This window comes from Nocardioidaceae bacterium (assembly GCA_018672315.1).
Taxonomy (GTDB): domain Bacteria; phylum Actinomycetota; class Actinomycetes; order Propionibacteriales; family Nocardioidaceae; genus TYQ2.
Genome location: CP076053.1, coordinates 2,114,747 through 2,230,089, shown reverse-complemented (window position 1 = coordinate 2,230,089; position 115,343 = coordinate 2,114,747). Strand labels below are relative to the sequence as shown.

Annotated in this window: 104 protein-coding genes, 1 tRNA gene and 1 riboswitch (2 of these 106 running past the window's edge); of the genes, 40 read left to right on the top strand and 65 right to left on the bottom strand. The window is 72.3% G+C overall.

Annotation, left to right across the window (positions count from 1 at the left end; all coding sequences use genetic code 11):
- From KLP28_10730 to KLP28_10715, 4 genes are all read right to left on the bottom strand, one after another.
- Positions 1–1,036: the 5' portion of a threonine synthase gene (locus KLP28_10730; protein QWC84081.1), read on the bottom strand. The gene continues 236 nt to the left of window position 1, outside the view; 1,036 of the gene's 1,272 nt are visible here — the first part of the coding sequence; its start codon is at positions 1,034–1,036; its stop codon lies beyond the left edge, outside the window.
- 10 nt (positions 1,037–1,046) lie between these two features.
- Positions 1,047–1,191: riboswitch (SAM riboswitch) on the bottom strand.
- 72 nt (positions 1,192–1,263) lie between these two features.
- Entirely contained in the window at positions 1,264–2,094 is an 831-nt protein-coding gene (otsB, locus tag KLP28_10725) for a trehalose-phosphatase (protein QWC84080.1), read from the bottom strand.
- 51 nt (positions 2,095–2,145) lie between these two features.
- Complete coding sequence (locus KLP28_10720; GenBank protein ID QWC84079.1) at positions 2,146–2,649, bottom strand: LytR C-terminal domain-containing protein; 504 nt, start codon at positions 2,647–2,649, stop codon at positions 2,146–2,148.
- A 76-nt stretch (positions 2,650–2,725) separates the two neighbouring features.
- On the bottom strand, positions 2,726–3,037 hold the full coding sequence (locus tag KLP28_10715) for a DUF3263 domain-containing protein (protein QWC84078.1): 312 nt from the start codon (positions 3,035–3,037) through the stop codon (positions 2,726–2,728).
- 96 nt (positions 3,038–3,133) lie between these two features.
- On the opposite strand from KLP28_10715, the gene KLP28_10710 reads away from it, so the two are divergent.
- From KLP28_10710 to KLP28_10695, 4 genes are read left to right on the top strand one after another with little or no spacing between them, the layout of a single operon-like run.
- Positions 3,134–4,648: a trehalose-6-phosphate synthase gene (locus KLP28_10710; GenBank protein QWC84077.1), complete on the top strand. Its 1,515-nt coding sequence runs from the start codon at positions 3,134–3,136 to the stop codon at positions 4,646–4,648.
- Between the two features lie 42 nt (positions 4,649–4,690).
- Entirely contained in the window at positions 4,691–5,923 is a 1,233-nt protein-coding gene (locus KLP28_10705; protein QWC84076.1) for an alpha/beta fold hydrolase, read from the top strand.
- 20 nt (positions 5,924–5,943) lie between these two features.
- Positions 5,944–6,855, top strand: coding sequence for an SGNH/GDSL hydrolase family protein (locus KLP28_10700; protein ID QWC84075.1), 912 nt, complete (start codon positions 5,944–5,946; stop codon positions 6,853–6,855).
- Positions 6,852–7,544, top strand: a complete 693-nt coding sequence (locus tag KLP28_10695) for a uracil-DNA glycosylase (protein ID QWC84074.1) — start codon at positions 6,852–6,854, stop codon at positions 7,542–7,544. Before KLP28_10700 ends, KLP28_10695 begins: the two co-directional genes overlap by 4 nt.
- A 9-nt stretch (positions 7,545–7,553) precedes the next feature.
- On the opposite strand, the gene ligD is transcribed toward KLP28_10695, so the two are convergent.
- Positions 7,554–8,498 carry a non-homologous end-joining DNA ligase gene (gene ligD / locus KLP28_10690; GenBank protein ID QWC84073.1) on the bottom strand — a complete coding sequence of 315 codons (945 nt, stop codon included), beginning with the start codon at positions 8,496–8,498 and terminating at the stop codon, positions 7,554–7,556.
- Position 8,499: 1 nt separating this feature from the next.
- Positions 8,500–9,453, bottom strand: coding sequence for a DNA ligase (locus tag KLP28_10685; GenBank protein ID QWC86932.1), 954 nt, complete (start codon positions 9,451–9,453; stop codon positions 8,500–8,502).
- 92 nt (positions 9,454–9,545) lie between these two features.
- Between KLP28_10685 and KLP28_10680 the strand changes: the two genes are divergently transcribed.
- Complete coding sequence (locus KLP28_10680) at positions 9,546–10,337, top strand: Ku protein (protein ID QWC84072.1); 792 nt, start codon at positions 9,546–9,548, stop codon at positions 10,335–10,337.
- A 15-nt stretch (positions 10,338–10,352) separates the two neighbouring features.
- Here the strand turns inward: KLP28_10680 and KLP28_10675 are convergent, their stop codons facing one another.
- From KLP28_10675 to KLP28_10665, 3 genes are read right to left on the bottom strand one after another with little or no spacing between them, the layout of a single operon-like run.
- Complete coding sequence (locus KLP28_10675) at positions 10,353–11,240, bottom strand: SDR family NAD(P)-dependent oxidoreductase (protein QWC84071.1); 888 nt, start codon at positions 11,238–11,240, stop codon at positions 10,353–10,355.
- Complete coding sequence (locus KLP28_10670) at positions 11,219–12,493, bottom strand: ArgE/DapE family deacylase (protein QWC86931.1); 1,275 nt, start codon at positions 12,491–12,493, stop codon at positions 11,219–11,221. Before KLP28_10670 ends, KLP28_10675 begins: the two co-directional genes overlap by 22 nt.
- 60 nt (positions 12,494–12,553) lie before the next feature.
- Positions 12,554–17,239 (bottom strand): NAD-glutamate dehydrogenase, encoded by a 4,686-nt coding sequence (locus tag KLP28_10665; protein QWC86930.1) that lies wholly within the window; start codon positions 17,237–17,239, stop codon positions 12,554–12,556.
- A gap of 433 nt (positions 17,240–17,672) precedes the next feature.
- On the opposite strand from KLP28_10665, the gene KLP28_10660 reads away from it, so the two are divergent.
- Complete coding sequence (locus KLP28_10660; protein QWC84070.1) at positions 17,673–18,149, top strand: DUF2505 domain-containing protein; 477 nt, start codon at positions 17,673–17,675, stop codon at positions 18,147–18,149.
- A gap of 75 nt (positions 18,150–18,224) precedes the next feature.
- On the opposite strand, the gene pruA is transcribed toward KLP28_10660, so the two are convergent.
- Genes pruA through KLP28_10645 form a run of 3 tightly spaced genes read right to left on the bottom strand, consistent with a single transcriptional unit; the run spans position 18,225 to position 21,860 of the window.
- Positions 18,225–19,862 (bottom strand): L-glutamate gamma-semialdehyde dehydrogenase, encoded by a 1,638-nt coding sequence (gene pruA / locus KLP28_10655; protein QWC84069.1) that lies wholly within the window; start codon positions 19,860–19,862, stop codon positions 18,225–18,227.
- Between the two features lie 41 nt (positions 19,863–19,903).
- The gene (locus tag KLP28_10650) at positions 19,904–20,380 is read right to left on the bottom strand and encodes a hypothetical protein (protein ID QWC84068.1); all 477 of its coding nucleotides are present in this window, start codon (positions 20,378–20,380) and stop codon (positions 19,904–19,906) included.
- A 16-nt stretch (positions 20,381–20,396) separates the two neighbouring features.
- On the bottom strand, positions 20,397–21,860 hold the full coding sequence (locus KLP28_10645) for a wax ester/triacylglycerol synthase family O-acyltransferase (GenBank protein QWC84067.1): 1,464 nt from the start codon (positions 21,858–21,860) through the stop codon (positions 20,397–20,399).
- 140 nt (positions 21,861–22,000) lie between these two features.
- Between KLP28_10645 and KLP28_10640 the strand changes: the two genes are divergently transcribed.
- Positions 22,001–22,474: a hypothetical protein gene (locus KLP28_10640; GenBank protein ID QWC84066.1), complete on the top strand. Its 474-nt coding sequence runs from the start codon at positions 22,001–22,003 to the stop codon at positions 22,472–22,474.
- A gap of 67 nt (positions 22,475–22,541) precedes the next feature.
- On the top strand, positions 22,542–23,867 hold the full coding sequence (locus tag KLP28_10635) for a hypothetical protein (protein QWC86929.1): 1,326 nt from the start codon (positions 22,542–22,544) through the stop codon (positions 23,865–23,867).
- On the opposite strand, the gene KLP28_10630 is transcribed toward KLP28_10635, so the two are convergent.
- Positions 23,830–25,302, bottom strand: a complete 1,473-nt coding sequence (locus tag KLP28_10630; protein ID QWC84065.1) for a hypothetical protein — start codon at positions 25,300–25,302, stop codon at positions 23,830–23,832. The genes KLP28_10635 and KLP28_10630 overlap by 38 nt on opposite strands.
- Entirely contained in the window at positions 25,302–25,889 is a 588-nt protein-coding gene (locus tag KLP28_10625) for a hypothetical protein (protein ID QWC84064.1), read from the bottom strand. Before KLP28_10625 ends, KLP28_10630 begins: the two co-directional genes overlap by 1 nt.
- Positions 25,890–26,099: 210 nt before the next feature.
- Between KLP28_10625 and KLP28_10620 the strand changes: the two genes are divergently transcribed.
- The gene (locus KLP28_10620; GenBank protein ID QWC84063.1) at positions 26,100–26,354 is read left to right on the top strand and encodes a helix-turn-helix domain-containing protein; all 255 of its coding nucleotides are present in this window, start codon (positions 26,100–26,102) and stop codon (positions 26,352–26,354) included.
- A gap of 25 nt (positions 26,355–26,379) precedes the next feature.
- Here KLP28_10620 and KLP28_10615 read toward each other — a convergent pair whose 3' ends face one another.
- Positions 26,380–26,952 carry a hypothetical protein gene (locus KLP28_10615; protein ID QWC84062.1) on the bottom strand — a complete coding sequence of 191 codons (573 nt, stop codon included), beginning with the start codon at positions 26,950–26,952 and terminating at the stop codon, positions 26,380–26,382.
- A gap of 116 nt (positions 26,953–27,068) precedes the next feature.
- Here KLP28_10615 and KLP28_10610 point away from each other — a divergent pair, with 116 nt between their 5' ends.
- Positions 27,069–27,689 carry a LysM peptidoglycan-binding domain-containing protein gene (locus tag KLP28_10610; GenBank protein ID QWC84061.1) on the top strand — a complete coding sequence of 207 codons (621 nt, stop codon included), beginning with the start codon at positions 27,069–27,071 and terminating at the stop codon, positions 27,687–27,689.
- Positions 27,690–27,771: 82 nt separating this feature from the next.
- Entirely contained in the window at positions 27,772–28,362 is a 591-nt protein-coding gene (locus KLP28_10605) for a hypothetical protein (GenBank protein ID QWC84060.1), read from the top strand.
- A gap of 240 nt (positions 28,363–28,602) precedes the next feature.
- Here KLP28_10605 and secA read toward each other — a convergent pair whose 3' ends face one another.
- From secA to KLP28_10515, 18 genes are all read right to left on the bottom strand, one after another.
- On the bottom strand, positions 28,603–31,422 hold the full coding sequence (secA, locus tag KLP28_10600; GenBank protein QWC84059.1) for a preprotein translocase subunit SecA: 2,820 nt from the start codon (positions 31,420–31,422) through the stop codon (positions 28,603–28,605).
- Positions 31,423–31,506: 84 nt separating this feature from the next.
- Positions 31,507–32,127: a M23 family metallopeptidase gene (locus KLP28_10595; GenBank protein ID QWC84058.1), complete on the bottom strand. Its 621-nt coding sequence runs from the start codon at positions 32,125–32,127 to the stop codon at positions 31,507–31,509.
- Positions 32,128–32,158: 31 nt separating this feature from the next.
- On the bottom strand, positions 32,159–33,439 hold the full coding sequence (locus tag KLP28_10590; GenBank protein ID QWC84057.1) for a GNAT family N-acetyltransferase: 1,281 nt from the start codon (positions 33,437–33,439) through the stop codon (positions 32,159–32,161).
- A 109-nt stretch (positions 33,440–33,548) separates the two neighbouring features.
- Positions 33,549–34,190 carry a class I SAM-dependent methyltransferase gene (locus tag KLP28_10585; GenBank protein QWC84056.1) on the bottom strand — a complete coding sequence of 214 codons (642 nt, stop codon included), beginning with the start codon at positions 34,188–34,190 and terminating at the stop codon, positions 33,549–33,551.
- Entirely contained in the window at positions 34,187–35,458 is a 1,272-nt protein-coding gene (locus tag KLP28_10580) for a winged helix DNA-binding domain-containing protein (protein QWC84055.1), read from the bottom strand. The genes KLP28_10585 and KLP28_10580 overlap by 4 nt, the downstream gene beginning before the upstream one ends.
- Before the next feature lie 10 nt (positions 35,459–35,468).
- The gene (locus tag KLP28_10575; GenBank protein QWC84054.1) at positions 35,469–36,143 is read right to left on the bottom strand and encodes a response regulator transcription factor; all 675 of its coding nucleotides are present in this window, start codon (positions 36,141–36,143) and stop codon (positions 35,469–35,471) included.
- A gap of 55 nt (positions 36,144–36,198) precedes the next feature.
- Positions 36,199–36,855 carry a ribosome-associated translation inhibitor RaiA gene (gene raiA, locus KLP28_10570; protein ID QWC84053.1) on the bottom strand — a complete coding sequence of 219 codons (657 nt, stop codon included), beginning with the start codon at positions 36,853–36,855 and terminating at the stop codon, positions 36,199–36,201.
- A gap of 117 nt (positions 36,856–36,972) precedes the next feature.
- Positions 36,973–37,689 carry a ComF family protein gene (locus KLP28_10565; protein QWC86928.1) on the bottom strand — a complete coding sequence of 239 codons (717 nt, stop codon included), beginning with the start codon at positions 37,687–37,689 and terminating at the stop codon, positions 36,973–36,975.
- Positions 37,690–37,792: 103 nt separating this feature from the next.
- Positions 37,793–39,664: a GerMN domain-containing protein gene (locus tag KLP28_10560; GenBank protein ID QWC84052.1), complete on the bottom strand. Its 1,872-nt coding sequence runs from the start codon at positions 39,662–39,664 to the stop codon at positions 37,793–37,795.
- Positions 39,661–41,244, bottom strand: coding sequence for a HAMP domain-containing histidine kinase (locus tag KLP28_10555; GenBank protein ID QWC86927.1), 1,584 nt, complete (start codon positions 41,242–41,244; stop codon positions 39,661–39,663). Before KLP28_10555 ends, KLP28_10560 begins: the two co-directional genes overlap by 4 nt.
- A gap of 83 nt (positions 41,245–41,327) precedes the next feature.
- The gene (locus KLP28_10550; protein ID QWC86926.1) at positions 41,328–42,137 is read right to left on the bottom strand and encodes a response regulator transcription factor; all 810 of its coding nucleotides are present in this window, start codon (positions 42,135–42,137) and stop codon (positions 41,328–41,330) included.
- A 71-nt stretch (positions 42,138–42,208) separates the two neighbouring features.
- Positions 42,209–43,639, bottom strand: coding sequence for an adenosylhomocysteinase (gene ahcY / locus KLP28_10545; protein ID QWC84051.1), 1,431 nt, complete (start codon positions 43,637–43,639; stop codon positions 42,209–42,211).
- Positions 43,640–43,791: 152 nt separating this feature from the next.
- Positions 43,792–44,823, bottom strand: coding sequence for a hypothetical protein (locus KLP28_10540; protein ID QWC84050.1), 1,032 nt, complete (start codon positions 44,821–44,823; stop codon positions 43,792–43,794).
- 14 nt (positions 44,824–44,837) lie between these two features.
- On the bottom strand, positions 44,838–45,008 hold the full coding sequence (locus KLP28_10535) for a Trm112 family protein (GenBank protein QWC84049.1): 171 nt from the start codon (positions 45,006–45,008) through the stop codon (positions 44,838–44,840).
- Entirely contained in the window at positions 45,005–46,390 is a 1,386-nt protein-coding gene (locus tag KLP28_10530; GenBank protein QWC84048.1) for a phosphomannomutase/phosphoglucomutase, read from the bottom strand. The genes KLP28_10535 and KLP28_10530 overlap by 4 nt, the downstream gene beginning before the upstream one ends.
- A gap of 26 nt (positions 46,391–46,416) precedes the next feature.
- Positions 46,417–46,743 (bottom strand): hypothetical protein, encoded by a 327-nt coding sequence (locus KLP28_10525; protein ID QWC84047.1) that lies wholly within the window; start codon positions 46,741–46,743, stop codon positions 46,417–46,419.
- Between the two features lie 75 nt (positions 46,744–46,818).
- Positions 46,819–47,166: a DUF3499 domain-containing protein gene (locus tag KLP28_10520; GenBank protein ID QWC86925.1), complete on the bottom strand. Its 348-nt coding sequence runs from the start codon at positions 47,164–47,166 to the stop codon at positions 46,819–46,821.
- Between the two features lie 313 nt (positions 47,167–47,479).
- Positions 47,480–47,737: a WhiB family transcriptional regulator gene (locus tag KLP28_10515; GenBank protein ID QWC84046.1), complete on the bottom strand. Its 258-nt coding sequence runs from the start codon at positions 47,735–47,737 to the stop codon at positions 47,480–47,482.
- 193 nt (positions 47,738–47,930) lie between these two features.
- On the opposite strand from KLP28_10515, the gene KLP28_10510 reads away from it, so the two are divergent.
- The 3 genes from KLP28_10510 to KLP28_10500 all read left to right on the top strand — a co-directional run bounded on the left by KLP28_10510 (position 47,931) and on the right by KLP28_10500 (position 50,759).
- Complete coding sequence (locus KLP28_10510; protein QWC84045.1) at positions 47,931–48,959, top strand: 2-phospho-L-lactate transferase; 1,029 nt, start codon at positions 47,931–47,933, stop codon at positions 48,957–48,959.
- Positions 48,960–48,976: 17 nt separating this feature from the next.
- On the top strand, positions 48,977–49,987 hold the full coding sequence (gene cofE, locus KLP28_10505) for a coenzyme F420-0:L-glutamate ligase (protein ID QWC86924.1): 1,011 nt from the start codon (positions 48,977–48,979) through the stop codon (positions 49,985–49,987).
- 64 nt (positions 49,988–50,051) lie between these two features.
- On the top strand, positions 50,052–50,759 hold the full coding sequence (locus tag KLP28_10500; protein ID QWC84044.1) for a DUF3105 domain-containing protein: 708 nt from the start codon (positions 50,052–50,054) through the stop codon (positions 50,757–50,759).
- A 203-nt stretch (positions 50,760–50,962) separates the two neighbouring features.
- On the opposite strand, the gene KLP28_10495 is transcribed toward KLP28_10500, so the two are convergent.
- The gene (locus KLP28_10495; protein QWC84043.1) at positions 50,963–52,051 is read right to left on the bottom strand and encodes an NDP-sugar synthase; all 1,089 of its coding nucleotides are present in this window, start codon (positions 52,049–52,051) and stop codon (positions 50,963–50,965) included.
- A gap of 63 nt (positions 52,052–52,114) precedes the next feature.
- On the opposite strand from KLP28_10495, the gene KLP28_10490 reads away from it, so the two are divergent.
- Positions 52,115–52,858 (top strand): TIGR03089 family protein, encoded by a 744-nt coding sequence (locus tag KLP28_10490; protein QWC84042.1) that lies wholly within the window; start codon positions 52,115–52,117, stop codon positions 52,856–52,858.
- Here the strand turns inward: KLP28_10490 and KLP28_10485 are convergent.
- From KLP28_10485 to KLP28_10450, 8 genes are all read right to left on the bottom strand, one after another.
- Entirely contained in the window at positions 52,848–55,805 is a 2,958-nt protein-coding gene (locus KLP28_10485; GenBank protein QWC84041.1) for a VCBS repeat-containing protein, read from the bottom strand. The genes KLP28_10490 and KLP28_10485 overlap by 11 nt on opposite strands.
- A gap of 192 nt (positions 55,806–55,997) precedes the next feature.
- Positions 55,998–56,813: an ABC transporter ATP-binding protein gene (locus tag KLP28_10480; protein QWC84040.1), complete on the bottom strand. Its 816-nt coding sequence runs from the start codon at positions 56,811–56,813 to the stop codon at positions 55,998–56,000.
- Positions 56,813–57,730 (bottom strand): ABC transporter permease, encoded by a 918-nt coding sequence (locus KLP28_10475; protein ID QWC84039.1) that lies wholly within the window; start codon positions 57,728–57,730, stop codon positions 56,813–56,815. The genes KLP28_10480 and KLP28_10475 overlap by 1 nt, the downstream gene beginning before the upstream one ends.
- Positions 57,727–59,661 carry a glycosyltransferase gene (locus KLP28_10470; protein QWC86923.1) on the bottom strand — a complete coding sequence of 645 codons (1,935 nt, stop codon included), beginning with the start codon at positions 59,659–59,661 and terminating at the stop codon, positions 57,727–57,729. Before KLP28_10470 ends, KLP28_10475 begins: the two co-directional genes overlap by 4 nt.
- Positions 59,662–59,807: 146 nt before the next feature.
- Complete coding sequence (gene glf, locus KLP28_10465; protein ID QWC84038.1) at positions 59,808–60,989, bottom strand: UDP-galactopyranose mutase; 1,182 nt, start codon at positions 60,987–60,989, stop codon at positions 59,808–59,810.
- A gap of 21 nt (positions 60,990–61,010) precedes the next feature.
- The gene (locus tag KLP28_10460) at positions 61,011–62,867 is read right to left on the bottom strand and encodes a glycosyltransferase (protein ID QWC84037.1); all 1,857 of its coding nucleotides are present in this window, start codon (positions 62,865–62,867) and stop codon (positions 61,011–61,013) included.
- The gene (locus KLP28_10455; protein QWC84036.1) at positions 62,861–64,309 is read right to left on the bottom strand and encodes an LCP family protein; all 1,449 of its coding nucleotides are present in this window, start codon (positions 64,307–64,309) and stop codon (positions 62,861–62,863) included. Before KLP28_10455 ends, KLP28_10460 begins: the two co-directional genes overlap by 7 nt.
- An 84-nt stretch (positions 64,310–64,393) precedes the next feature.
- Entirely contained in the window at positions 64,394–64,927 is a 534-nt protein-coding gene (locus KLP28_10450; protein QWC86922.1) for an acyl-CoA thioesterase, read from the bottom strand.
- A 175-nt stretch (positions 64,928–65,102) separates the two neighbouring features.
- Between KLP28_10450 and KLP28_10445 the strand changes: the two genes are divergently transcribed.
- The 5 genes from KLP28_10445 to KLP28_10425 all read left to right on the top strand — a co-directional run bounded on the left by KLP28_10445 (position 65,103) and on the right by KLP28_10425 (position 70,239).
- Entirely contained in the window at positions 65,103–66,476 is a 1,374-nt protein-coding gene (locus tag KLP28_10445) for an IS1380 family transposase (protein ID QWC84035.1), read from the top strand.
- Positions 66,477–66,513: 37 nt separating this feature from the next.
- Positions 66,514–67,332 carry a hypothetical protein gene (locus KLP28_10440; protein QWC84034.1) on the top strand — a complete coding sequence of 273 codons (819 nt, stop codon included), beginning with the start codon at positions 66,514–66,516 and terminating at the stop codon, positions 67,330–67,332.
- A 26-nt stretch (positions 67,333–67,358) separates the two neighbouring features.
- Positions 67,359–68,672, top strand: a complete 1,314-nt coding sequence (locus tag KLP28_10435; protein QWC84033.1) for an LCP family protein — start codon at positions 67,359–67,361, stop codon at positions 68,670–68,672.
- A gap of 129 nt (positions 68,673–68,801) precedes the next feature.
- Positions 68,802–69,680 (top strand): crotonase/enoyl-CoA hydratase family protein, encoded by an 879-nt coding sequence (locus KLP28_10430; GenBank protein QWC84032.1) that lies wholly within the window; start codon positions 68,802–68,804, stop codon positions 69,678–69,680.
- Positions 69,681–69,810: 130 nt separating this feature from the next.
- The gene (locus KLP28_10425) at positions 69,811–70,239 is read left to right on the top strand and encodes a hypothetical protein (GenBank protein QWC84031.1); all 429 of its coding nucleotides are present in this window, start codon (positions 69,811–69,813) and stop codon (positions 70,237–70,239) included.
- A 27-nt stretch (positions 70,240–70,266) separates the two neighbouring features.
- Here the strand turns inward: KLP28_10425 and KLP28_10420 are convergent.
- The 4 genes from KLP28_10420 to KLP28_10405 all read right to left on the bottom strand — a co-directional run bounded on the left by KLP28_10420 (position 70,267) and on the right by KLP28_10405 (position 73,959).
- Positions 70,267–70,340, bottom strand: a tRNA-Gly gene (locus tag KLP28_10420).
- A gap of 92 nt (positions 70,341–70,432) precedes the next feature.
- A complete protein-coding gene (locus KLP28_10415) occupies positions 70,433–71,863 on the bottom strand; it encodes an NAD(P)/FAD-dependent oxidoreductase (protein ID QWC84030.1) in 1,431 nt (476 codons plus the stop codon).
- 48 nt (positions 71,864–71,911) lie between these two features.
- Positions 71,912–73,126: an MFS transporter gene (locus KLP28_10410; protein ID QWC84029.1), complete on the bottom strand. Its 1,215-nt coding sequence runs from the start codon at positions 73,124–73,126 to the stop codon at positions 71,912–71,914.
- Positions 73,127–73,197: 71 nt separating this feature from the next.
- Positions 73,198–73,959 (bottom strand): pirin family protein, encoded by a 762-nt coding sequence (locus tag KLP28_10405; GenBank protein QWC86921.1) that lies wholly within the window; start codon positions 73,957–73,959, stop codon positions 73,198–73,200.
- A gap of 122 nt (positions 73,960–74,081) precedes the next feature.
- On the opposite strand from KLP28_10405, the gene KLP28_10400 reads away from it, so the two are divergent.
- Positions 74,082–75,044 (top strand): alpha/beta hydrolase, encoded by a 963-nt coding sequence (locus KLP28_10400; GenBank protein ID QWC84028.1) that lies wholly within the window; start codon positions 74,082–74,084, stop codon positions 75,042–75,044.
- 4 nt (positions 75,045–75,048) lie between these two features.
- Here the strand turns inward: KLP28_10400 and nhaA are convergent, their stop codons facing one another.
- From nhaA to KLP28_10365, 7 genes are all read right to left on the bottom strand, one after another.
- Positions 75,049–76,293 (bottom strand): Na+/H+ antiporter NhaA, encoded by a 1,245-nt coding sequence (gene nhaA / locus KLP28_10395; GenBank protein QWC86920.1) that lies wholly within the window; start codon positions 76,291–76,293, stop codon positions 75,049–75,051.
- A gap of 118 nt (positions 76,294–76,411) precedes the next feature.
- A complete protein-coding gene (locus KLP28_10390) occupies positions 76,412–76,756 on the bottom strand; it encodes a monovalent cation/H(+) antiporter subunit G (protein ID QWC86919.1) in 345 nt (114 codons plus the stop codon).
- Positions 76,757–76,764: 8 nt separating this feature from the next.
- Positions 76,765–77,022, bottom strand: a complete 258-nt coding sequence (locus KLP28_10385; protein ID QWC84027.1) for a pesticidal protein Cry26Aa — start codon at positions 77,020–77,022, stop codon at positions 76,765–76,767.
- On the bottom strand, positions 77,019–77,366 hold the full coding sequence (locus KLP28_10380; GenBank protein ID QWC84026.1) for a Na+/H+ antiporter subunit E: 348 nt from the start codon (positions 77,364–77,366) through the stop codon (positions 77,019–77,021). Before KLP28_10380 ends, KLP28_10385 begins: the two co-directional genes overlap by 4 nt.
- A complete protein-coding gene (locus KLP28_10375; protein QWC84025.1) occupies positions 77,363–78,886 on the bottom strand; it encodes a monovalent cation/H+ antiporter subunit D family protein in 1,524 nt (507 codons plus the stop codon). Before KLP28_10375 ends, KLP28_10380 begins: the two co-directional genes overlap by 4 nt.
- Complete coding sequence (locus KLP28_10370; GenBank protein ID QWC84024.1) at positions 78,883–79,194, bottom strand: NADH-quinone oxidoreductase subunit K; 312 nt, start codon at positions 79,192–79,194, stop codon at positions 78,883–78,885. Before KLP28_10370 ends, KLP28_10375 begins: the two co-directional genes overlap by 4 nt.
- A complete protein-coding gene (locus KLP28_10365) occupies positions 79,191–81,980 on the bottom strand; it encodes a DUF4040 domain-containing protein (GenBank protein QWC84023.1) in 2,790 nt (929 codons plus the stop codon). The genes KLP28_10370 and KLP28_10365 overlap by 4 nt, the downstream gene beginning before the upstream one ends.
- A gap of 164 nt (positions 81,981–82,144) precedes the next feature.
- On the opposite strand from KLP28_10365, the gene KLP28_10360 reads away from it, so the two are divergent.
- From KLP28_10360 to KLP28_10325, 8 genes are all read left to right on the top strand, one after another.
- Positions 82,145–83,317 (top strand): DUF1624 domain-containing protein, encoded by a 1,173-nt coding sequence (locus KLP28_10360; GenBank protein QWC84022.1) that lies wholly within the window; start codon positions 82,145–82,147, stop codon positions 83,315–83,317.
- 54 nt (positions 83,318–83,371) lie between these two features.
- On the top strand, positions 83,372–83,782 hold the full coding sequence (locus tag KLP28_10355) for a CoA-binding protein (GenBank protein QWC84021.1): 411 nt from the start codon (positions 83,372–83,374) through the stop codon (positions 83,780–83,782).
- 120 nt (positions 83,783–83,902) lie between these two features.
- Positions 83,903–84,928, top strand: coding sequence for an extracellular solute-binding protein (locus tag KLP28_10350; GenBank protein QWC84020.1), 1,026 nt, complete (start codon positions 83,903–83,905; stop codon positions 84,926–84,928).
- Between the two features lie 10 nt (positions 84,929–84,938).
- Positions 84,939–86,630: an iron ABC transporter permease gene (locus KLP28_10345; GenBank protein ID QWC84019.1), complete on the top strand. Its 1,692-nt coding sequence runs from the start codon at positions 84,939–84,941 to the stop codon at positions 86,628–86,630.
- Complete coding sequence (locus KLP28_10340) at positions 86,627–87,748, top strand: ABC transporter ATP-binding protein (GenBank protein QWC84018.1); 1,122 nt, start codon at positions 86,627–86,629, stop codon at positions 87,746–87,748. The genes KLP28_10345 and KLP28_10340 overlap by 4 nt, the downstream gene beginning before the upstream one ends.
- An 85-nt stretch (positions 87,749–87,833) precedes the next feature.
- Positions 87,834–88,274: a hypothetical protein gene (locus tag KLP28_10335; protein ID QWC84017.1), complete on the top strand. Its 441-nt coding sequence runs from the start codon at positions 87,834–87,836 to the stop codon at positions 88,272–88,274.
- Between the two features lie 24 nt (positions 88,275–88,298).
- Positions 88,299–89,792 carry a HAMP domain-containing histidine kinase gene (locus tag KLP28_10330; GenBank protein ID QWC84016.1) on the top strand — a complete coding sequence of 498 codons (1,494 nt, stop codon included), beginning with the start codon at positions 88,299–88,301 and terminating at the stop codon, positions 89,790–89,792.
- Positions 89,777–90,472, top strand: coding sequence for a response regulator transcription factor (locus KLP28_10325; GenBank protein ID QWC84015.1), 696 nt, complete (start codon positions 89,777–89,779; stop codon positions 90,470–90,472). The genes KLP28_10330 and KLP28_10325 overlap by 16 nt, the downstream gene beginning before the upstream one ends.
- Positions 90,473–90,615: 143 nt before the next feature.
- On the opposite strand, the gene KLP28_10320 is transcribed toward KLP28_10325, so the two are convergent.
- Both KLP28_10320 and KLP28_10315 read right to left on the bottom strand, forming a co-directional pair.
- Positions 90,616–90,999 (bottom strand): hypothetical protein, encoded by a 384-nt coding sequence (locus KLP28_10320; protein QWC84014.1) that lies wholly within the window; start codon positions 90,997–90,999, stop codon positions 90,616–90,618.
- A 52-nt stretch (positions 91,000–91,051) separates the two neighbouring features.
- Complete coding sequence (locus KLP28_10315) at positions 91,052–93,679, bottom strand: AMP-binding protein (protein QWC84013.1); 2,628 nt, start codon at positions 93,677–93,679, stop codon at positions 91,052–91,054.
- Between the two features lie 118 nt (positions 93,680–93,797).
- Between KLP28_10315 and KLP28_10310 the strand changes: the two genes are divergently transcribed.
- Complete coding sequence (locus KLP28_10310) at positions 93,798–94,772, top strand: aldo/keto reductase (protein QWC84012.1); 975 nt, start codon at positions 93,798–93,800, stop codon at positions 94,770–94,772.
- A 28-nt stretch (positions 94,773–94,800) separates the two neighbouring features.
- Positions 94,801–96,015 carry a thiolase family protein gene (locus KLP28_10305; protein QWC84011.1) on the top strand — a complete coding sequence of 405 codons (1,215 nt, stop codon included), beginning with the start codon at positions 94,801–94,803 and terminating at the stop codon, positions 96,013–96,015.
- A 55-nt stretch (positions 96,016–96,070) separates the two neighbouring features.
- Here KLP28_10305 and purE read toward each other — a convergent pair whose 3' ends face one another.
- The 6 genes from purE to KLP28_10275 form a co-directional block, all read right to left on the bottom strand.
- The gene (purE, locus tag KLP28_10300; protein QWC84010.1) at positions 96,071–96,604 is read right to left on the bottom strand and encodes a 5-(carboxyamino)imidazole ribonucleotide mutase; all 534 of its coding nucleotides are present in this window, start codon (positions 96,602–96,604) and stop codon (positions 96,071–96,073) included.
- Entirely contained in the window at positions 96,601–97,821 is a 1,221-nt protein-coding gene (locus KLP28_10295) for a 5-(carboxyamino)imidazole ribonucleotide synthase (GenBank protein QWC84009.1), read from the bottom strand. Before KLP28_10295 ends, purE begins: the two co-directional genes overlap by 4 nt.
- Positions 97,822–97,952: 131 nt before the next feature.
- A complete protein-coding gene (locus tag KLP28_10290) occupies positions 97,953–98,360 on the bottom strand; it encodes a winged helix-turn-helix domain-containing protein (protein ID QWC84008.1) in 408 nt (135 codons plus the stop codon).
- A 147-nt stretch (positions 98,361–98,507) separates the two neighbouring features.
- Positions 98,508–99,578 (bottom strand): adenylate/guanylate cyclase domain-containing protein, encoded by a 1,071-nt coding sequence (locus tag KLP28_10285; GenBank protein ID QWC84007.1) that lies wholly within the window; start codon positions 99,576–99,578, stop codon positions 98,508–98,510.
- Positions 99,575–100,105, bottom strand: a complete 531-nt coding sequence (locus KLP28_10280; GenBank protein QWC84006.1) for a PH domain-containing protein — start codon at positions 100,103–100,105, stop codon at positions 99,575–99,577. The genes KLP28_10285 and KLP28_10280 overlap by 4 nt, the downstream gene beginning before the upstream one ends.
- A 50-nt stretch (positions 100,106–100,155) precedes the next feature.
- Positions 100,156–101,016, bottom strand: a complete 861-nt coding sequence (locus tag KLP28_10275; GenBank protein ID QWC84005.1) for a biotin--[acetyl-CoA-carboxylase] ligase — start codon at positions 101,014–101,016, stop codon at positions 100,156–100,158.
- A 106-nt stretch (positions 101,017–101,122) separates the two neighbouring features.
- On the opposite strand from KLP28_10275, the gene KLP28_10270 reads away from it, so the two are divergent.
- From KLP28_10270 to KLP28_10255, 4 genes are read left to right on the top strand one after another with little or no spacing between them, the layout of a single operon-like run.
- Entirely contained in the window at positions 101,123–102,721 is a 1,599-nt protein-coding gene (locus tag KLP28_10270; protein ID QWC86918.1) for an acyl-CoA carboxylase subunit beta, read from the top strand.
- Positions 102,722–102,735: 14 nt separating this feature from the next.
- Entirely contained in the window at positions 102,736–102,978 is a 243-nt protein-coding gene (locus tag KLP28_10265; GenBank protein QWC84004.1) for an acyl-CoA carboxylase subunit epsilon, read from the top strand.
- Positions 102,975–103,616, top strand: a complete 642-nt coding sequence (maf, locus tag KLP28_10260) for a septum formation inhibitor Maf (protein QWC84003.1) — start codon at positions 102,975–102,977, stop codon at positions 103,614–103,616. The genes KLP28_10265 and maf overlap by 4 nt, the downstream gene beginning before the upstream one ends.
- Positions 103,617–103,623: 7 nt before the next feature.
- Positions 103,624–104,838: an MFS transporter gene (locus KLP28_10255; GenBank protein ID QWC84002.1), complete on the top strand. Its 1,215-nt coding sequence runs from the start codon at positions 103,624–103,626 to the stop codon at positions 104,836–104,838.
- A gap of 6 nt (positions 104,839–104,844) precedes the next feature.
- Here KLP28_10255 and KLP28_10250 read toward each other — a convergent pair whose 3' ends face one another.
- Both KLP28_10250 and KLP28_10245 read right to left on the bottom strand, forming a co-directional pair.
- Positions 104,845–105,240 carry a rhodanese-like domain-containing protein gene (locus KLP28_10250; protein QWC84001.1) on the bottom strand — a complete coding sequence of 132 codons (396 nt, stop codon included), beginning with the start codon at positions 105,238–105,240 and terminating at the stop codon, positions 104,845–104,847.
- 102 nt (positions 105,241–105,342) lie between these two features.
- Complete coding sequence (locus KLP28_10245; GenBank protein ID QWC86917.1) at positions 105,343–106,512, bottom strand: acyl-CoA dehydrogenase family protein; 1,170 nt, start codon at positions 106,510–106,512, stop codon at positions 105,343–105,345.
- A gap of 188 nt (positions 106,513–106,700) precedes the next feature.
- On the opposite strand from KLP28_10245, the gene KLP28_10240 reads away from it, so the two are divergent.
- Positions 106,701–108,485 carry an ATP-grasp domain-containing protein gene (locus tag KLP28_10240; protein QWC84000.1) on the top strand — a complete coding sequence of 595 codons (1,785 nt, stop codon included), beginning with the start codon at positions 106,701–106,703 and terminating at the stop codon, positions 108,483–108,485.
- 184 nt (positions 108,486–108,669) lie between these two features.
- Here the strand turns inward: KLP28_10240 and KLP28_10235 are convergent, their stop codons facing one another.
- Together KLP28_10235 and KLP28_10230 are read right to left on the bottom strand one after the other, a co-directional pair.
- Complete coding sequence (locus tag KLP28_10235; GenBank protein QWC83999.1) at positions 108,670–109,935, bottom strand: SpoIID/LytB domain-containing protein; 1,266 nt, start codon at positions 109,933–109,935, stop codon at positions 108,670–108,672.
- A 194-nt stretch (positions 109,936–110,129) separates the two neighbouring features.
- A complete protein-coding gene (locus tag KLP28_10230; GenBank protein ID QWC83998.1) occupies positions 110,130–111,524 on the bottom strand; it encodes an NAD(P)H-quinone dehydrogenase in 1,395 nt (464 codons plus the stop codon).
- A 168-nt stretch (positions 111,525–111,692) separates the two neighbouring features.
- Between KLP28_10230 and KLP28_10225 the strand changes: the two genes are divergently transcribed.
- The 4 genes in view from KLP28_10225 to KLP28_10210 are tightly spaced (at most 25 nt apart) and all read left to right on the top strand, a layout consistent with a single transcriptional unit that may run on beyond the window.
- The gene (locus tag KLP28_10225; protein QWC86916.1) at positions 111,693–111,905 is read left to right on the top strand and encodes a hypothetical protein; all 213 of its coding nucleotides are present in this window, start codon (positions 111,693–111,695) and stop codon (positions 111,903–111,905) included.
- Positions 111,906–111,909: 4 nt separating this feature from the next.
- On the top strand, positions 111,910–112,791 hold the full coding sequence (locus tag KLP28_10220) for an FHA domain-containing protein (GenBank protein ID QWC83997.1): 882 nt from the start codon (positions 111,910–111,912) through the stop codon (positions 112,789–112,791).
- Positions 112,792–112,816: 25 nt separating this feature from the next.
- A complete protein-coding gene (locus KLP28_10215) occupies positions 112,817–113,626 on the top strand; it encodes a purine-nucleoside phosphorylase (GenBank protein QWC86915.1) in 810 nt (269 codons plus the stop codon).
- Positions 113,627–113,648: 22 nt separating this feature from the next.
- Positions 113,649–115,343 carry the 5' portion of a phospho-sugar mutase gene (locus KLP28_10210; protein ID QWC83996.1) on the top strand. Its footprint extends 12 nt past the window's final position, so only the first 1,695 of its 1,707 coding nucleotides appear in the window; it begins with the start codon at positions 113,649–113,651; the stop codon falls past the right edge of the window.

Here is a 115,343-nt window from a genome sequence, read left to right as displayed (position 1 = left end):
TGACCTGCTCGTCGGTGACGTCCGCGACCGCCCCACCGGTGCGACGCACGACGTCGAGCACGTACGGGCCGTCCGCCGGGTTGCCGATGGCCAGCGACTTGGCGATGGTGTCGGGCTTGACCGGGCGGACGACCTGGTGCCCGTCACGGAAGGCCTGCGAGACCGGGGAGCAGCCCTCGGCCTGGGCGCCGAAGATGCGGTACTCGTCGGCCTCGACCAGACCGAGCTCGATGAGCTCGGCGAAACCCTTGTCGATCTTCGTCAGCTGCGAGCCGGACGCCACGGGGATGACGATCTGCTTCGGCAGCCTCCAGCCCAGCTGCTCGGCGATCTCGTACGCCAGCGTCTTGGAGCCCTCGGCGTAGAAGGGGCGCACGTTGACGTTGACGAACGCCCAGCCCTCCTCCTCGCCGGCGATCTCGCCGGCCAGCCGGTTGACGTCGTCGTAGTTGCCGCGGACGGCCACGAGCGTGCCGCCGTAGACCGCGGTGGTGAGGATCTTGGGTCGCTCGAGGTTCTCGGGGATGAAGACGACCGTGCGCATGCCGGCGCGCGCACCGGCGGCGGCGACGGCGTTGGCGAGGTTGCCGGTCGAGGGGCACGCGAAGACCTTCGCGCCGAACTCGCGGGCCGCCGAGAGGGCGACGGCGACGACACGGTCCTTGAAGGAGTGCGTCGGATTGCCGGAGTCGTCCTTGACGTGCAGCGAGCGCATGCCGAGCTCACGGGCGAGGTTGCCCGCGCCGACGAGACGGGTGAAGCCGGCCTCCATGTTGGGCGAGGACGTGATGTCGGTGGGCACCGGCAGCAGCTCGCGGTAGCGCCACATGTTCGCGGGCCCGGCGGCGATGTCGCCCCGGGTCAGGCGCGGCAGGTCGTACGCGATCTCGAGCGGGCCGAAGCACTCGTCGCAGGCGTAGAACGGACCCAGCTCGCGCTGGTGCCCGCACTCGCGGCACGTCAGTGCCGTGGCGTTGCCGAACGCGCCCGGGCGCAGGTCGAGCCCGGTGTTCTCGGGGGCGGTGAGGGTGCTCAAGGAGGGCCTCCTCTCATCTTTCCCGCCGACCGACCTTCGGTGACGAGACGGACTTGGCACCTTTCCCCTCGACGCGCCCCACTCTGGCGTGGACGTCGATCGGGCGGTTGCCGGGGCTTCAGCGGGCCGTATCCCTCTGCCCCTCTCGATGAGCAAGCCCAATGCTAGGCAGGTGTCTCACGATGCGCACGTCGAGACCGACATGCGAGACCGAGGTCACCCGCCGGTCACGCGCCGATCGCCTCGGCGAGACGCTCCAGAAGGTCCATGACCCCGTCGGGGCCCTCCACGACGACGTCGGCTCGTCCCACGAGGGCCTGCTGCTCGCCCGATCCCGAGCAGACGAGGAAGCCCGGCAGGTGCTGCTCGCCCGCGAGCGCCTCGACGGCGTCGAAGGCGGGCACGTCGCCCAGGTCGTCCCCGGCGTAGAGGACCGCCCCGGCGTCGTGGTCGGTCACCGCCTCGCGCACCGCATCGCCCTTGTCGGCCCCCGGGGCACGCAGCTCCAGCACCATGCGGCCCGGCTCGAGGTGCAGGCCGTGGCGCTCGGCCGCCTCGCGCAACGGGCCCTCGAGGCGGTCGTACGCCGCGGCGCCGTCCTGCAGCCGCCGGGTGTGCACGCCGACCGCAAGACCCTTCTCCTCGACCCAGGCACCGGAGGCGTCGGCGTCGGCGAGCAGGGCGGGGAGCTCGTCCAGGAGGGCCGCGACGCCGGCGGGCGGATCGGGGGTCACGACGACGGGCTCCTCGGAGCTCCACCGCTCGTTGCCGTACTGGCCCAGCACCCGCAGCACACCGCCCGACGCCCGCACCTGCTCACCCACGGCCTCGAGTCCGCCGAGGGCCAGGGCCTGACCGGCAGGTCGACCGGTGATGACGGCGATGGCGCGCACGCGAGCTCCGAGCCTGGCCAGCAGGGCCGGCGCCCGGTGGTGGATGACCGCGCGTTCGGGGTCGTCCACGATCGGCGCCAGCACCCCGTCGAAGTCGAGTCCGACGACGAGCTCGCCGGCGCTCTCGACGATGCGCGTCCAACGGCTCCCGCTCAGCTGCTCCATGCCAGGAGCATGCCGCACCGCGGGAGGCTCAGACCTGCTCGAGCGACTCGCTCAGCCGGTGAGGATGACGGTGAGCCGGTCACCGCTCATCGGGTCGACCGCCGGCACCACCCGGTCGATGCCGAGGTCGGTGGCGAGCAGGTTCGCCTGCCGGCGCATCCCCGAGGGGTAGTAGACGGTGGTGTCGACGATCGTGCCGTACCAGTTGTCCACGGCCACGACGTTCCAGCCCACGCCCTGCGCACGCGACGCCGAGTCGGCGGCGAGCCCGACGATGCCGGTGTTGTTGTAGATCTCGACGTACTCCTCGGACCGCACGATCTTCGGCGGCTTCTTCTTGCTCAGCTGCTCGCCCGAGAGCACGCGTACGCCGGTGCTCTGCTCGTCCGACGGGTCCGCGACCTGCAGGTCCTGCGTCTGCCGGGGAGCCGACGGCGCCGCCGGCGCGACCGCCGCGGCCTGGTCCGCACCACCCGGCTCGGTCAGCACGAGGAGCGCGCCCGCGGCGAGGACGCCACCGGCTCCCAGCATCGCGATCGCCCCGGGGAGCACCACCCCTCGATCGCTGCGGCGAGCACCCCGCGGAGCCGACGGAAACGCTGTTCTGACAGACCACATGGCAGACCTCATCTCAGACCTCGAACCCGAGGCGGCGGGCCGAGCGCGCCCGCTGCCGTGCCGCGCGGAGGCGGCGGAGACGACGGACGAGCAGAGGATCGTGCTCGAGGGCGTCGGGACGGTCGATCAGCGCGTTGAGCACCTGGTAGTACCGCGTGCTCGACATGTCGAACATCTCGCGGACCGCCTGCTCCTTCGCGCCGTGGAACTTCCACCACTGCCGTTCGAAGTCCAGGATCCTGCGGTCGCGCTCACTCAGACCCGCCGCCTCACCGGACCGGTCCGGTGCCTGCTCGGCCCGCGCGGCTGCCTCGTCGGCCTCCATCGCGCCTCCTCCGTCTCACCTGTGCTCCGCCGTCTGCCCGGGCCGCACCACCTGTCCGGTGGACACACCCCGCCACCGACACGATAGGTCCCGCGAATGACAACGGTGTGGTTCGACGCGCGGAAGGCATACGGCGGTCACGGCGGGGTTACGGTGACGACCGTGAGCACGGACGACCCGAACGGCCTCGCCCGCATCGGTGGAGCACGCTCCGCCGACCTCGTCGTCGTGGCCAACCGACTGCCGGTCGACCGCGTCGTGCACGACGACGGCTCCGTGGACTGGCGCACCTCCCCCGGCGGTCTCGTGAGCGCCCTGATGCCGGTGATGCGGGAGAACGACGGCGCCTGGATCGGCTGGCCCGGCATCGCCGACGAGGAGGTCGAGCCGTTCCACGACGCCGGGCTCGACCTGGTGCCCGTGCGCCTGTCCGGCCAGGAGGTCGAGGAGTTCTACGAGGGCTTCTCCAACGCGACCCTGTGGCCGCTCTACCACGACCTCGTCGCCAAGCCGGAGTTCCACCGCGAGTGGTGGGACGCGTACGTCACGGTCAACCAGCGCTTCGCGGACCGCTGCGCCGAGGTCGTCGCCGACGGCGGCACGGTCTGGGTGCAGGACTACCAACTGCAGCTCGTGCCGCAGATGCTGCGGGAGTCCCGCCCCGATGTGACGATCGGCTTCTACCTGCACATCCCGTTCCCGCCGCCGGAGCTCTTCCAGCAGCTGCCGTGGCGGCGCCAGATCCTCGAGGGCCTCCTCGGGGCCGACCTCGTGGGCACCCAGCTGCCCGGCGGGGCCGCCAACTTCGTACGCCTCGTGCGCCAGCGCGTCGGCCACAAGACCCACCGCGACCGGGTCCACCTGCCCGACGGCCGGGTCGTCCGCGCCCAGGCGCTGCCGATCTCCATCGACTACGACGACTTCGTCGAGCTCGCCCGGGACGAGAAGGTCGAGCAGCGCAGCAAGGAGATCCGCGAGGCCCTCGGCAACCCCGGCACCGTGTTCCTGGGCGTCGACCGACTCGACTACACCAAAGGCATCTTCGCCCGGCTGCGCGCCTTCGCCGAGCTCGTCGAGGAGGGCCAGCTCGACGTGGAGGACGCCGTCTTCGTGCAGGTCGCCACGCCCTCGCGCGAGCGTGTGGAGGAGTACGTCGCGCTCAAGAACGAGATCAACCAGCTCGTCGGCATGGTGAACGGCGACCTCGGCAAGATCGGCAAGCCGGCGATCTCGTACCTGCACAACTCCTACCCGCGCGAGGAGCTGGCGGCGCTGTACCGCGCCGCCGACGTCATGGTCGTCACGCCGCTGCGCGACGGCATGAACCTCGTGGCCAAGGAGTACGTCGCGTGCCGCTACGACGACGACGGCGCGCTCGTGCTCAGCGAGTTCGCCGGGGCCGCCGACGAGCTGCGCCAGGCGTACCTGGTCAACCCGTACGACATCAACGGCATGAAGGCCGCGATGATGGAGGCCTCCTCGGCCGACCGCGACGACCGGCGTCGCCGCATGCGGGCGATGCGGCGCACGGTGGCCGACAACGACGTCGCGGCGTGGGCCTCGGCGTTCCTCGACCTGCTCGGGCAGGACCGCCCGGCCGGCAGCGACTGAGCCTCACCGCCGGCGGGGCCGATCCTGCGTACCATGCGCGGCATGGATCTGATCCCGAAGCCGGACCAGGTCGTCTCGGCGGCCAGCAACGTGGCGCACAAGCTGCTCTACGGCGGTCTGGCCGACACCCGGCCGATGCCGCGCACGCTGATCGACGACGGTCGGCTCCGGGAGGTCTACCACTACCGGCCGCAGTCGGGCGTACGCAGTGTCGGGGACCCCGTGCTGCTGGTGACTCCCCTGGCGGCGCCGTCGATCTGCTTCGACCTGCGTCGTGGCTGCTCACTCGTCGAGCACCTGGTCAAGGGCGGCCGCCCGACCTATCTGGTGGAGTACGGCGAGGTCGCCTTCAAGGACCGTGACCTCGGCATGGAGCACTGGGTCGACGAGGTCGTGCCCGCCGCGATCCGTGCGGTCCACAAGCACGCCGGTCGGCGACCGGTGCACCTGGTCGGCTGGTCCCTGGGCGGCATCTTCGCTGCCCTGGTCGCCGCGGAGGCCGAGGATCTCCCGATCGCGTCGCTGACCGTGGTGGGCTCACCGTTCGACGTCTCGCAGGTGCCGCTGATCGCCCCGCTGCGCCCGCTCATCGTCGCGGCGCGCGGGCGCGGCCCGGTGACCCCGCTCTACCGTCTGCTCGGCGGGGCACCCAAGCCGCTGGTCAAGAAGGCGTTCCAGCTCTCCAGCGTGCACAAGGTCATCACCAAGCCGCTCGCGCTGGCGCTCAACCTCGACGACCGCGAGTTCCTCGCGCAGATCGAGGCGGTGGACCGCTTCACCGACCACATGATCGCCTACCCCGGGCGCTCGTTCGGGCAGCTGTACCACCACTTCATCCGCGGCAACCAGCTCAAGCGAGGACGCATGCGCATCGGGGGGCGCAGCGTCGACGTCGCGGCGGTGACGGCGCCGACGCTGGTCTTCGCGGGCGGCAACGACTCGATCGCCCCCGTGCGGTCCGTACGCCACCTCGTGGACCTGCTGACCGGCGCGGCCGAGGTGCGCTTCGAGGTCGTGCCGGGTGGACACCTCGGCATGATCACCGGGCGTGAGTCGCGTTCGACCACGTGGGTCATCCTGGACGAGTGGCTCGACGCGCACCAGAGCGTGCAGAAGACGACCCCCGCCCAGCCGACGCCGGCCGAGCGGGTGGACCGGCGCACCGTCGCCAAGGCCCGTTCGACCGAGGTCGAGCCGATGCCCGACCGCGGCAAGATCGGCTCCAACCCGACCCGGCGCTACTCCTCCGCCGGGTCGCGGGGGTTGGCGCGCTGAAGGCCGCCGCGCTGGCTGGCGTGCTCGCGCTCGGCCTTGCCGGGTGCAGCGCCGGCGGTGGGACCGCCGAGCCGGGTGACCCCGGGACGTCCTCGGGCACCGCGACGACACAGACCGCGTCGCCGGAGCCCGCAGGCCCCCCGTCGCCGTTCGACGCCTACGCGGCGCTGGGCGACTCCTACACCGCCGCCCCCCTGACGCCGGGCACCGACCTGGCCGGTGGGTGCCTGCGGTCGACGCAGAACTACCCGGCGCTCCTGGCCGAGCAGCTCGGCGTACGCCTCGTCGACGTGTCGTGCTCGGGTGCGGACACCGACGACGTGACCGGTGAGCAGACCTTCGAGGTGCCGACGGGTGAGACCGTCGAGATCCCGCCGCAGGAGGAGGCCCTGACCGAGGAGACCGACCTGGTGACCATCGGGCTCGGCGGCAACGACGAGGGCATCTTCGGTCGCATCACGGGCGCCTGCGCCCGGGCCTCCGCGGAGGACTGCGAGGCCGCGCTGGACGACGGCGGTCTCGAGGACTCCTTCGCCACCGTGACCGAGAACCTCATCGATGTCGTCGAGCTCACGCGCGAGCAGGTCGCCGAGGACGCGGTCGTGGTGCTCGTCGGCTATCCCCGCCTGGCCCCTGAGTCGGGGACCTGCCCCGAGCTGCCGGTGCCCGAGGCAGCACTCGGTCGGCTGGACGACGCGGTGCGGGGCCTGAGCGACGCCGTGGAGGCCGCCGCCGAGCAGTCCGACGCGCTCTTCCTCGACCTCTACGAGCCGTCTGCCGACCACGACATCTGCGCCGAGGAGCCCTGGGTCAACGGCGTGGAGACCGTCCGCGGCGAGGCACTGGCCCTGCACCCCTTCGCCGTCGAGCAGCAGGCGGTGGCGGGACTGCTCGAGCCGCTCGTTCGCGACGCGGCGCGGGCGGGCTCATGACGGCGCCGGGCTCGCTCGACTCGCTCGTCGAGCGCGGACTGATGGCCGCCGACTGGGCCGAGGCGCTGGCTCCGGTGGGGCCCGACATCGCCCGCATGGGCGACTTCCTGCGCGCGGAGGTGGCGGCCGGCCGTGGCTACCAGCCGGCGGGCGAGCTGGTGCTGCGCGCCTTCGAGCGACCCCTCGCGGGCGTACGCGTGCTGCTGGTCGGCCAGGACCCCTACCCCACCCCCGGGGTGCCGGTGGGCCTGAGCTTCTCGGCGGCGCGCGGCACTCCGGTGCCGGCGAGCCTGCGCAACATCTACACCGAGCTCTCCGACGACCTCGGCGTCGCGCCTGCGCCCCACGGCGACCTGACCGCCTGGGCCGACCGGGGCGTGCTGCTGCTCAACCGGGTGCTGACGGTGCGGCCGGGTGAGGCGAACTCGCACCGCGGCAAGGGGTGGGAGGCCGTGACCGAGTGCGCCATCGACGCGCTGGCCGCTCGCGGCGGTCCGCTCGTCGGCCTGCTGTGGGGCAACCCGGCGCGATCGCTGCGGGCGCGGCTCGGCGACGTGCCGTGCGTGGAGTCCCCGCACCCCTCACCCCTGTCCGCGCACCGGGGGTTCTTCGGCTCGCGTCCGTTCAGCCAGGTGAACGCAGCGCTCGAGGCCCAGGGAGCGGACGCGATCGAATGGCGCGTCGTCTGAGGCCTCGGCTCACGGCAGGAGGGGCTCGCACAGGTCGCCGTAGGTCCCGACCCGCTCGAGCACCTCGCCCCACGTGCACTGGTCGAGCGCCATGACGTCCTCGGCGCCCTCCTCGATCTCCGCCCACGTGCGCGGCGCGGCGACGAGCGGACGGTCACGGCCACGCAGCGAGTACGGCGTGATCGTCGTCTTGGCCGCGGTGTTCTGCGACCAGTCGAGGAAGACCTTCTCCTTGCGCTTGGCCTTGGTCATCGTGGAGGTCACCAGGTCGCCCCGCTCCCGCTCCAGTGCTTGGGCCACCTGCTTCGCGAGGTCGCGCACGTCCGCGGACGTCCTCCTCTCGGTCCCGTCCGTCGGCGACGGGAGGGCGGCGTACAGGTGCAGACCCTTGGAGCCGCTCGTGACCGGCACGCAGTCGAGGTCGTGTTCCGCCAGCGCCTGCCGCACCATCAGGGCCACCTGGGCGCACTGGTGCAGGCCCGCCCCCGGTCCCGGGTCGAGGTCGACGACGAGGCGGTCCGGCGTACGCGGGGCGCCCACCCCGTCCGCATCGACGTCGACCCGCCACTGGTGCACGTGCAGCTCCAGGGATGCCAGGTTGACCAGGTAGGTGAGCGCCGCGAGCCCGTCGACCACCGGGTAGGTGACGGTCTCGCCGCCCTCCGTGCCGCTGCGGGAGCCGTGCCCGGTGATCTGCGCCCGGGCCAGCCACGACGGCGCACCGGTCGGCAGGTTCTTCTCGAAGAACGACCCCTCGGCGACCCCGTGGGGCCAGCGGATGCGCGTCACCGCCCGGTCGGCCAGGTGCGGCAGCAGCACGGGCGCGACCTGGGCGTAGTAGTGCAGCACCTCCCCCTTCGTCGTGCCCGTGCGCGGGTACAGCACCTTGTCGAGGTTGCTGATGACGAGGGTCCGGCCGTCGACGGCGACGCGCTGCTCGTGGCGGGCAGCCACGTCAGGCGCCCATGACGTCGTCGGGGGTGAGGTCGGGGCGTACGCGTTGGTGCGAGGGCTGCCGCAGCCGCCCGCCGCCGGTGAGACCCAGGGAGGCGATGTCGACGACGACCTCGGGGCGTACCCACGTCGCGACGTCGCCGTCGGTCGGCGGCACCTCGGTCGCGAAGGGCACCTCGTGGGTGGTCAACGGGAGCAGCAGGTCGAGCAGACGCCGTCCGGCGGCCCCGGCGAGGCCGGACCCGACCCGGCCGCGGTAGACCAGTCCCGCGGTCGAGGGCTCACCGACGAGCACCGCGCCGAGCCCGCGGCCGTCCTTCTCGGGCCGCCAGCCGCCGACGACGTACGAACGGGTCGGCCGGTGCGGGAACTTCAGCCACTCCTCGCTGCGGCGACCGGGACGGTAGGGCGAGGTGACCCGCTTGCTCACCACGCCCTCGAGGCCCTGCGCGGCGGTGGCGGTGTGGAGCACCTCGCCGTCGTCGTAGACCGGGGGCACCGAGAGTCGCGGCCAGCCGCCGTCGTCGAGCGCGGTGGCGGCGATGTCGTCGAGCATGCGGCGACGCTCGGCCCAGGGCCGTCCGATCAGGTCCTCGCCGTCGAGACGCAGCAGGTCGAAGGCGAGGTACGTCGTCGGGGCGGCCGCCGCGAGCCTCGCCGCCCGGCGCGCGTCGGTGACGTGGAAGCGGTCGGCCAGACCGGCGAACGACGGTCGGCCCTCGACCATCGCGACGACCTCGCCGTCGAGCAAAAGGTCGCGGCCGGCGAGGGCCCCGTCGACGACCCCGAGCTCGGGGAACGCCACGGTGACGTCGCGCTCGGTGCGGGTCGTGAGGCGGGGCGTACGCCGCTCGCGGGCGCCGGAGACGTCGACCAGGGCACGCATGCCGTCCCACTTCACCTCGTGCGCCCACCCCGGGTCGGTGGGTACGCGGGTGCCGGAGGTGGCAAGCATCGGTCGCACGGGTACATCCTGTCCTCAGGAGCCGTGACGTGCACGGCCTCGGCCGTCCACGGCGGCGGCGAGCGACAGGGAGGGGCCACACGGTGCGGGCGATCTGGAAGGGTGCGATCTCCTTCGGGCTGGTCTCGGTGCCCGTGAAGCTGTACGCCGCGACGTCGAGCCACGACGTGACGTTCCGCCAGGTGCACGCCGAGGACGGCGGCCGGGTGCGCTACAAGCGGGTGTGCGAGGTGGACGGCGAGGAGGTGGCGTACGCCGACATCGCCAAGGGCTACGAGACCGACGACGGCAAGATGGTGATCCTGACCGACGAGGACCTCGCCGAGCTGCCGGTCAGCTCCAGTCGGGAGATCTCGGTGGAGAAGTTCGTGCCGAGCGACCAGGTCGATCCGCTGTGGTTCGAGAAGTCCTACTACCTCGAGCCCGACAAGGCCGGCACGAAGGCGTACGCGCTGCTGCGCGAGGCGCTCGTCGACACCGACCGGGTGGCACTGGTGACGGTGTCGCTGCGGCAGCGCATGACGCTGGCGGTGCTCCGCGTGCGCGACGGGGTGATCGTGCTCCAGACGATGCTGTGGCCCGACGAGGTCCGGCAGCCCGACTTCGACGTCGAGCCGGCCGAGGAGGCGAAGGACCAGGAGAAGAAGATGGCCTCGCTCCTGGTCGAGACGTTGGCCGGGGACTTCGACGCCTCGGAGTACACCGACGACTACGAGGAGGCTCTCGAGGCGCTGGTGCAGGCCAAGCTCGAGGGCGGCGAGGTCACCGACGTGGCCACCCCGACCGAGAAGGAGGGCGGGGAGGTCGTCGACCTGCTCGCCGCGCTGCAGCGCTCGGTGGACGACGCGAAGGCGTCGCGCGGCGAGGCCTCCTGACCCCCTCCTGCCCTCTCAGCGGTCGCCGCGGGCGGCCTTGGAGTCGGGCAGCTGCCGGTCCACGGCGTTCCAGGACAGGTCCGAGACCCGGGGCGCGACCATCCCCGAGATCGCGCCCAGCGTGCCGAGCAGGGTGTTGACCTCCGGTGGGCGGTCCTCGCAGGCGCGGACCAGCATCCGCGCCGCGCCCTCCGGTGAGCGGGCCGGCCGGTTGTCGAAGGCGTCGGTCGGGGCGATCATCGGTGTGCGCACCAGGTCCAGGCGTACGTTCGTCACCGTCACGCCCTGGTGGCGCAGCTCGCGCGAGGCGATGCGACCGAACGCGTCGAGCGCCGCCTTCGCCGCGGTGTACGCCGCGAACTTCGGCGCCAGCCCCTGGACGCCCCAGGTGAGCACGTTGACGACGTGCCCGTCGCCACGCTCGATCATTGAGGGCAGCAATCCCATGGTGAGGCGTACGGGGCCGAAGTAGTTGATCGCCATCATGCGCTCGAAGTCGTGGAACCGGTCGAAGCTGAGCTCCAGCGACCGTCGGATGGACTTGCCCGCGTTGTTGACCAGCACGTCGACCCCGCCGGCCTCGAGCACCTCCGCGACGAGCGCGTCGACCTGCTCGAGGTCGGAGAGGTCGCACGTCGAGACACGGGCGGATCCCCCGGCCGCCTCGATCTCGGTCGCCACCCGCTGGAGCTCCTCGAGGCGGCGCGCGACCAGCCAGACCTCCGCGCCCTTCGCGGCGAGCTGCCTGGCGGTGGCCTCACCGACTCCCGAGGAGGCGCCGGTGACCAGGATCCGCTGTCCCTCGACCGGCGATCCGGCGACGTTCTTGAGTGGCTGCAGCGGTCCCAGCGGGATCGAGCGCAGCGCCCAGCCGAGCGGGTTCACGCCTCCACCACGCCGCACCGACGCAGCGCCAGCACGGTCAGCGCCCGGGCGACGGCGACGGTCTCCTCGACCGCCACGTGCTCGCCGGGTGCGTGCGCCTGGTTGAGGTCGCCGGGGCCGTAGTGCAGCGTCGGCACACCGCCGATGCCGGCGTACAGGCGCAGGTCGGAGCCGTACACCTCCGCGACCCGCGAGGGTGCCGCGAGACCGGCGTCGACGACCGCCGCCCGGGTCTCCTCGACCAGCGGGTGCTCGATCGAGAGCCGGCCCGAGGCGAACTGCCCACCGGGCCACGTCACGACGGGCCGGTGCTCGCGCAGCCAGTCGTGCTTGATGCTGACCTCGTTCACGGCGTCCTCGAAGGCGGTGCGTGCGATGCGAGGGTCCTCGTCGAGGCGGACGCCGTAGCGTCCCTCGGCCACCAGCCTGTCGGGCACCGAGCTGGACCAGTCACCGGCGTTGATCGTGCCGATGGAGATGGAGTAGGGCAGGTCGCGGTCCTCGAAGAGCGGGTCGCGGTCGAGGTTGCGCTCGGTCTCGAGGTCGCGCAGACGGTCGAAGATCGGCCAGAACGCCTCGATCGCGCTGACGCCCTGCTTCCGGAGCGACCCGTGCGCGGAAGCACCCACGACCTCGATGCGGAAGGTCAGCGCCCCCGCGTTGGCGATGATCAGTCGGCCGCGCGTCGGCTCGGTGATGACGCAGGTGTCGGCACGGTGACCGCGCCGCAGGGTCGCGAAGGTGCCGAGACCGCCGTCCTCCTCGCCGATCACCGAGTGCACCGCCAACGGCCGCTCCAGCCGGATGCCGGCGGCGGCGAGCGTACGGACCACCGCGACGTTGGCGGCCACCCCGGCCTTCATGTCGGCGGTGCCGCGACCGTGGACGGCGCCGTCGAAGACCTCACCGGAGAACGGGTCCTGCCCCAGCCAGGCCTCGGGGTCGCCGACGGGGACCACGTCGACGTGACCGTTCAGCGCGAGGGCGGGGGCGTCGTCCGGGGCTCCGCCCACGACCCCGACGACGCCCTTGGCGGCCTCGCGCTCGACCTCGGCGCCGGGGAACCACGGGTCGGAGGTGATCTGCGGCAGGTCGATGTCCCAGGCGTCGACGCGAGCGCCCGCCTCGGCGAGCAGGCCGGCCATGTCGTCCTGCACCTCGACCTCGGCGCGGGTGCCGGAGACCGAGGGACGCCGGACGAGCCCCGTGAGGTCGTCGATCAGCCGGTCGGGGTCCAGGTGGTCGAGGACCCGACGTTCCAGGTCGGACAGCGGTGCGGTGCTCACCCGCTCACCGTAACGACGATCCCGCGTACGCGGCCCGCCGGTCGGTCACGAGAGCAGCGACCGCAGCGCCCGCACGGCCACCGACATGCGTGCCAGGTCCACCTCGTCGTCGTCGCTGACCGCGGTGAGCAGCTCCACGGTGCGCTCGACGCCGTCGCCGGTCTCCTCCGACCAGCTCTGCACCCGCTTCGCGGGCTCCTCGCCCGGCTCGGTCGCGGCCAGCACCTGGGCGGTCAGCTCCGCGGCGACGTCGTCGAGGTCGTCGAAGAGCGCGGAGCGCGCCATCGTCTCCCACCGGTCGTCGGTGGGCAGCTGCTCGGCCTTCTCGATCACCCTGGTGAGGCCCAGGCACTCGCTGAGCGTGAAGTGCACGCGGGCGGCGTCGACCTGGTCGGCGTCGTCGCGCAGCGCGGTCTCGACGATCCCCAGCAGGGCGCTGGAGGGCTCCAGCAGCGCCACCGCCCGAGCGAGGTCCTCGGGCACACCGCCCTCGTCGTAGCGGGCGAGCTTCTCCTCGTACGCAGCCTGCTCGGTCTCCCCGAACAGGTCGGTGAGCTGCTCCAGCAGCTCCCGGACCGGGGTCGTGAAGCGGTCGGCGACCTCACTCCCGTCGAGCGGGGTGCGCCGGTTGGTCAGCAGCCAGCGCGAGGAGATCTCCAGCAGCTGCCTCACCTCGCCGCGCAGCTCGTTCTGGATCTCGGCGGGCACCTCGTTGTCGAGGTGGCTGACGCGTTGCACCAGCTCGGGCGTGCCGAAGACCTGCCGCGCGACCAGGTGGGCGCGCACGATGTCGACACCCGCGGACCCGGTCTCGGTGCGCAACCGGTGGTAGTAGGTGATGCCGGCGTGGTTGACGAAGTTGTTCGTCACCATCGTCGCCACGAGCATCCTCCGCAGCGGGTGGTCGTCGAAGCGGTCGGCGAACTTCTCCCGCATCGCGGTCGGGAAGTACTCCTCGAGCTGGTGGGAGAAGAACTCCTCGTCCGGCAGCTCGGAGTCCAGCAACGCGTCGAGCACCGCGATCTTGGTGTAGGCGAGCAGCACGCACAGCTCCGGCGTGGTCAGCCCCTCGCCGTTCGCCTGCCGCGTACGCATCTCCTTGCGGCTGGGCAGGAACTCCAGCTCCCGGTCGAGCAGGTCGTCGGCCTCGAGGGTGCGGATCCAGTCCTCCTGGACGTGCAGCAGCGAGGGGGAGGCGAGCACGGCGTTGGCGAGCGCGGTGTTCTGCTCGTAGTTGTCGGCCAGCACGAGCATCGCGACCTCGTCGGTCATCGACTCCAGCAGCCGGTTGCGCTGCTTGCGGGTCAGGTCGCCGTCCTTGACGACCCGGTCGAGGAGGATCTTGATGTTGACCTCCCGGTCGGAGGTGTCCACCCCGCCGGAGTTGTCGATGAAGTCGGTGTTGACGCGGCCACCCGCGCGGGCGAACTCCACGCGGCCGAGCTGGGTGAGGCCCAGGTTGCCGCCCTCCCCCACGACCTTGACGCGCAGGTCGGCGCCGTCGACGCGGATCTGGTCGTTGGCCTTGTCGCCGACGTCGGCGTGGGACTCGGTGGACGCCTTGACGTAGGTGCCGATCCCGCCGTTCCACAGCAGGTCGACCGGTGCGAGCAGGATGGCGTGGATCAGCTCCGCGGGTGTCATCTCGGCGACGTCGTCGTCGATGCCGAGGGCCGTCCTCACCTGAGGCGTCAGCTCGATCCGCTTCGCCTGCCGCGAGTGCACGCCGCCGCCCTCGCTGATGACCGACTCGTCGTAGTCGGCCCAGCTGGACCGGTCGGCCTCGAAGAGCCGCTTGCGCTCCTCGTACGACGCCGCCGTGTCCGGGTCGGGGTCCACGAAGATGTCGCGGTGGTCGAACGCGGCCACGAGCCGGATGTGCTCGGACAGCAGCATGCCGTTGCCGAAGACGTCGCCGCTCATGTCGCCGACGCCGATGACGGTGAACTCCTCGCGCTGCACGTCGACGTCCATCTCGCGGAAGTGACGCTGCACCGAGACCCAGGCGCCCTTGGCGGTGATGCCCATCGCCTTGTGGTCATAACCCTCGGAACCCCCGGAGGCGAAGGCGTCGCCGAGCCAGAAGTCGTAGTCGGCGCTGATGGAGTTGGCGAGGTCGGAGAACGTCGCCGTGCCCTTGTCGGCGGCCACGACCATGTAGGTGTCGTCGTCGTCGTGACGGACCACGCGGGCCGGCGGCACGACCTCCCCGTCGACGAGGTTGTCGGTGAGGTCGAGCAGACCGGAGATGAAGGTCGCGTACGCCGCCCTGCCCTCGGCCTGGAACGCCTCGCGGTCCTCGGCGGGGTCCGGCAGCTGCTTGGCGAAGAACCCACCCTTGGCGCCGGTCGGCACGATGACGGCGTTCTTCACCATCTGCGCCTTGACCAGGCCGAGCACCTCGGTGCGGAAGTCGTCGCGCCGGTCGCTCCAGCGCAGTCCGCCGCGGGCCGTCGCGCCGAAGCGCAGGTGCACTCCCTCGACCTGCGGGGAGCACACGAAGATCTCGTACGCGGGCCGCGGCTGCGGCAGGTCCGGGATCGCCCCGGGATCGAGCTTGAGCGAGAGGTAGTCGTGGTGCTCGGCCGACCCGGTGCCCCCGTCACGGGGCCCGGCGGCCTGGTAGTGGTTCGTACGCAGCGTGGCCTCGAGCATCGTCAGGAACGACCGGAAGATCCGGTCGTGGTCGAGGCTCGCCACGGCCTCGAGGTCGGACTCGATCTCGGCGCGGATGTCGGACTGAGCCGCCTCCCGATCCCCGTCGAAGTCGGGGTCGAAGCGCGCCTCGAAGAGGCCCACGAGCCCGCTGGTGATCCTCGGGGCGGAGGCGAGCGTCTCGGCGACGTAGTCCTGGCTGAAGGGTGTGCCCGCCTGCTGCAGGTACTTGCCGTACGCCCGCAGCACGACGACCTCGCGCCAGTCCAGCCCCGCGGCCAGCACGAGGGTGTTGTAGGAGTCGGACTCGGCCCGCCCCTCCCACACCGCCAGCAGCGCCTCGGCGATGCGGTCGCGCTCCCCGGAGGGCACCGGCTCCGGCGTACGCAGGCCGAAGTCGTAGACGTGGGTCGGCACGCCCAGGCCCTCGAAGGGGAACGGGTGCTCGTCCACCACCTCGGCACCGAGGTCGGTGAGCACCGGCAGCACGTTCGACAGCGTCAGCGGGGTGCCGCGGCGGTAGAGCTTCAGCCGGATCTCCCCGGGGCGGGAGTCCACACGCTCGAAGAGCCGCAGGCTCAGGTCCTCCTCGCCCTCCAGCGCCTCGAGGCGACCCACGTCGACCGCGGCGGTGCGCGCCACGTAGTGGTCCTCGTAGGAGTCCGGGACGGCCGGGGCGTACTTCTTGGCGAGCTCGGCGCCGCGCTCCTCGCCGAACTCGTCGTCGAGGGCGGTGAGGAAGTCGTCGCGCCAGGAGCGGGCGACCTCCTTCAGGCGACGCTCGAGGTCCTCGTGGTCGTAGGTCGGGAGCCCCTCGTCGCGCGGAGGTCGCACGACGATGTGCAACCGGGCGAGGAACGACTCGTTCACGCGGGCGGTGTACTCCACCGACTCACCGCGCAGCTGCTCCTTGAGGATCGCCGTGACCTTCTCGCGCACCGCCGTGGTGTAGCGGTCGCGGGGCAGGTAGACCAGGCAGGAGAGGTAGCGGGCGTACCGGTCGGAGCGGATGAACAGCCGCACCTGACGCCGCTCGCGGTTGCGCATCACCGCCGTGGCGGTCGGCGCGAGCTCGTCGACGGGTGTGGTGAGCAGCTCCTCGCGCGGGTAGTTCTCGAGCACGTCCATCAGGGCCTTGCCGGTGTGGCTGACCCTGTCGACGTCGGCGATCTCGAAGATCTGCTCGACCTTGCGTCGCACGACCGGGATGCGGGTGATCGTCTCGGTGTAGACCGTCGAGGAGTAGAGCCCGAGGAACCGCCACTCACCGACGACACGGCCGTCCTCGTCGACCCGCTTGACACCCACGTAGTCCAGGTGCGCCGGGCGGTGGACGGTCGCCTTGGAGTTGGCCTTGGCCAGCACCAGCACGGTCGGTTCGACCGCCTGGTCGGCGACCTCGGCGGGCAACCGCGACGGGGTGGGCTCCTGTCCCTCAGCGGCGCGCAGGATGCCGAGACCGGTCTCGAGCTGCGGGCACAGCGCCCGGGTGGAGCCCTGGTCCTCGGCGTCGTCGGGAAGGTCCTCGGCCTCGAGCTCGACGAGGTCGTAGCACCGGAACCCGAGGAAGGTGAAGTGGTCGTCGGCCAGCCACTGCAGCAGGGCGATGGACTCGTCGAGGTCGTCGTCGAGGTGGTCGACCACACCGTCCTCGCGGCGGGCCTCGAGCTGCTCGACGATCTCGCCGACCCGGTCCTGCATGGCGCGCCAGTCCTCGACCGCGGCGCGGTTGTCGGCGAGCGACTTGGTCACGGACTCCTCGAGCGCCCGCAGGTCGGCGGCGTCGGACTCGCGGTCGACCTCGACGTGCATCCAGGCCTCGCGCAGCACTCCCTCGGCGCCGGTGTCGCCGCTGCGGTCGGAGTCCTCGCCGAGCACCTCGAGCAGGCCGCCGTGCTCGTCACGGCGTACGAGCACCTGGGGGTGCAGCACGGTGTGGATCTCGGTGCCGAGGTTCGACACCGCCATCGTCACCGAGTCCACGAGGAAGGGCATGTCGTCGGTGACGACCTCGAGCACCGAGTGACCCGAGGCCGACCATCCCTCCGAGGACTCCGTCGGGGTGAGCACCCGCACAGCCGGGGTGCCCGGCCGTCGGGTCTGGGCCAGGCCGGCGTGGCTGAACGCGGCACCGAAGCAGTCGCGGGGGGTGCGGTCGAGCACGTCCTCGGGGGGCGCCTGGCGGAAGTACGCGCGCACCAGCGCCTCGGGGTCCACGCCACCGTCGACACCGAGGCCCGAGGACGACTCGGCCGCCTCGGCGGCGGCCTTGTCGAGCGTCTCCTGCATCCGGGCGTGCTGGCTGGGGCTCACGGGGATCCTCTCCTCGGCGGTCTGCCGCACGCTGTCCTCGCGCTCGGCCTGTGCGACTCGCTGTGTCGGGCGTCTCACTGTGACCTTCCCGGTCATCGCGGCCTGACGCAACATGCGGCCGGTTGCTGCGCCGTGGCGTACGTCGCGCCATGATGTGCCGCGGACCGTCCACGTCGCCGGCACTGAAGGAGCCCCGATGCGCTACGAGCACACCATGACCTACGAGGCCTCTGCGGAGCAGGTCTTCGAGATGCTGAAGTCCGAGGAGTTCCGGGAGAAGGTCTGCTCCGAACTGCGTCAGACGCAGTCCTGGGACGTCGACGTCACGCCGAAGGGCGAGGGCATGGACGTCCGCATCGAGCAGGTGCAGGAGACCAAGGGCGTCCCCAGCGCCGCGAAGAAGTTCATCGGCGACACCACCACGATCGTGCAGACCGAGCACTGGACCTCACCGCGGGCGGCCGACCTGGGCGTCGAGATCCCCGGCAAGCCCGGCTCGGTCAAGGGCACCATCAGCCTCGACGAGCACAACGGCACCACCACCGAGACCGTGTCGGTCGACATCAAGGTCTCCGTGCCGCTGATCGGCGGCAAGCTCGAGAAGCTCATCGCCGACCTGCTCTCGGCCGCCATGCGGACCGAGGAGAAGGTCGGCAAGCAATGGCTCGCCTGAGCTGACCCGCTCGGCAGGGGGTGCGTGAAGCCCTCGACGCGCCACGACGCGTGGAGGGCTTCACGCAGCCGTCGGTCAGCCCATGTGGGGGTAGCGGTAGTCCCTCGGCGGCACGAACGTCTCCTTGATCGACCGCGTCAGCGTCCAGCGCTGCAGGTTCTGCGGTGCCCCCGCCTTGTCGTTGGTGCCCGAGGCGCGGGCGCCACCGAACGGCTGCTGCCCGACGACCGCGCCGGTGGGCTTGTCGTTGATGTAGAAGTTGCCCGCCGCGTAGCGCAGCCGGTGCATGACGTCCTGGGCCGCGTAGCGGTCCTGGCTGATGACGCAGCCGGTGAGGGCGTAGGCGGAGACCGACTCCATCTGCTCCAGCGTCGCGTCGTAGGTCCCCTCGACCGCGTCGTCGTAGACGTGCACGGCGAGGATCGGCCCGAAGTACTCGACGTGGAAGATCTCGTCGCTCGGGTCGTCGCACAGCAGCAGGGTCGGCCGCACGAAGTAGCCCACCGAGTCGTCGTACGTGCCGCCGGCCAGCACCTCGATGTGGTCCGCCGCCTGTGCACGGTCGATGGCCGCCTTGTGCTTGGCGAAGGCCCGGTCGTCGATGACCGCGCCCATGAAGTTGCCGAAGTCGGTCGGGTCGCCCTGCTGGATCGACTCGATGTCGGCGACCAGGTCGTCCTTCAGGTGCTCCCACACCGAGGCGGGCACGTACGCACGGGAGGCCGCCGAGCACTTCTGACCGGCGAACTCGTACGCCCCGCGCACCATCGCGGTGCGCAGCACGTCGACGTCGGCCGAGGGGTGGGCCCAGATGAAGTCCTTGCCGCCGGTCTCGCCGACCATTCGCGGGTAGGTCTTGTAGCCGGCGATGTTCTCCCCGACGGTCTTCCACAGGTGCTGGAAGGTCGGGGTGGAGCCGGTGAAGTGGATGCCCGCGAGGTCGGGGTGGGTGAGCGCGACGTCGGAGACGTCGAGACCGTCGCCGGGCAGCAGGTTGATGACGCCCGGGGGCAGGCCGGCCTCCTCGAGCAGCTCCATCAGCAGGTGCGCGGCGACCTGCTGGGTCGGGGACGGCTTCCAGAGCACCACGTTGCCCATCAGCGCCGGCGCGGTCGGCAGGTTGCCCGCGATGGCGGTGAAGTTGAAGGGGGTGATGGCGTAGACGAAACCCTCCAGCGGGCGGTGGTCCATGCGGTTCCACACACCGGCGGAGTTGGCCGGCGGCTGCTCGGCGAGCAGGTCCCGACCGAACTGCACGTTGAAGCGCCAGAAGTCGATGAGCTCGCAGGCGGCGTCGATCTCGGCCTGGAACGCCGACTTGCCCTGGCCCAGCATCGTGGCGGCGTTCAGCTTCTGTCGCCACGGACCCGCGAGCAGGTCGGCGGCCTTGAGGATGACCGCGGCGCGGGCCTCGTACGGGGTGTCGCGCCACGCCGGCGCCGCGGCCAGCGCCGCCTCGATGGCGTCGGTCGCGTCCTGGCCCGACGCCATCCGGCCGGTGCCGAGCACGTGGGCGTGGTCATGGGGCTGCACCACGGTGAACTCCGCCCCGCCGCCGGTCCGCTTCTCGCCACCGATCGTGCAGGTCAGGTCGAGGTGGGTGCTCTCCTGGCGTACGAGCTCGACCTCCAGCTCGGCACGCTCGGGCGAGCCGGGCGCGTAGTGCAGGTTCGGCTCGTTGACGGGGGTGGGCACGTCGGCGTAGGCGTCCATCCGCCCACCCTGGCACGGATTCGGCCGAGGGCTCAAAGCCCTCAGGTCAGCAGGTCGTCGAGCTCCTGCACGCCGAACCAGCCGAGCTCGTGGTCCAGGCACGCCTCCGCGAGCCGGTCCGCGTCGGGTGAGCCCGTGGCGTACGCCTGCCGCGCTGCTCGGACGGCGGGCGCGGCGTCCGGCAGGTCGGCGTGGATCGCGGCGGCGCGCTTCCAGGCCGGGGGGAACTCGAGGCGTACGAGGGTCGGGTCGTCGGGGTCCCCCGCGTCGGTGGCACCGCGGGCGTCGACGACGAGCACGAGACGTCGTGCGCCGTCGTCCGAGAGTTCGAGCGAGGCCTGTGCCGCGGTGGTGAGTGCGGCCCAGGCGAGCTCCTCCTCGTCGGCTCCTGGCATCGCCGCGGCGAGCGCCGACGTCACCGCGTGGGCCGAGATCACCTCGAGGTCTCCCGTGTTCCGCGCGGCGCGCAGCAGTGCGCGAGTGGCAGGCACGTACAGGCGGGCCGCGTCCTCGCTCACGAGAGCTCACCTGGGCTCATGAGGGCTCGTCGTCCGTACGCCGCGGCCGCCGCCGCGACAGCCCCCGCGGCGCCCGCGCTCCCAGGTCGGAGGCGGAGTCCACGAGCTCCTCGAGCGCCTCGGCGATGCACGCGGCGAGCACGTCGACGTCGGGGATCGCGTCGCGGTCGGCGGTGAGGCCGTAGAAGACGTGACCGTCGTAGGAGGTCACCCCGATGGCCAGGGCCGAGCGCGGCTGCAGCGGCGGCACCGGGTAGGTGGAGAGCATCTGCGAACCCGCGGCGTACAGCGGGAACTGCGGCCCCGGCACGTTGGTGATCACCAGGTCGATCTCGCGGCGGCGGTGGTCCAGCGCCACGCGGGTGCCGAGCGCGTGGAAGGTCGTGGGCGCGAAGCCGGCGATGCCCGCCAGCCGGTTCGCGGCCACCGACTTGCCGGTCTCCTTGTGGGCGGTGAGCGCGTAGGACACCTGGTGCAGGCGGACGACCGCGCTGCTCTCGCCGATGGGCAGCTTCAGCTCGTGACCCGCGACCTGGGCGCCCAACGAGGTGGGGGCGAGGTCGTCGTCCTGCACCGACATCGGCACCATCGCGTGCAGGTGGGCGTGCGCGGCCAGCGACTCACCCCGGGTCATCAGCCAGGCGCGGATGCCGCCGGTGACGGTGGCGAGGATGACGTCGTTGACGGTGCCGCCGTGCACCTCGCGGATGCGCCGGTAGTCCTCCAGGTCGGTCGCCAGCGTCGCCAGGCGACGCTGCTCGGAGGGCCGGACCGACAGGATCGACTCGGTCGAGGTGTCACCACCGGGGGCGACGGCACGCGCGAGGCGCGCCACGGGTCCGAGCCGGCGGGCGGCGCGCCGACCGACCGCGTCGGCGGAGGCGCGGACGGCCTCCACGGCCTGCTCGGGCCGGGCGAGGTTGTCGCGGACCGCGCCGATCAGCAGACCGGGGGCGCGGGGCTCGGAGCGGGGCACCCAGTCCTCGGCGACCATCTCGCGCCTGTCGGGGGTGGAGTCGAGCAGCACCTGGGCCAGGTCGACGGTGTCGGAGCCGTCGACGAGCAGCTGGTGGGACTTGGTGAACATCGCGACGCGGCCCCGCTGCAGGCCCTCGATGACGTACACCTCCCACAGGGGACGGGAGGCGTCGAGCCGACGGCTCATGATGCGGCCGACCAGGTCGCGCAGCTGGTCGTCGTCGCCGGGGGACGGCAGGGCGGAGCGGCGTACGTGGTAGCTGAGGTCGAAGGTCTCGTCCTCCACCCAGACCGGGGTGCCGAGACCGCCGGGCACCGTACGCAGCCTCTTGCGGTAGCGGGGCACGAACGCGAGCCGGTCCTCGACCAGGGCGCGCAGGCGGTCGTAGTCGAAGCCCGACTCCCCGGGCTCGAGAATCTCCAGCGTCGCGTTGTGCATGGGCGTCTGCGGGGTCTCCAGCGCGAGCAGGGAGAGATCCGCAGCGCTCAGGCGTGAGGCCATGACTGTCTCCCGGGACTCGTGGGCACCTCTGGCACCGTAGACACTGCTTCAGACATTGCATCGGACCTGACCGCACCGGTCGGGGCGCGGGTCATTCTGGCACGCGCCACGTGCCGGTCCCCCACCCCACGGAGCCTTCCTTGCGCCTCTCCCGTCGCCCCGCAGCCCTCGTCACCACCGTCGTCGCGCTCGCCGCGATGATGTCCGCCTGCGGGGAGGGTGACGGCCCCGACAGCCCCAGTGCCGTGGACAACCCGACGGTCCAGGCGACGACGAGCGACTCGGACCTCGCCGAGGAGACGACCGCCAGCGACGACCCGGCCGAGGAGGAGGCTCTCGACGAGGCCTTCGAGGCGCCCGTGCTGACGGTGCAGGTGCGCGACGACCGCGTCCGCCCCAACTCCGCCGAGCTCGACCTGAAGCGCGGCAGCGAGCTGACGATCCGGGTGGACACCGACCGGGCGATCGAGCTGCACGTGCACTCCAGCCCCGAGCAGTACCTGGACTTCGAGCCAGGCCGGTCCTCGCAGACGGTGACCTTCGAGCGCGCCGGCGTGGTGGAGATCGAGGAGCACGAGTCGGGTCAGGTGCTCGCGCAGGTCACCGTGGAGTGACCGGCCCCCGGGTCGGGTGACGGAGGCTGCCTACGCTGGAGCGGTGCTCCGTCCCGCGTCGGTCCTCGTGCCCCACCACGGCATCGGAGGGGCCGCCGACCTCCCGCTGCCCCTCGGTCTGACGATCGCGGCGGCCGCCGCCGCGCTGGTCGCCTCGGTCGCCGTCGCCGGCGTCGCCTGGACGCGGCCGCGCTACTCCCCGCCCCCGGCCGGCAGGCCCCTGCCGCGGCTGACGCGGGTCGTGGACTCGACCGCGTACGCCGTGGTGGTGCGCGGTCTCGGGCTGGTCGCCGGTGCCTGGTTCATGCTGGCGCTCGTCGCGGGCCAGGACCTCGCGACGAACCCGGTCTTCGGCGTCTTCTACGTGCTGGTCTGGGTCGGTCTCGTGCCCGCCTCGCTACTGCTCGGCCCTGTCGTGCGATGGCTCTCGCCGGTCCGCACCCTGCTGCTGCTGATCGGCCGGGTCGCCCGCATCGACCCCGCCGAGGGTCTGCTGTCGCTGTCCCCGCGGGTCGGGGTGTGGCCGGCGGCCCTGACGCTTCTGGCCTTCACCTGGCAGGAGCTCGTGAACCCGCAGGCCGCGTTCCTGGACGCACTGCGCATCTGGATCGCGGGCTACCTCGTCCTCACCCTCATCGGCGGACTCCTCTTCGGCACCCGGTGGCTCGCCGCCGCCGATCCCTTCGAGGTCTACTCCGAGCTCGTCGCGCGGCTGAGCCCCTGGGACCGCGATCGGAGCGGGGGCGGCTCCGGCACGCTGGTGCTGCGCAGCCCCCTGGCCCACCTCGCCTCCGCCCCGGTGCCGCCGGGCGTGACGGCCGTCGTGGCGGTCCTGCTGGGCACCACGGCGTACGACAGCCTCTCCACGCTCACCCCGTACGTGCGCTTCGTTCAGGACAGCACGGTGAGCCGTGAGCTGATCGGCACCGCGGTCATGCTCGGTCTCGTGCTGCTCGTCGGTGCGCTGCTGGTCGGCGGCGCGGCGGCGACACCGACCCGCGACGGCGTCCGCGGGGCCCGGGCCACCCCGGGTCTGCTCGCGCACGCGCTGGTGCCGATCGCGGTCGGGTACGCCCTGGCGCACTACCTCTCGACGCTGCCCACGACGGGGCTGCAGACGATCGCGCAGCTGTCGGACCCCCTCGGACGGGGATGGGACGTGCTCGGCACCGCCGGGCTCTCGCCCTGGTACGTCTTCGCCGACCACCCCTCGGTGCTCGCCACCTCGGTCGTGCTGCTCATCGTGGGCGGCCACGTGCTCGGCGCGCTCGCCGCGCACGACCGGGCGCTGACCGTCGTGCCCCCCGGACGCGAACGCACCTCGCAGCTGCCGCTGCTGGTGGTGATGGTCGCGATCACCGTGGCCGGTCTCGGGCTCCTCTTCGCGGGATGAGCCGGGCGGCGACCTGAGCCACCTGGCCTGCGACGGACTGCTCACCCCGGTCGTCGGGCCCGGACGTCGGGGCGGTCTCGCCGAGCAGCGCGAGGAGACGGTCCTCGACGAGGTCGCGGACGTGCGCGCGGAGCGGCCCCGGACCCGACTCGGTGAGCAGCGCCCCCTCCGCCAACGCCCGGTCGACGCCCGCTCGGTCGTCGGGGAGGGTGACGACCGGTGCGTCGGGCACGGCCCGGCGTACGACGTCGACCACCTCCTCGGGCCCCCAGCCCAGGGTGGGTCGCTGACGGTTGAGGAGCACCAGGTCGGGGCCTTCGGGCCGGATCTCCGCCAGCTGCGCGGCGGCCCGCACGAGGCGGGTGAGCCCGACCGGGTCGGCGGACCCGACCAGCACCTGCACGTCGGCCGCGGCGACGGCCTCGGTGGCCAGGTGCTCGCGCACGGGCCTGCCACCCCACCCGCCCACGGCGGCCGGGTCGAGCGCGGGACCGGGATCCACGACGACGTCGCCCAGCTCCCGCGCCGCCCCGAGGAGATGCTCCACCGTGCCGACGCCGACCTCGGACCAGCGGTCGGCGCCGGGAAGGCCGGTGAGAACGCGCAGGTGACGGCCGACACCGACGCAGAGCTCGTCGAGCCGGTCGGCGGTGAGCGTGTCACCCGACGCAGCGCGTGAGGCCGCCAGCAGCCCGGAGACCTCGCTCAGGATGCCGAGGTGCTGCCCGACCGTGCCGCCCCAGGGGTCGAGGTCGAGCAGTGTCGTACGTCGTCCGCGGGCGGCCAGCTCGCCGGCCAGGGCCAGCGCGATCGTCGTACGCCCCGGGGAGCCGACCGGTCCCCAGACGCAGACGACCCGGCCGCGTCGACCACGCGGGCTGCTGGAGGACGACGCCGTCGGCTGCGTCGGGCTCGGCGCAGCCGTGCCGCCGCTGATGTCTGCCTGCTCCCCCGCTCGGCCGGACATCGCCTCGTCCGCGCGACCCTCGAGGTCCGCCTCGGGGGCCGCGGTCGCCGTCCTCTGCGGCGCCTCGCGTGGCTCCCGTGTCTCCAGCGCTGCTGCCAGCGCGCCGTCCAGGCCGGCGAGGTCGACGCCGACCGTGCCGGCGGTGCCTCGCGGAGCCGTCCACGCACCGGGGACCGCCCCGTCGGGCACGACCGCCACGGCGGCCACACCGTGGGTGGGGAGGTGGGCGACGCAGGCCGCGTCGAAGCCCGACGCGTCACCCGCGACGACCGCCAGCGAGGCCTCGCCGGTCACCGCGAGCGCCATCAGGTCCGGCACGTCCAGGCACCGTCGCGCCACCACGAACGAGCGGCTCGCACGCAGCAGCGACAACGCGGTGGACTCCCACTCCTGGGAGTCCGCGAGCAGCAGCACACCTCGGCGTACGCCCGGCGCCCCGAACGCGGAGGCGTCGCCGTCGCCGCTCATCAGCCCTGACCCACGACGACCGCACGACCTGTCGTCAGCTGCGCAAGCACCTCACCGAGCTCGACCGCCGCGTCCGCGTCGACGCCCACGACCAGCGGTGCCGGCGCGTCGCCGCCGAGGGCGACCCCGGTCGGGAGACTGACGACCGCGACGTCGTCGAGCACGCGCTCGGCGGCACCCGAGGTCAGCGGCGAGGTCTCGCTGGGCAGCGCACCCTCCCCGGGCACGACCCAGACGTCGACGAGAGAGCCGGGTCGGATCACGCCCGGGATGCCCTCGTCGCCGACCGGCACGGGCACCAGCGCCGGACCCTCACCGTCGCGCTCCAGCGCCCCGGCCGGCAGCAGCTCCCCGGCGGCGACGCCGCGACGCGCGACGCTGTCGGCGGGAAGGGGGGAGGCCGCGGAGACGTACGCCCCCGCCGCCTCGGCCGGCAGGACGACACGCACGCTCTGCAGGTCGGCCGGGTCGATGGGAGCTCCGTCGGCGAGATCGGCGCGCACCTGCCAGACCGGGACGCCCGGGTCGTCCCCGCCGAGCAGCAGGGTGCCGACCACGACGGAGCCGGCGACGAGCAGCACGCCCACGGCCAACCGGGGATCGCGCCACGCGACGCCGCGGCGCGAGCGTTCGGGTCCTGTGCGAGGGGGCCGAGAGGGGACGCGAGAAGTCGACACCCCTCCAGTCTTGCGGTATCGGGGCCGGTCCAGCCGGGTTTTCCACAGGCTCACGGTCAGAACCGGCGTACGTCCGCCTCACCGCGCCGCCCCGTCGGTCGGCCGTGCCAGACTGATCGCATGCCCGAGAACGTCGCGGGACCCCGCTTCCTCCAGCTGCCCGAGGTGGCGGAGATCCTCGCCACCTCCACCGCCCAGGTGTACGCCCTGGTGCGGCGCGGCGACCTGCCCGCCATCAAGATCGGCGGTCGCGGCCAGTGGCGTGTCGAGGCGACGAAGCTCGAGGAGTTCATCGCGCGGATGTACGCCGAGACCGACGAGTTCGTGAAGTCCCACCCCTACACCGAGGCCGGCGCGGAGAACGCCGAGCTGTAGCCGCCCCCCGGCGGCCCCACCCCGATCAGGCGCGTCGCACCGTGGCTACCGCGCTCAGCGCGACCAGCACGGTGCCCCCGTCGTCGACGCCCAGCTCGAGGAAGTCGGCTCCCACACGTCGTCCGCGTCCGGAGCGGCGCTCACCGTCGCGAAGGGTGAGCACCACGGGCGCCTGATCGGCCAGCTGCCGCGTCAGCGACGCAGCCAGACTGCGGCGTGAGGACAGCGGCCAGGCTGCGGCCGAGGCGGCGGCGTGGACCGCGCCGTGGACGACCGACACCGCCTCGGTGAGCACCACCGTCTCGACCCCGCGGTCGTCCTCGAGCACGGCCCACCCGTCGCCGGCGCCGGTGAGTTCGCCGCGTACGCGTCCTGCCCGTCCGAGGTCGACCACGAGGTCGCGCCCGAGGGAGGCGACGAGCCTGGCGGCGAGGGTCACCGACCGGTAGGCCTCCACCACGCGGTCGTCGACCTCGGCCTCGCGCTCCTCGCGGCTCCAGGCAGCGGCCTGGGACTCGAGATCGCTGAGTGCCTCGACCGGGTCTGGCACCGGCAGCGACCGCTCGGGGCGGGGGCCGTCGGGCGGCTGCGTCGTCACGTGCTCAGCGTGCCCGACGGCGCGTCGGTGCGCTGCGTCTTGTGGAGCAAGGTTTGACGAACAGGCTCAAACGTCGTCAAATGATGCAAACAGACGCAAACGCAAGGATCACACCGATGACTGACGACATGCTGCCCACGCTCGAGGCGCAGGTGCTCGTCGCCGCCCGTCTCGCGGGGGGTGCGGCGCTCGCCTGGCTGGTGGTGCTGGCACTCGTGGCCCTCCGTCACCGGCGGTCGCCCGACGTGGCGCTCGCGGCGCTGCGGCGCCTGGGTGCACCGACGACCCTGTGCCGCGTGGTGCTCCTGGTCGTCTGCGTCGGCGTCGCGCAGCCCGCGTACGCGACAGCTCCCGCACCCGGTGGCTCATCGGGTCAGGACTCCTCGCTGCGCCTCGCCGAGGCGCTCGACGGACTCCCCTCCCCCGCGCTCCCAGCACCTGGGCCCCCGGTGGTCGTGCGGCCCGAACGACCGGCCGCGGCGACGTCGAGCCCCGAGACGTCGCGTCCCGTCGCCCGGCCCGGCGGCGCAGCAGATCGGTGCGACCACGTCGTACGCGCCGGCGACTCGCTCTGGTCCATCACGGAGCAGGAGCTGCGCGCGGGGAGCGCGCCCGCGATCGAGCGCGGCTGGCGCGACCTGTACGCCGCCAACCGCCGCACCATCGGCGCCGACCCCGACCTGATCCGCCCCGGCACCCGTCTCGACACCTCGAGTCTCGCGCCGGGCTGCGACTGAGCCCGCACCCGCCTCTCCCCTGTCACGACCAGCACCGACCGTCCCGTCCCCAGCCGTCCACACCCGCCTCCAGGAGCCCCCCATGTCCGCTGACACCACGCCCACGCCGCCCGCTGCCTCGCGATCCCTGCCGTCGAACGTCATCGCTCTCGCACCGGTCGAGCGCCCGGGGGCCCGTCGGGTCGTACGCCGCGTCGGGGTCCCGGCGCCGGTGTGCGCCGTGCAGGGCAGCCTGGCGCTGGACCTCGACGTGCCCGCACCGGCCCCGCCGCTGCCCGCGCCGGATCTGCGACTGGTGCCGGCGCGGTCGGGTCTGCAGCCCGCCGCCGGCCAGGCCGTCGACCCGCTGCACACGTGGGCGACCCAGTTCGCGCAGGCACTGGTCGAGGTCGCGGCGGGTGTCCGTCCCGTCACGCAGCTGCTGAAGGCGACCGACGAGGACGTCTACTACGACCTGCAGCGGCGCTACCAGCTGCTGACCGCCGGCGGCACCCGGGTCCGCAGCGTCCGGCACGCCCGCCCTCAGGTGCGCACGGTGCACGTCTCGCGCACCCACGTGTACGCGGCCGAGCTCAGCGTGGTCGTGCAGCAGGGCGCCCGGTGCCGCGCGATCGCGATCCGCGTGGAGCGGCGCGAGGGGCGCTGGCAGGCCGTGGACGTGCAGTTCGGGTGAGTGGGTGGCTCTCGCATCCCCTCGACCGACCAGTCGCCGAGCTCGAAGACCCGTTGGACGCCTTGCCGGCTCAGCCGGTCTGTGGATCACAGCCTCGCGGCGCGGGATGCGTACGCCTCGGGTGAGTTCATCGCGACGCGACCCCGGCTCCTGGACGCCCGCAGGTGCGGGCATCCAGGGGCGGGTGAAGTGGGTGGAGTGAGGGCAGAGGGCGAACCCGCCGCCCACCGAGCGAGCCCGTCAGCCCCCGGCGCGGGTGGTCATACCGGTCGGGCCCGTCGGAGCGCCGTGGCACTTCTTGTACTTCTTGCCCGACCCGCACGGGCAGTCGGCGTTGCGACCGATGCCTGCGTACGGGTCGTCGACGGCCGCGGTGGCCTGGTCCTTGTGCACGTCCACGCCGCCGTCGCCGTCGGTCGACGGGGCCGAGTACGTCAGGTCCGTCGGCGCCTCGGTCTCCTCGAGCCCCTTGGCGCTGATGTGCGGACGGTTCGCAGCGGCGGCGAGGGGCGAGGAGCCGGCCGTCGCCGCAGCCGAGGCGGCGGTCACCTGCAACGGGTCCTCGTCGTGGTCGTGCTCGTCCTCGAGCTCGACCTCGAGGTGGAAGAGGAAGCCGACGGTCTCCTCCTTGATGCCCTCCATCATCCCGGCGAACATGTCGTAGCCCTCGCGCTGGTATTCCACGAGCGGGTCCTTCTGGGAGTACGCCCGCAGGCCGATGCCCTCACGGAGGTAGTCCATCTCGTAGAGGTGCTCGCGCCACTTGCGGTCGAGCACCGAGAGGATCACGCGACGCTCCAGCTCGCGCATGATCTCCGAGCCGATCTCCTCCTCGCGCTCGGCGTACGCCGCCTTCGCGTCCTCGAGCACCATCTCGAGCAGCTCCTCGCGGTCGAGGTTCGCCGACTGCGCCTCGACCTCCTCGCGGTCGATGCCGATCGGGTACAGCGTGCCCAGCGCGGTCCACAGCGCCTCGAGGTCCCACTCCTCGCCGAACCCGTCGGTCGCACCGACGATGTAGGCGGTGACGGCGTCGCGAATCATGTCCTGCACCTGGTCGCGCAGGTCGGCGCCCTCGAGCACCCGACGCCGCTCGTCGTAGATGACCGACCGCTGCCGGTTCATCACGTCGTCGTACTTCAGGACGTTCTTGCGGGAGTCGAAGTTCTGGCTCTCCACCTGGCCCTGGGCCGAGGCGATCGAGTTCGTGACCGTCTTGTTCTCGATCGGCAGGTCGTCGGGCACCTTCAGCGTGGTCAGCACGCGGTCGACCCAGTCGGCCTTGAACAGCCGCATCAGGTCGTCCTGCAGCGAGAGGTAGAAGCGCGACTCCCCCGGGTCACCCTGACGGCCGGAACGTCCACGCAGCTGGTTGTCGATGCGCCGTGACTCGTGACGCTCGGTGCCGAGCACGTACAGGCCGCCGGCCTCGCGCACCTCGTCGGCCTCGTCGGAGACCTGCTGCTTCACCCTGTCGACCTCGGGCTGCCAGGCCCCCTCGTACTCCGGTGTCGCGGGCTCCAGACCCCGCTGGCGCAGGTTGCGGTCGGCGAGGAACTCCACCGACCCGCCCAGCATGATGTCGGTGCCTCGACCGGCCATGTTGGTCGCGACGGTCACCGCGCCCTTGTGGCCGGCCAGCGCGACGACCTCGGCCTCGTCGGCGTGCATCTTCGCGTTTAGCACCGAGTGCGGGATACCGCGCGTCTGCAGCAGGTTCGACAGGTACTCCGACTTCTCCACCGACACCGTGCCGACCAGCACCGGCTGGCCCTTCTCGTGGCGCTCGGCGATGTCGTCGGCCACCGCGTCGAACTTCGCGACCTCCGTGCGGTACACCAGGTCGCGCTCGTCGCGGCGGATCACCGGCTTGTTGGTCGGGATCGGCACCACACCGAGCTTGTAGGTCTTGTCGAACTCGCTGGCCTCGGTCAGCGCCGTGCCGGTCATGCCGGAGAGCTTGTCGTAGAGGCGGAAGTAGTTCTGCAGCGTGATCTGGGCGAGGGTCTGGTACTCCTCCTTGACCTCCACCCCCTCCTTCGCCTCGATCGCCTGGTGCAGACCGTCGTTGTAGCGGCGACCGGAGAGGATGCGGCCGGTGTGCTCGTCGACGATGAGCACCTCGCCCTTGATGACGACGTACTCCTTGTCCTTGCGGAACAGCTCCTTGGCCTTGATGGAGTTGTTCAGGAAGGAGATCAGCGGCGTATTGGCGGACTCGTACAGGTTGTCGATGCCCAGCTGGTCCTCGACCTTGGTGATGCCGTCCTCGAGGATCGAGACGGTGCGCTTCTTCTCGTCGACCTCGTAGTCCTCGTCCTTGACCAGGCGACGGGCGATGCGGGCGAACTGGTCGTACCACTTCACCTCGTCCTGCGTCGGGCCCGAGATGATCAGCGGCGTCCGTGCCTCGTCGATGAGGATCGAGTCGACCTCGTCCACGACGCAGAAGTTGTGGCCGCGCTGCACGCAGTCCTCCAGCGAGGAGGCCATGTTGTCGCGCAGGTAGTCGAAGCCCAGCTCGTTGTTGGTGCCGTAGGTGATGTCGCACGCGTACGCCGCACGCCGCTCGTCGGGCCGCATCGTCGGCAGGATCACCCCGGTCGTCAGCCCCAGGAACGCGTGGACGCGGCCCATCCACTCCGCGTGGTAGCGGGCGAGGTAGTCGTTGACCGTGACGACGTGGACGCCCTTGCCGGACAGCGCGTTGAGGTACGCCGGGAGCGTCGCGACCAGCGTCTTGCCCTCACCGGTCTTCATCTCCGCGATGTTGCCCAGGTGCAGCGCCGCGCCGCCCATGATCTGCACCCGGTAGTGGCGCTGGCCGAGCACGCGGGTCGCGGCCTCGCGGACGACCGCGAAGGCCTCCGGCATGAGGTCGTCCTCGGTCTCACCTGCCTCGAGACGGTCGCGGAACTCCTGCGTGCACGCCTGGAGCTGCTCGTCGGTCATGTCGGAGTACTCGTCGGCGATCGCCTCGACGAGGTTCGCGACCTTGTCGAGCTGCTTGAGGATCTTGCCTTCACCGACGCGGAGGACTCGGTCGAGGATGGAGGGCACGGTGTTGCTCCTGAGGGGTCGAGGATGCTGCCGGGCGCGGCAGCGAGGTCAGAGACGTCGGGGGTCGAGGCGGCGCGGTCGGGCTCAGGGAGCCTGCGGGCAGCCGTGCGTGCGCTCCCAGCCGCGCACCGCACGCTTCGGTGACCGTGAGCCGTCGCGCTCCCACGAACGCAGGAACTCGTACGGGCTGACCACGCCGCGGCGTACGCCCCAGTCGCGCTTGCCTGCACAGACGGGGCTCAGGCCGAAGTGCACGTGGCACGGGGTGCCGGCCGCGGAGCCCGTCCGTCCGTTGCGCCCGATCACCACGCCGGCCCGGATGCGCTTGCCGACCTTGATCTTCGGTCGCACCCCGCGCAGGTGGGAGCCGTAGTAGCGGACGCCGTCGTCACCCTCGATCGAGAAGAACTTGCCGCCGCGCTGGACCCCGCGGTTCGTCGCGGAGCTCCACCGGTCCTTGCGACTCAGCTCGAGCACGACCCCGTCGACCGGGGAGACGACCCTCGCGCCGCACGGCGCGAACAGGTCGGTGGCCGGGTAGTCGTGGTGGGCCGACCCGTACGAGGCCCCGCCGGGCAGCGGGAAGGCCCGCGCCACCCCGTCACGCCCGGTGTGCGAGCGGTCCGCCGGGCTCGCCACGGCAGCCGACGGCATCAGGCCGCCGACGAGCAGCACGGCACCGAGGAGCAGGACGAAGGGGGGCATCGGGGCCGATGGTACGTGAGGCCGCGACCGCTCAGAACATGTCCAGGCACTCCGCCGGCACGTCGTGCTGCAGCGCGGCCGCGAGGTGCCCGACCGCCGCGGTGCTGCCGTCGACGAGGCCGGCGCGGTGGAGCGTACGCAGGTCGACGCCCCCGAGGTAGGCGCTGCCCAGGTCGCGGACGTCGAGCGCGACATCGGCGGCGACCGCGCTGTCGACGCGCGCGACCTCCGCACCCTCGCGCCCGCCGCGCAGGCGTAAGTGCCCTGCGTTCTCGGGCAGCAGGGTGTCGCGCACGTCGATGACGGTGTCGACCTCGGTCGCGTACGTGCGCGCCGCCAGGGCGGCCTCCACGTCGACGAGCCGGAGGAACGTGCCGGACCGCAGCCTCTCGGAGCTCCCGTCGCGATCGGCCAGCCACCACGGGAGGGGCTCCGCCGGACCGCCGAAGCGGGTCGTCAACCTCGGCATCAGGTCCACGTCGAGCAGCAGGCGCCACAACCGGGCACGCGCCTGCGGCGTCGCCGCCACGAGCTGGGAGACCCGCAGCTCGCCCTCACTGTCCGGGCCGCCCTCCTTGCAGCGGAAGTGGGCGTAGCCGTCGACCTCGCCCGCGGCGTTCCAGTGCAGCACGAAGCGCAGCGGGCCCGCTCCCCCGCGGGCACCCTCCGCGTCGTACGTCGCGGCCTCCCACCACGGACCGGGACGGTCCAACCACCCCGGCGTACGCGGGCGCAACCGCTCGAAGACCTCGGGGACGACCTGCAGCGCCGTGTCCCGGTCGACCTCGTCGACGACACCGTCGCCGAGATCCACGCGCGGCTCGAAGGCCCCGCGGCGCGTGTCGACCTCGAGCGTCAGACGCCGGGTCGCCTCGCCGAAGCCGAACCGGCCGTAGATCGCCTGCTCGCTGACCCAGAGGTAGGCCGCCGCCTCGCCGCGGGCACGGGCGTCCTGCAGCTGGTGACGCATCATGCGGGTCAGCAGGCCGCGACGACGGTAGGCGGGCGCGACGGTGACCTCGCTGATGGCACAGATCGGGAACTCGCCCCCGGGCACGGTCAGGACGCGGTCGAAGGCCGCCATCGTCGCGACCCACTTCTCCGCCGCACCCTCGCCGCCACGGATGCCGAAGGACCGCTCCGGCTGCGTCGTGCTCCGCCACAGCGCGCGGTCGTCGTCGGAGACGGTCTCGTGGAAGCCGCGGGCGACGGCGTCGATGAACTCGTCGAGCCGCGTCGAGGGGTCACCACCGAGGTCGGTCAGGCCGGTCAGGCGGAGGTCGTCGAGATCCGGGCGCGGGGGCGTGCTCACGGTCCCAGTCAAGCGCAGCGACGGCGGCGTACGCGACCCGGTTTCCGCGGCTCCGCGAGAAGTGACCCCTCGCGGAAAGTGACCCCTCGCGAGAAGTGACCCCTCGGCGTCAGGAGGGCTTGACGGCGCGCAGGTGCAGGTGCGGCGTCACCGGGGTCGGCAGACCGCCGTCGGGGAAGTGCACCCGCTCGGATCCCAGCACCCGGAACCCCGCCGCCTCCACGTGCTGCAGGGGGTCCCGGGCGGTGTGGCACCCACCGAACAGGGCCGGCCACACGGTCGCGTCGAGGGCCCGTTGCGTGCCGCGCGCCAGGGTGCCGGTGGCCGCGACGTGCTCGAGGACGCGCAGGGTGCCCCCGGGCCGCAGGACCCGGAAGGCCTCGTCCAGAGCCGCGCGGACGTCGGCGACACTGCACAGCACCAGGCAGAACACGACGCCGTCGACGCTGCGGTCCCTCACCGGCAGGTCCTCCGCGGCGCCGTCGACCACGGTGATCGACAGCGGCAGCTTCGCTGCGCGGCCACGGGCCTTCGCACGCAGCCACGTCTCCGGCTCCACCGCGGTGACCTGCTCGACCCGGCCGTGGCCGGGGTAGTGCCTGAAGTTCGAGCCGTCGCCGGCACCCACCTCGACCACGTGGCCGGTCAGACCGTCGAGCAGCGCGGCGCGGCGCTCACCGAGGCCCCGGTCCTCCATGGCGTCGGAGAGCGCGGAGAAGAAGCGCGCGAAGACCGGGTGCGACGTGCTCATGGGCTGCCCTCCTCCGCGCCCGAGGTCGCCACCAGGCGTGTGGCGAGAGCGGGGGCGAGATCTCCGCGTCCTCCTACCACCACCCGCGGGAGTCCCAACCAGCGTGCGACCTCGCGCAGCTCACGGGCGAGCTCGTCCGCGACCTGCTCCTGCGGTGCGCGCCCCGGCTCGGCGTACGCGGCGTGCACCACCAACGCGCCGTCCCCGGCCGTGCGGTCGGCCTTGAGGTCGACGCGGGCGACGAGCGTGTCGCCGAGGAGGAACGGCAGCACGTAGTACCCCCAGCGCCGATGCGCCGCCGGCACGTAGATCTCGATGCGGGAGTGGAACCCGAAGAGCCGCTCGGTGCGGTCCCGGTGCCACACGAGCGGGTCGAACGGGCTCAGCAGGGCCGCGGCGTCGACGGCTCGGGGCACCCGGGCGTCGCGGTGCAACCACGCGGGCCGGTCCCACGTCTCGACCCGCACCGGCAGCAGCTCGCCGGAGGCGACCAGGTCCTGGACGGCGTCGCGAGCCGCCTGCTGACCCTGTCCTCGCACCTGCTGCAGGCGGTAGAAGTCGGTGAGGTCGGAGAGCGTGGCGACCCCGTGGTGCCGGGCCGCGCGGCGTACGAGCTCGCGGACACCCTCGGCGGCCCCGAGCGCCGGCGCCGCGAGCACCTCGACGGGCAGGACGCGCTCGGGCAGGTCGTAGACGGGCTCGAACTGCCTGGTCCGGCCCGCGATCGCGAGGTCCCCGACGAGGTAGAGGTAGTCCAGGGCCCGGCGGGCCTCCGACCAGTTCCAGCCCCAGTGGTCACGTGAGCGCGGTGCACCGTCGTCCAGGTCCCGCGCCGTGCTCGGTCCGTGCTCGCGCACCGCGCTCAGCACCTGCTGGGCCACGCGGTCGTGGTCACCGAGCCACTGGTGCCACCGCGGCGAGTCGCGGTGCAGGCGCATGCGGTGCTGCATCACCGGCCACAGCTCGACCGGCATGAACGCCTGTACGTGGGCCCAGAACTCCACGACCCGGCGCGGTCGTGACTCCGCGGCGCGTCGCAGCAGGTCGGTGTCGTAGGGACCGAGCCTGCTGAACAGCGGCATCAGGTGGGCCCGCGCGAGCACGTTCACCGAGTCGACCTGCCACACGCCGGTACGGTCCAGCACCCCGCCGAGGTGCCGCATCGTCGGCGTCGGCGGGCGCGGTCGCGTACGCCGGTCGAGGCCCTGCGCCGCGACCGCGACGCGGCGCGCCTCGGCGAGGCTCAGCTGCGTACGCGTGCTCCCCATCCCGTACGTGTCAGGGGAGGTCGAGGATGCGCTCCTTGACCGCGTACATCACGGCCTCCATGCGCGAGTGCAGCTGCAGCTTGTCGAGGATGTTGCGCACGTGGTTCTTGACCGTGTTCTCGGAGATGAAGAGCTCCTTGGCGATCTCACGGTTGTTCATGCCCGTGGCGACCAGCCGCAGCACCTCGAGCTCGCGCTCGGTCAGACGCGGTGTCGGCACCGCGTTGCGGTCCGCCCGCGACATCTCCTTGAACTCGTCGATGAGCTTGATGGCCATCGACGGGCTGATGAGGGACTGGCCGTCCGCGACGACGCGGATCGCCTGCGCGACCTCGTCGATCGAGGCGTCCTTGAGCAGATAGCCCGAGGCCCCGCTCTTGACGGCGTCGTAGAGGTCGGACTCCTCGTCGGAGACCGTCAGCATGATGATCTTGGCGCTCGGCACGAGCTCGTGGATCTTCACGCACGCCTCGAGGCCGGGGCCCTTCGGCATGCGCACGTCCAGCAGCACCACGTCGGGCATCGAGGAGGTGACGAGGTCGACGGCGGCGTTGCCGTCGCTCGCCTCGCCCACCACCTCGATGTCGCCCTCGACGCCCAGCAGCATGATCAGACCGCGGCGGAACAGCTCCTGGTCGTCGACGACGACGACCCTGATGGGCTCGCCGGTGTCCGTGACCGTCATGTGCTCACTCGCCCTCACTGGTGTCGTCTGGTCGGCTGCCGGGCGCCGAGATCCCTCAGGCCTCCGGCTGCACGTCCAGGGAGATCACGCCGTAGTCGTAACCCCGCCGACGATAGACCACCGCGGGCCTCTCGCTGCGCTTGTCGACGTAGAGGAAGAAGTCGTGCCCGACCAGCTCCATCTCGTACAACGCCTGCTCCAAGGTCATCGGCGCGGCGGCGTGGGACTTCTCCCGCACCACCATGGGCCCGTCGCCCTCCACCGAGATGGGACCGACCTGGTGCTCGGTCTCGCTGTCGCCCGCCCGGGCCGCGTCCGCGGCCTGCGCGTCGGCCAGCTCGGCCTGCAGCTCCTCGAGCGGCAGGTCGGCGGTCGCCTCTGCCACCGAGGTGGGCGTACGCCGGCCGCGGTGCACGCGCTTGCGGTCGGCCGCCTTCCGCATCTGACCCTGCATCCGGTCCAGGGCGCCGTCCAGCGCCGCCATCTTGTCGTGGGCGCTGCACTCGGCCCGGACGACCGGCCCCTTGGACTTCGCGGTCAGCTGCACGGTCACGGCACGGTCGGCGAGACGAGGGTTGTCGTCCTTCTCGACCTCGACCTCGAGCCGGATGATGCGGTGGTCGTGCTTCTCGAGTCGGGCGACCTTGTCCTCGACGTGGGACTTGAACGAGTCCGAGACCTCGATGTGGCGGGTGCGGAACACGACATCCATGCGCTGACCTCCGTTGCGTAGCAGTTGCGCCCGCGCGCGTCAGCCGGCTCCGCGAGACGCTGGCTCGGCCCGGGCTCCATGACCAGACGCTAGTCGCATCCGCGGCGCCGCGGAACCTCATCCGCCACGACGGTCGCCGACGCTGTCGCGAAAGCGCTTCGTCGTGGCTGCCACGACAGCGCACCCGAGCACGGGGACACCACTGGCCTGGAGAGCCCGCTGGGCCTCGGCCGCGGTCGACCCGGTCGTCATCACGTCGTCGACCACGACGGCGACCGCGGGGCGTCCGCCCCAGCGCCGCAGCGCCGTGGCCGGTGCGACGAACGCGCCCCGCAGGTTCGCCGCGCGCTGCGCGGCGTCGAGGTCCGCCTGGTCGGCCACACCCCCGCGGTGACGCAGCAGCAGCCCCGGCGCCACCCGGAGCCGGTGCTCGCGACGCAGCGTACGCACCGCGCGCCGGGTCAGCCGCAGCAGCGGATCGGCGCCACGCTCCCGGACGACCGCGGCACGCGAGGGCACCGGCACCAGGAGCACCGTCGTGTCCGAGGGCGGGGGCACAGCGGCGAGCAGTCCACTCACCGCGCACGCCAGCAACCGTCCCAGGGGATCGGCCAGCTCCTGGGCGCCGCGGTCCTTGTGCGCGACGACCGCGCCGGCCACGACACCGTCGTACGTCGCGGCCGCGACCGTGGGCACCAGGCCGGCGGGCCGAGGCCACGGTCGGGCCACCAGCGGCTCGCCGGGGATCCGGCAGCCCGGGCACCACCAGCGGCCGGGGGTCCCGCAGCCGAGGCAGGCCGAGCCGGTGAGGAGGTCACGCGCAGCCTGGGCCATGCCCGTCACCTCGCCGCGTCCCGTCACGGGACCAGGATCGCGGAGGCGGGGCCGTCCGGCCGGTGGTGACGTCAGGGGCTGTGGAGATCGGGTGGTGAGCCGGTCAGCCCACCCAGGTGTGGTCGTCGAGCAGAGGCACGGGCAGCCGCACCCAGCTGCCCGACGTGGCCAGCTGGAAGACCTCACCCTGCGCGGTGAGCAGCCGGATCCCGCTCTCCGGGTCGGGACTGGCCACCAGGGTGCGGGCTCCCTCCGGCGGCACGGCCAGCGACAGCACGTCGTCGGCGACGGGCGAGCCGTCGATGGCGGCACGCTCCACCTCGACCAGGCCTCCTCGCGAACGGGTCAGCAGCGCCAGCTCGGTGGCGGAGGTCCACGCGACGTCGAGCACGTCCGTGGTGCCGTCGGCGAGCAGCCCCTGCAGCAGCGGCAGCGGTCTGGCCGGCAGCACCTGGCGCAGGCCCCCCACCTCGTCGCGGGCGACACGCGAGACCACCAGCCGCTCGCCCCGTCGCTCGCCGCGCACCGCTGCCACGAGCCGGCTCCCGTCGCGCGAGAGCAGCAGCGAGGTCACCTGCTCGCCGCTGACGCCCGGCACGTCGACCACCTCGGTGCGTCCATCGCTGGTGCGTACGCGGATCACGGCCCCGTCCCGGCTCGTCGCCAGACTCCACAGCTCACCGAAACGCGTCCAGTTGAGCTCGCGCAGGTCGCGGCCGGCGGCCACGGGCTGCAAGGTGACCCCGACCCGCGTGGACGACGCCGCGTCCTCCCCCGCGCCCGAGTCGTCCCCGGCCCCGTCGCCCTCTCCGCCGTCCTCGCCCCGACGCTCCTCGTCACTGAGCGGCAGCAGCGGAGCGAGCAGCAGGCGACGGCCGTCGGAGGAGACGCCCGCTGCCACGGTGCCGTCCAGGGAGACCGCGGCCTCGCGGACCGAGGAGGGCGTCGCGGTCCACGGCTCACCCGCCTCGCGCAGCGCGTTGTCGACGATGCGCACCAGACGCCCGTCCCGCACACCGAACAGGTCGCCCGCCGCAGCCGCGTACGTCGGGGCGAGGGTCCCCGCGAGGTCGATCGGGATCGCGTTGCCCGCGGTGCCCGTGGCCACCGGCGCGCCGCCGGTGGTGAGCTGGATGCGGCTGACGCCGCCGACCTGGGCCAACGTGTACGACAGCTGCACGGCGAACCGCTCGAGCTCACGGCTGGAGAGGTTCAGCACCTGGGCGCTCACGGGCACCTCGACGAGCCCGTCGGAGGACACCGACACCGACAGGTCGACCGTCGTGCCGTCGGGGGCGAAGGATCGCTCCGCCTGCGGCACGAGCGGGCCGCGCAGCAGCGCCCGTACGAGCGCGGTCGCACCCTGGGGTCCGAGCGGGAAGTGCACCGGCTCGGGCACGAGGGTCCGCGCAGAGGGGTCGAAGAAGCCGATCGCCGCCCGGGTGTAGCGGTCGGCGAAGTGGCTCGCCGAGATCAGCAGGGCGTTCGGGGGGTTGGCGATGCGCCACTCGCCCTGCTCCCGGACGAGCTCGAGCTCGGTCGGCTCCAGGTCCTGCGGCCCGAGCCAGCGCCCGCGAGCGTCGAGCCCGATGGCACCGCCGAGCACCAGCGCGATGCCGTCGTCGCTCTCGGAGACCGGGGAGCCGTCGTAGACCAGGGTGCGTCGCTCGGGTCGCCAGGTGTCCACGGCGTCGTCGGTGAGGAACTCCTGCGCGACCGCCACGCTGACGGGCGTGGCCTGCATCGCCAGCAGGAACCCTCCGACGATGCCGCGTCGGGTGTCGCCGGGTGCAGGCCCGGGCGGGGTGTAGAAGGACGACGTGTCCGACACCGACGTGCCCACCTCGGGCTCGCGGACGACCGGACCGGCCGTCGGGAGACCCGTGCACGCCGCGGCCCCGGACAGCGCGAGCACGGCGACGGCTGCCGTCGCTGTGCGGCGCGCCCCGCCGGGTCGGACTCGTCGTGAGCTCACACGACCTCCTCGACGTCACGCGGCACCACGGGCAGCGGCCCGTCACCGGGGTCGTCGCCGGCCCGACGGGGCAGCGTCAGCAGGAACTGCGCACCGGCGCCGGGGCGCCCCCAGACCTCGAGTCGTCCCCCGTGCAGCTTGGTGTCCTCCAGGGCGATCGAGAGACCCAGCCCCGTGCCGCCGGTGGCTCGGTCCCGGGCCGGGTCGGCGCGCCAGAACCGGTTGAAGACGCGAGGCAGGTCCTGCTCGGAGAGCCCGACGCCGTGGTCGCGCACCGCCAGGGCGACGGCGTGGTCGTCCATCGCCACCCGCACGTCGACGGGTCGTCCCTCGGCGTGGTCGATCGCGTTCGCCACGAGGTTGCGTACGACTCGCTCGATGCGGCCCGCGTCGAGCTCGACCATGACGGGCTCCTCGCGGGCGTGCACGCGGACATGGGTGTCGCGACGCTGCGCCAACGGCCCGGTGCCGTCGACGACCCGGACCGCCAGCTCGACCAGGTCGACCTCGTGCAGGTCCAGCGACGCGGCGCGCGCGTCGAACCGCGAGACCTCCAGCAGGTCGGCCAGGAGCCGCTCGAAGCGGTCGAGCTCGGTCTGCAGCAGCTCCGCGGACCGCGCCGTCAGCGGATCGAACTCCGCCCGGCTGTCGTGCAGCACGTCGCTGGCCATCCGCACGGTCGTCAACGGCGTACGCAGCTCGTGGGAGACGTCGGAGACGAAGCGCCGCTGTGTCTGCGAGAGCTCCTCGAGCTCCCGGATCTGTGTCTGCAGGCTGGCGGCCATCTGGTTGAAGGCTCCGGCGAGACGGGCCAGGTCGTCCTCGCCGCGCACCACCATGCGCTCCTCGAGACGTCCGGCGGCGAGCCGCTCGGCGGTGCGGCGGGCCAGCCGCACGGGAGTCACGACCTGTCGGATGACGAGGAACGTGAGACCGCCGAGCAGCACCAGCAGGAGGACGCCCGCGACCAGCAGCGCGCGGGCGATCAGGTTGACCGTGCGCTGCTGCTCCTGCATCGGGAAGAGGTAGAACAGCGCGTACGTGCCGGCGTCCGCGGGCAGCTCCACCTGGGAGCCCGCCACGACGCCGGGCACGGTCGGCTGACGGGTGGAGGAGTCGTACTGGATGCGGGTGTAGGTCCAGGCGGTCGTCGCGTCCTCGCGGACCGCGGCCCGAAGCCGCGGTGGCACGGACTCGGCGAGCAGACCCGGCGTGCCGCGGACGCCTGCGCCGCCCAGGTCCACCCCGTCACCGCGGACGGGCCCGAGGAGCACCACGGAGAAGCCGCGCACCTCGCCGCGGGCGATGATCGAGTCGGTCAGTCGGCGCAGCTGGGTCGGCGCGTCGAAGTCGGTGCCGCTGACCGCGCTGAGCCGCTCCTGGGCGGCCACCGTCTCCGACCCGGCCTCGATCAGCGAGGCGTTGACCTTCGCCTGCAGCAGTCCCCCGACGACACGCTCGTGGAGCAGGAACCCCACGATGCCCGTCACCACCGCCGACAGCACCAGGGTGCTGACCAGCACCCGGCCCTGCAGCGACCGGCGCCACCAGCTCGTGGTGCCCCGGGCACGCCGGACCAGCTGCGCGACACGAGCGGACCGCTCCCCGCCCCGCGTCTCGTCCGCGAGCGGGCGCGGTTCGACGGGCGGCTGGGTCACCGGCCTCAGGCCTGTGCGGGGGCGTCGTCCTCGCCCAGCTGGGATGAACCGCCGGCTGCGCCGGCCTTATAGCCGACGCCGCGCACGGTGAGGACCACCTCGGGGTTCTCGGGGTCGTGCTCGATCTTGGCGCGCAGGCGCTGCACGTGCACGTTGACCAGCCGGGTGTCCGCGGCGTGGCGGTAGCCCCACACCTGCTCCAGCAGCACCTCGCGGGTGAAGACCTGCCACGGCTTGCGCGCCAGGCACACCAGCAGGTCGAACTCCAAGGGGGTCAGACCGATCGGTCGCCCGTCGCGGGTCACCTGGTGGCCGGCGACGTCGATGTGGACGTCACCGACGGTGAGGGTCTCGGGCTTGGCGTCGTCGAAGCGGCGTACGCGGGCGCGGATGCGCGCGACGAGCTCCTTCGGCTTGAACGGCTTGGTGACGTAGTCGTCGGCGCCCGACTCCAGCCCGACCACGACGTCGACGGTGTCGCCCTTGGCGGTGAGCATGACGATGGGGACCCCGGACTCGCGACGGATCTCCCGGCACACGTCGATGCCGTTGCGACCGGGCAGCATCACGTCGAGCAGCACCACGTCGGGCTTGAAGGCCCGGAACACGCTCAGTGCCTCGTCGCCACGGTGGCAGACCTCGGCCTCGAAGCCCTCCTGCTGCAGCACCAGCGTCAGCATCTCCGCCAGCGACGCGTCGTCGTCGACGACCAGCACCCGTCCTCGGTCGCTCACTGGGGCTCCCTCACTGTCGTCGCTGTCGTGCTCGTCGTCCCTGTCGCCACTGCCGGCCTCGCTCTCCCGTGGTGGCGCCATCGTCGCCGCTGCGGGCGCCACGCCCGCGGACGCGAGTCCGCGGGCGTGTCACCGCATCTGCCCGGCCGGGGTCAGTAGCGGTACTGCTCCGGCTTGAACGGCCCCTCGGCGTCGATGCCGAGGTACTGGCTCTGCTGGGTCGTCAGCTCGGTGAGCTTCACGCCGAGCGCGGGGAGGTGCAGGCGGGCGACCTCCTCGTCGAGGTGCTTGGGCAGCACGTAGACGCCGACCGGGTACTCGTCGGGCTTGGTGAAGATCTCGATCTGCGCCAGCACCTGGTTGGTGAAGCTGTTGCTCATCACGAACGACGGGTGGCCGGTCGCGTTGCCCAGGTTCATCAGGCGACCCTCGGAGAGGATGATCACCGCGTTGCCGCCGGGGAAGGTGAACAGGTCGACCTGCGGCTTGATGTTCGTGCGCTCGATGCCGCCGAAGTTCTCCAGGCCGGCCATGTCGATCTCGTTGTCGAAGTGGCCGATGTTGGCCACGATCGCCTGGTGCTTCATGCGCGACATCTGCTCGGCGGTGACGACGTCCTTGTTGCCGGTCGCGGTGATGACGATGTCGGCCTCGCCGAGCACGTCCTCGAGCGTGGTGACCTGGTAGCCGTCCATGACCGCCTGCAGGGCGCAGATGGGGTCGATCTCGGTGACGATGACCCGGGCGCCCTGACCGCGCAGGGAGTCGGCGCAGCCCTTGCCGACGTCGCCGTAGCCGCAGACCACGGCGACCTTGCCGCCGATGAGCACGTCGACCGCACGGTTGATGCCGTCGATCAGGGAGTGGCGGCAGCCGTACTTGTTGTCGAACTTCGACTTGGTGACCGAGTCGTTGACGTTGATCGCCGGGAAGAGCAGGGAGCCCTTCTTCATCATCTCGTAGAGGCGGTGGACACCGGTGGTGGTCTCCTCGGTCACGCCCTTGATGCTGTTGGCGATCTCGGTCCAGACGCGGTCGTCCTCCTCCAAGGTCTTGTTGAGGACCTCGAAGACGACGCGCTGCTCGGCGGACTCGGCCGTGTCGGGGTCGGGAGCCTCACCGGTCTTCTCGGCCTCGACGCCGAGGTGGATCAGCAGGGTCGCGTCGCCACCGTCGTCGAGGATCATGTTGGCGCCCTCCTCGCCGGGCCAGCGCAGGATCTCCTGGGTGCACTCCCAGTACTCCTCGAGCGTCTCGCCCTTCCAGGCGAAGACCGGCACGCCGGCGGGCTCCTCGGCGGTGCCCTCGGGGCCCACGACGACCGCGGCCGCGGCGTGGTCCTGGGTGGAGAAGATGTTGCAGGAGGCCCACCGGACCTCGGCGCCGAGCGCGGTGAGGGTCTCGATCAGCACGGCGGTCTGCACCGTCATGTGCAGGGAGCCGGCGATGCGGGCGCCGGCGAGCGGCTTGGAGTCGCCGTAGCGCTCGCGCATCGCCATGAGGCCGGGCATCTCGACCTCGGCGAGGTTGATCTCCTTGCGGCCGTACTCGGCCAGGGAGAGGTCTGCGACCTTGAAGTCCATGAAGCGGGTGTCCTTACGGTTGGGGTGTCTTGGGCAGCGGCTGCTGGCTCACGCCCACCGCTGAGCGTAGCGACGCGCCCGCGTACGCCCGAATCCTCGCCGTGCACACGTGACCAGCACCTCGGCCCGGGCCCGGTGCGCGGCCACGGGGTTCAGTCCCGCGTACGCCCCAGCGCGAGGTACTCCGCGGCCCAGCAGCCCGTCGCGTGCAGCGCCGCGTAGGAGGCGAGGGCCTCGCCCGTGTCGTGGCGCACGGTCTCGACGCGTACGCCTGCCTGCTGGGCCGCGCTGAGCAGACGCCCGCGGTCCTCGCGCACCATCGGGGCCTCGTTGCCGTCGTCGAGCACGACCAGCACCGGCCTCGTCGCAGCGGGCTCGTCGGCGTAGGGGTCGGCGAACACGTCGCGCCGCGGCGCGCCCTCGAGGACGGGCAGCAGGTTCTCCGCGTCGCCGGCGACGGCGCTGCGCCCGGTGGAGCGCCGCATCGCCTCGCTCACGCGGCGGGCCGCCCGGGCGGCGAGCACCGAGCCGCCCCAGACCACCGGCACCGCGTCGGCGAGCGCGATCGCGAGCTCCTTCGCCGGGTTGGTGACGAGGTCGCGCTGCGGACCGCAGTCCACGGCGACCTGGTCGAGCGCGTCGGCGACCTTCTCGGCGTTGCAGCCGGGCCCCAGTCCCAGGTCGTGCAGCACGCCGAGGGCCACGACCGCCGTGGCGAGCTGGTCGCCGGTCGTGGCCGGCACCACCACCGTGTCGCGTCCGGCGTGCTCGGCGACCATCGAGGTCTTCGGCGTGACGACGAGCACCTGCGCCCCGCGCCGGGCAGCCTCGGCGACGGCGCTCGCCGCCGTACGGTCCGCCCCCTCCGGCGCGAGGATCACCACCAGGTCGAGCCCGCCGGTCCAGCCGGGGAGCCCGGACCCGGGCCACGCGACGAAGGGCACCGGGCACCACGGCTCGAGCACCGCACGGAGCAGGCGGGAGTCCGGGCCCGCGGCCACCACCGCGCGAGGCCGTGACCCGCCCAGCTCCTCGCGGACGCGCGCGGCGTCCTCGGCCGCCATCCCGACCTCGCGGCGTACGCGTGCCCCGGCCTCGGCCAGGGACCTCAGCGCGCCGTCGTGCGAGGCCAGGGCGGTCGGGTCGTCGAGGCGGGACTCCTCGAAACCGTCGTCCAGCACCATCGTCGACGCGCGCCTCAGGCCGTGCTGCGGGCGTCGTCGACGAGCATCACGGGGATGTCGTCGCGCACCGGGTAGGCCAGGCGGCACGTCTCGCAGACGAGCTCCTCCCGCTCCTCGTCGGCGCGCAGCCCGCCGTGGCACTGGGGGCAGGCCAGGAGGTCGAGCAGGGTCTTGTCGAGGTTCATGCGTCTCTCCTGATGACGGCGAGCACGGCGTCGCGTACGCGCTCCATGGTGGCCCGGTCGGCGCCCTCGGCGTTGAGGCGCAGCAGGGGTTCGGTGTTGGACGGGCGCACGTTGAACCACCAGTCGGCGGCGGTCACCGTGAGCCCGTCGAGGTGGTCGACCTGTCCGTCCTCGGCCCATCGCTGCTCGAGCTCGGCCATGACGGCCTCGCCGTCCTCGACGGTCGAGTTGATCTCGCCGGAGGCGACGTAGCGGGCGTAGGAGGCCAGGAGCGCCGAGAGCGGCCGGTCGGTCTCGGCCAGGGCGGCGAGGGTGTGCAGGGCCGCGAGCATCCCGGAGTCGGCACGCCAGAAGTCGCGGAAGTAGAAGTGGCCGGAGTGCTCGCCGCCGAAGACGGCGTCGGTGTCGGCCATGCGCGCCTTGATGAAGGAGTGACCGACCCGCGTACGCACCGCCGTGCCGCCCAGCTCCTCGACGATCTCGGGCACGGCGCGGGAGGTGATCAGGTTGTGGATGATCACCGAGCCGGGCTCGCGCTGCAGCTCCCGGTCGGCGATCAGCGCGGTGAGCACCGAGGGGTCGACGAGCTCGCCCCGCTCGTCGACGAGGAAGCAGCGGTCGGCGTCGCCGTCGAAGGCGAGACCGACGTCGGCGCCCTCCTCGCGGACGCGCGCCTGGAGCTGCACCAGGGTGGCCGGGTCGATCGGGTTCGCCTCGTGGTTCGGGAAGGTGCCGTCGAGCTCGTAGTACATCTCGACCACGTCGAGGTCGAGCCCGCCCAGGACCGCGGGCGCGGTGTGTCCCGCCATCCCGTTGCCGGCGTCCACCACGACCTTCAGCCGGCGGCCCTCGACGGGTGCGAGGGAGCGGAGGTAGGCGGCGTAGTCCTCGAGCACGTCGCGCTCGTCGATGGGCTCGTCGTCGCCGGGCCCGGGGTCGGTCGCGCCCGCGACACGGTCGGCGAGCGCGGAGAGACCGGTGTCCTGACCGACCGGCACCGCGCCGGCGCGGCACATCTTGATGCCGTTGTACTGCGCCGGGTTATGGCTGGCCGTGAACATCGCCCCGGCCATGCCGAGAGCGCCGGAGGCGAAGTAGAGCTGGTCGGTCGAGGCCAGCCCGATCATCGTCACCGCCGCCCCTGCACCTGAGGCCCCGCGCGCGAAGGCAGCCGCCAGGCCCGGGCTGGACGGTCGCATGTCGTGACCGACGACGACCTCGCCCACGGCGAGCTCTTCCACGAACGCCTTGCCCGTCGCCGCCGCGAGCGTCTCCGTGATCTGCTCACCGGCCAGGCCGCGCACGTCGTACGCCTTGAAGGTCGCCGCCACGATTGCCGGATCGATCGTGCTCTCGCTGTCGTACGCGGAGGCCTCGTCCATGCCGGCGACCCTACTGTGCAGTGAGCTCAGACGTGGACGCCCGCCAACGCGAGCACCCCGGTCGCCAGTCCGGCGCCGAGTAGGACGACGGGCCACGCCGACGCCAGCCGGAGCCAACGGGCCGATGCAGGAACGCTCCCGTCGACAGGACGCGACCAAGCCGCGGCAGCGGCCGCCCCAGTCGTGGCACCGAGCAGCGCCGCCACCGCCAGCAGCAGGACCCCGAGAAACGCCGGCGCCGCCTCGGATCGACCGATGATCAGGTCGAATCCAAGCAGCGCGTCGTACGCCACGAGTGTCACCGCGCACGGCAGCACCAGTGGGTGCAGCAGCAGCGACCGTGGCGAGTCCACGACGCGACGCGACCGGTCTGCCCGGCGCCCTCTTACGCCGAGCGGTCGCCGCGTCGCGTCAGATCGCAACAGTGATCAGGCGTCCTCGGCGTCGTCCACAGGCTGCGACAGCACCCGGAGGTGGCCGCGACGGCCGGTCTCGACGGATCCGTTCGCGTCGATCCCGACCTGCTCCAGCTCAGGTGAGAGCGCCGGCTGAGGACGGTTGGCGGCCTCGCGCACCGCGTCCGCGAGAGCGAGCAGGTCATCGTCGCTCGGGGCGCGGGAGCCGAGGTCGGTCGAGAGCCGCACCACGTCCCACCCCCGGGGGGCCGACAGTCGTTCGGCGTGCTCCTCGCAGAGGTCGTACGCGTGCGGCTCCGCCGCGATCGCCAGCGGACCGAGCACCGCGGTCTGGTCGGCGTACACGTAGGTCAGCGTCATGACCGCGGCCCGCGCGCAGGCGGTGCGGGAGCAACGTCGACGGGTGGCCACGCCAGGAGCGTACGCGGCGGCCTCGGTCGTTCCGACCAGGCTCGCCCACTCCCCCCGGAACGCCCGCACCTGCGGCCCTACCCGTGCTCCTGCGGGTCTGCGGGCCCGCACATGCACGGGGAAGCCCGCACCTGCGGGCGTTCAGGGGCCGGGGACGGGAACGACGACGGGGAGTCGGTCGGCTCTCCTTCCCCTCGAGCCGACCGACTCCCCGCAGGTGTCGGTGGTGCGTACGCCGCCGGCGCGGCGCCTCAGCGCGGTCTCAGACCGCGCGCTTCTTCAGCTTGCGGCGCTCGCGCTCGGACAGACCGCCCCAGATGCCGAAGCGCTCGTCGTTGGAGAGTGCGTACTCCAGGCACTCGTTGCGCACGTCGCAGGTCAGGCACACCCGCTTGGCCTCCCGGGTCGAGCCGCCCTTCTCGGGGAAGAACGCCTCCGGGTCGGTCTCCGCGCACAGGGCGCGCTCCTGCCAGCCCGGCTCCTCGGCCAGGTCGTCCAGTGCGTGCAGCTCCCTCAGCATGTCTGGTCCCTTCCTCCCCGCAGTCCCCGATGGACTGACACGAGAGAAATTACATGCGTGTCGTTACCGAACGTCAAGCGGAATGCCTGAAACCGCGAGAAAAGTTTGCGACACGCCGAGACCGGGTCTCGACAGGCAGATGACACGCCTCATGAGTTGACCGTCTCGGTTGCCGACCGCTACCAATCATCCGATGCCCGACACGACCAGCCCCTCACGCCTGGTGGTGCTCTCCGGGGGGATCGGCGGCGCGCGCTTCCTCACCGGTCTCCTGCACCACCTCACCGAGACCGGTCGCCGCGACGAGGTCGACGTCACGGTCGTCTCGAACACCGGCGACGACATCTGGCTGCACGGCCTCAAGATCTGCCCCGACCTCGACACGGTGATGTACACCCTCGGGGACGGCATCGACCCCGACCGCGGCTGGGGACGGCGCGAGGAGAGCTGGACGGTCAAGGACGAACTGGCGGCGTACGGCGTGGGCCCCGACTGGTTCGGTCTCGGCGACCGTGATCTCGCCACGCACCTGGTGCGTACGCAGATGCTCGACGCGGGCTACCCGCTCTCCGCGGTCACCGAGGCGCTGTGCCGACGGTGGAAGCCGGGCGTACGCCTCCTGCCGATGACCGACGACCGCGTCGAGACCCACGTCGTGGTCGACGACGCCGAGGAGCCGTCCGGACGCCGCGCGGTGCACCTGCAGGAGTACTGGGTGCGGCTCGGTGCCGCACTGCCCGCACACGCGGTGCTGCCGATCGGCGCCGACGCCTCCTCCCCCGCCCCCGGCGTGGTCGAGGCGATCGAGGCCGCCGACGTCGTGCTGCTGCCGCCGTCGAACCCGGTCGTCTCGGTCGGCACGATCCTCGCCGTGCCCGGCATCCGCGAGGCACTGCACCGCACGGCGGCACCGATCATCGGGCTCTCGCCGATCGTCGGCGGCGACCACGTGCGCGGCTTCGCCCGTCAGGTGCTCGAGGCGATCGGGGTCGCCTGCAGCGCCGACGCCGTCGCCGAGCACTACGGGTCCCGGCTGCGCGGCGGCCTGCTGGACGGCTGGCTCGTCGACACCGTCGACGAGGGCGTCGTCGGGCGGCTCGAGGCGGCGCGCATCCCTGCGCTCGCGCGGCCGCTGCTGATGACCGACCCCGCGACCACCGCGGGCATGGTCCGCGACGCCCTCGCGCTCGCCGCCCGGGCGGCCCCACGGGGCCCCCGGTGACCGCCGGGGCATCGACGCTGCAGGCCTGGGGACTCGACGGGGTGCCCGAGGTCGCCGAGGGTGACGACCTGGTGACCCTGCTGCTCGAGGCGCTGAGCACGACCGGGCTCCAGGTCGCCGACGGCGACGTCCTGACCGTCACCTCCAAGGTGGTCAGCAAGGCCGAGGGAGCCACCTCCGTCGGTGACCGCGCGACCGCGATCGACGGCGACACGGTGGACGTGGTGGCACGCCGGGGCCCGACCTCGATCGTGCGTACGCGCCACGGCCTGGTGCTGGCCGCGGCCGGCATCGACGCCTCGAACGTCACCCCCGGCACGCTGGTGCACCTGCCCCTCGACCCCGACGCGAGCGCCCGCCGGCTGCGCGACGCGCTCGGTCGGCGTACGGGCCGCCGCGTCGCGGTCGTCATCACCGACACCGCGGGCCGCCCGTGGCGGCTCGGGCAGACCGACCTCGCCATCGGGGTGGCCGGGCTGCGCGTCCTCGACGACCACGCGGGCCGCGAGGACACCCACGGCAACCCCCTCAGTGTCACCGCGCCGGCCGTGGCCGACGAGGTCGCCGCCACCGCCGAGCTGGTCACCCGCAAGACCGGCGGACGCCCCTTCTGCCTGGTCCGGGGACTCGACACGCACGTGCTCGACGAGGCCGGCCCGGGTGCCGCGTCACTCGTCCGGTCCCGCCGGCTCGACATGTTCGCGCTGGGGGCCCGTGAGGCCGTCGTCGCCGCCTGCACCGCACACCCGCCGGACGCGTTCGGCGCCCCGGTCGACGTCGTCGAGATGGTGCACCGCCTCGCCGACCTCGCCGAGCCCGCCGTCGTCGGGTGCGAGGTCACCCGCGTCGCGGGCGGACTGCTCGTGGCCACCGAGGCACCCGTCGAACCGTCCGCGCTCCTCGCGCAGGGGACCCTGCTCGGTGACGTCGCGCGGGTCGCGACGGCCCACGGCTGGGGTGTGGGTGATCGCAGTGAGAGCCACGAGGGCGACACCTACGCCGTGGCCGTCCGCCTGACTCCCCGCTGACGTCGCCACGCGAGAGGCCGCGGGGGCGCCGGCCCTTCGCGTACGCCCCGTATCCTCAGAACCCGTGAGCGAGTCCGGAGCCAGGTCCAAGGTCGAGCAGCTGCGCCGGCAGGAGGCGTCCGAGCGCCGCCGCCGCCTCATCGCGATCGGAGCGGTCTCCGCCGCCGTCGTCGGCGTGATCGGGGTCGCCGGCTACCTCACCCTCAGCGGTGAGGAGGCGGACCCGGCCACCGGCCAGGGACTCGTCGGTGTCGGCACCGCGGCCACCTGCCTGGAGGACGAGCTCGTACCCGCCAACGGCAGCGGGGAGCACGTCGAGACGCAGGTCGACTACGAGACGACGCCTCCTGCCTTCGGACCGCACCGACCGCTCTGGGAGCAGGTGGTGCCCGGACGCAAGTTCTACACCGCCGACGACCGCCCCGAGGTCGAGGCGCTGGTGCACAACCTCGAGCACGGCTACACCGTGCTCTGGTACGACGACACCGTCGCGAACGACGAGGAGGCCCTCGACGCCGTCGAGGAGATCACCGAGAAGTTCCCCGGGCCCGCCGTCGCGGAGGGCAAGTTCATCGCCGTGCCCTGGACCGCCGAGGACGGGGAGCCGTTCCCCGGCGACAACCACGTCGCACTGAGCCACTGGTCGGTGAAGGGCGAGGGGCAGACCGGCCAGGGCGTGATCCGCTACTGCACCGGACCCGACGGCGCCGAGGTGGACGACTTCATGACCGCCTGGCCCTACAGCGACAGCCCGGAGCCGTTCGCGGGTTGACGGCGTGCTGTGACACTGGCTCGCTCCGCTCGCGGGTCCTCGCTCAAGCCCTCGACTTCCCTCCTGCGCGCGCACGCACTCCTCGGCTGGCGCCTCGGTGCACGTGCGTGCTCGTCAGTCCAGACGAGGTCCGCTCGGACGAACACCCGCAGTGGTCCCCGCCGTGATCACGCGAGCGGAGCGAGCCGGTGTCACCGCCGGTATCACCCGCAAGGAATCTTCTCGTCGCTCAGCTGAGCGCCGTCCGGGACTTCCGCGTCGTCGCCGACGGCGCACGAGATGACGCCGGCGCCGGCGCCGATGCGGGCGCCGCAGGCGACGACGGAGTCGACCACCCGGGCACCGGGGCCGACGGTCGCGCCGGGGTGGACGACGCTGCCCGAGACGACCGCTCCCTCGCCGATCTCGGCGCCCGCGCTGACGGCGGAGCCGCCGTCCACGACCGCCCCCTCCCCCACGACCGCGTCGGACGAGACCCAGGCGGCCGCCCCCGGGGTCGGTGAGAACGCAGGGCTGGACCCGACGCCCAGCACGAGGTCGCAGGAGGCCCCGACGACCGAGTGGGGGTGGCCGACGTCGCGCCAGTAGGCCGCGTCGACGTGGCCCACCACCACGGCGTCGTCACGGAGCAGGCCGGGGAAGGTGTCGTACTCGACCGAGACGACCTCCCCCGCGGGGATGGCGTCGACGACCGACCGGCGGAACACGTAGCAGCCCGCGTTGATCTGGTTCGTCACCGGGTCCTCGGACTTCTCCAGGAAGTCCGTCACCCGTCCGACCTCGTCGGTGGGCACCGCTCCGAAGGCGCGCGCGTCGTCGACGGTGACCAGGTGGAGGCTGACGTCGACGGCCCGACCCTCCCGCGGCGTACGGAAGCCGAGCAGCTGCGCACGCAGGTCGTGGGAGGAGAGGATGTCCCCGTTGAGGATCACGATCGCGGCGTCGGGGTCGTCGGTCAGGGCGTCGGAGACGTTGCGGATCGCCCCACCCGTGCCGAGCGGCTCCTCCTCGGTCACGTAGACCAGCTCGAGACCGAAGCGGGACCCGTCGCCGAGCACCGGCTCGAACATCTCCGCGTGGTAGCTGGTCGCCAGCACCACCGTGCCCACACCGGCCTGCGCCAGGCGGGTCAGCTGGTGCTCCACGAACGGCACACCGGCGACCTCCAGCAGGTGCTTCGGCCGACGCTCGGTCAAGGGCATCATCCGGCTGCCGAAGCCGCCCGCGACGATCACCGCCTCGATGGTGCCGAGATCGGGTGTGTCGCTCGAATCGCCCGTGTGGTCGCTCACGGCCCGCATGATGCCAGGCCCGGTGCGGCCACCGGCCACGTCGGCCGCACCTACGGTGGGGGCATGGCCCCCTCCCCCGTCGCCGTCACCACCCTTCCCGACGCGTACGCCGCCCGCCTGCGGTCGTCCCCGGGCGACCCGTTGGTCACCTTCTACGACCTCGCGACCGGTGAGCGGGTCGAGCTGTCGGCGACCACGTGGGTCAACTGGGCGGCCAAGGTCGCCGGTCTGCTCACCGACGAGCTCGACCTCGAGCGCGGCTCACGCCTGCTGCTCGACGTCGGTACCCACTGGCAGGCCTCGGTGCTGCTCGGCGGCGCGTGGTGGGCGGGCATCGAGGTGGTGCCCCCGGGCGCCACCGTCGGAGACGTCGACGCCGTCGATGCGGTCGCGTGCGCGGAGTCCGACGCGGAGACGTACGCCGACGCGTACGCGGGCAGCGATGTGCCCGTGCTCGCCCTGAGCCTCAAGCCGATGTCCGGCCCCTGCGGAACGCTCCCGGCGGGCGTGCTCGACTTCGGTCGCGAGGTGCTCCCGATGCCCGACGCCTACGTGCCGCTGGACCCGCCGACCGCCGAGGACGTGGCGTGGCGCGACCCCGCCGGCGCGGGGCCGGTCCTCACCCACGCCGACGTGCTGGCCCGCCCCCACGACGACCGCGTCCTGGCCGACGACCCGCCCGGCTCGGACCGTGGAATCGACGTGCTGGGCGGGGCGTTGGCGGGGTCCGGATCAGTGGTGCTGGTCCGCCGGCACGGTCAGCCCGTGCCGGCGAACCTGGTCGAGCAGGAGCGCGTCACCCGATGAGGTCGTAGTCCGTGTAGGTGCCGTCGACGTACTGCGGCAGGCCCAGACCCTTCTTGGTGCGCGTCAGCTGCACCAGCATGCCGCTGCCCTTCTGGCGCCCGACGACGTCGGGCCTGCCGTCGTTGTCGAGGTCGCCGACCGCGACCAGACGGCTCATGCCCTTGACGTTGCCGCGGACCGAGCGCGGCGACTTCAGGCCGCCCGGACCGTTGCCCGGGTAGAGCCGCACCTTGCCGTCGGTCTGGGAGACCAGGGAGTCCGGCGCGCCGTCGGCGTTCCAGCGGCCCACGACCACCTGGCGGTTGCCGGCGATCGCGGAGTGCGCGACGTACCCGCCGCCGACGCTCGAGCCGCCACCGGGGTAGATGCGCATGGCCGAGCCCTTGGGCTGCCCGATCAGGTCGGGGCGACCGTCGCCGGTCATGTCCCCGGCCGGGGCGAGCAGGCGGACCTTCGCGAAGTTCTTGCTCAGCGTCGTCGGACCGGCGAACTGACCGTCCGCCGACCCGCGCCACAGCTTCAGGAAGCGACGCTCGCGCACGATGACGTCGCCGTAGCCGTCCCCGTCCCAGTCGCCGACGTTCAGCAGCGCGTTGGCCTTGCTCACGTCGACGTTGGTGGTGACCACGTCGGAGACGTTGTGACGACCGTTGCTCGCGAAGCTGATGGCACGGGAGCCCTCGCGCCCCACCAGACGCTGGGTCGGGCCACCGTCGCCGACGACCCACAGCCGGCTGATGCCGCGGACGGTCCGGAACGGCCCCTGCGGGCTGCCGAGCTGCATGTCTCCCACGACCGGGTAGACGAAGACCTTCTTGGTCGAGCCGAGCCGCACGACCACGTCGCTGCGCCCGTCGCCGGTCAGGTCGTGGCCGGCGGCGAGGATGTCGAACTGGCTCCAGGACCCGGGCAGGCGGCGGACCGTCGAGAGACCCCGCGAACCGTTGCCCAGCAGGGCCACCGCCGCGCCGTCGCCGTCGCGTGCCAGCAGGTCCTCGTCGCCGTCGCCGTCGATGTCCCCTGCGCCCTGCACTCCGCGGTACTGCGTCGCCTGGTCGGTGAAGAGGACCCGCTTGCGCAGGCCACCGTTGCGACCGCGGTGCAGGAACAGCCGCCCGTCGCGGTGACGGGCCACCACGTCGGCCCTGCCGTCGCCGTCGATGTCACCGGCGTCGGCGATCTCCGACATCGGCTTGAAGGTCTTCAGCGTGCGGTCCGTCGGCCTGTACCCGCCCTCACCGTCACCGGTGAACACGCGCGTCAGCCTCGTGTCCGCGTCGCGGGCCAGCATGTCGCCCAGACCGTCCCCGTCGAAGTCCCCGACGGGCGTGACGATGTCGTAGCCCTCGAGGGCGTCGGTCGCCGTACGCCCCTTCGCGAACCGCAGCTGACCCTCGGTCGGCAGCACCTGCATCCGGGTGGCGCCCTTGCGTCGCAGCAGGATGTCCGGCCAGGTGGTGCCGCTCACCGACGCCGAGCGGTCACGGCCGGTGAAGCTCGCCTGGTAGGCGGCCGCCCGCGTCCGGATGTCGGGGATCCGGGCGTACAGGAAGCGACCGGGGCACGCCGTCGAGCCGGCGTCGCGGTGACCGTTGATGGCCGGGAAGGTGCGCGAGCCGACGTACTGGCTCGTCGAGGACGCCGAGACGCCGTGCAGCGAGAGCTTCCAGGCGAACAGGCGGGCGTACGCGTCGATCATCTTCTCGCGCGGCTGCACCTCCTCGAAGTTGCCGAGAGCCGACATCGCGAAGGAGTACTCGTTGTAGCCGAGCGTGTGCGCCCCGACCACCGGACGGTCCACGCCACCGGCGCGCCCCTCCCAGATCCGGCCGAAGCGGTCGACGATGAAGTTGTAGCCGATGTCGGACCAGCCGCGGGACTGCGTGTGGTAGGCGTAGATGCCGCGCATCAGCGCCGGCACGTCGCGCCGGCTGTAGTTGTTGGCGTTGACGGTGTGGTGCACGAAGCCGGCGTGCACCTCGAAGTAGCTCAGCGACGACGCGTCACGCATCGACTCGTTGGCGCCCCACTGGGCGCGGGAGAAGATCTTCGGCTTCGGGGTCACCGAGGTCTCGGGCAGCCGGGCTGACGACGCCGAGAGCTCGAGGTCGGCGCCTTCGGTGGACGACTCCTCCGCACCGGTCTTCGCGGAGTCCAGCTCGGCGGTGTCGATCTCGGGGGCCTCGACGACCTCGTCCTCGGTGGTGCCGGGGTCGACCACCGCGAGGCTCATGCCCTCGGGCACCGCTCCGTCCTCGGTGGCCGCGGCGACCTGCACCTCCTCGACGTCACCGACGATGAGCTCCCCGGTGCCCGGACGCGCCTGCGCCGCCTCCGGCGACTCGGGGTCGGGCCCGTGGGCGGGGTCGTAGTACAGCGCCGTCCAGTCCGACCACGCCTCACCGCTGCGGCTGCGTACGGCGATGCTGATCTGGCCCTTGTCGAAGGTCGTCTCGGGGTCCCAGGTGACGCCGACGGTGGCGGGTCCCGCGACCTCGGTCGGCTCGCTGAGCACGGCCAGCTCCTGCTCGGTCTCCTCGGCGACGTCGTCGACGACGTCCTCGACGGCCTCCTCGGACCCCGGGCCTGTCGGCTCCGTCGTGGCCGAGGACAGGACCAGGTCGCCCTCACCCTCGTGCTCGTGTGCGTGCTGCGCCTCGGCGACCTCGTGCAGGATGCGCTCGGCGCGTCCGGCCGGTGTCCGCGCGGCAGCGGTCGACCGCCCGGTCAGGGCGTGCTCGGTGACGCGTACGTCGACCGGTGCGGGAGCGACGAGAGCCCGCTCGCCCGGAACCCCGAGCGCGGGGGCGGCCCCGGTCCGCTCATCGGCGGGGCCGACCACGTCGAGCTGGACGATGGCGGTCGCGGGCACGGCGACGGCGGCGACGACACCGACGACCAGCAGCTGCTGACAGGCCGCGACGAGCTGTTCCCGACGTGGGGACATAGGAGCACTCCTGAGAGGGGGAAGTCACGTGAGCCCCACTAGGTCACACCAGTCACACGGTGTGTCGCAACGATTCCTCAGAACAACAGTGCTGTAATTCGCGGCCCGCCGCTCGCCACGCCGGAGGACTTGCCAGGAACAGCATGGGCGTCTACGGACCGGCGCGCAGCCGATCGGTGCAGAACGGACGCCTCAGACGTCCGCGCCGTAATCGTCGTCGGGCATGTCGTCGTCGGGGTCCTCGGGGGCCCCCTTGCCGTCACCGTCGTAGTCGAGGAAGCGGATGCCCTCGTCGACGCTGCCGTCGAATCCGACCTTGCCGTTCTGCAGCACGATCACCCGGTCGCACATCTTGCGCACCGACGCCGGCGCGTGACTGACGTAGAAGAGCGTGCGCCCGGACGTGCGGATCTCCTGCATGCGCTCCATGCACTTCTTCTTGAAGGGCCGGTCCCCCACGGCGAGCACCTCGTCGGCGAGGAACACGTCGGAGTCCACGTGGATCGCGATGGCGAAGCCGAGCCGCGCTCCCATGCCCGAGGAGTAGTTCGAGACCGGGGTGTCGAGGAACTTGCCGATGTCGGCGAACTCGACGATGTCGTCGAACTTGCGCTTGGTCTCCTTGGCGGACATGCCCAGGATCGCGGCGTTGAGGAACAGGTTGTCGCGGCCCGAGAGCTGGGGCTGGAAGCCCGCACCGGTCGCGATCAGCCCGGCGACGTGGCCGCGTACGAGCACCTCGCCCCCGTCGGGCCGCATCACCCCGTTGATCATGCGTAGGAGGGTCGACTTGCCCGACCCGTTCAGCCCCATCAGACCGACCGACTCGCCCTGCTCGACCGTGAACGAGACGTCGTCGAGGGCCAGGAACCGCTCGGAGGTGCGGTGCCCCCGGGCCCGGGCCACCACCATGTCCTTCAGGCTGCGCTGGTAGCGCAGGGTGAAGGCCTTGGACGCGTGGTCGACGACGATGCTGGTCGGCCTGGCGCCGCCGGTCGTGCCGCTCATCAGAGTCGCTCCGGGAACTTGTTCTCCAGGCGGCGGAAGACCCACTGGCTGAAGACCAGGAAGACCAGGCCGATCACGAGCATGATCAAGCCCCGCTCGATCAGGTGCGGCGGGTAGGACGCCGCGAAGTCGTACGCCGGGTCCCCCACGCTGACACCGTCCCAGAAGCCGCGCTGCAGCAGGAGCACGGCGGGAGCGACGGGGTTGGCGAGGTAGAGCTGCTCGATCCAGGTGCCGCCGATCGAGCTCTCCGAGAGCCGCGAGTACGGGTAGATCATCGGCACCATGAAGTGCATGAACTGCGTGATGGTCGCGACGATGTTCTGAAAGTCGCGGAAGTAGACGTTCAGCGCGCTGAAGAGCAGGGCCGTGCCGATCGCGAAGACGGTCAGCATCGCCAGCCCCAGGAAGACAGCGAGCACCCCCGTCCAGTCGCCGTTCCAGCCGATCAGCCCGCAGGCCACGGTCAGGAACAGCAGCATCGGGACGGTGTGGAAGACCGCGACGACCACCGCCGAGATCGGGAAGACCTCCCGCGGCAGCGCCATCTTGGAGACCAGCTGCCGGTTCTGCTGGATCGCGCGGGTGCCGAGGCCGAAGCTCTGCACGAAGAAGGTGACGGCGACCAGCCCGGTGAAGAGGTGGATGGCGAAGTTCGGCGTGGTCGTGCCGACGCGCAGCACCAGGCCGATGGCGAAGTAGTAGACGACGAAGCGCACGCCTGGCTGCAGGTAGGACCAGAAGAAGCCGAGGAAGGACCCCGAGTACTGCTTCGCCAGCTGCCGCATCACGATCAGGCGCAGCAGGTACCAGCGTCGCGCGACCTCGATCAGCCCGCCCGAGGGCGAGGGCGAGCGCAGGGGGAGGTCGGCGTACGCCGGTCTCTCGCCGCCCGCGTCCGCGTGGGTGGTGCTCACTCCTGCTCAGGCCGATCCGGCATGGTGTCGGCGAAGGTCTGCCGCCACGCCTCGACGCTGGTGATCTCGGGCAGCGCGTCCTGGTACGCCTTCGCCAGCCGCGGCCACTCGCGCAGGAACCGCTCGTGGATCGCGACCGTGCGTGAGAGCAGGGACTGGAACTCGGGGCGGTCGCGCTGGTACCACATCGCCGAGGTGCCGTCGGGTGTGGAGACGACCACGGAGTCGAACTGCGCGATCTTCCACCACTTCGCGTCCATCGCCGCCAGCGAGGCCTCGGGGTAGTCGTTGGCCAGCTCGCGCCGCGGGCGGAACTGCCGGACGGTGGAGGTCGCCGCCGTGACGATCTGACCGAGCGCACCCTTCGGCGCGGTCGGGTCCACGCCCCGCTTCGGCGGCTTCTTGCGCCGCACCTGGGGGAAGGCGTCGGGGTCGGACTCGGTCTGGCCGTCCTGGAACCCCGCGCGCATGGCACGGATCTCCGGCAGCGTGCTGCCGATGGCGGGGTGCAGGTGCTCGGGGCCCTTCAGCACGTCCTCGAGCGCCTTGTGCCGCAGCTCGGCGGTGGAGTACTGCATCGAGAACAGGTGCTTGACCTGGTGGTTGAAGGACTCGCGCACCATGCGACCGCCCCGGTCGTACGGGCTGTGGAGCAGGGCGGCGACGAAGCGGTTTCGCTGGTGGTAGTAGGCCTGCCAGTCCAGCGCGTCGTTCTTGTCGGTCCACGGCACGTGCCACACCGCGGCACCGGGCATCGTCACCGTCGGGTAGCCGGCCGCGGAGGCGCGGACGCCGTACTCCGAGTCGTCCCACTTGATGAAGACCGGCAGGCTCAGCCCGATCTCCTTGATGACGCTGAGCGGGATCAGGCACATGAACCACGGAGTGAAGTCCACGTCGATGCGCCGGTGCATCCAGCGCGAGGAGCGGAGGTTGCGCGAGGCGAAGTCCCAGTCCGTCTCCACCGTCGGGGGGCTCTGCCACCAGAACCGCCACGGGTTGATGATCTCGCCGAAGGAGTGCAGCCGGGCCTTGGAGTAGAGGCTGAACATGTGCCCGCCCACGATGGTGGGGCGGCGGCACAGGTCACCGAAGGTGCCGACGCGCACGATGCCCTCGGGCTCGGACTCGATGTCGTCGTCGTAGAAGAGCACGTACGTCGACCGGTCGGCCTCGAGCACCTCCGCCTGGCTGCGGGCGAAGCCGCCCGACCCGCCGATGTTGCCCTGCTCGATGACCCGCAGCTTCTCGCCGATGGCCGCCTGCGCGTCGGGGAACAGGTCGGCGTCGGCGACCTTCTTGGTGCCCTGGTCGACCACGATGACCTCGTCGAGCAGGTCGAGCACGTGGGACTCGGCGCCGATCTCGGTGAGCAGATTCGCGCAGAACTCGGGGCGGTTCATCGTGGTGATGCCGATGGTGATCGTGCCGGCCTCGGCGCGGTCCTCGGGGACCGCCGCCGACCACTCGGCCTCGACGAGCGTGGCGTCCTCGGTGCCGGCGACGACGTCGAACCAGTACCACCCGCCGTCACCAAAGGGCTGCAGCGTGAGGTCGAAGGAGAAGTCGCACGACTCCGCGTCGACGCCCTCGATGGCCTTGGCGCGCTGGGAGCGCCCGTCGGGCATCGAGCGGTAGACGATCACCGACGCGCCACGGCCCTCCACGCGGCCGGTCAGGCGCACCTGGTCCACGACCGTCCACTTGCGCCAGTAGGAGGCGGCGAAGGCGTTGAAGTAGGTGCCGAAGGAGAGCCGGGCGCCGGCGTTCACGCGGACGCTGCGCCGCCCGAGGATCTGCTGGGGGTCGAAGGCGCCCTCGCTGCCCGTGGTGCCCATGCGCGAGATCGCCGAGGCGATCGCGGCGGCCTGGCCGCCGATGTTGGTCGCGATGTCGAGCTGGGCCTTCTCGGAGTCGACGTACAGCGGCATGACGTCGGTGTCGCGGTTGGCCGGGAAGACCACGCGCTGCAGGGTGCGGCGTACGAAGCCCGGCTTCTCGGCCGGGGCGGACTCCGGTGCGTCGGCGGCAGCCAGACCCGCGGTCGGCGCGTCCTGGGTCGCCGGTGCCGACGGGCTCACGCGTCGGCCCCGTCGGTGGCCTCGGCCAGGTCGGCGCCGTCCCGGAAGTGGGGGGCGAGCCGGTTGTCGAACATCGACAGGGCCGAGCCGATCGCCATGTGCATGTCGAGGTACTGGTAGGTGCCGAGCCGGCCACCGAAGAGCACCATCGGCTCGGCCTTGGCCTTCTCGCGGTACTTCAGCAGCTTCTCGCGGTCCTCGGCGGTGTTGACCGGGTAGTACGGCTCGTCGCCCTCCTCGGCGAAACGGCTGAACTCCCGCATGATGACGGTCTTGTCGCCGGGGTAGTCGCGCTCGGGGTGGAAGTGGCGGAACTCGTGGATCCGGGTGAAGCCCACGTCGGGGTCGGGGTAGTTCATCACCGGGCAGCCCTGGAAGTCGCCGACCTCCTTGACCTCCTCCTCGAAGTCCAGCGTGCGCCAGCTCAGCGCGCCCTCGGAGTTGCCGAAGTACTCGTCGACCGGGCCGGTGTAGACGATCGGGACCTTGCCGACGTAGGTGTCCTTCACGTCGAAGAAGTCGGTCTCGAGCCGCACCTCGATGTTGGGGTGCTCGGCCATCTTCTCCAGCCAGGCGGTGTACCCCTCGGCCGGCAGACCCTCGTAGGTGTCGTTGAAGTAGCGGTTGTCGTAGGTGTAGCGCACCGGGAGCCGGCTGATGATGTCTGCGCTGAGCTCCTCGGGGTCGGTCTGCCACTGCTTCGCGGTGTAGTGGGCGATGAACGCCTCGTACAGCGGCCGGCCGATCAGGCTGACGCCCTTCTCGACGAAGTTCTCCGGCTCCTTGCCGTCGAGTTCCGCGCTCTGCTCCCTGATGAGCTCGCGCGCCTCGCTCGGGGAGTAGGCCGCGTCGAAGAACTGGTTGATCGTGCCGAGGTTGATCGGCATCGGGTACACCTGCCCGTCGTGGTTGGTGTACACGCGGTGCTGGTAGCCGGTGAAGTCGGTGAACTGGCGTACGTAGTCCCAGACCCGCTTGTTGGAGGTGTGGAAGAGGTGCGCGCCGTAGCGGTGCACCTCGATGCCGGTCTCGGGCTCGGCCTCGGAGTAGGCGTTGCCCCCGATGTGGGAGCGCCGGTCGATGACCAGCACCTTCTTGTCGAGCTGGCTCGCGCAGCGCTCGGCGATGGTCAACCCGAAGAATCCGGATCCGACGACGAGCAGGTCAGGCAGGGTCACAGCGGTGTACTCCTAGGACGTCTACGGGCGGCTGGAGTCTATCGGCGTGCGGTCGCCGCGAGCGGACGGCTGCGAGCCGGGCCCGTCGCCGCGGTTGGCCAGCAGCCGACGGTACGCCGCGCGGCGCACCGACTCGGGCACCAGGCGGTAGCCGCCCCGGACGAGCACGTTGCGTGCGTACTGGCGGCGTGAGGTCAGTCCGAGGCGCCGGAACCGACGCTGCAGCGCGAGCTCGGAGCGCAGCAGAGCTCCCCCGCCGCGCCGGGCGTACGCGCCTGCGCCGACGCGGTAGAGGACCAGCGGCTCGGCCAGGTTGGCGGGCTCCGCGCCTGCTTCCACCATGCGGGTGAAGAGCAGGTAGTCCTCCATCAGCGGCATGTCGGTGTACCCACCGGCCGCCAGGACCGCGGCGCGGCGGTAGACCACGGTCGGGTGGTTGAAGGGGTCGCGGAAGCGGATCACACGGCGGATCTCGGCCGGGTCCGTCGGAGGCGTACGACGGCCCACCACGTCCTCGGGCGTCTCCCCGAACTCGACCAGTCCGGCACCGACGATGTCGGCGCCCGCCTCGATGAGCGGGAGCTGGCGCTCGAACCGGTCCGGGACGCACAGGTCGTCGGTGTCCATGCGGGCCACGACGTCGTGCCGACACGCGGCGAGCCCGGCGTCCAGGGCAGGACCGAGCCCGCCGTTGGCGGGCAGCCGCAGCCGTCGCACCGGCACCGGGCTCTGCGCGACGAGCTCGGTGAGGGCCTCTTCCAGCTCGGGGGTCACGGGACCGTCCTCGACGAGCACGACCTCGGCGGGCCGACGCGTCTGGTCGACCACCGCCGAGCGGAACGCCTCGCGCAGGAAGTCGGGCCGGTCGCCGGCCCACGTGCTCATCAGGAGGCTGAAGGCCACGCCGGCGTCGAGGTCCCGGCCGATGCCCCGGGACTCCCGGGCGTGCGCCACGAGCCGACCGGTCGGTGCGGGCTGCGTCGTGAACCCCTCGCGCAGACCACGCACGAGACCGCGGCGCAGCGTGGCACGGTCGGCGGACCGGGCGTACGTGCGCGCCCACCGCCGCACCGTCGAGGCGCCGTAGAGCAGCTTCTCCGACGGCGCGAGGCTCGTCGACCGGGTGAACATCCAGGTCTTGTTGCGGACCTCCCAGAAGAACCTCTCGCCGGGGTCGACGTCGGTCGCGCCGAACGTCCTGGTCTTGTGCACGACGACCGAGGCCGGGCACCAGAGACCGGAGCCACCGCGGATGAGCCGCGTGGAGTACTCGAAGTCGTCGTTCCACAGGAAGTAGTCGGCCACGGGCAGGCCGCGCTCGCGGACGCGTGCGGCGTCGCACAGGATCGAGACGAAGGACGCCGAGCGCACGGCCGTGCAGCCGACCGCCGCCGCCGCCGCGCGCTCGCCCCGGCTGACCCCGGGCTTCTCGCGCGGGGTGTTCATCGGGTGGTCGCGCCCGTCGGTCCACACCACCCGCGAGGCCACCACCGCCGGTCGTCGGCCCTGGGGGTCGCCGGGGTGGTCACGCCAGGCCGTCACCGCGGCACCGAGCGCGGTGGCGGTGGGGACGGTGTCGTCGTCGAGCAGCCAGACCAGGTCGGGGCTGTGGGTCAGGGCCCGGGCGATGCCGGCGGCGAACCCACCGGCCCCGCCCAGGTTCTCGGCGAGCGTGCGCACGTCCAGCAGCGGGTCCGACTGCGCCCGGTGGGCGAGGAGCTCCGCGGTGCCGTCGTCGCTGGCGTTGTCGATGACCACGACACGCTCGAGCGGGTGCTCCTGCGCCGCCAGGGCGTCGAGGGCCTCCCCGAGCAGCTCGCGGCGGTTCCAGGTGACGACGACGGCGACGACCCGGTGCGCGTCGCCCTCGCTCAGCACACCGAGTCGAGGTCGTCGGAGTCGTTCGCGGCGTAGCCGTCGGCGAAGGTGCCCAGCGACCCGCCGGTCGAGTTCTCGTCCGCGCTCGGGTCGAGCGGCGTGGTCGGCACGGCCGCCTTCTTCTCCGGACGCGGACTGTCACCCAGGGCGCGGCGTACGCGCTCGTGGATCAGCGCGATGTCGGGGTTGCCCGTGTCGATGAGCGGCGGCACGAAGGACACCGTACGGATCGGCTGCGAGCGGGCCTTCATCGCCAGGGGCACGAAGGTCGAGAGCTCCGAGGCCGGCACCGAGGTCTTGACCATCGCCTTGGACGCCTCGGCGATGTCCCCGAAGCTGGTCACGACGGTCATCGGGTCCAGCTGCTCGACCATCGCGTTGAGGACGCACTTCTGGCGCGCCATCCGCGAGTAGTCGTCGGAGGTGGCGCGGGAACGGGCGAACCACAGCGTCTCGAAGCCGTCGAGCAGCTTGTCCTCGCCGGGCTCGATGTAGTAGTCGATCGGGGCTCCGACCCCGCCGACGGGGATGGGCTGGGTGACGTTGAGGCGTACGCCCCCGACGGCGTCGACGAGGTTGCGGAAGCCGCGCAGGTTGACCATCGCCCAGTAGTTGATCGGCAGGCCCGTGATGCCCTCGACGGCCTCGAGGGTGGCTTCGATGCCGGCGCTCTTCTTGGAGCCGAAGATCTCGTGGTTGTCGCGCGCCCACGTGGCCAGCGAGTTGAGGTAGCAGCCCTCGCAGTCGAAGCCCTGCGGGAACTCCCGCGCCATGACCGACCCCTCGGGGAAGGTGAAGTCCGCCATGTTGCGCGGCAGACCGAAGAGCACGGTCTGCCCGGTCTCCTCGTCGATGCTCGCGACCATGATCGAGTCCGGCCGCAGGCCCCAGCGGTCGGCGCCCGAGTCGCCGCCGAGCAGCAGCACGTTGTAGCGGCCCTCCCACGGCTCGGAGGCCTCACCGGAGGACAGCACGCCGTCGTCGGAGACGAGTCCCTGGGCGACACCCGCGACGTTGGCGCCGAAGAGCAGGGCGCCCGCGGTGGTGAAGCAGAGCAGGCCGTTGACCCCGGTGACCGCGAGCCGCTGGCGCTGGGCGAGCCCGAGCGGCTGCCCGAGGCGCCAGGCGTCGAGGAAGAGCAGCACCCACCCGACCGCGAGGCCCATGAGACCGAGGCGTACGAGCCCGAGGATCCAGCCCTGCGTGAGCAGCGTGATCGCCGCGCCCGAGGACAGCGCGCCGAGCAGCAGCACCAGCACGGCGGTCGCGGCGATGGTCGCGGCCGTGCGAACGGCGATGCGGCCGACGCGACGGTTGCCGGCGACGAGCTGGGCGGACCCCGGCAGCACCAGGGTCATCGCCATCAAGGTGAGGGCGCGGCGGAAGCGCAACGATGCGGCACGGTGTCGTGACTGCTCGGGCGCCTGGTCCGGCAGGTGCATGGGGAAGACCTTCCTGAGACGAGAGCTCCACCAGTGTCGTCCTCGCCGACCGGGTTTCGCGGACCGGCGCGCCGGGGCGAGGGGTCAGCTCTCGCCCCGCCGCCCGCGCTGGATCTCGTCCTTGCTGGCGAGCCGGTGCGACCGGCGGATCTCCGCCTCGCGCGACCGACGCCGCTCCTCGTCGTCGGTCAGCTCCAGCGGCGCTATGCGCCGCGGGCTGCCGTCGGTGTCCACGGCCACGAAGACGAGGTAGGCGCTCGCGACGTGCTTGGCGGTGTCGCCCGCCTCGTCCCACGGCTGCGCCTCGACGCGTACGCCGATCTCCATCGAGCTGCTGCCCGCCCAGTTCACCTGCGCGTGCGTCCGGATGATGTCGCCGATCTGCACCGGGTGGAGGAAGGCCATCTCATCCATCGCCGCGGTCACCGCGGGACCGGCACTGTGCCGCTGCGCCACCGCACCCGCGGTCGAGTCGACGAGCTTCATGATGACGCCGCCGTGCACGTTGCCGAGCAGGTTGGAGTCCTCGTGACCGGCGAGGTGCGCGAGCGAGACGCGGCTGTACGCGGGCGCCAGGGGGGCGGGGCGGTCGGTCTCGTGGCTCACGCGGGCCAGTATTCACGGGCGGCGCCCCGGCCGCGTCCCGGTTACCGTTCCCCCCGTGCAGCTGAGCCCTGATCCACCGATGTCGAGTGGTGGCGTGAGCGTGGCGTAGAACGAGAATGCCCTCCTGAGCAGGGAGGATCTGGATTGCGACGTCCGATCCGAACCACTCAAGAGGGGCACCTCGTAAGTGAAACCTTCTCACACGATCCGGCCTGTGTTCGATGACCCGAACCTGGTGTCGGCAGCCGGTCTGGTCCCGGCGCTGCGGCTGGCCGAGTCGGCCGGGCTCTACGACCTTCTCGACGACCTGACGGTGGCCTCGCCGAACGCTGCTGCGAAGACCGCGTCGGTGGTCGGCGGGATGCTCGCCGGTGCGGATTCCATCGATGACCTCGACCTGTTGCGCCACGGTGGGATGGGCCGACTGTTCGCCGGGGTCCGGGCACCGTCGACGCTGGGCACGTTCCTGCGCTCGTTCACCCACGGGCACGTGCAGCAGCTCGACAAGATCAACGCCGGGCTGCTGGCCGGACTCGCGACCCGGGTGCCCGGCCTGCTCGCCGGTTCGGACGCGGACGGGATTGCGTTCGTTGATGTCGACGACACCGTCCGCGAGGTCCACGGCTACGCCAAGCAGGGAGCGGCGTTCGGGTACACCGGCCAGCGCGGTCTCAACGTCCAGCTGGCGGCGATCTCGACTCCGACCGCAGCACCAGTCATCGCCCGCGCCCGGCTCCGCAAGGGCAACACCGCTTCCGCGAGGGGCGCCGGCAGGTTGTTGGCCCAGGTGATCACGACCGCCCGCGCCGCTGGCGTGACCGGTCGGATCCTGGCGCGTGCGGACTCCGCCTACTACGGGCACGCGTTCGTCGGCACCGCCCTGCGGCACAAGACGTGGTTCTCGGTGACCGCGCGGATGACGCCGAGCGTGACCGCGGCGATCACCAGCATCGACGCAGGTGCCTGGAAGCCGATCGAGTACCCCAACGCGGTCTACGACGAGGACGAGCAACGCTGGGTCAGCGACGCCGAGGTCGCCGAAGTTCCCTTCGTGGCGTTCACCGGCCGCCGCAAGCGCGAGCACGTCCGGTGTCGTCTGGTCGTGCGCCGGGTCAAGCGACTCCAGCCCCTGGCATCGGACGGGACCGAGCAGGGCGAGCTGTTCGCGACCTACCGCCACCACGCCTTCATCACCAACAGCACACTTTCGACCGTCGAGGCTGATCAACGTCATCGTGACCACGCGCTGGTCGAGCAGGTCATCGCCGAGCTCAAGGATGGTCCGCTCGCGCACCTGCCGTCGGGGAAGTACGCGGCCAACGCCGCCTGGGTCTCCCATGCCGTGATCGCGTTCAACATCGCCCGCGCTACCGCGGTCGCTGCCTCGATGCGCACCGCCCGCTGGGCAACCCTGCGCACCCGGATCATCAACATCCCCGGCCGGATCGCGACCACCGGCCGGCGCCTCGTCCTGCACCTTCCCACCCACTGGCCGTGGGCATCGCGCTGGAAACTGTTGTGGTCGACCGCGTCCGGGCCACCAGCCCTTGTCACGACCTGACCACCCAGCCAGAGACGGCGCGACCGAGGACCTCGAAGTGGAAAAGCCGGCACCGACCGGCAGATCAGCCACGCCCCGAGACCAAGCGACGCGAAGGCTCCACCGGAATCACCGACCACAAATCAACGGTGGTGGATCCGGGCTGAGCGACCCCCTGGCCGACCTGGTCATCGACACCCCACCACCCGACGCCGGCCCCTCGCGGCTCCTGACGCTCGCAGAGGTCACCACGCCGCTGACCGGCGTACGCCTCGCCCTGGCCGCGCCGTTCCTCACCCGCGCGCCCCGCGGTGACGGGCACGTCGTCGTCGACGTGCCGGGATGGAAGGCGCCGGAGGCATCGGGCTGGCCGATCCGCACGTTCCTGCGCAGCCTCGGGTACGACGCGCGGTCCTGGGGCCTCGGCACCAACCAGGGCGACGTACGCACCGACGTGGGACGCCTCCACGCCCAGGTCGTGAACCTCGCCGAACGCCACGGCCCGGTCTCGCTGGTCGGCTGGAGCCTCGGTGGAGTGCTCTCCCGTGAGGTCGCCCGCCGGTCGCCCGACGCGGTGCGTCGGGTCGTCACGTACGGGACCCCGGTGGTGGGCGGACCGGCGTACACGTTCGTGGCGAGCCGCTACGACGCCTCGGCGAAGGAGCAGGCCGAGCGCGCCGCCCACGACGAGGTGCCGATCAGCGTCCCGGTGACCGCGATGTTCTCCCGCCGCGACGGCATCGTCGCCTGGCGTGCGTGCCTGGACCGCACCTCACCGCACGTGGACCACGTCGAGATCGGCTCCCCGCACCTGGCGATGGGCATCGACCCCGCGGTCTGGCGCGTGGTCGCCGACCGGCTCGCCCGCCCGGTCTGAGACACCGGCGCCGCTAACCTCGCCCCATGGGTGAGAGCGGACGCGGTGGTCGTGGTGGCTCCGGCGACTCCGGGGAGTCGGCGGACGACTTCGGCTGGCTGTACGGCTCCAAGGGTCGTTCCTCGGACGGGTCCCGGGAGGCGCGTGGCCCCCGGCGTCCGAGCCAGGACGCGGACCCCACCCAGGTGATGCGCATCCCGCGCGATCCGGACGACGAGCAGACCCAGGTGATCCGACGCCCGGGCGCCGCCGAAACCACCGGGGCCCGCGGTGGTGGCGCCGCGGCCGGTCGTGGCGGGGACGACCGCCGCTTCAGCGGCCCTCCGCCGGACCGACCGGCACCGGCTGTCGCGCCGCCGCCCCGTCCGCGACGACGTCGCGGCACGGGTCGTCGCATCCGGCGCGCGCTGCTGCTGCTCGTGGTCGCCTGGCTGGTCTACCTGCTCGCGGTGCCGCTCTACGCCTTCTCCCAGGTGCCGCGCGTGGAGTTCGAACCCGCCGGTGACCGACCCGCGAGCCAGCCGGGCACGACGTACCTCGTCGTCGGCAACGACGGCCGCGGCGACCTCACCCAGCGGCAGCGGCGTCGGCTCTCGCTGGGTCCCGAGGACGTCGGTCAGCGCACCGACACCATCCTGCTCCTCCACGTCGGCAGCGGTCCGAACCTGCTGCTCTCGATCCCCCGGGACTCGCTGGTCGACGTGCCCGACCAGGGCGTCACGAAGATCAACGCGGCGTACGCCTTCGGCGGCGCACCGCTGCTGGCGCAGACGATCGAGCAGAACACGGGCATCCGCGTCGACGAGTACGTCGAGATCGGCCTGCTCGGTCTCGTCCAGCTGGTGAACGCGGTCGACGGCATCACCGTGTGCCCGGAGGAGCCGATCGTGGACCCGCTGGCGAACCTGAAGATCCGCCGCGGCTGCAGCGAGGTCAACGGGCTGCGTGCGCTGGGCTACGCCCGCTCGCGCAAGACCTCGACGCTCGGCGACATCGACCGGGCCGCGCGCCAGCGCGAGGTCGTCAGTGCGATCGGGTCGAAGATCACCTCGCCGCGCACCGTGCTGGACCCGTTCCGGTACTGGGCCATCGGGCAGGCCGGCTCGAAGTCCATCGCCGTCGGCGAGGGCACCGGTGCCCTCGCCCTCGGCCGGTTCGCCTTCGCGATGACGCGCGTCAACGGCGAGAACGGTCTGACCTGCTCGGTGCCGATCGTCGACCTCGCGGTGAACTGGGACCCCGAGCGCGCGCCCCGCATGTTCCGCCTGATCGCGGAGGACCGCACCGAGGACATCGGTCGACAGCTGTGCACGGGCTCCGGCCTGCCCGGCACCCGCTGAGAGCCCACTCCCCGCGAGGGGTCACTTCCCGCGAGAGGTCACTTCCCGCGAGAGGTCGATTCCCGCGAGAGGTCGATTCCCGCGGGCGTGGCAGAGTCGCCCCGACCACGCACCGACCCGAGGAGAACCGTGAGCGACCCGACGTACGAGACCCTGACCTGGAGCAACGACGACGGCATCCTCACGCTGTGGCTCGACCGCCCGGATGCGATGAACTCGTTCACGGTGCAGATGGCGCGCGACTTGGAGGACGCCTTCACCCGGGTCAACGACGACGACTCGGTGCGCGCGGTCGTCGTCACAGGGCGGGGCAAGGCGTTCTGCGCCGGCATGGACCTTTCCGCCGAGGGCAACGTCTTCGGCCTCGACGAGACGCTCTCCCCCACCCCGGAGGACCTCGACGAGCGGCTCACCGAGGAGCCGATCCACTCCGGCGTACGCGACACCGGCGGCAAGGTCGTGCTGGCGATCCACGCCTGCCGCAAGCCCGTCATCGCGGCCATCAACGGAGCCGCGGTGGGCATCGGCGCGACCATGACGCTCCCGATGGACATCCGCCTGATGAGCAGCAAGGGCCGGATCGGCTTCGTCTTCGGGCGGCTCGGCATCGTGCCCGAGGCGTGCTCGAGCTGGTTCCTGCCGCGCCTCGTCGGGCCGCAGCAGGCGCTGGAGTGGTGCTACTCCGCCGACATCCTCTCCGCCGAGGAGGCGCGCGACGGACGGCTGGTGCGCTCGGTGCACGAGCCGGAGGAGCTGCTGGAGGCGGCGTACGCCCTGGCGCGGAAGTTCACCGAGGGTCGGTCGCCGATGTCGGTCGCGCTGATGCGGCAGATGCTGTGGCGCAACCCGTCCTTCGACCACCCGCTCGAGGCGCACAAGGCGGACTCGCTGGCGATGTTCTACACCTCGATCGAGGACGGCAAGGAGGGCGTGGCGGCCTTCCGGGAGAAGCGCAGCCCGGAGTTCACCGCGTCGGCGAGCGACCTGCCGCGGATCTACCGCGACTGAGGGCGGAGCGAACGAGGTGCCATCGGGCAAGGCAACATCGGACGCGCCGGTTTTCACTCAGGGCGTCGCCTCGTGGGGGCGCGTTGCGCTCGGCGTTCTCACCGTTCTTGCAGGGATCGCCGCTGTCGTCGTGGTGGTGCGCAGTCTCGTCGACGCCGACTGGCTCTCACCTGAGGGCAGCACGATCGCGGCGGTGGTAGCCGCAGCCGTCTTCCTCGGACGGACCGGTGTCCGCATCGACGCGGAGGGCATCGCGGTGCGAAGCGTGTCGTCGCAGACGCGGGGATCGTGGACCTGGTCGGAGATCCGCGAGGTCGCCGTCGCCCGCAACGGCGGCTCCTGGGCTCTCGCGGTGCGACCGACAGGCTCGACCTGGGACACCCCCGGCCCGTCATCTCCCGCGGTCCCCCCGATCCGACGGCTGGGCAGGGAGGACCGTCGCGCCCGGCTGCTGCACGTGCCGCAGCACTACTGCGGGCGTCACGACGTGCCCCTGACCCGGTCGCGCGACGGGTTCGGTTCGGCGCCACCCGGGAGTCCGTTGCGCTCGGGCTCCTGAGTCGACGTGCGCGGCGCCCAGAAGAGATGGAGCGGACGCGAGGATTCGAACCTCGACCTCTTCTCTGGAAGAGAAGTGCGCTGCTTTTACACCACGTCCGCGTGACCGGGCTGCGAGGAGCACGGCGGGACACACCCTCCCACGGAGGGAGAGGCGGCACGGACGGGGCCTCCCCCAGCCGGCTCAGCCCGGCTCAGCCGGGCAGCTTCAGCGCTCGCAGGGCCGTGACCGCGGCGTTCTGCCCGCACATGCCGTGCACGCCTGGGCCGGGCAGCGTGGCCGCCGAGCAGAGGTAGACGCCCTTCACGCCGGTCAGCCACGGCTGGGGCGTGAGCCGTGGGCGCATGGCCAGCTGCATCGGCCCCGTGGCGCCGGCGGCGATGTCGCCGCCGACGTAGTTGGGGTTCCAGGCCTCCAGGTCGGCCGGGGAGTGCTCGGACCGCCCGACCACGCGGTCCCTCGCGCCCGGCGCGAACCGCTCGATCTGACGCATGATCAGCTCGTAGCCCTCCTCCCGGGTGCCCTCCCACCCGTTCGGCACGTGGGCGTACGCCCACACCGGGTGCACGTCGCCGGCCGCTCGGGTCGGATCGGCGACCGACTGCTGACCCAGCAGCACGTACGGGCGCTCGGCGAGCCGGCCGGCCGCGACCTCGCGCTCGGCGTACGCGATCTCCTCGAAGGTCCCACCCAGGTGCACGGTGCCGGCGCGGCCGACGTCGGGGTCCGTCCACGGCAGTCCGCCCTCGACCGCGATGTCGATCTTGAACGACCCGGGCCCGTGCTTCCACGACGTGTACGTCCGCCGCACCCGACCCGGGAGACGGTCGCCGAGGATCTGCGCGGCGGCCCCGGGGGCGGTGTCGAGCATCAGCACGTCGTGCGGCGGGAGGTCGTCGACCGAGGTCACGCGTACGCCCGTCTCGACGCTCCCGCCCAGCTCGCGGAGCCGTGAGACGAGAGCGTCGGCGACCGACTGCGACCCGCCCTGGGCGACGGGCCACCCGTGGGAGTGCGCGGCGACGGCGAGCAGGAGCCCGGCTGCCGAGGAGAGAGGGTTGCTGAACGGAGTCGTGCCATGGGCCGCGCACCCGGCCCAGAGTCCCCGGGCCGCGGCGGTCTTCCAGCGCCGCGCGAGCAGGCCGGCCGGCTGCGCGGCGCGCAGTCCGAAGCGGGCCAGGAGCAGCGGGTGCCGCGGGATCGTCGTCAGGGCCGCCAAGGCGTCGTCGGCGAGATGCTCGGTGTGCCCGGCGAAGGCGCCGAAGAGATCACGCCAGGCGTCGGCGTCCTCACCGAGCCGCGAAGCGGTCCGCTCCACATCGCGGTAGATCAGCCCCGCAGGCTCGTCGTCGAGGGGATGGGCGACCTGCACCTCGGGCCAGACGTAGCGCAGTCCGTGCCGGGCCAGGTCCTGGTCGCGGAAGAACGGCGAGGCGACCCCGAGGGGGTGGAAGCCGGATCCGAGGTCGTGGATCACACCCGGCACGGTCAGCTCCGCGCTGGACGCTCCCCCGCCGATGCGGTCGTCGGCCTCGAGCACGGTCACGTCGAGACCGGCCTCGGCGAGGCGTACGGCTGCTGCGAGCCCGTTGGGGCCGGAGCCGACGACGATGGCGGTGGTCATGGAGGACCTATGCCCGACCAGCTGCGCGTGATCACGCAGGCGGCAGGATCAGTCCGCTCGGCGCGCGCCCGCATCAGGCAGGAGCGACAGGGTCAGGGCGGCCGCGGCGACGAGGGCGAGCACGACGAGCGAGGCGACGTACGACCCCGTCTGCGACAACGACAGCGCCGGCACCAGCGGGGCGACCGCCGCGGAGGTGATCATCGACGACTGCGCACGACCCTGCAGGCGGCCGAGTCCCGCGAGCCCGAACGTACGCGCCCACACGGTGCCGTTGGCGACGCCGACCCCGCCGGCGGCGACCCCGAGCACCGCGAAGGACACGTATGCCGCCGCCTCGGTCGGCACCAGGAGCGCGAGCACGCCGACGAGCTCGAGCGCGCTCAGCAGCGCCAGCGTCACGCGCGTGGAGATCCGGTCGAGCACGACGCCGGCGCCCAGCACCCCGACCACGGCCGTGGCGCCCATCAGACCGACCGCCACGCCGGCCGCGATGAAGCCGATGCCGCGCTCCCCCAGGATCGAGACCGCGTGGAACGTCAGTGCCGTCGCGATCAGGGGAGGCGCGGCGAGCACGAGCAGCATGCGGGTGGCCCGTGCCGAGGGCAGGTCCGGCCACCTCCCCCGGGTCGTGCGTGTCGCCGCGGGGAACGCCGCCACCTCGGTGTCCGGTGCGTGCGGGGTGCCCGGCATCGGCGCCGCCACGTCGGTGCCGGGTGCGACGGGCCCGGTCCGTACGAGCAGTCCGAGCGGCACGACGGCGACGAGCACCACGAGGCCCAGCAGCAGGTACGCGCTGCGGTAGCCGATTGCCACGATGAGCAGCGCGACCAACGGCGGGAGCGCGATCGAGGCGCCCGTGACGCCGAGGTTGGCCACGGCCATCGCCTGACCGCGACGCCGCGTGAAGCTGCGCGCGACGAGCAGCTGCCCGACCAGCGACATGCCGCCCTGCCCGGATGAGCGCAGCAGCGCGAGGGCGAAGAAGGCGAGCACCGCCCCCGACGCCACGCTCGCCAACCCGCAGGCCACCGCGAGCACCGCCGCCACTGCGCACCAGGCCACGCGGAGCCCTGCTCGGTCGACGACACGGCCCAGCGCGAGCATCGACAGCGCCGAGACGACGGTGCCCGCGGCGTACAGGCCCGAGAAGGCCGTCCGCGAGAGACCGGTGCCCACCAGGAAGTCGTCGACGAAGACGGAGACGACGAACGACTGACCTGGCGCGGTCGCGAAGAAGGCGACGGTCGCCAGCACCAGCACCCGCCACTGGTGCGCTCGCTGCGCGAGGTCGGGACCGCGAGCGGCGTCGACAGTCGCAGCGCTGCCTCCGGTCAGCGGCCGACCCCGGCGTGCATCTCCCAGACGAGCACCTCGGAGGGCTCGGTCGCGGTCACCTTCTGACCCCCGGTCGCGGTGAAACGGACAGCGTCGCCCTTGGTCAGCGCGCCGGCACCCTCCAGCGTCACCGCTCCGCGGGGCACGAACAGGTGCAGGAACGGCGCACTCGGCAGCTCGACGGTCTCGCCGGGCTGCAGGCGCGCAGCGTGGAGGGCGGCGTACTTGTTCGAGATGCGGATCGCGGTCTCATCGCGGTGCGTGTCCATCCCGGAGGCGACCGGCACCAGGGCGCCGGAGGACAGGCGGGCGTCGTCGATCTCGAGCTGCTCGTAGCCCGGCGTGATGCCGGAGGAGTCGGGCAGCACCCACATCTGCACGAAGTGCACCGGATCGTCGTGCACGTCGCCCGAGAGGGTCCAGGAGTCGTTCTTCTCGGAGTGGAGGATGCCCGTGCCGGCACTCATGCGCTGCGCCAACCCCGGGTAGATCACGCCGTTGTGCCCGGTCGAGTCCTGGTGGACCAGCGATCCCGACAGCACCCAGGTCACGATCTCCATGTCGCGGTGCGGGTGGGTGTCGAACCCGGTGCCCGCGTTCACGACGTCGTCGTTGTTCACCATCAGCACCCCGTGGTGGGTGTTGCCCGGGTCGTAGTGCGGGCCGAAGGAAAACGAGTGGTGGGAGTCCAGCCAGCCGTACTGACTGGAGAACCGGTCACCGCTGCGGCGCACGTCGATCTCGGGGCTCAGCTGCATGGTGGGGCTCATGGCGTCATCCTCTCGTGTCTCGGTGCCGCCACAACTTCGTTGACGGCTCAAGCATTCCCGCCTCGTCGGGGTCCCCCGCACTGACCGACACCCGTGGTGGGATGGGCCCCATGATGCGACTGCGTACGCGAGGACTGCTCCGCTTCGGACTGCCGCTGACCCTGCTGGGCGCGGGCGCTGCGTACGCGTACGCCACCTATCCCAGGATCGGGGCGTTCGCCTTCCGGCTGAACTACGCCGTCGAGCGGCGCCGGTCGGGACTGAGCAGCCGCAGCGTCGACGTCGACGGCCTCCGCATGGCCTACGACGAGGGAGGCTCGGAGGACGCCCCCACGGTGGTGCTCGTGCACGGCTACACCGCCGACCGCACCCTGTGGCCGAACTTCGCGCGCACGCTGACCAACTACTTCCACGTCATCGTCCCCGACCTCGCGGGCCACGGGGAGACCCCGTTCCGCGACGGCGACGACTTCTCCGGCCCGGGCCAGGCCGATCGCCTGGCACGCATGCTGGACCTGCTCGGCGTCGAGGACTTCCACGTCTTCGGCAACTCCATGGGCGGTCTCGTCGCCGCCCACCTCGCCCACCGGCACGCCGACCGCGTGCTCTCCCTCGGACTGTGCGACGCCGTGGGTGCCACCACCGAGGCGCGCAGCGACGCCCAGCAGATGCTGGACCGCGGCGAGCCGAACGTGTTCCTCCTCGACTCCGTCGACCAGTTCCCGCGCTTCTACGGTATGACGATGGCCAAGCCTCCGCCGGCACCGAAGTTCGTGCTGGACGCGATGGCGAAGCAGTACGTGGACCGACGCGACCAGTACGAGGAGATCTTCGACGCCTTCTACGAGACCGCGCAGCTCGACGACCTGCTGAGCGAGATCACCGCACCGGCGATGATCGTCTGGGGCGCGCAGGACCAGCTCGTGCACCCCGACAGCGTCGACGTCTGGGGTCGACTGCCCGAGGTGCGCGAGGTCAAGGTGTACGAGGGCGTCGGGCACATGCCTATGGTGGAGATCCCGCGCCGGAGCTCCGAGGACTACCGGGCCTTCCTGGACTCGCTCGGCGACTAGCGGCTCAGTCGCTCTCGCCGATCAGGGCGACCTGGCCGTCGGGCACGCCGTCGCGGTTCATGTCCGAACTCCGCGCCCGGTGCGCGTCCCAGCGCAGCGTCGAGGCGGCCAGCACGGCTGCGATCACCGAGGCACCGAGCACGGCTGCCTTCGCGATCTCGACCTGGTCGCCGTTGCTGAAGGACAGCTCGGCGATCAGCAGCGAGACCGTGAAGCCGATTCCGGTCAGGAAGCTGACGGGCAGCAGGTCGCGTACGCCGATGGCGTTGGGCAGCCGGAACGGCGTCACGGTGGTCACCAGCCAGGTGACCCCGAGGACCCCGACGACCTTGCCGAGCACGAGTCCGCCGGCCACGCCGAGCACGATCGGATCGGTCACGAGGGCCCCCAGCCCGTCGCCGCCGACGACGGTGACACCGGCCGCGAAGAACGCGAACAGCGGCAGCGCGAGCCCGGAGCTGATCGGTCGCACCACCTCCTCGAACTGGTGGACCCGGGTGTGGTTCTCACCGAAGATGCGCGTGCGCGCGGGCACGACGAAGCCGAGCAGCACACCGGCGATCGTGGCGTGCACGCCGGACTCGTGCACGAAGACCCAGGCGACGACCGCGAGGGGCAGCAGCGCCCACCACGCCGACCACTTCTGCCGCGTGACGATCGCGAAGGCCGCGATCGCGGCGAGGCCCGCACCGAGCCAGCCCAGGCTCAGCCCCTCGGTGTAGAAGACGGCGATGATCGTGACGGCCAGCAGGTCGTCGACCACGGCCAGTGTCAGCAGGAAGAGCCGCAGAGCCACGGGCAGGCCGCGGCCGAAGACCGCGAGCACGGCGAGGGCGAAGGCGATGTCGGTCGCCGTCGGGATCGCCCACCCCGAGCCCGCTCCCTCGACGCCGGACGACAGCACGACGACCGCGTAGACGATCGCGGGCAGGGCCATGCCGCCGATCGCGGCGAGCACGGGCACCGCCGCCTCGCGGGGGTTGCGCAGTGAACCCGCCACGATCTCGTGCTTGAGCTCGAGCCCGACGACGAAGAAGAAGATGGCCAGCAGGCCGTCGGCCGCCCAGGTGGACAGAGCGAGGTCGAGCTTCAGCCCGAAGACGGCGTCGGTGCCGACCTTGAGGTCGGCGAGGCTGTTGTACGCCTCGCGCACCGGCGAGTTCGCCCAGACCAGGGCGACGACGGCGGCGCCGATCAGGAGGAACCCTGCCGTGGTCTCCTTGGAGACGGCGGTGGCGAGTCGCTCGATCGGACTGCTTCCGGTGTCGTCGGGACGGTAGTCGGCATCCGCGGCCACGGGGAGCTCCTCGGTCGTACGGGCGGCTGAGTCGGTCAGTCTGACAGGTGGCCGGTGCCCCGGCGCGACCTCAGGCCCGGTCCCCCATCTCCAGGTCGTCGAGAGCGCTCCTGTCCGTCGCCTCGCCGAAGGCGTGCCCCGAGAGCACCGCGGCGCGACCGATCGCGATGCCGCCGATGGCCGACGTGGCGAGCTGGAGACCGATCGCGAGCAGACCGGCCGCCGCCGTCGACCAGGACGGGTCCATCAGCACGACGCCGAGGACGACGAACGCGACGCCGATGCCCGCCGCTTTCGCGACGGCCGAGATCCGGGTGTAGGGATCGGGCAGGGTGACCAGACCGATGCCGGCCACGGCGAAGACCAGGGCACCGGCGATCGCGAGCCCGTGCCCGAGCACGTCCATCACCGTCAGCAGCACCGTCATCGCCACCCACGGGTCAGCGCACGCGAGAGGGAGACCGCCGCGAGGAAGGCCACGAGCGTCGCGACGAGCACGAGATCGAGGGTGGCGCCGCTGCCGATCCGGTGCCCGACCAGGGCGACGAGCGCCACCAGCGAGAACGTGAGGAGATCGGCGGCCACGACGCGGTCCGCGGCCGTCGGGCCCACCGTGATGCGCCACGCCGAGAGGAGCAGGGCCACGACCACACCGCCGATGGCGACGTCGATGACCGTCATCGGTCCGTCCCGAACGCTCGCAGCATCCGATCCTCCATGTCGTGCAGCGACGAGAGCGCCGTCTCGCCGTCGGGGTGGTACATCGTGTGGACGAGGAGGACGCGTCGGCCCTCGTGGGTGCGGGTGCCCAGCGTCAGGGTCCCCGGCGTGAGGGTGATGAGGGCGGCGAGCAGCGTGAGCGCCGCGTCCGACTGCGAACGCACCTGAAGCCTCACCACCCGCGGCGTGGCACGGGCGGCCGGCGTGAGGATGTCGCGCATCACGACCCCGCTGGAACGGAACACCTCGGCGGTGAACCACACGAAGAACCAGGGCAACCGCCAGGTGACCGCGAGCCGGTTCATCGTCCACCTCCCGAGAGGACCGCGGCGACGTACGCCGAGGTGTCCACCAGCCCCTCGGCCGCCGTGCCGGTCAGCGCGAGCAGCCCCTCGCCTCCCAGGCCGAGCCCGAGCGTCACGACGGCCAGGACCAGCGACGGGGCGGTGAGCGCCATGCCGACCCGGGCCGGTGCCTGCACGGCCACGCCGCCGCCGGTCCCGTGCTCGGACGTGGCGGGCTCGGGCGGCGCGGACACGAACAGCGAGTCCCAGATCTTCAGCATCGACAGGAGCGTGAGGAGGGAGACCGCGATCGCCACCGCGGCGACGACGGGACGGCCCGCGTCCACCGACGCCAGGATGATGGTCAGCTTGGCGACGAATCCGGAGAACGGGGGCAGGCCGGCCAGGGACAGCGCCGCCATCGCGAACGCGGCCGCGAGCCACGGTTCGCGACGTGCCACCGCGGCGACGACGTCGAGCCTCGCCGAGCCGCTCCTGACCTCGACCGCGCCCGCGGACATGAACAGGGACGCCTTCACGATCATGTGGTGCAGGAGGTAGAAGATGCCAGCCGCGAGCCCCGCCACCGTGAAGAGCGCGACCCCGAGGAGGATGTAGCCGATCTGGCTGACCATGTGGAAGGCGAGGATCGCGCGGGTCGTGTGCTCACCGACCGCCCCGAGCACGCCCACGACCATCGTCAGGGTGAAGGCCACGAGGCCGATCCACAGCCAGCGGTCGTCACCGTCGAAGACGACGGCGTAGATGCGGTAGACCGCGTAGATCGCCACCTTCGTGTGCAGCCCGGAGAACAGGGCCGTCACCGCGGGCGACGTCGAGGGGTAGGCGCGGGCGAGCCATCCGTACGCCGGGAACGTCGCGGCCTTCATCGACAGGGCGACCAGGCACACGCCGGTGGCGACCGCGACGCCGTCGGACTCTCGCGCGGCCCCGGCGAGCTCGCCGAGGTTCACCGTGCCGGCGATGCCGTAGACGAGAGCCACCCCGGTGAGGAACAGGGTGGAGACGAAGAGGTTGAAGGCGACGTAGAGACGCGAGCCGAGGACGGAGCGCTCGGTGCCCCGCCGTCGTTCGGCGAGGATCAGCAGCCCGTACGACGGGAGCAGCATGACCTCGACGAAGACGAACAGGTTGAAGAGGTCCGCCGTCAGCAGGGCGCCGTTCACGCCTGCCGCCAGCACCAGGACGAACGCGCTGAACAGGTGCACCCGGCCCGGCCCCGAGACCACCGCGAACCAGCTGCACACCAGGGTCAGCAGGCCCGTCACGACGAGCATGAGGGCCGAGAACACGTCGACGACGAACGGGATCGAGATGCCGCCCGGCCAGCCGCTGACCTGGTGCGCGGAGACGGTGCCGTCGGCGGTGCCCGCCACCAGCGCGCAGGCCGCCACGAGCAGACCCGCCAGCGTCGCGAACGTCACCGGCAGGGGCCATCGAGCTCCTCGCGGGGCCATCGCGCACAGGCCCGCAACACCCAGCGGGACACCCACGAGCAGGGGTAGGAAGGCCTCGTTCACGGGGTCTCCTCCTGGTCCGTACCGCCGCGGCCGGTGACAGCCAGCACCAGCATGTAGATCGTGATGGAGAAGGCGATGACGATCGCGGTCAGGGCGAAGGCGTGGGGAAGGGCGTCGGCGACCTCGGCCGGATCGAGACTGCTGCCCAGCGGGGCCTCCCGACGCTCGGTGCCGCCTGCGGCGAAGAGCACCAGGTTGGCGACGTGGCTGAGGACGATGAAGCCGAGCACCACGCGCAGGAACGAGCGGTCCAGGAGCAGGTAGACGGCCGAGGCGGTCAGCACACCGACCCCCAGCGCGACGATCATCGGGCCGCCCTCGCGTCCTCGGGCAGGCGCCCGTCCCCGGGGTCCTGGGAGTCCTGGGGGTCCTCGGGGTCCTCGCCCCCGAGGAGCGAGACGGCAGCGAGGATGACACCGAAGACCGCCAGGTAGACGCCGAGGTCGAAGACCAGGGCGCTGGACAGCGAGAAGCCCAGCGGGTCGAGGTCGATCGGTCGCAGGTAGGAGCCGTCGACCAGACCGAGAAGGCCGACTGCCGCGGACAGGAGCACACCGACACCGGCGATCGCGAGGAACGGCAGCCGGCGGCTCGTCCACCGGTCCGACGGCGCGCTCAGGTAGACGAGCCCGACGGCGGCCGCGCCGATGAGGGCGGAGATGAAGCCACCTCCCGGCGCGTCGTGACCGCGGTACAGCGCGAAGGCGGAGCCCAGGACCATCAGGGGCACGACGCCGCGGGCGAGCACCCGGAGGAACACGACGTTCTGCGCGGAGTCGTCCAGCGCGGTGTGCTCGATGACCGGGGGGCGTCGGTCGACCATGCCGCGAGCCGAGAGCAGCGCCGTCATCGCCATGCCCGCGACGGCGAGCACGACCAGCTCACCGAAGGTGTCCAGCGCCCGGAAGTCGACCAGGATCGTGTTCACGATGTTGGTGCCGCCGGTGAGGGTCTCGGCCTCACGGAGGTAGAACTCGCCGGCGGGGGCGATGTCGCGTCCCCCGGTCAGGCCCAGCGTCGCGACCGTGGCGGCGACGCCGGCGGCCACCGCGAGGAGGCCGCTGCCCAGCCGGTGCCGTCCGGAACGGCGCGCGAAGCGCGGCGGCATGCGTCGCAGCACCAGCACGATGACCAGAACCAGCAGGATCTCGACGAGGAGCTGGGTGAGGGCGACATCGGCGGCACCGAGGACGAAGAACCACAGGGCGACGACGAATCCGATGATCCCGATGGCGGCGACCGCACCGAGCCGCGTACGCGAGGCGATCGTCGCACCGCAGCCGACGACCAGGAGTGCCAGGAGCAAGGCGTCGAGCGGTTCGCTGGGAGCCGGGGAGAGCGAGCCGGGCCCGGCCACGAAGAAGGCGACGACGCCGAGCGAGGCCACCAGAGCGATCGGCACGGCGAGATGGGCCGCCGGGCTGTCCGTACGCGTGAGGTCGCCGACTCGAGCGCCGGCGTCGACGACGAGGGCGCGCAGCCGTTCCACCGCGGCCACCCCGGACCCCGGGAAGAGCGGCCGGTCCAGGAGGGGCTCGATGCGACGTCGCAGGACCACCAGGAGCACGCCGGCCGCGATCACGGCCACCGACGTCATGAGCGCCAGGTTCACGCCGTACCAGAGCTTGAGGTCCTCGACCTGCGAGGGCGCGACACCGGCGGCCGCCGCAGCGGCGGGTCGGATCAGCCAGTCGAGCGCCGGGACCCCCGCGCCAAGCACGAGCCCTGCGCCCGCACACAGACCCATCGCGACGGCCATCGACACGGTGCCGCCCACGGGCTCGACTTGCATCGGCGCTCCCCGCACGCTGTCGACGACGACCCGTGCGCTGTAGGCCACCGTGACGACGGCGGCCAGGGCGACACCGACCACGGCGAGGACGGCCACGACCCCGGCCCCGGCCTCGACGGCGTCGATCCCGGCGGACAGCACGAGCTCCTTGCTGATGAACCCGAGCAGCGGGGGTACGCCCGCCATGCTCGCCATGGCCACCGCGACGAGCGCGGTGGTCCACGGCATCGCACGGCCCAGACCGTGCAGCTCACGGATGTCCCGGGTGCCCGTACGGCGCTCCACGAGGCCGACGTACATGAAGCCGGCGGCCTTGAAGAGCGCATGCGCGACGACGTGCAGGCAGGCCGCCAACAGGGCGTAGTCGCCCCCGACCCCGATGATCGCCACCAGGAGACCGAGCTGGCTGACCGTGGAGTAGGCCATCAGCTCCTTGATGTCGCTGCGTTGCAGGGCGAACACCGCACCCATGAGCGTCGTCGTGACACCCACGGTCACCAGCAGCGGCGCCCACACGGGACTCTGCGCCGCGGCGTCGGCGAAGCGCAGCAGCAGGTAGATGCCGGCCTTGACCATGGCCGCCGCGTGCAGGTAGGCGCTCACCGGAGCCGGCGCGACCATGGCGTCCGGCAACCAGGCGTGGAAGGGGAACTGAGCCGACTTCGTGAAGGCCGCGACCGCGACCAAGGTGCCCGCCGTCGCCGCGAAGACCGGGTCCTCGCGCCACGCGTCGTGGGCCAGGGCCTCCGTGAGCGTCGTGGTTCCCGTCGTCACGACGATCAGGGCCACCGCGCCGAGGAGGCTCAGTCCACCACCCGCGGTCACCAGCAGCGTGCGTGAGGCCGGTGGACCGGCCTCCGGCGACGAGCGGAGGATCAGCAGGTAGGAGCACAGCGTCGTCAGCTCCCAGGCCACGAACATCACGACGAGGTCGTCGGCCAGGACGAGGACGAGCATCGCGGCGGCGAAGAGGACCATGAGGGAGTAGAAGGCCGTGGACCCCGTGGCGGAGACGTACGCCGTGCTGTAGAGCATCACGAGCGACCCGATGCCGAGCACGAGGACGCCGAAGAGGAGTCCGAGGCCATCGAGGCGGAGCCGCAGCGAGACCTCGATGCTGGGGATCCACGGGACGCTCTGGACGACGTCGGGCGTACGGAGCCACACCGCCACGAGCCAGAGCGTCAGACCCGCGAGGGCAGCGGCCAGGACCCATCCGGCACGGACTCCGAACGCACGGACGACCACGGGTGTGAGGGCGACGAGGACGGCTGCGGAGGCCGCGAGCAGGAGCAGGCTCACGACGCCGACCCTCGCGTGCGGACAGCTCTCATGAGATCTCTCGGGGGACTCGTCGGATCGTGCCGACGAGACTCCGCGGCGCTCTCGGCGCAGAGTAGCGACCGCGTCCCAGTGGACGCACGTCCCGTAGCGTGGACACGACCGCTGCGACCGACAGGATCCCGGTGACCACGACCTCCCCGCGCCGCTCCCGCCGACCGAGCCGTCCCGCCGCCACGGGTCGTCTGGTCGGCATCGACGTCGCGCGCTGGCTCGCGCTGATCGGCATGATCGGCGTCCACACGATGCCCGCCCGCGACGCCGACGGGTCGTTGACCTGGGTGGAGCACGCCTTCGCCGGCCGCAGCTCGGCGCTCTTCGCGGTGCTCCTCGGCGTCTCGCTGGCGCTCATGACGGGAGGGTCCGCCCCGCGTGTGGGTGCGGCGCTCACCCAGGACCGCCTCGGCATCGCCGTGCGGGCGGTGCTCGTGGGAGCCGTCGGTCTCCTCCTGGGGGACCTCGAGTCCGGGATCGCCGTGATCCTCGCCTACTACGCGGCGCTGATGGTGCTGGCGCTCCCCTTCCTCGGGCTGCGCGCCGGGCCCCTGCTGGGCCTCGCCGTCACGTGGGCGGTGCTCGCGCCCCTGGTCTCCCAGGTGGTGCGGGAGGCGTTCCTGCCGCCCGCGAGCAGGCTCAACCCCGGCTGGTCGATGCTCGCCGACCCGGGCGACCTGCTCGCCGAGCTCGTCCTGAGCGGCTACTACCCGGCGTTCACCTGGCTCGCGTACGCCCTGCTCGGCGTCGCGATCGGTCGGCTGCCCCTGCGACGACGCGCCACCCAGCTGTGGCTGCTGGCGGTGGGCGCGGTGGTCGCCGTCGTCCCGCTGCTGCTCTCGGCGTACGCCGCACCGGCCGCCGGCGTCAGCGACGGCGAGATCTCCCGCACCGCGACGGAGTTCTCCGGCGTGACCCCGGTGAGGGCGCCGGAGTACCTCCTGCTCGACGCACCCCACAGCGGCACCCCGTTCGACCTGCTGACCACCGCCGGGAGCGCCGCTGCTGCCATCGGCGTGTGCCTCCTCCTGGTCTCGGCGCTCTCGGCCGCGGGCGCAGGGGCGCGTCGCGGCACCGCGGTCGTCTTCGGTGCCGGCACCGCGACGCTCACGCTGTACTCCCTGCACGTCTTCCTGCGCACGCCCCCGCTGCTGCCCGAGGACGGCGGTTCGACGTACGCGCTGCACGTGCTCATCGTGTCGCTGATCGGCGCCGGGCTCGTGCTCGCCGGGCGCCGCGGCCCCCTCGAGGCCGCCACCGGAGCGCTCCCCCGCCTGCTGAGGCGCCGCCGCGCGAACCGGTGACCCGCGAGCCGGACCCACAGGCGTCAGCGGGGTCGCGCGGGGCAGCCTGGCGGCATGACCACTTCCTGGCAGGACCCGGACGCCGTCTCCCTGATGCTCGACGACCTCGAGACCTGGGCCGTCGTCGGACTCTCGGGGGACCCCTCGCGCACCGCGTACTCGATCGCCTCCCTGCTGCAGCAGCGCGGCAAGCGGATCGTCCCCATCCACCCCGACGCGCCCACGGTGCTCGGCGAGCAGGGGTACGCGAGCCTCGCCGACGTGCCCTTCGACGTCGACGTCGTCGACGTCTTCCGACGTTCGGAGGCGGCCGGGCCGTTCGCGGACGAGGCGGTCGCCGTCGGCGCGAAGGGCGTCTGGTTCCAGCTCGGCGTCGTCGACGAGGACGCCTTCGCCCGCACCACGGCGGCGGGGGTCGCGATGGTCATGGACACCTGTCCGGCCATCGAGTGGCGCCGGCGCTGAAGCGCGCGCAGTCCGGTGAGACCCAGGGCACGGAGCGGGCCAGACCGGACGTCGCTAAGGTAAGCCTTACCGAAGTCGCCGACACGGCGCCGCGTCGTCCGCACCTGCCTGGAGGTCCCTGTGAAGCGCTCCGTCCTGAGCACGATCGCCCTGCCCGTCCTGGCCGGGCTCGCCCTCACCGGCTGCTCGACCGGACCGGGCTCGGGAGGCGACGCCGACCTGCAGGTGTACACCGCGCGCCACTACCAGCTCGAGGACGCCTTCACGCAGTTCACCGAGGACACCGGCATCAGCGTCGAGTTCCTGAACGGCGACGACGCCGAGCTGCTCGAGCGCCTCAAGGCCGAGGGTGAGAGCTCGCCGGCCGACGTGTTCATGACCGTCGATGCCGGCGCCCTGTGGAACGCCGACCAGGAGGGCGTGCTCGCCCCGACGAGCTCCCCCGTGCTCGACCAGGCCGTGCCCGAGGACCTCCGCGCCGCCGACGACAGCTGGTACGGCCTCGCCCTGCGCGGCCGCACCCTGGTCTACAACCCCGAGGCCGTCGACCCGAGCGAGTTCGACGCCGAGGAGTCCTACGCAGGCCTCACCGACCCGAAGTGGGAGGGCAGGCTGTGCATGCGCGACTCGACCAGCGCGTACACCCAGAGTCTCGTCGCCAGCCTGATCGACCTCTACGGCGAGGAGCGCACCGCCGAGATCGTCGAGGGCTGGGTCGCCAACGACGTCGACATCATGAGCAACGACGTGCAGCAGCTGAAGGCGATCGCCGCAGGTGGGTGCGACGTCGGCATCACCAACCACTACTACCTGGCCCGTGAGCTGGAGAAGGACCCCGAGCTGGGCGTGGAGCTCTACTGGGCCAGCCAGGACGGTGCCGGCGCGCACGTGAACATCTCCGGCGCCGGCGTCACGAACACCGCCGACAACCCCGAGGACGCCCGCGCCCTGCTGGAGTGGCTCGCCACCGACGGGCAGTCCGCGTTCGTCGACGGCAACCACGAGCTGCCGGTGAACCCGGAGGTCGAGGCGGAGCCGGTCGCCGCCTCCTTCGGTGACTTCGACCGCATGCCCATCGACGCCGAGGCGTACGGCTCCCGCAACGCCGAGGCCGTCGCCCTCCTCGAGGCCGCCGGCTACGAGTGACGCACGACCTGTGACCACGCTCGCGCCAGTCGTCGACCGGACCCCGCGACCGCTGCGACGGCGGCTCGCGGGGTCCGGTCGTCCTGCCTGGTCGGCCGCGGTCGTGGTCACCGCGCTGCTGGTCTCCAGCCCGGTCATCGCCGTCGCGACCACGGCTGCGCTCGCGGGGGCCCCCTCGTTCTCCGGCGACGTCGGCAGCCAGGTCCTCACCACGGTGGGACTGGTCGTGCTGGTCGCCCTCGGCACGGGCGTCCTCGGCACCTCGCTGGCGTGGCTGGTCAGCGCCCACGAGTTCCCGGGACGGTCGGTGCTGCAGTGGCTGCTCGTGCTGCCCCTCGCGATGCCCGCCTACATCCTCGGCTTCATCTTCCTCTCGACCTTCGACTACGCCGGCCCCGTGCAGTCCGCGCTCCGCGCGGTGCTCGGCAGCGACCTGGCGGAGCTGCCCGTACGCAACCTCGGCGGAGCTGCCGTGGTGCTCACCCTGACGCTGTACCCCTACGTCTTCCTGCTCGCGCGCTCGGCCTTCGGCGACACCGCCCCGAGTGCGTACGACGCCGCCCGCTGTCTGGGGGCCTCGCGCGGCCGCGCGTTCCGCGAGGTGGTGCTGCCGCTCTCACGTCCGGCCCTGGCGGCGGGACTCGCGCTGGTGACGATGGAGGTGCTGACCGACTTCGCGACGGTGCAGTACTTCGGCGTGCAGACCGTCTCGGTCGGCGTCTACCTGACGTGGAAGGGCTCCTACGAGTTCGGCTCCGCGGTGTGGCTCGCGATGCTGGTGCTGCTGTTCGCCGTCACCGTGCTCTCCCTGGAACGCGCCCTGCGCGGTCGCGCCCGCTTCTTCCAGCGCGGCGGGCGGGGACGCGGTCTCTCGCGTCGGCGGCTGACCGGGTCCCGCGCCTGGGCGGCGACCGCCGCGTGCGGTCTCGTGGCCGCCGCCGCGTTCGGGCTTCCCCTGCTGCGGCTGCTGACGTGGTCGGTGTCCTCGCTCCTCGACGGGTCGGCCCAGCTCGGCCAGCGGGGCCTGCTGGCGTACCTGACCAACTCCCTCGTCGTGGCCGTCGTCGCAGCCGTCGCCTGCGTCGCGGTGTCGCTGGTCGTGGCCCACGCCCTCCGGCTGGGCGGTGGCCGTGTGCTGCGGGGCGCCGCGCAGGCCACGACCTTCGGGTACGCCGTGCCGGGCGCGGTCGTCGGCATCGGCGCCCTCGCCGTCGTCGCGGCCCTCGACCGGGCCGTGCGCGCCCTCGGTGTCGAGGGGGGCACCGGGCTGCTGCTGACCGGTTCGGTCGCCGGCGTGCTGCTGGCGTACGTGGTCCGCTTCGTGGCCCCTGCCTACCAGGCGGTCGACTCGGCGTTCAGCCGCGTGCCGCCGTCGGTCTCCTCCTCGGCCCTCTCGCTCGGTGCGACGCCAGGACGCCTCCTCCGCCGCGTCCACCTGCCCCTGGCCCGCTCGGGGGTGGCCGTGGCCACCACGCTGGTGCTCATCGACGCCATCAAGGAGCTGCCGCTGGTGCTGCTGCTGCGACCGTTCGGCTTCTCGACGCTGTCGGTGTGGGTGTACGAACTGGCCAACGAGAACTTCTTCGCCCAGGCCGCGGTCCCCGCCCTGATCATCGTGGTCGTCGCGCTGGTGCCGGTGGCGATCACCTTCGCCCGCCGTGACGAGGAGAGCCGCGAGAGACCTGGCACCCTGGGGCCATGACAGCCGCCCACGACCTCCACGCGTCGCCGGGCAGCACCGGATCCGTCGTACCCGCCCTGCACCTGCACGCGGTGGCGAAGTCCTACGGCGACGTGCCGGCCGTACGCGGTGTCGACCTCACCGTCGCCGCCCACGAGGTCGTCACGCTGGTCGGGCCTTCCGGCTGCGGCAAGTCCACCCTGCTGCGTCTCGCCGCGGGCCTGGACCAGCCCGACACCGGCTCGATCGACGTCGGCGGGCGCGAGGTCGCCGGGCGGGTGTTCGTGCCGGCCGAGCAGCGCCGCGTCGGGCTCGTCTTCCAGGACCACGCGTTGTTCCCCCACCTCGACGTGGGCCGCAACGTCGCCTTCGGGCTCCCCCGCGGTGAGCGGGACGGCCGTACGCCACGGGTCATGGAGGTGCTCGACCTCGTCGGACTCGCCCACCTCGCGACGCGCTTCCCCCACGAGCTCTCCGGCGGGGAACAGCAGCGCGTGGCGCTGGCCCGCGCGCTGGCGCCCCGGCCGGCGGTCGTGCTGCTCGACGAGCCGTTCTCCAGCCTGGACACGAACCTCCGCTCCCGGGTGCGCGCCGACACCCTCGCCGCGCTCGCCGAGACCGGGAGCGCCGCGATGATCGTGACCCACGACCAGACCGAGGCCTTGAGCCTCGGCCACAGGCTCGGGGTCATGCACGGGGGTCACCTGCTGCAGCTCGGGTCGCCCGCCGAGGTCTACGAGCGACCGACGTCCCGGTTCGTGGCGACCTTCATGGGTGAGGCTGACTTCCTGCCCGCCCGCGTCGACCGGGCGCTGCTGACCAGCGAGATCGGAGTCGTGTCGACCGTGCCCGGGTGGGGCGGCGTCCGCGCCCAGGTCGAGGTGATGCTGCGACCGCACGAGGTGGCGCTGCGCGCCGACGCCGAGGCAGCTCACGTGGTCGAACGCGTCGAGTACCACGGCGCGTTCCACCTGCACCACGTACGCCTCGCCTCGGGGCTGTCCGTGCGGTCGTGGCAGCAGCACGACGTACGCCTCGAGCCGGGCACGCCCGTGAGTGTGAGCGTGAGTCCCGGAGCCACCCCGGTCCTCATGAGCGGCGAGAAGGTGCTCACGGCGCCACCGCCCCTGGCCGGATGAGTCCCGGACCTCGGGCCGGCCTCGATGAGAGGACTCTCATGACCGCCTCATCCTCAGCCCATCCGGCACCCGGAGACTCCCGCTCATGCCCTTCCTGCACAAGATCCTCGTCGCACTCTCCGTCGTGGCCGTCGTGCTGCTCGGGCTGGCATGGAGCGGCCTCGCGTCGGCGGACGCGCCGACCGCTCCGCGTACGCCCGTGGTGCTTCCCCTCGACAGCGGTGACACGTCGACCGAGCCCGGGGACCCCCGTGAGGAGCAGCAGCAGGCACGTGACGATCGGCGCGAGGCGCGGGACGCACGACAGGCACGTGAGGCACGTGAACGGCGGGAGGCCCGACAGGAGGCCAGGGACGACCGGCGGGACCGGCGTGAGGACCGGGACGACCGGGATGTCGTACCGGCCCCCGTCGTCGACCGCGACGACTGGGACGACGACCGGGACGACGACGGGGACGACGACCGGGACGACGACCGGGACGACGACGGGGACGACGACGGGGACGACGCCAGGGACGACGACTGACGTGGTCCACCCGTGGGCGGGTCGATGAGCGAGGTCGACGCCGCGGATCGGCGGCGGCCGCGCGCCGCGACCCTGGCCAGGCGGCTGCGCCGCGACGGGTTGTCGGTCCGGGTGCGTCTGACGATCGCGACCGCTCTGCTCGTCGGCGGCGCCCTCGGTGCCGCAGGGGTGCTGGTGACCACCATCGAGAGCGAACGCATCGAGGCCGACGTGCAGTCCGAGATCGACCAGGAGTTCGCAGAGCTCCGTGAGCTGCGCGGCGGCAACGACCCTGCGACGGGCCGGCCGTTCCGCTCGAGCTCGCAGTTCCTGGCGACGTTCCTGAGTCGCAACGTGCCCGACCGCACGGAGATCCTGGCCGGCTACTGGGACGGGCGCACGCAGCAGGTCTCGCTCGGCGGACGCGACCTCGTCGCCGACCCCGCCTTCGACGCCGCGGTGTCCCCGCTGGTCGACAGCAGCGGGACGACCGTCATCGACACCCCTGAGGGACGGCTGCGCATCGATGTCCAGCGTGTCGAGGTGACCGGGGGTGCGGGGACGGACGTCGGAGCCCTCGTCGTCGGCACTCTCCTCGACCGCACCCGGGACGGGTTGCACGAGACGCTGCGGACGTACACCGTCGTCGCCCTCGTGCTCCTGCTCCTCGCCGTGGTCGCCTCGGCCACGGTCGCCGGCCGGCTGCTCGCCCCGCTGCGGACGCTGCGGTCGACCGCCGAGTCGATCAGCGAGTCCGACCTCGCCGCCCGCATCCCCGAGCGCGGCAACGACGACATCACCGCGTTGACCCGCACGGTCAACTCGATGCTCGACCGCCTGGAGACGGCGTTCGCGGGGCAGCGTCGGTTCCTCGACGACGCCGGGCACGAGCTGCGTACGCCCCTCACCGTGCTGCACGGCCACCTGGAGCTGCTGGACGAGAACGACCCGGACGAGGTCAGGCAGACCCGCGACCTGCTCCTGGACGAGACCGAACGCATGGCCCGTCTGGTGGGCGACCTGACCCTGCTGGCGAAGTCGGAGCGTCCGGACTTCCTGCGGCCCGAGCCCGTGCCGCTGGGTTCCCTCGTGACCGACGTGCTCTCGAAGGCGACAGCGCTGGGGGCGCGCGAGTGGACCGGCCACGTGCCCGAACCGGACGAGCACGCCATGGTCGTCGTCGACGAGCAGCGCGTCACCCAGGCGTTGCTGCAGCTGTGCGACAACGCCGTGAAGCACACCGCCCCCGGGCAGTCGATCGCGCTGCACGGCGCCGTCGTCGGCGAGCACGTCGAGCTCAGCGTGGCCGACACCGGTCGCGGCGTCCCCGAGGCGGACCGCGAGCGGATCTTCGAGCGGTTCGGCCGCAGTGCCGTCCCTCGCGGGGACGAGGGGTTCGGTCTCGGCCTGTCGATCGTGTCGGCGATCGTGCACGCCCACGGGGGCGAGGTCGGCGTCTCCGACAACACGCCGCACGGGGCACGCTTCACCGTCCGCCTGCCGATCACCGCCGAGGAGCCCGCATGGCACGCATCCTGATCGCCGAGGACGAGGAGCGCATCGCGGCGTTCCTCCAGAAGGGGCTGAAGGCAGAGGGCCACAGCACGTACGTGACCCGCACCGGCACGGCCGCCCTGGACGAGGCCCTCAGCGGCATGCACGACCTCCTGGTGCTCGACCTGGGGCTCCCGGAGATGGACGGCACCGAGGTGCTGGACCTGATGCGCGCCCAGGGGTCCCGCATGCCGGTCATCGTGCTGACCGCGCGTGACTCGGTCACCGACACGGTCTCGGCACTTGAGAGCGGGGCCGATGACTACGTGTCCAAGCCGTTCCGGTTCGCCGAGCTGCTCGCCCGCGTACGCCTGCGGCTGCGGCAGGCCGAGGAGGCCGCCACCGCCGGTGCGTCGGCGGGTCCCGCGGGCGGTGCCACCGGACAGCTGCGAGCGGGCGCCGTGCACCTCGACCTGCGGACGCGTCGCGCCAGCGTCGACGGCCGCGAGGTCGAGCTGTCGTCGAGGGAGTTCCTGCTGCTGGAGACCTTCCTGCACAACCCGGGCCAGGTGCTCTCCCGCGAGCAGCTGCTCGACCACGCGTGGGGCTTCGACTTCGACCCGGGCTCGAACGTCGTCGACGTGTACGTCGGCTACCTGCGCAAGAAGCTGGGCGCCGGCACCATCGCGACCGTGCGAGGGATGGGTTACCGCCTGGACGCCTGACGGCAGCCCACCCCCGCGAGGGGTCACTTCCCGCGAGGGGTCACTTCCCGCGAGGGGTCACTTCCCGCGAGGGGTCAGTTCGCGCGAAAGGGCAGTTCTCGCGAGCACGTGGCTCGCGAGAACTGCCCTCGGGGCGTGCGACGTCAGCGCGTACGAATCGTGCGGGTGACGGTCTTGTCGGCGCCGACGCGCTTGATGCGCAGCTTGAAGGTGTCGCGGCCACGGGTGTCGCGGCGGTCGCGGTCGATGTCGACGTCGCCCTCGCGGTCGGCGCGCACGGTCTGCTTGTAGAACCGGTTGCCGTTCTGCTTCAGGACCACGACCCACCGGCTGCCGGGGCGGGCGTCGTCGATGTCCACGGAGACCTCGAAGCGACCGTCGTCCTTCTCCACGTCGAAGTCGATCTGCCCGCCGGCGTAGCGGAACTCGCGGTCGGCGGCTGCTGCCGGGGACGCGGTCGCGATGGCCAGCGGGGTGGCGACCAGCGCGGTCGTGGCGAGGGTGGCGGTGAGGCGTCGGGCGTTCATGATCTCTCCTGATCGTCGTTGACCCCGGTGTCTCCCGGGAACGACTTCACTCTCACCCCCTCGCGTGAGCCTTGCGTGAGGCCGGGATGAGGGACCTCTCATGCACGGCTCGCGCCCCGGTCTCCCACACGCGCCAGGCGGCGACACCGACGACGCACGACGCGACCACGGCCAGTGCCGGCGAGGTCGCCTCGAGCGGCGGGTAGACCTGCCAGTGGGTCAGGTAGATCCACAACGACGCCGACGCGAGCGTCGCCACCAGCGGCACGACCGCGGCCGGCACCCTCACCTGCCGCGCCCAGACGAGCAGCAGCAGTCCGGCGATCATCGTCCACGTGCGGGCCGGGGAGTCGAAGAACTGCGTACCCGCGAAGAGCACGAGCCCCGAGACGACCAGCCGCCGACGGGCGTCGACCGCACGGGCCGCCGCCCAACCGAGCGCGAAGAGCCACCAGACGTACTCCACGCGGTGGAAGATCGCCCGCTCGTGCCAGACGATCAGCTCCAGGTGGGTGGGCATGCCGACCAGCACCAGGGCGACGGCGAAGCCGAAGGGGTGGTCGCGCTCCCACCGTCGCAAGGGCGCCCACGTGGTCACGGCGGTGACGGCAAGCGCCACGACCAGGCAGGCGACGAGCGCCTCGACGAACCAGTAGCGCCAGTCCGGTGCCACCCAGCCCTCGGGCCCGAACCAGGCGGTCGTCAGCGTCACCGTGTGCCAGGCCAGGCCACCACCGACCACGGCGAGCGCACCGAGGTAGGCGACCGAGGGCACGGCCACGCGGCGTGCCGCGCGGAGCAGACCTGCGAGACGACGGCGCGGGTCCGCACCGCGGCTCAGCACGAAGCGCGCGACGTTGTAGCCGACGACAGCCATCAGCACGTGCGCACCCGCCCGCACCGAGAAGAGCCCCGCGTGCGTGCCGACGATCGCGAGGATCGCCAGCGCGCGGAGCATCACCGAGGTGTCGAGGGTGCGCAGCCGCAGGTGGGCTCGCCAGCCGCTCGGGTGCGCCGCGGAGGCGGCCCCGCGGGCGAGCTGCTCCAGCTCACCGACAGCTCGCAGGTGCCAGTCGCCCGGCAGCTCGCCGAGCAGCGCCTCCAGTCGTACGGAGACCTCGACGAACGACAGGGAGTCGCCGCCGAGGTCGACGAAGGACTCGGTCGGCTCCGGCGTGCGCCCGAGCACGGTCGCGTACGCCCCGGCGACCCCCGGCGTCCCGAGTGACCCGGCGTCCGGCGCCGACGGGCGTCGCGTACGCACGAGGGCGGCCGCCCCGACGAGGTCCGGCTTGCCGGTCGCGAGCAACGGCAGCTCGTCGATCACGGTCACCACCACGGCTGACGGTGGCACCCCGGCGAGCTCCGCGGCCTCGCTCGCCAGCCGCTGCGGCGATGCCGGTCTGCCTCCCTCCGCGCCGGCCAGCAGCACCCCGATCTCCTCGTCGAGGTCCACCACGAGCAGGTCGCGATCACCGAGCGAGTCGGCGAGCCGCTGCTGCACCCGGTCCAGGTCGACGCGCAGGCCCATCACCTTCGCGATGCGCTTGCGGCGTCCGACGATCTGCCACAGACCCTCGGGCGTGCGCCGCGCCAGGTCCCCCGTACGCAACCGCTCGATCTCGTGACCACGACTCAGGTCACCGGGGTGCTCGGCGTACCCCATCATCACGTTCGGTCCGGAGTAGACGAGCTCACCCACCGTCTCGCCGTCGCGTTCCTCGACATCGCGGAGGCTGAAGCGCCCGCCGTCGAGCGGGGTGCCGATGACGTCGGGGTGCTCGACGACGAGGGCCGGGTCGAGCGTCGCCATGCGCGCGGTCGCCTCGGTCTGTCCGTACATCACGACCAGGTCCATGCCGTGGTCGGCGCCGATCTCGGCCCAGTCGCGCACCGTGGCCGGCGCCATCCGGCCGCCGGCCTGCGCCAGCGTCCGCAACGTGTCGGGCGCCTGGCGAGGGAACCCGACACGCTCCAGCATCGTGAACGTGTGCGGCACCCCGGACAGCGACGTCAGACCGTGTCGGCGCGCACCCTCCCAGAAGCACGGGTCGACGACCCCGAGGTCGGTGAGCCAGACGGTCGCGCCGCGGAGCAGGTGGGTGTGCAGCACCGACAGGCCGAAGCAGTAGTGCAGCGGCAGCGTGGTCGCGGCGACGTCGTCGCCGCGGATGCCCAGCCTGTCGGCGATCGCCTCGGCGTTGGACTGCACGGCCGCCGCGGAGAGTCGCACGAGCTTGGAGGACCCCGTCGACCCCGAGGTCGACAGGAGCAGGGCGAGGTCGGGGTGCAGGTCGTGGCGGGTGGCCTCGCGGCGTACGCAGGGCTCCCCGTCGGGCGCGATGCCGGGGCCGACGAGCACGTCCGGGTCCCAGGCCTCGACGAGGTCCGAGATCGCACCGGGCCGACCGGGCTCGGTCAGCAGCACGGGGTGGCCACCGGCGAGGGCGGCGAGGTAGGTGACGACCGTGTCGAGGTCGTGCCCCGCCTCCAGCAGCACGAGCTTGCGCTCCCCCAGGTGGCCGCGCCGCCGCTCGACAGCGTCGGCGAGCTCGGCGTACGTCGTGCTGCCACCGCCGTGCACGAGCGCAGGCCGACCTCCGAACCGCCGGAGGTCACGGGCGAGAGGCACCCCGAGGGCGGGCCGCGACGTGGACCACGGAAACGCTGTCGAGGTCATGCATTCACAGTAAGGCAAGCCTTACCTTCCCTGCGATGTCGCTCCGGTCACTTCCCCGTCACGATCTCGCCGGCGCACACCGCGCGTGACCGTCGTCCGTCCCGGGCAGGGAGTGCGCATGCAGACCGCCACCCTGGGCCGCACCGGCCTGACCGTCTCCCGCATCGTCTACGGCACCTGGCAGGTGTCCGGCGAATGGGGCTCCTACGACCGCGACGACGCGATCGCCGCCATCCGCCACGCCCACGACCTGGGCTGCACCTTCTTCGACACCGCGCAGGCGTACGGGTTCGGGGAGTCCGAGAAGGTGCTCGGCGACGCGCTCCGCTCCCAGCTGAGGAACGACCGCGACGGCGTCGTCATCGCCACGAAGGGCGGCATCAACCCCGGGTCCGACCGACCCCGCGACGGCCGCCGCGACTGGCTGCGCAAGGGCGTGCACGACTCCCTCGAGGCGCTGGGCATCGACCACGTCGACCTCTACCAGGTGCACTGGCCCGACACCGACCACCCGTTCGAGGACACCGCCGGATACCTGCAGGAGCTGGTCGACGAGGGCAAGATCCGCCACGTCGGCGTCTCGAACTACTCCGCCGAGCAGATGGCGGCCTTCGAGCGGACGCGCCCGGTGGAGACGCTGCAGCCGCCGTACCACCTGTTCCGCCGCCACATCGAGGACGACGAGCTGCCCTACGTGCGCGAGCACGGCATCGGCACGCTCGCCTACTCCTCGCTCGGATCCGGCCTGCTCACCGGGGCCATGAGCCCCGATGAGGCCTTCGAGGACGACGACTGGCGCTCGCAGGCCTCGGCGTTCGCCGGCGAGAAGCTCGAGAAGAACCTCGCGGTCGTCGAGAAGCTGAAGGAGATGGCGAGCGACAAGGGCATCCACGTCACCCAGCTCGCCATCGCCTGGGTGCTCGCGCAGGACGGCATGGACACCGCCATCGTCGGCGCCCGCAGCAAGGACCACATCGAGACCTCGCTGGGCGCCGCCGACGTCACGCTGACCGACGACGAGCTCGCGGAGATCGAGCGGATCACCGCCGATCGCATCGAGATCGGCGGCGCGTCGCCGGAGGGCGTCGACTGATCCCTCGCGACCTGATGGAGTGGGTCCGGTGAGCACCTCCTCCGCCTTCGTGTACGCCGCCGTCCGCACCCCGTTCGGCCGGTTCGGCGGCGGACTGGCGGGCGTACGCCCCGACGACCTCTCAGCCGCTGCGGTCACCGCCTGCCTGGGGCGTACGCCCGACCTCGACCCCGGCGCCATCGAGGACGTCGTCTGGGGCGACGCCAACGGCGCCGGCGAGGACAACCGCAACGTCGGGCGCATGGCTGCGCTGCTCGCCGGCCTGCCGACCAGCGTGCCGGGGGTGACCGTCAACCGGCTCTGCGGCTCCTCGCTCGACGCGGCTGCGCTGGCCTCCCGTCAGGTCGAGACCGGTGACGCCGAGGTCGTCCTGACCGGCGGCGTCGAGTCGATGACCCGGGCGCCCTGGGTGCTGCCGAAGCCGTCCCGCGCGTTCCCCGCCGGGCACGCCGAGATGGTGTCGACCACCCTCGGCTGGCGACTCGTCAACGACCGGATGCCCGCGGAGTGGACCGTCTCGCTCGGCGAGGCCAACGAGCTGCTGCGCGAGCGGTTCGACATCGACCGCGACCGACAGGACGAATTCGCCGCCCGTTCCCACCGGCTGGCCCACGAGGCGTGGGAGGCGGGGTGCTACGACGACCTCGTCGTCCACGTGCCGGGCGTCGATCTGAGCCGTGACGAGGGCATCCGTCCCGACACCACCACCGAGAAGCTCGCGCGGCTGACGCCGGTCTTCCGCAGCGCGGAGAAGGGCGGCACGATCACCGCCGGCAACGCCTCGCCGCTCTCGGACGGCGCGTCGGCGGTGCTCATCGGCTCCGAGGCCGCCGCCGACGTCATCGGCGCGGTGCCGCTCGCCCGCATCGCAGGCAGAGGCGCACACGCCTGCGACCCGCAGGACTTCGGGTACGCCCCGGTCGAGGCCGCGAACCGGGCGCTGGCCCGCGCCGGCATCACGTGGAGCGACATCGGCGCCGTCGAGCTGAACGAGGCCTTCGCCGTGCAGTCGCTGGCCTGCGTCGACGCCTGGGAGCGCGACGGCCTCGACCCCGCGAAGGTCAACGCCTGGGGTGGGGCGATCGCGCTCGGCCACCCCCTGGGAGCCTCGGGTGGTCGGATCCTCGGCACACTCGCCGCACGGCTCCTGGCCACCGGGGAGCGCTGGGGCGTCGCCGCGATCTGCATCGGCGTGGGGCAGGGCCTGGCGTTGGTGCTCGACAACGCGCACGCGACGTCGTGAGTCCACGGCCACCGGACCTCGGCCCAGGGGGACTCACGATCCCGACCGGCGGACGTCAGAAACCCGAGCGTCTCTGACCTGTCGCCGCGTTGCGCACCATCGAGCCCTTCGCGGTCGCCGTCTCGTTCAGCCCGACCTGAAAGGCGACCATCCGCTCCCGAAGCGCAGGGTCCGACGCGGCGAGGATGCGTACGGCCAGCAGGCCTGCGTTGCGTGCGTTGCCGATCGACACGGTCGCCACCGGGACCCCGGCCGGCATCTGCACGATCGAGAGCAGCGAGTCCATGCCGTCGAGGTGCTTCAGGGGCACCGGCACGCCGATCACCGGCAGCGGCGTGACCGCGGCGAGCATGCCGGGCAGGTGGGCCGCTCCGCCGGCGCCGGCGATGATGACCTGCAGGCCACGGTCGGCGGCGTCGCGCCCGTACGCCAGCATCGCGTCGGGCATGCGGTGCGCCGAGACGACGTCGGCCTCCACGGCCACGTCGAACTCCCGCAGCGCCTCGACCGCCGCCTCCATCACCGGCCAGTCGGAGTCCGACCCCATCACGACGCCGACCCGTGGCTGCATGCCTGATCGTTCGCTCATTCGCTCTCCTCCCCCAGGTCTCCGCGGAACCACGCCGCGGCATGGCGCGCACGCTCGAGCACCTCGTCGAGGTCGTCGCCGTACGCGTTGACGTGCCCGACCTTGCGGCCCGGCTTCACGTCCTTGCCGTACAGGTGCACCCGCAGACGGGGGTCGCGCGCCAGGGCGTGCGGGTAGCCGTCGTAGAGCCGCGGCACCTCTCCCTGGTCACCGGAGGCGCCGAGGATGTTGACCATCACCGTCCAGCGCGCCCTGGCCGTCGGTGACCCCAGAGGCAGGTCGAGCACCGCCCGGAGGTGGTTCTCGAACTGGCTGGTGACCGCACCGTCCTGGGTCCAGTGGCCCGAGTTGTGCGGTCGCATGGCGAGTTCGTTGACGAGGATGCGGCCGTCTGCGGACTCGAACAGCTCGACCGCGAGCATGCCGACCACGCCGAGCTCGCCCGCGATCCGCAGCGCGACGTGCTGGGCGTGCTCTGCCAGGTCCGGGTCCAGGTCAGGAGCCGGCGCGACGACCTCGTGGCAGATGCCGTCGAGCTGGGTGGACTGCACGACGGGGTACGCCGCCGCCTGCCCGCTGGGCGAGCGCACCACCTGCGCCGACAGCTCGCGGCGGAAGTCGACGAGCTCCTCGGCGAGCAGGCGTACGCCGGTCTCCTGCGCGACGCCGAACGGCTCGTCGCACTCCTCGACGGACCGCACCACCCACACACCCCGGCCGTCGTACCCGCCGCGGGTCGTCTTCAGGACCACCGGGAAGCCGCCGACCGACGCGGCGAACGACTCGACCTCGCCGACCGTGGCGACCACGGCGTGCCGCGGGCACGGCAGACCGAGGGCAGTCAGCTTCTCCCGCATCACGGCCTTGTCCTGCGCGTGGACGAGCGCGTCCGGCCCGGGGCGTACGGCGACCCCGTCGGCCTCGAGAGCACGCAGGTGCTCGGTAGGCACGTGCTCGTGGTCGAAGGTCACGACCTCGGCGCCCGCGACGACCCTGCGCAGGTCCTCCAGCGAACGGTGGTCACCGACCACGCGGTCGGCGATCACCTGCGCCGCCGAGACGTCCGGGCCCTCGGCGAGCAGCCGCAGCGGGATGCCGAGCTGGGCGGCGGGCGGTGCCATCATGCGGGCAAGCTGGCCGCCGCCGATGACCGCGATCGCGGGGGCGCGTCCCGACGGGGACGAGAGCTGCGGAGACGGGTCGGGCGGTGTCGTCACGTCCCACACCCTAGGTCGTCGGCCACCCCTCCCACGTGGTGGCCGCGTGACCCCGATGAGCGTGACGACACCGCCCGTCCCCGGTCCGAGGCGCCCGCGGGTCTGCCGCGGGCGACGCGGAGATCAGGTGGTCAGGCGACCCGCTCCCGCTCGACCGCGGGGGACTCCGAGCGCTGGGCCGGCAGCCCGGCGGGCGCCGTGGCCGCGGTGCGCTGCGCGGGCACCGCGGCACGCTGCGGCGCCTCGAGCTCGAAGCGCAGGCCCTGGCCGCGCAGCGTCGTGATCAGCGAGGGGTTGCGGGGGTCGTCGCCGAGCTTGCGACGCAGCCAGCCCAGGTGCACGTCGATCGTCTTGCACGAGGTCCAGAACGTCGTCTCCCAGACCTCGTTCATGAGCTTCTCGCGGGTGACGACCTCGCCGGCGCGGCTGATGACCGCGTACAGCAGGTCGAACTCCTTACGGGCGAGGCGGATCTCCTCCCCGGCGCGCCAGGCGCGGCGGGAGGTCGGGTCGACGGTGACGTCCTGGATGGTCAGCATGTAAAGAAAGTTAGGAGCGCCGCCGGGACCGGGACGCAGAATCTCCCAAGACCACCCGGACGGGCCAGACCCCCGTAGCCAGGGGCTAGACCCCGACCCCTCATCCGACCGCCGCGGCCCACCCCGGGGCTGGTCGTGGCGGGGGCGTCAGTCCCTGATGCGGCGTACGGCCACGGGCTCCATGACCCCGAAGCCACGGACGTCACGGCTCGGCAGGCCGCGCGAGGCGTACGCCTTGGGGTCGAGCGCGTCGGAGGTCGCTCGGTCGACGATCAGTCGGTTGCGGCGGGCGGCGGTCATCAGCCGCGAGGCGAGGTTCACCGAGGGGCCAAAGACGTCACCGAGCCGGAGCACGATGCCGCCCGTGGCGACACCGACGCGTACGTCCGGCAGGCGCCTGTCCTCACCGATCGCCTCGATGATGCCGAGACCGATCTCGACGGCGGCCGCGGGCTGCTCGGCGACGAAGAGCACCGAGTCCCCCAGCGTCTTCACGACCCGACCGCCCTGGCCGGCCACGACGTCGTGGCAGCGGCTCTCGAAGCGCTCGACCATGTCACCGATGTCGTGCTGCTTCATCTCGTTGGACCGGGCGGTGAAGCCGACCAGGTCGGCGAAGCCGACGCTCATGTCGGCCGAGAGGGGGTCCTCGTCCCGGTTGGCGGCACCCGGCGGGACGCCCGTGGACGCGACCCGCGCCAGCGCGGCCGCCAGGTGTCGGCGCCAGGCGTAGATGATCAGCGTCTCGAAGGGGACGCCGACGGAGTCCACGAGCCCCAGGGCGGCCTGCATGCGCTGCTGCAGGTAGGGCGTCTCCACGCCGACGTCGGCGCCCGCCAGCGACTCACCCTCGGCCTGGACGGGCTCGGCGTCGGCGGGCACGAGCTCGTCGACGCGTGAGGTCAGTGCGGTCACCTGCCAGTCGGCGAGCCTGGAGATCGTCTGCCCGACCGCGCGGGTCAGCTGCACCGCGAGGTCGAAGGAGATCGCCTCGGTGTCGACCGCGCTCATCAGCAGCGCGACGGCCCGCAGGTCGGACTCGGTGAAGGCGCGCTCGTCGCGGGCGTCGGCGAACCCGAGCGCCCGCCACAGTCGCCGTGCCTCCTCGATGGTGATGCCGGCACCGCCCGCGACCTCCTCGGCGGTGAGCTCGGGCGGCTCCCCCAGGATCGCCTCCTCGAGGCGCCGCCGCGCCGCCTCGACCTCGCGGGCCGTCACGACCCGTCCCGGTCTGCGACGTGCGCGGCGTCCGCGAGGTCCTCGACGAGCACCTGCAGCCGGCCCGCGTCGGGCACGTCGCGCAGACGCACCGGCGGGGCACCGGCGCGGTGGACGACCAGGGTGCCGACACCGACGACGCGACCGAAGAGCGTGTCCTCCACCGCCACGGCCTCGACCTCGGTGAGCGGGATGTCCAGACGGGGACGGGTCGACCCGCGCCGCGACACGATCCCCTGGTGCAGCACCAGGCGCCTGTTGGTCAGCCCGTGGTGGGCGGTGAGCGCGTCGGCCGCCGGGCGTACGGCCCACCACAGCACCGCCACGGCGGCGAGCAGCCACGCCATCACCGTCAAGGGCCCGCGCGCCGGGTCGGGCACGAAGCTCGCGACGACGCCTGCGGGGATCGCCGCGGCCGCGACGACCAGCAGCGGGACGATCAGTGCCGTGGGATGACGACGGAGCCGGACGACGAGGTCCTCGTCCGGCGCGAGGTCGATGTCACCGCCAGGCACAGCGTCGATCATGCCAGGTCACCGGCCTCCTCGTGGGCGACGGCGACCACGCGTGGTGCCGCTCAGTCGACCGGGCGGCTTCCCGCGGCTCCCCCGGCGCGTACGTGCACGACGTCGCCCACCCCGAGCTGGTGGCGACGCCCCTCGACCTCCACCACCAGGTGGCCCGCGGCGTCGACGTCGACGCATCGCCCCTCGAGCACGGCGTCCCTCGGCAGGTGCACGCGTACGTCGGTGTCGATCGTGGTCGACGCCGCCCGGTAGTCCGCGAGCAGCGCCCCGTCGCCGCCCGCCGGGTCCGCGCCGGCTGCCAACCAGGCCTCGTAGCGGCCCAGCAGGGCCGCGAGCAGCGTCGACAGGACGGTGGTCGGGTCCGTGGGCGCGCCCAGCAGCCGCAGCGACGTGCCGGTGGGGGGCAGGTCACCCGGCCCCGCGGCGGTGTTCAGACCGACGCCGACGACCGCCGCGGGAGGCAGACCGGTGCGGTCGACCCGCTCCACCAGGATCCCGCAGATCTTGCGGTCCTCGACGAGCACGTCGTTGGGCCACTTCAGCCCCGCGCGTACGCCCAGCACCTCGAGCGCGTCGTGCACCGCCAACCCGGTCAGCAGCGAAAGCCAGGGCCATCGCTGCGCCGGGACCCGGTCCGGGGGCACGAGCACGACCGAGGTGCTCAGCGCCGCACCCGGCGGTGTGACCCAGGCGCGCGTGAGCCGACCGCGGCCGGCCGTCTGGTTCGTGGTCGTCACGACGGTGAGGTGGGAGGCGCCCTGGGCCGCGAGCGCGCGGGCCTCGGAGTTGGTCGAGGCGACCTGCTCGCGGACGGTGACCTGCCAGGGCCCCTCGATGGCGGAGGGGTCCGGTCCGGCCGCGGGCTCGGGGCGTGCGTGACCCTGCTCTCGTGGGGGTGGGCTGTGGGACATGCCGCCGACCCTAGGCACTAGATTGACCGCCGACACGCCGCCGTGCAGCACCCCGTCGGCAGCCGAGCACCCGAGCACCCGAGCACAGGAGCCATCCGTGAGCGAGATGTCGTCCGAAGGCATCGAGGTCCCCAGCGACCTCGATCTCCACACCACGGCGGGCAAGCTCGCCGAGGCGCAGCGCCGCGTGGAGGAGGCCACCTCCAGCCAGGAGGAGAAGGCGAAGGAGCGCCAGCACGCGAAGGGTCGCAACACGGCCCGCGAGCGCATCGAGATGCTCTTCGACGAGGGTTCCTTCGTCGAGCTCGACGCCCTGAGCCGGCACCGGTCGACGAACTTCGGGCTCGAGGAGAAGCGGCCCTTCGGCGACGGCGTCATCACCGGCTACGGCACCGTCGACGGCCGCCAGGTCTGCGTCTTCAGCCAGGACTTCTCGGTCTTCGGCGGCGCCCTCGGTGAGGTCTACGGCGAGAAGATCATCAAGGTCATGGACCTGGCGATGAAGACCGGCTCGCCCGTCGTGGGCATCAACGAGGGCGCCGGCGCACGCATCCAGGAGGGCGTGGTCTCCCTGGGCATGTACGGCGAGATCTTCCAGCGCAACGTGCACGCCTCCGGTGTCGTGCCGCAGATCTCGATGATCCTCGGCAACTGCGCCGGCGGGCACGTCTACTCCCCCGCCGTCACCGACTTCACCGTGATGGTCGACCAGACCTCGGCGATGTTCATCACCGGCCCCGACATCATCAAGACCGTCACCGGCGAGGACGTCTCGATGGAGGAGCTCGGCGGCGCGCGTACGCACAACACCAAGTCGGGCAACGCGCACTACATGGCCTCCGACGAGGAGGACGCCTTCGAGTACGTGCGCGGCCTGCTGTCGTTCATGCCGAGCAACAACCTCGACGAGCCCCCGGCCTACGACGACCCGGCCGAGCTGGAGCCGTCCGAGACCGACCTGGCGCTGGACACCCTGGTGCCCGACGGCGCCAACCAGCCGTACGACATGCACACCGTGATCGAGGCGATCGTCGACGACGAGGACTTCCTCGAGGTGCAGGGCCTCTTCGCCCCCAACATGATCATCGGCTTCGGCCGCGTCGAGGGCCGTCCCCTCGGCGTCGTGGCGAACCAGCCGATGCAGCTGGCGGGCACGCTCGACATCGACGCCTCGGAGAAGGCGGCCCGCTTCGTACGCTTCTGCGACGCCTTCAACCTGCCGGTCGTGACGCTGGTCGACGTGCCGGGCTTCCTGCCGGGCACCGACCAGGAGTGGGACGGCATCATCCGCCGCGGCGCCAAGCTGATCTACGCCTACGCCGAGGCCACGGTCCCGCTGGTCACGGTCGTGACCCGCAAGGGCTACGGCGGCGCGTACGTCGTCATGGGGTCCAAGCACCTCGGCTCCGACATCAGCTTCGCCTGGCCGACCGCGCAGATCGCGGTGGTCGGGGCCCAGGGCGCGGTCAACATCCTGTACCGCAAGGAGCTGGCGAGCTCGGACAACCCCGACGAGCGCCGTGCGGAGCTCATGGACGAGTACGAGCAGACGCTCGCCAACCCCTACATCGCGGCCGAGCGCGGCTACGTCGACGCCGTGATCCAGCCGAGCGAGACCCGCGCCGAGATCGTCAAGGCACTGCGCCTGCTGAAGAACAAGCGCGAGACGCTGCCGCCGAAGAAGCACGGCAACATCCCGCTGTGAGCGAGGAGACCGACATGACCGAGGAAGCCCCGCAGCAGCCCCTCCTGCGTGTCGTCTCCCCCGACGCGACGCCGGAGGAGATCGCCGCGCTCGTCGCGGTCTTCTCCTCGATGGGCGGCGGCACCCCGGCGGCTCCCGCGCCGATCGCTGAGTGGCGGGCCCCGCACCGGGCCGTACGCCGCACGGTCGTGCCGACGCGGTTCAGCGACGTCGCGGGCACCCGGGGCGCCTGGCGCTCGAGCGGCCTGCCGCGGTGACCTCGCCGCGGCTGGTGCTCGCCTCGCAGTCGCCGGCACGTCTCGCGACGCTGCGCAGTGCGGGCGTGGAGCCCGAGGTCGTGGTGTCCGGCGTGGACGAGTCCGTGGTCGAGGCCGTCAGCCCGGCGGCGCTCGCGACGACGCTGGCCACGCTGAAGTCGCGCGCGGTCCACGCCCGGCTGCTCGAGGACGAGCCGGACCCCGGGCGTCTGCTCGTGCTCGGCTGCGACTCGGTGCTCGAGCTCGACGGCCACATCTACGGCAAGCCCCACGACGAGGCCACCGCCCGCGAGCGCTGGCGCCTCATGCGCGGACGGAAGGGCGTCCTGCACTCCGGGCACTGCCTCACGGTCGGCGCGGATGGCCGTGAGGTCGTGCGCGCCGTCGACACCGTGGTGCACTTCGCCGACGTCACCGACGCCGAGATCGACGCGTACGTCGCGACCGGCGAACCGCTGCTGGTCGCGGGGGCCTTCACCCTCGACGGCCTGGGCGGGGCGTTCGTCACCGGCGTGGAGGGCGACCCCCACAACGTCGTCGGTCTCAGCCTGCCGACCCTCCGACTGATGCTCGCCGAGGTCGACGTCGCCTGGACGGACCTGTGGTCCGCCGACCCCGTCACCGGCCCGGACGCATGATGCAGGGGTGACCACCACCCGTCCCCAGGGCGCCGCGACGCGACCGGACGTGCCCAGCGAGATCTGGGTGCTGGTCGTCTCGGCCTTCCTGATCGCGATCGGGTTCGGGCTGGTCAGCCCGGTGCTCCCCGCGTACGCCCGCTCGTTCGACGTCGGGGTGGCCGCCGCCTCGACCGTCGTCAGCGCCTTCGCCTTCTTCCGGCTGGTCTTCGCCCCCGCAGGTGGCGCGCTGGTCTCGAAGTTCAGCGAGCGCCCGGTCTACCTCACCGGGCTGCTGGTCGTGGCGGCCTCCTCGCTCGCGACGGCGTTCGCTCAGTCCTACACCGAGCTGCTGATCTACCGCGGCCTCGGCGGGGTGGGGTCGACGATGTTCACGGTCTCGGCGATGGCCCTGCTGGTGCGCCTCGCGCCGCCCACGATCCGGGGGCGGGTGACCTCCTACTACGCCTCCTCGTTCCTCGTCGGCGGCATGGTCGGCCCGGTGCTCGGCGGGCTGCTCGCCGGCTTCGGGCTGCGGGTGCCGTTCGTCGTGTACGCGGCCATGCTGGTGCTGGCGGCCTCCGCCGTGGCGTACGGGCTCCGCGGTGCGCGGCTGCGGGCGGCTCCCGACCGCTCCACGCACCCGCCGATGACCGTGCGGGAGGCTCTCGGCCACCGCACCTATCTCGCCTGCCTCGCGAGCGCGTTCGCGAACGGGTGGTGCAACTTCGGCGTCCGCGTCGCCGTCCTGCCCCAGCTCGCGATCGCGGTGAGGAACGAGCCGTGGGTCGCGGGCGTGGTGCTCGCGGTCGCGGCGGCCGCGACCGCGGCCACGTTGCAGGTGGCGGGTCGGTTGACGGACAGCGTCGGGCGCAAGCCGCTGGTGATCGTGGGACTCGGCATCACCGCCGTCGGTCTCGGCGTGATCGGGCTCGCCGACAGCCTGTGGCTGCTGCTGGTGCTGTCGGTCGTGTCCGGTGTCGGCGCGGGCCTGGTCAACCCGGGACAGCAGGCCGCCGTCGCCGACGTGATCGGCAACGAGCGCTCCGGCGGCACGGTGCTGAGCACGTTCCAGATGTCCCAGGACGCGGGCGCGATCCTCGGACCGATCCTCGTCGGGCTCGTCGTGGACGCCGCCGGCTACGGCTGGGGCTTCTCCACCGTGGCGATCATCAGCGCGCTCGCGGTGCTGCCGTGGCTGGCTGCGCCCGAGACCCTGCACCGGGAGCCCGAGGACACGTGAGCGGCCTCAGTCGGTGACGACGTCGGCGCCGGCGTCCTGCAGCTGCTCGATGCCCCCGGCGTCGACGACGGCGGTGAACCCCTGCTCGACCATGATCGAGCTCGCCTCGGCCGAGCGCACGCCGGTCGTGCAGTAGACGACGTACGTCGCGTCCTGGTCGAGGTCGGCGATCTGCTCCTCGAAGTCGTCGGCGAGGCTGACGTTGACGGCGTCCGGCAGGTGGCCGGCGGCGAACTCCTGCGGCGTACGCACGTCGAGCACGACCGCCTCGGCGTTCTGCTCGATGAAGACCAGGGCGTCGGCCGGTGCGATCTCCTGCGCGCTCTCGCCTCCGCACGCGGCGAGGGCCGGGGTGAGCGCGAGACAGAGGGTGGCGAGCAGGGCTGACGTACGTCGACGCATGCGCCGAGGCTAGCCCGCCTCATCTAAAACGTTTGAGGTGCTGCTCCGCGCGGCGCCGGTGAACTGCGGAGCAGCCAGAACATGGGGTTACATGCGGGTGGGTCACTCGACCGGCAGGCCCAGCCCGCGGGCGATCAGCATGCGCTGCACCTCGCTGGTGCCCTCTCCGATCTCGAGCACCTTCGCGTCGCGGTAGAAGCGGGCGACCGGGTACTCCTCCATGAAGCCGTAGCCGCCGAACACCTGCGTCGCGATCCGGGTCGCGGTCACGGCGGACTCGGTGGCGTACACCTTGGCGACGCTCGCCGCCTGCTTGAACTCCGCCATCGGTGCGCCCGCGTCCTTCAGCGCGGCCGCGCGGTAGGTCAGCATCCGTGAGGCGTCGAGCATCACCTGCAGGTCGGCGACCTGGAACGCCACGCCCTGCTTGCGGCCGATGGGCACGCCGAAGGTGGTGCGCTCCCCCGCGTACGCCACACACGCCTCGAGACACGCCGTGATGAGCCCCACCGACAACGCCGAGATGGCGACACGGCCGTCGTCGAGGGTGGCGAGGAACTGCGCGTACCCGCGACCCCGCTCCCCGAGGAGATGGTCGGCCGGCACCCTCGCGCCGTCGAAGGTCAGCGGGTGGGTGTCCGAGGCGTGCCAGCCGAGCTTGTCGTACGCCGGCTCGGCGACGAACCCGGGCGTGCCGGCCGGCACCATGACCGAGCTGATCTCGGGGCGACCGTCCTCCCGTTCCCCGGTGCGCGCGGTCACCGTCACCAGCGAGGTGATCGACGAGCCCGAGTTGGTGATGAACTGCTTCGCCCCGTCCACGACCCACTCGTCCCCGTCGAGCCTCGCTCGCGTACGCGTCGACCCTGCGTCGGAGCCCGCGTGCGGCTCGGTCAGCCCGAAGCCGGCGAGCGTGCGTCCCGCGACGAGGTCGGGGAGCCACCGCTCCTTCTGCGCCGAGGTGCCGTAGGTGAGGATCGGGTTGATGCCGAGGCCCACGGCGGCCTGCAGGGTGATGCCCATCGACTGGTCGACCCGGCCGATCTCCTCGATCGCCAGGCACAGCGAGGTGAAGGCACCGTCCTCCCCGGTCATGCCGGCCCCGCCGTACTCCTCCGGCGCGGTCAGCCCCATCAGCCCCAACTCGCCCATGGCCTGGACCACGTCGGTGGGGAAATGGTGGTCCCGGTCCCACTGTGCCGCGTGGGGTGCGATGCGTGACTGCGCGAACTCCCGCACGCTCAGGCGGAAGTCCTCCAGCTCACGGGGCAGGGCGAAGGCGTGCGAGACGGCGGGGGCGCTGACGGGCTTGCTCGTGATGCTCACCACCGCAGGCTACGGCGGGGGGCCGCGCGGGGTGGCCTGCCCCTAGACTCCACACGCTGTCCACGCGTGGCCGCGACGAGCCGTCACGTGAACGAGAAGTCATCCTGCGTAGACATTGCTAGGAGCCCGAGAACGTGCCTGAGGTCAAGCCGCTGAAGAAGGTCCTGATCGCCAACCGTGGCGAGATCGCCGTCCGGGTCATCCGGGCGTGCAAGGACGAGGGCATCCACTCCGTGGCCGTGTACGCCGAGCCCGACCGCGACGCGCTGTTCGTGCGCATCGCCGACGAGGCCCACGCGCTCGGCGGGTCCACGCCCGGCGACTCCTACCTCTCGATCGAGAAGATCATCGAGGTCGCGAAGGAGACCGGTGTGGACGCGATCCACCCCGGCTACGGCTTCCTCTCCGAGAACGCCGACTTCGCCCAGGCCGTCGTCGACGCCGGCATCATCTGGGTCGGCCCGCCGGCCGAGGCGATCCGCAGCCTCGGCGACAAGGTGCAGGCCCGCCACATAGCGCAGAAGGTCGGCGCCCCGCTCGTGGCCGGCACCAAGGACCCGGTCGACAGCGCGCAGGAGGTGCTCGACTTCGTCGAGGAGCACGGCATGCCGATCGCGATCAAGGCCGCCTTCGGCGGCGGTGGCCGCGGCCTGAAGGTCGTCTTCGAGAAGTCCGAGGTGGCCGACCAGTACGAGTCGGCCGTGCGTGAGGCGACCGCCGCGTTCGGTCGCGGCGAGTGCTTCGTCGAGCAGTACATCAACCGGCCCCGCCACGTCGAGACCCAGTGCCTGGCCGACCAGCACGGCAACGTCGTGGTCATCTCGACCCGCGACTGCTCGCTGCAGCGACGCCACCAGAAGCTGGTCGAGGAGGCGCCCGCCCCGTTCCTGAGCCAGGACCAGATCGACACGCTCTACAGCTCCTCCAAGGCCATCCTCAAGGAGGCCGACTACGTCGGCGCCGGCACCTGCGAGTTCCTCGTGGGCACCGACGGCACCATCAGCTTCCTCGAGGTCAACACCCGCCTCCAGGTCGAGCACTGCGTCTCCGAGGAGGTCACCGGCATCGACCTCGTGCGCGAGATGTTCCGCGTCGCGGCCGGCGAGGAGCTCGGGTACGACGACCCGACGATCCGCGGCCACTCCATCGAGTACCGCATCAACGCCGAGGACGGCGGCCAGAACTTCATGCCCGCCCCCGGCACCATCACCGACTGGCACGCCCCGTCGGGTCCCGGCGTACGCATGGACGAGGGCTACGGCGCGGGCGAGACCGTGCCCGGCTCGTTCGACTCCCTCATCGGCAAGCTCGTGATCACCGGTCGCGACCGCACCCAGGCGCTCGAGCGTTCGCGTCGCGCGCTCGACGAGTTCGTCATCGAGGGCATGCCGACCGTGCTGCCGTTCCACCGCACCGTGGTGCGTGACCCCGCCTACGTGGCCGCCGACGGCGAGTTCGGTGTCTTCACCTCCTGGATCGAGACCGAGTTCGACAACCAGATCGAGCCGTACGCCGGTCCCACCGGCGAGGCGGCTGAGGCCGACGAGCGCCAGACGGTCGTCGTGGAGGTCGGCGGGAAGCGCCTCGAGGTGTCCCTGCCCGGCGGTCTTGCCGCGATGGGCGGCGGCTCCGGTGGCGGTGGCGCGCAGAAGAAGCCGAAGCGCGCGGGCGGCAAGAAGTCCGGCGCCGCGGCCTCGGGCGACTCCGTCACCTCGCCGATGCAGGGCACCATCGTCAAGGTCGTCGCCGCCGAGGGCGACGAGCTCGCCGAGGGCGACACCGTCGTGGTCATCGAGGCCATGAAGATGGAGCAGCCCATCAAGGCCCACAAGGCCGGCACGGTCACGAAGCTCGCCGCCGAGGTCGGCGAGACCGTCACCTCCGGCGCGGTCATCTGCGACCTGGCCGACCCCGCCTGAGGCGCGACCCACCCGGCCCGCGTACGCGACGAGGCCCCGGACACCTGCTGCAGGTGCCCGGGGCCTCGTGCGTGTGCCGCCTCCCTGCGGCGCGGTCCCGGCTCCGCCACTCCCCCGACCCAGCGGTCCCCGGGACTCCATCGACGGCTGCGGGCGCGCGGGCCGGCAGCCGGACGACTCGTGCTCAGCGGCGCGTACGACCTCCCGAGCGGGCGCCCTCGCCGGTGCGGGGCACCTCGGCGAGGTGGAACCAGGACGACTTCAGACCGAGTGCCGAGCGCAGCTCGTGACCGGTCATGCTGCGGCGGCCGTCGGCGCCGACGAGCACGAGCCGGGCCACCTCGCCGCCCCACTCGCCACCTCCCTCGCGCTCGAGCACCCGCACCTTGCGCAGCACACCGATGCCGTAGCGCGACGCGACCGCGCCGAGGTCGGCCGTGAGGCTCCAGTCGTGGTTGGGGTTGCCCGACCAGCCGTCCCACGGGTCGTCCTGCGCGATCAGGTACGGCAGACCACCCGAGAACGCACGGCCCCCGTTGGAGGAGGAGAACTGCGTGAGCGCAGGGGTGCCGCCGTGCACCAGCACCTGACGTCGGGTGGCATCGACGGCGGCGTTGCTGCGGGGGTCCTCGTCGTCGAGGCCGCCGTAGACCTGGCACGAGGTGGTGTCGCACAGCTGCCAGTAGTCGTCGAGCCGGTCCAGCCGGCTGCGCATCGCGAAGGAGCGGGCGGCGACGGCCTGCGCCTTGACGGCCTCCGGGTGCCAGGAGGCGGGCATCTCCCGTGCCACGACGCCCTTGACGTACGCCTCCATGCGCACCACGTTCACGGTGTCGCGGTCGGTGCCGCCGGGCACCGGTGAGGCGGTCCGGAGCGCGCCCCGGTAGGTGCGTACGCCGCTGGGTGTGACGAGGCGGAGGGGGCTCGGTGCGCGGAACTGGCCGTCGCCGACGAGGACCGTCTTGACCTTGCCCTCGGGACGCCAGCGCGACCAGCGACCGTCGACCTTCTTGGACACGATGGTGGTGGCTCCCTCACCCTTCAGGCGCCACGCCTCCACGTCCGCCTTGTCGGGCAGCTCGTACACGGAGCCGTCGGCGAGGTCCTTGACCTTCAGCCCGGCCACGGGCTCGACGACGACGTCGCCGCCCGGGTCGGTCGAGAGCAGCACCCGCACCCAGGCCTTCTGCCGGGCCAGCGTCGTGCCCGGGTAGTAGAAGCCGACGATCTCGCGCCACGACCTGCCCTGCAGCGCCGCGCCCTGCGCACCGTACTGGCTCATCCCGTGACCGTGGCCGTACCCGTGCCCGGTGATCAGGACCTTGCCCGACGGCGGGACCGGTACCGCCGGGTCGGCGTGCGCCGGGCTCAGGGTGGCGCCGGACGCGAGCAGGGTGAGAGCCAGCGTCAGGGAACGAGCGGCTCGTGGCAGCAGAGCGGACGTGGACACCGCACCAGAGCACCACCGGCACCACCCGTCCCACGGCGTCTCACCTCGGCCTTTACGTAAAGGTGATGAGCCGTACCGGGACACAGCGGGACACTCCGGGGTGAACCGACGACCCGTTCGACAGGGCCCTCACGGCGTGTCGCCGCGACCCCTGGGACGTGTCGCGCTAGGCGTCGCCGCGAGCGCTGGGGCCCCTAGCCGGCGCGGTGCAGGCGTCGCGCCGCCTCGGCGAGCGACCCGCTCATCGAGGGGTAGATCGTGAAGGCCTGGGCCACCTGGTCGGCCGTGAGGGACTCGCCCACCGCGAGCGAGACCGGGTGGATCAGCTCGCTGGCCCGCGGCCCGACGACCACACCGCCGACGACGATGCCGGTGCCGGGTCGGCAGAACAGCTTCACGAAGCCCTCGTGCACGCCCTGCATCTTCGCGCGCGGGTTGCCCGAGAGCGGCAGCATGACCCGCTCGGCGGCCTCCGGCCTCGCGTCGACGTCCTCCTGCGACCAGCCGACGGTGGCGATCTCGGGTGCGGTGAAGACGTTCGAGGCGACCGTGTGGAGGTCCAGCGGGACGACCGCGTCGCCGAGCGCGTGACGCATGGCGATGCGACCCTGCATCGCGGCCACCGAGGCCAGCATCAGGACACCCGTGCAGTCGCCGGCGGCGTACACCCCGCGGGCGGAGGTGCGTGAGACCCGGTCGACGTCGATGAAGCCGCCCTCGTCGAGGTGGACGCCGGCGGTCTCCAGACCGAGGTCGCCGGTGCGGGGCACCGACCCCAGGGCGAGCAGGCAGTGCGAGCACTCCACGCTGCGCCCGTCGGTCAGCGTGACGGTGACGGTGTCGCCGTCGCGGACGACCGATGCCATGCGGGACTTCGAGAGCACCTCCATGCCGCGGCGCCGCAGCACGTCCTCCAGCACCTGCGCGGCGTCGGCGTCCTCACCCGGCAGCACCCGGTCGCGGCTGGAGACGAGCGTGACGTCGGCACCCAGGGCGTGGTACGCCGAGGCGAACTCCGCGCCCGTGACGCCCGACCCGACCACGACCAGCTTCTCGGGCAGCTCGGTGAGCGTGTAGATCTGCTCCCAGGTGAAGATGCGCTCACCGTCGGGCTCGGCCGAGGGCAGCGTGCGGGGAGCTGCGCCGGTCGCCAGCAGCACGGCGTCGGCCGACAGGGTCTCGGTGCCCCCGTCGGCGGTCGTCACGGCCACCCGCTCGGCCCCGTCGAGGCGACCGCGCCCCGACACGACGCGTACGCCGGCCTCCTCGAGCTGCTCGGTGATGTCGCGCGACTGGTCGGCGGCCAGCTTCAGCACCCGCTCGTTGACCCGCTCGAGGTCGACGAACGCCTTGTCGGCCAGGTCTCCGTCGTCGTCACGGAAGTGCACCCCCAGCTCGGCGGAGCCGTCGAGGTCGGTCAGCACCTCCGCGGTCGCGATCAGGGTCTTCGACGGCACGCAGTCGGTGAGCACTGCGGAGCCGCCCAGCCCGTCGGAGTCCACGACCGTGGTGCGTGCGCCCAGCTGCGCGGCGACCAGCGCCGCCTCGTACCCGCCAGGACCGCCACCGATGATCACCACGTCAGACACGCCGTCGAGTCTCCCACGCAGCCGGGAACTCCTCGGCCCACCCGTTTGGGCGGGGCCGCTCCGCGGGAAAGAGGGTGACGCGGATCACGAAGAAAACGTTGACTGCGACCTCCTGCACGACGGAGCACCACCATGAGCTAGAACCCCACCGACCCCGCAGCCCAGCCCCTGTCCGCCCGCGAGGAGCCCGTCGACTGGACGGACCTCGGCGCCAAGATGTGGTCGTTCCTCACCGGACGCCAGGCGGCCATCAACTACCGCTTCATCGACATGGTCGTCGAGGTGCCCCGCGACACCGGGCAGGACTCCCCGCGCGCGGTGTGGAAGCTGGACGGCACCCTCCAGATCACCACCGACGACAACCAGACGCAGACGGACTGACGCGATGGCGATCGGTGCCGACCTCGCCTTCGAGGTCGACCTGCCGGGTCGTGACCCCGTGAAGGGAAGTCTGCGGGGCGCGGCGAACCGGTTGACCCTCGAGATCGACGACCCGGGGCCGTTCGTGGGTGCGAGCGGCTCCGTGGCCGGCCGGGCCGCGGCCGAGGCCATGGCCTCGCGCGACATGGTCGTGCGGGTCGTCAGCCGGGGTCGGCACCTGGTCACCCTCGGCAACGTCTCGGCCCCCTGGTGGCACCGCTTGGCGACCAGGTCGCCCCGGGTGCGTCTCGGCAGCGTCGGGGGCGTGGCCGTGGTGCTACGCGCCCGACGCGAGGGTGGTCCGGCGGCGCTGCCCGACCTCGCCACGGCGCGGTCGTTGGTGCCACCGCCGACGCTCCAGCCGCTGTTCCCGACGATGTGGCGCCCTGGTCCACCGCCACCGGTGACGACCACCCACGACCCGGCCCGTGGAGGCTCGCCGAGCCTCGTCGTCCAGGCCACTCCCTCCTGGGTGGGGGTCGTCCGCGACCCCTTGCCGTTGACCGAGGACGTGACCGTCGTCGGCAGCGATGCCGCCTGCGACATCGTGCTCCCGGGTCTCGCGCCACGCCACGCGGAGATCCACCACGACGAGGACGACGAGTACGTGATCGTCTCGCTCGACGCCGCGGTGAGCGTCAACGGGATGCGGGAGGCGCGCATGCTGCTGCGCACCGGCAGCCGCGTCCAGCTCGGCGCGTACGTGCTGGCCTACACGCGAGCGGAGTACGCCGACCACGGTCGGCCCTACGGCGGCCGGCTCGGCGGCGAGCTCGGCCGGCAGCGCATGCAGCCGCCGCGGGCGCCGCAACGGTCCGTGCCGCCTCCACCGGAGCCGACCGCCTAGGGTCTCCCGCGTGAACGACGACGCCTTGCACCAGTCCGCCGACCACGACCCCCGCGCCCTCGCCGCCCAGGCGGCCGAGGCCCTCGCCGAGCGCACCGGCGTCGCTCGGCACGACGTCGCCCTGGTGCTCGGCTCGGGCTGGCTGCCCGCCGCCGAGCGTCTCGGCGAGACCGTCGCGGAGCTCCCGGCCGCCGAGCTGCCCGGGTTCTCCGCACCCACGGTGGAAGGTCACGGCGGCACGATCCGCAGCGTCCGCAGCGGAGACCGCGCCCTGCTCCTGATGGCAGGCCGCACCCACCTGTACGAGGGCCGCGGCGTGCGCCCGGTCGTGCACGGCGTACGCGTCGCCGCCGCCGCCGGCTGCTCGACGATCGTGCTGACCAACGGGGCGGGCGGTCTGGACGCCTCCTGGGAGCCCGGCACCCCGGTGCTCATCCGCGACCACCTGAACCTCACCGCCACCTCCCCGATCGAGGGGGCGGAGTTCGTCGACCTGACCGACCTCTACTCCGCCCGCCTGCGCGCGGTCTGCCGCGAGGTCGACGCCTCGCTGGCCGAGGGGGTGTACGCCCAGCTGCCCGGACCCCACTACGAGACCCCCGCCGAGATCACCATGCTCGGGCGCATGGGGGCCGACCTCGTCGGCATGAGCACCACGCTCGAGGCCATCGCGGCGCGTCAGGCCGGCATGGAGGTGCTCGGCATCTCGCTGGTGACCAACGCCGCCGCCGGCATCGGGGGCAAGCCCCTGGACCACGCGGAGGTGCTCGAGGCCGGCCAGGCCGCCGCCGAGCGCATGGGGTCGTTGCTCGCCGACGTGGTCGGGCGGCTCTGAGCGGTCCCACTAGCCTCGTCCCATGACCTCCACGCCACCGGACCTGTTGGCGCGCGCCCGGGAGTGGGCCGACCAGGACCCCGACCCCGAGACCCGCGCCCGGGTCGAGCAGCTGGTGGCCGCCGCGGACGGCGACGCCGACGCCCACGCACGGCTCGCGGACCTCTTCGAGGGCGAGCTCGAGTTCGGCACCGCCGGGCTCCGCGCCGTCATGGGTCCCGGCCCCGCCGCGATGAACCGGGTCACCGTCTCGCGTGCGACTGCCGGGCTCGCCGCGTGGCTCCACGCCGAGGGTGCGACACAGTCACCGGACGGCCCGCTGCGCGTCGTCGTGGGCTACGACGCGCGTCACAACTCCGAGACCTTCGCGCTCGACACCTGCACGGTGATGGCCGGCGCCGGCGTGGAACCCCTGCTGCTGCCCCGTCCCCTGCCGACACCGGTGCTGGCGTACGCCGTGCGCGCGCTCGGCTGTGCCGTGGGCGTCATGGTGACCGCGTCCCACAACCCGCCCGCCGACAACGGCTACAAGGTCTTCCTCGCCGACGGGGCACAGCTCTCCCCGCCGCACGACGCCGAGGTGGCGGCGCACATCGAGGCCGTCGGCCGCGTCGACGAGCTGCCCCGCGGCGACGCCGACCGCGTCCGGGGGGTCGAGGAGCAGCTCGTCGACGACTACCGCGCTGCGGTCGGTCGGGTCGTCCCCGAGGGGGCGCGCGACCTTCGGATCGTCTACACCCCGATGCACGGCGTCGGCCGGGAGACCGCACTGGCCGTGCTCGCCGAGGCGGGCTTCCCCGAGCCGTACGTCGTGCCCGAGCAGGGAGACCCCGACCCCGACTTCCCGACCGTCGACTTCCCGAACCCCGAGGAGCCCGGCGCCCTGGACCTCGCCCTGACCCTCGCCCGCCGTGTCGGCGCCGACATCGTCATCGCCAACGACCCCGACGCCGACCGGTGCGCGCTCGCCCTGCCCCGCGACGCCATCGGCGGCGACTGGCAGGTGCTGACCGGGGACCAGATCGGGGCCCTGCTGGGCGCCCACCTCGCCCGGCACGGTGCCCCCGGCACCTTGGCCTGCACGCTCGTCTCCTCCTCGCTGCTCGGCCGCATCGCCGCGGCCGCCGGGCGCGAGCATGCCGAGACGCTCACGGGCTTCAAGTGGCTGGCGCGCGTGGAGGACCTCGCGTTCGCCTACGAGGAGGCCATCGGCTTCTGCGTGGACCCGGGCAACGTCCGCGACAAGGACGGCATCTCAGCCCTGCTGCTGCTCGCGCACCTCGCTGCCGACCGCAAGGCAGGCGGCGGTCTGCTCGTCGACGACCTCGACGACCTCGCCCGTCGGCACGGGGTGCACGCCACCCGACAGCTGTCGTTGCGGTTCGAGGAGGGCGTCGGCCGGGCGGCCGCGGTGCTGTCGGGACTGCGCGAGGACCCCCCGACCGAGCTCGCCGGTCTGCCGGTCGGCGCGGTCGAGGACCTCCGCGACCCCGCGTCGTACGGCAGCGACCTCCCCCCGACCGACGGCCTGCGCCTCCGGCTCGGCGACACCACCCGCGTCGTCGTACGCCCCTCGGGCACCGAGCCGAAGCTCAAGTGCTACCTCGAGACCGTCGTGGCCGTCGACGCGGACGCCGACGCCGAGTCCCTGGCCGGCTCCCGCGAGGAGGCGGAGCAGCTCCTCACCACGCTCAGCGACGACCTGTACGCCCGGCTC

Bases quoted from the DNA above. Each gene is read 5' to 3' on its own strand.
- otsB (QWC84080.1), bottom strand. From the start codon at position 2,094: ATGGAGCAGCTGAGCGGGAGCCGTTGGACGCGCATCGTCGAGAGCGCC.
- KLP28_10715 (QWC84078.1), bottom strand. From the start codon at position 3,037: ATGGAGGCCGACGAGGCAGCCGCGCGGGCCGAGCAGGCACCGGACCGG.
- KLP28_10710 (QWC84077.1), top strand. From the start codon at position 3,134: ATGACAACGGTGTGGTTCGACGCGCGGAAGGCATACGGCGGTCACGGC.
- KLP28_10705 (QWC84076.1), top strand. From the start codon at position 4,691: ATGGATCTGATCCCGAAGCCGGACCAGGTCGTCTCGGCGGCCAGCAAC.
- KLP28_10695 (QWC84074.1), top strand. From the start codon at position 6,852: ATGACGGCGCCGGGCTCGCTCGACTCGCTCGTCGAGCGCGGACTGATG.
- KLP28_10685 (QWC86932.1), bottom strand. From the start codon at position 9,453: ATGCTTGCCACCTCCGGCACCCGCGTACCCACCGACCCGGGGTGGGCG.
- KLP28_10660 (QWC84070.1), top strand. From the start codon at position 17,673: ATGCGCTACGAGCACACCATGACCTACGAGGCCTCTGCGGAGCAGGTC.
- pruA (QWC84069.1), bottom strand. From the start codon at position 19,862: ATGGACGCCTACGCCGACGTGCCCACCCCCGTCAACGAGCCGAACCTG.
- KLP28_10645 (QWC84067.1), bottom strand. From the start codon at position 21,860: ATGGCCTCACGCCTGAGCGCTGCGGATCTCTCCCTGCTCGCGCTGGAG.
- KLP28_10630 (QWC84065.1), bottom strand. From the start codon at position 25,302: ATGAGCGGCGACGGCGACGCCTCCGCGTTCGGGGCGCCGGGCGTACGC.
- KLP28_10620 (QWC84063.1), top strand. From the start codon at position 26,100: ATGCCCGAGAACGTCGCGGGACCCCGCTTCCTCCAGCTGCCCGAGGTG.
- KLP28_10610 (QWC84061.1), top strand. From the start codon at position 27,069: ATGACTGACGACATGCTGCCCACGCTCGAGGCGCAGGTGCTCGTCGCC.
- KLP28_10605 (QWC84060.1), top strand. From the start codon at position 27,772: ATGTCCGCTGACACCACGCCCACGCCGCCCGCTGCCTCGCGATCCCTG.
- KLP28_10595 (QWC84058.1), bottom strand. From the start codon at position 32,127: ATGCCCCCCTTCGTCCTGCTCCTCGGTGCCGTGCTGCTCGTCGGCGGC.
- KLP28_10585 (QWC84056.1), bottom strand. From the start codon at position 34,190: ATGAGCACGTCGCACCCGGTCTTCGCGCGCTTCTTCTCCGCGCTCTCC.
- KLP28_10580 (QWC84055.1), bottom strand. From the start codon at position 35,458: ATGGGGAGCACGCGTACGCAGCTGAGCCTCGCCGAGGCGCGCCGCGTC.
- KLP28_10575 (QWC84054.1), bottom strand. From the start codon at position 36,143: ATGACGGTCACGGACACCGGCGAGCCCATCAGGGTCGTCGTCGTCGAC.
- raiA (QWC84053.1), bottom strand. From the start codon at position 36,855: ATGGATGTCGTGTTCCGCACCCGCCACATCGAGGTCTCGGACTCGTTC.
- KLP28_10565 (QWC86928.1), bottom strand. From the start codon at position 37,689: ATGGCCCAGGCTGCGCGTGACCTCCTCACCGGCTCGGCCTGCCTCGGC.
- KLP28_10550 (QWC86926.1), bottom strand. From the start codon at position 42,137: ATGGCGCCACCACGGGAGAGCGAGGCCGGCAGTGGCGACAGGGACGAC.
- ahcY (QWC84051.1), bottom strand. From the start codon at position 43,639: ATGGACTTCAAGGTCGCAGACCTCTCCCTGGCCGAGTACGGCCGCAAG.
- KLP28_10540 (QWC84050.1), bottom strand. From the start codon at position 44,823: ATGGTGCTGGACGACGGTTTCGAGGAGTCCCGCCTCGACGACCCGACC.
- KLP28_10535 (QWC84049.1), bottom strand. From the start codon at position 45,008: ATGAACCTCGACAAGACCCTGCTCGACCTCCTGGCCTGCCCCCAGTGC.
- KLP28_10530 (QWC84048.1), bottom strand. From the start codon at position 46,390: ATGGACGAGGCCTCCGCGTACGACAGCGAGAGCACGATCGATCCGGCA.
- KLP28_10520 (QWC86925.1), bottom strand. From the start codon at position 47,166: ATGACGCTGACCTACGTGTACGCCGACCAGACCGCGGTGCTCGGTCCG.
- KLP28_10515 (QWC84046.1), bottom strand. From the start codon at position 47,737: ATGCTGAGGGAGCTGCACGCACTGGACGACCTGGCCGAGGAGCCGGGC.
- KLP28_10510 (QWC84045.1), top strand. From the start codon at position 47,931: ATGCCCGACACGACCAGCCCCTCACGCCTGGTGGTGCTCTCCGGGGGG.
- KLP28_10490 (QWC84042.1), top strand. From the start codon at position 52,115: ATGGCCCCCTCCCCCGTCGCCGTCACCACCCTTCCCGACGCGTACGCC.
- KLP28_10485 (QWC84041.1), bottom strand. From the start codon at position 55,805: ATGTCCCCACGTCGGGAACAGCTCGTCGCGGCCTGTCAGCAGCTGCTG.
- KLP28_10480 (QWC84040.1), bottom strand. From the start codon at position 56,813: ATGAGCGGCACGACCGGCGGCGCCAGGCCGACCAGCATCGTCGTCGAC.
- KLP28_10470 (QWC86923.1), bottom strand. From the start codon at position 59,661: ATGCCGCTGTACGTCGACTCCGAGAAGGCCCAGCTCGACATCGCGACC.
- KLP28_10455 (QWC84036.1), bottom strand. From the start codon at position 64,309: ATGCACCTGCCGGACCAGGCGCCCGAGCAGTCACGACACCGTGCCGCA.
- KLP28_10435 (QWC84033.1), top strand. From the start codon at position 67,359: ATGGGTGAGAGCGGACGCGGTGGTCGTGGTGGCTCCGGCGACTCCGGG.
- KLP28_10415 (QWC84030.1), bottom strand. From the start codon at position 71,863: ATGACCACCGCCATCGTCGTCGGCTCCGGCCCCAACGGGCTCGCAGCA.
- KLP28_10405 (QWC86921.1), bottom strand. From the start codon at position 73,959: ATGCAGCTGAGCCCCGAGATCGACGTGCGCCGCAGCGGTGACCGGTTC.
- KLP28_10400 (QWC84028.1), top strand. From the start codon at position 74,082: ATGATGCGACTGCGTACGCGAGGACTGCTCCGCTTCGGACTGCCGCTG.
- KLP28_10385 (QWC84027.1), bottom strand. From the start codon at position 77,022: ATGACGGTCATCGACGTCGCCATCGGCGGTGTGGTCGTGGCCCTGCTC.
- KLP28_10380 (QWC84026.1), bottom strand. From the start codon at position 77,366: ATGAACCGGCTCGCGGTCACCTGGCGGTTGCCCTGGTTCTTCGTGTGG.
- KLP28_10370 (QWC84024.1), bottom strand. From the start codon at position 79,194: ATGATCGTCGCGCTGGGGGTCGGTGTGCTGACCGCCTCGGCCGTCTAC.
- KLP28_10355 (QWC84021.1), top strand. From the start codon at position 83,372: ATGACCACTTCCTGGCAGGACCCGGACGCCGTCTCCCTGATGCTCGAC.
- KLP28_10340 (QWC84018.1), top strand. From the start codon at position 86,627: ATGACAGCCGCCCACGACCTCCACGCGTCGCCGGGCAGCACCGGATCC.
- KLP28_10335 (QWC84017.1), top strand. From the start codon at position 87,834: ATGCCCTTCCTGCACAAGATCCTCGTCGCACTCTCCGTCGTGGCCGTC.
- KLP28_10330 (QWC84016.1), top strand. From the start codon at position 88,299: ATGAGCGAGGTCGACGCCGCGGATCGGCGGCGGCCGCGCGCCGCGACC.
- KLP28_10325 (QWC84015.1), top strand. From the start codon at position 89,777: ATGGCACGCATCCTGATCGCCGAGGACGAGGAGCGCATCGCGGCGTTC.
- KLP28_10320 (QWC84014.1), bottom strand. From the start codon at position 90,999: ATGAACGCCCGACGCCTCACCGCCACCCTCGCCACGACCGCGCTGGTC.
- KLP28_10315 (QWC84013.1), bottom strand. From the start codon at position 93,679: ATGACCTCGACAGCGTTTCCGTGGTCCACGTCGCGGCCCGCCCTCGGG.
- KLP28_10310 (QWC84012.1), top strand. From the start codon at position 93,798: ATGCAGACCGCCACCCTGGGCCGCACCGGCCTGACCGTCTCCCGCATC.
- purE (QWC84010.1), bottom strand. From the start codon at position 96,604: ATGAGCGAACGATCAGGCATGCAGCCACGGGTCGGCGTCGTGATGGGG.
- KLP28_10290 (QWC84008.1), bottom strand. From the start codon at position 98,360: ATGCTGACCATCCAGGACGTCACCGTCGACCCGACCTCCCGCCGCGCC.
- KLP28_10280 (QWC84006.1), bottom strand. From the start codon at position 100,105: ATGATCGACGCTGTGCCTGGCGGTGACATCGACCTCGCGCCGGACGAG.
- KLP28_10275 (QWC84005.1), bottom strand. From the start codon at position 101,016: ATGTCCCACAGCCCACCCCCACGAGAGCAGGGTCACGCACGCCCCGAG.
- KLP28_10270 (QWC86918.1), top strand. From the start codon at position 101,123: ATGTCGTCCGAAGGCATCGAGGTCCCCAGCGACCTCGATCTCCACACC.
- KLP28_10265 (QWC84004.1), top strand. From the start codon at position 102,736: ATGACCGAGGAAGCCCCGCAGCAGCCCCTCCTGCGTGTCGTCTCCCCC.
- KLP28_10250 (QWC84001.1), bottom strand. From the start codon at position 105,240: ATGCGTCGACGTACGTCAGCCCTGCTCGCCACCCTCTGTCTCGCGCTC.
- KLP28_10220 (QWC83997.1), top strand. From the start codon at position 111,910: ATGGCGATCGGTGCCGACCTCGCCTTCGAGGTCGACCTGCCGGGTCGT.